At 28.8% G+C, this 115,343-nt stretch carries 106 protein-coding genes (2 of these 106 cut by a window edge); 95 read left to right on the plus strand and 11 right to left on the minus strand.

Annotated elements, in window-relative coordinates:
• Positions 1-437 carry the final stretch of a ribosomal protection-like ABC-F family protein gene (abc-f, locus tag KQI42_RS04760; RefSeq protein WP_216517290.1) on the plus strand. The gene continues 1,453 nt to the left of window position 1, outside the view, so 437 of the gene's 1,890 nt are visible here — the last part of the coding sequence; the start codon falls outside the window, past its left edge; the stop codon is at positions 435-437.
• A gap of 180 nt (positions 438-617) precedes the next feature.
• Here the strand turns inward: abc-f and KQI42_RS04765 are convergent, their stop codons facing one another.
• Positions 618-1,334, minus strand: coding sequence for a flavodoxin family protein (locus KQI42_RS04765; protein WP_216517293.1), 717 nt, complete (start codon positions 1,332-1,334; stop codon positions 618-620).
• Complete coding sequence (locus KQI42_RS04770) at positions 1,331-1,999, minus strand: TetR/AcrR family transcriptional regulator (protein ID WP_216517295.1); 669 nt, start codon at positions 1,997-1,999, stop codon at positions 1,331-1,333. Before KQI42_RS04770 ends, KQI42_RS04765 begins: the two co-directional genes overlap by 4 nt.
• Before the next feature lie 500 nt (positions 2,000-2,499).
• On the opposite strand from KQI42_RS04770, the gene KQI42_RS04775 reads away from it, so the two are divergent.
• The 14 genes from KQI42_RS04775 (at position 2,500) to KQI42_RS04840 (ending at position 21,846) form a co-directional block, all read left to right on the plus strand.
• Positions 2,500-2,637 (plus strand): hypothetical protein, encoded by a 138-nt coding sequence (locus KQI42_RS04775; RefSeq protein WP_216517297.1) that lies wholly within the window; start codon positions 2,500-2,502, stop codon positions 2,635-2,637.
• A 243-nt stretch (positions 2,638-2,880) separates the two neighbouring features.
• The gene (locus KQI42_RS04780) at positions 2,881-3,126 is read left to right on the plus strand and encodes a hypothetical protein (protein WP_216517299.1); all 246 of its coding nucleotides are present in this window, start codon (positions 2,881-2,883) and stop codon (positions 3,124-3,126) included.
• 576 nt (positions 3,127-3,702) lie between these two features.
• Positions 3,703-7,146: a pyruvate carboxylase gene (locus tag KQI42_RS04785; protein ID WP_216517301.1), complete on the plus strand. Its 3,444-nt coding sequence runs from the start codon at positions 3,703-3,705 to the stop codon at positions 7,144-7,146.
• 166 nt (positions 7,147-7,312) lie between these two features.
• Positions 7,313-7,987: a hypothetical protein gene (locus KQI42_RS04790; protein ID WP_216517303.1), complete on the plus strand. Its 675-nt coding sequence runs from the start codon at positions 7,313-7,315 to the stop codon at positions 7,985-7,987.
• Positions 7,988-8,335: 348 nt separating this feature from the next.
• Entirely contained in the window at positions 8,336-10,447 is a 2,112-nt protein-coding gene (locus tag KQI42_RS04795) for a methyl-accepting chemotaxis protein (protein ID WP_216517305.1), read from the plus strand.
• 295 nt (positions 10,448-10,742) lie between these two features.
• On the plus strand, positions 10,743-10,955 hold the full coding sequence (locus tag KQI42_RS04800) for an ATP-binding cassette domain-containing protein (protein ID WP_216517308.1): 213 nt from the start codon (positions 10,743-10,745) through the stop codon (positions 10,953-10,955).
• A complete protein-coding gene (locus tag KQI42_RS04805; protein ID WP_216517310.1) occupies positions 10,909-11,382 on the plus strand; it encodes an ABC transporter permease in 474 nt (157 codons plus the stop codon). Before KQI42_RS04800 ends, KQI42_RS04805 begins: the two co-directional genes overlap by 47 nt.
• A gap of 167 nt (positions 11,383-11,549) precedes the next feature.
• Positions 11,550-12,086, plus strand: coding sequence for a DUF6144 family protein (locus KQI42_RS04810; RefSeq protein WP_216517311.1), 537 nt, complete (start codon positions 11,550-11,552; stop codon positions 12,084-12,086).
• A 494-nt stretch (positions 12,087-12,580) separates the two neighbouring features.
• Positions 12,581-13,483 carry a 23S ribosomal RNA methyltransferase Erm gene (erm, locus tag KQI42_RS04815; protein ID WP_343231644.1) on the plus strand — a complete coding sequence of 301 codons (903 nt, stop codon included), beginning with the start codon at positions 12,581-12,583 and terminating at the stop codon, positions 13,481-13,483.
• A 171-nt stretch (positions 13,484-13,654) separates the two neighbouring features.
• The gene (locus KQI42_RS04820) at positions 13,655-14,659 is read left to right on the plus strand and encodes a helix-turn-helix transcriptional regulator (RefSeq protein WP_216517315.1); all 1,005 of its coding nucleotides are present in this window, start codon (positions 13,655-13,657) and stop codon (positions 14,657-14,659) included.
• Positions 14,660-14,990: 331 nt separating this feature from the next.
• The gene (locus KQI42_RS04825; RefSeq protein WP_216517317.1) at positions 14,991-15,458 is read left to right on the plus strand and encodes a Fur family transcriptional regulator; all 468 of its coding nucleotides are present in this window, start codon (positions 14,991-14,993) and stop codon (positions 15,456-15,458) included.
• A gap of 63 nt (positions 15,459-15,521) precedes the next feature.
• Complete coding sequence (locus tag KQI42_RS04830; protein WP_216517319.1) at positions 15,522-17,339, plus strand: ABC transporter ATP-binding protein; 1,818 nt, start codon at positions 15,522-15,524, stop codon at positions 17,337-17,339.
• A complete protein-coding gene (locus KQI42_RS04835; RefSeq protein WP_216517321.1) occupies positions 17,336-19,069 on the plus strand; it encodes an ABC transporter ATP-binding protein in 1,734 nt (577 codons plus the stop codon). The genes KQI42_RS04830 and KQI42_RS04835 overlap by 4 nt, the downstream gene beginning before the upstream one ends.
• A 665-nt stretch (positions 19,070-19,734) precedes the next feature.
• Positions 19,735-21,846 carry a methyl-accepting chemotaxis protein gene (locus KQI42_RS04840; protein ID WP_216517323.1) on the plus strand — a complete coding sequence of 704 codons (2,112 nt, stop codon included), beginning with the start codon at positions 19,735-19,737 and terminating at the stop codon, positions 21,844-21,846.
• 48 nt (positions 21,847-21,894) lie between these two features.
• On the opposite strand, the gene KQI42_RS04845 is transcribed toward KQI42_RS04840, so the two are convergent.
• Complete coding sequence (locus tag KQI42_RS04845) at positions 21,895-22,392, minus strand: hypothetical protein (RefSeq protein ID WP_216517325.1); 498 nt, start codon at positions 22,390-22,392, stop codon at positions 21,895-21,897.
• 540 nt (positions 22,393-22,932) lie between these two features.
• On the opposite strand from KQI42_RS04845, the gene KQI42_RS04850 reads away from it, so the two are divergent.
• The 17 genes from KQI42_RS04850 to KQI42_RS04930 all read left to right on the plus strand — a co-directional run bounded on the left by KQI42_RS04850 (position 22,933) and on the right by KQI42_RS04930 (position 37,168).
• Positions 22,933-23,187 (plus strand): TM1266 family iron-only hydrogenase system putative regulator, encoded by a 255-nt coding sequence (locus KQI42_RS04850; protein WP_216517327.1) that lies wholly within the window; start codon positions 22,933-22,935, stop codon positions 23,185-23,187.
• Positions 23,188-23,201: 14 nt separating this feature from the next.
• Positions 23,202-24,266 (plus strand): [FeFe] hydrogenase H-cluster radical SAM maturase HydE, encoded by a 1,065-nt coding sequence (gene hydE / locus KQI42_RS04855; RefSeq protein ID WP_216517329.1) that lies wholly within the window; start codon positions 23,202-23,204, stop codon positions 24,264-24,266.
• Positions 24,267-24,268: 2 nt separating this feature from the next.
• Positions 24,269-25,654: a [FeFe] hydrogenase H-cluster radical SAM maturase HydG gene (gene hydG, locus KQI42_RS04860; protein WP_246566073.1), complete on the plus strand. Its 1,386-nt coding sequence runs from the start codon at positions 24,269-24,271 to the stop codon at positions 25,652-25,654.
• A gap of 17 nt (positions 25,655-25,671) precedes the next feature.
• On the plus strand, positions 25,672-26,886 hold the full coding sequence (gene hydF / locus KQI42_RS04865; protein ID WP_216517334.1) for a [FeFe] hydrogenase H-cluster maturation GTPase HydF: 1,215 nt from the start codon (positions 25,672-25,674) through the stop codon (positions 26,884-26,886).
• Between the two features lie 105 nt (positions 26,887-26,991).
• Positions 26,992-27,993, plus strand: a complete 1,002-nt coding sequence (locus KQI42_RS04870) for an alpha/beta hydrolase (RefSeq protein ID WP_216517336.1) — start codon at positions 26,992-26,994, stop codon at positions 27,991-27,993.
• Positions 27,994-28,105: 112 nt separating this feature from the next.
• The gene (locus tag KQI42_RS04875; protein WP_425519747.1) at positions 28,106-28,600 is read left to right on the plus strand and encodes a methylglyoxal synthase; all 495 of its coding nucleotides are present in this window, start codon (positions 28,106-28,108) and stop codon (positions 28,598-28,600) included.
• A gap of 190 nt (positions 28,601-28,790) precedes the next feature.
• A complete protein-coding gene (locus KQI42_RS04880) occupies positions 28,791-29,360 on the plus strand; it encodes an amino acid ABC transporter ATP-binding protein (protein ID WP_216517338.1) in 570 nt (189 codons plus the stop codon).
• Positions 29,361-29,441: 81 nt separating this feature from the next.
• Complete coding sequence (locus tag KQI42_RS04885; protein WP_216517340.1) at positions 29,442-29,936, plus strand: MarR family winged helix-turn-helix transcriptional regulator; 495 nt, start codon at positions 29,442-29,444, stop codon at positions 29,934-29,936.
• A 78-nt stretch (positions 29,937-30,014) separates the two neighbouring features.
• Positions 30,015-31,181 (plus strand): ArsA family ATPase, encoded by a 1,167-nt coding sequence (locus tag KQI42_RS04890; protein ID WP_216517342.1) that lies wholly within the window; start codon positions 30,015-30,017, stop codon positions 31,179-31,181.
• Between the two features lie 12 nt (positions 31,182-31,193).
• Positions 31,194-31,415 (plus strand): hypothetical protein, encoded by a 222-nt coding sequence (locus KQI42_RS04895; protein ID WP_216517344.1) that lies wholly within the window; start codon positions 31,194-31,196, stop codon positions 31,413-31,415.
• A 23-nt stretch (positions 31,416-31,438) separates the two neighbouring features.
• On the plus strand, positions 31,439-32,602 hold the full coding sequence (locus KQI42_RS04900) for an ArsA family ATPase (protein WP_216517346.1): 1,164 nt from the start codon (positions 31,439-31,441) through the stop codon (positions 32,600-32,602).
• Positions 32,603-32,874: 272 nt separating this feature from the next.
• On the plus strand, positions 32,875-33,072 hold the full coding sequence (locus KQI42_RS04905; RefSeq protein ID WP_246566076.1) for a cold-shock protein: 198 nt from the start codon (positions 32,875-32,877) through the stop codon (positions 33,070-33,072).
• Between the two features lie 233 nt (positions 33,073-33,305).
• Positions 33,306-34,217 (plus strand): helix-turn-helix transcriptional regulator, encoded by a 912-nt coding sequence (locus KQI42_RS04910; RefSeq protein ID WP_216517348.1) that lies wholly within the window; start codon positions 33,306-33,308, stop codon positions 34,215-34,217.
• Between the two features lie 96 nt (positions 34,218-34,313).
• Positions 34,314-34,778 (plus strand): GyrI-like domain-containing protein, encoded by a 465-nt coding sequence (locus tag KQI42_RS04915; protein WP_216517350.1) that lies wholly within the window; start codon positions 34,314-34,316, stop codon positions 34,776-34,778.
• 19 nt (positions 34,779-34,797) lie between these two features.
• Positions 34,798-35,256, plus strand: coding sequence for a DUF3788 domain-containing protein (locus KQI42_RS04920; protein WP_216517352.1), 459 nt, complete (start codon positions 34,798-34,800; stop codon positions 35,254-35,256).
• A 45-nt stretch (positions 35,257-35,301) separates the two neighbouring features.
• On the plus strand, positions 35,302-36,063 hold the full coding sequence (locus KQI42_RS04925; protein WP_216517354.1) for a GNAT family N-acetyltransferase: 762 nt from the start codon (positions 35,302-35,304) through the stop codon (positions 36,061-36,063).
• A 355-nt stretch (positions 36,064-36,418) separates the two neighbouring features.
• Positions 36,419-37,168: a peptidylprolyl isomerase gene (locus KQI42_RS04930; protein WP_216517356.1), complete on the plus strand. Its 750-nt coding sequence runs from the start codon at positions 36,419-36,421 to the stop codon at positions 37,166-37,168.
• 38 nt (positions 37,169-37,206) lie between these two features.
• Here KQI42_RS04930 and namA read toward each other — a convergent pair whose 3' ends face one another.
• Positions 37,207-38,223 carry an NADPH dehydrogenase NamA gene (gene namA / locus KQI42_RS04935; protein WP_246566077.1) on the minus strand — a complete coding sequence of 339 codons (1,017 nt, stop codon included), beginning with the start codon at positions 38,221-38,223 and terminating at the stop codon, positions 37,207-37,209.
• A 201-nt stretch (positions 38,224-38,424) separates the two neighbouring features.
• Between namA and KQI42_RS04940 the strand changes: the two genes are divergently transcribed.
• The 6 genes from KQI42_RS04940 to KQI42_RS04965 all read left to right on the plus strand — a co-directional run bounded on the left by KQI42_RS04940 (position 38,425) and on the right by KQI42_RS04965 (position 46,169).
• The gene (locus tag KQI42_RS04940; RefSeq protein WP_216517360.1) at positions 38,425-39,789 is read left to right on the plus strand and encodes an MATE family efflux transporter; all 1,365 of its coding nucleotides are present in this window, start codon (positions 38,425-38,427) and stop codon (positions 39,787-39,789) included.
• Positions 39,790-39,909: 120 nt separating this feature from the next.
• Positions 39,910-41,445, plus strand: a complete 1,536-nt coding sequence (locus KQI42_RS04945) for a DUF3298 domain-containing protein (RefSeq protein WP_216517363.1) — start codon at positions 39,910-39,912, stop codon at positions 41,443-41,445.
• Between the two features lie 268 nt (positions 41,446-41,713).
• Entirely contained in the window at positions 41,714-43,060 is a 1,347-nt protein-coding gene (locus KQI42_RS04950; RefSeq protein WP_216517365.1) for a GTP pyrophosphokinase, read from the plus strand.
• Positions 43,061-43,141: 81 nt separating this feature from the next.
• Positions 43,142-44,887 carry a DUF4153 domain-containing protein gene (locus KQI42_RS04955; RefSeq protein WP_216517367.1) on the plus strand — a complete coding sequence of 582 codons (1,746 nt, stop codon included), beginning with the start codon at positions 43,142-43,144 and terminating at the stop codon, positions 44,885-44,887.
• 227 nt (positions 44,888-45,114) lie between these two features.
• Complete coding sequence (locus KQI42_RS04960) at positions 45,115-45,477, plus strand: CidA/LrgA family protein (RefSeq protein ID WP_216517369.1); 363 nt, start codon at positions 45,115-45,117, stop codon at positions 45,475-45,477.
• A complete protein-coding gene (locus tag KQI42_RS04965; RefSeq protein WP_216517371.1) occupies positions 45,471-46,169 on the plus strand; it encodes an LrgB family protein in 699 nt (232 codons plus the stop codon). Before KQI42_RS04960 ends, KQI42_RS04965 begins: the two co-directional genes overlap by 7 nt.
• A 327-nt stretch (positions 46,170-46,496) precedes the next feature.
• Here KQI42_RS04965 and KQI42_RS04970 read toward each other — a convergent pair whose 3' ends face one another.
• Positions 46,497-47,057 (minus strand): TetR/AcrR family transcriptional regulator, encoded by a 561-nt coding sequence (locus KQI42_RS04970; protein WP_216517373.1) that lies wholly within the window; start codon positions 47,055-47,057, stop codon positions 46,497-46,499.
• A 48-nt stretch (positions 47,058-47,105) separates the two neighbouring features.
• Positions 47,106-48,512, minus strand: coding sequence for an MATE family efflux transporter (locus tag KQI42_RS04975; RefSeq protein WP_216517375.1), 1,407 nt, complete (start codon positions 48,510-48,512; stop codon positions 47,106-47,108).
• A 255-nt stretch (positions 48,513-48,767) separates the two neighbouring features.
• On the opposite strand from KQI42_RS04975, the gene KQI42_RS04980 reads away from it, so the two are divergent.
• The 4 genes from KQI42_RS04980 to KQI42_RS04995 all read left to right on the plus strand — a co-directional run bounded on the left by KQI42_RS04980 (position 48,768) and on the right by KQI42_RS04995 (position 52,609).
• The gene (locus tag KQI42_RS04980; RefSeq protein ID WP_216517377.1) at positions 48,768-49,730 is read left to right on the plus strand and encodes an alpha/beta hydrolase; all 963 of its coding nucleotides are present in this window, start codon (positions 48,768-48,770) and stop codon (positions 49,728-49,730) included.
• 31 nt (positions 49,731-49,761) lie between these two features.
• On the plus strand, positions 49,762-50,238 hold the full coding sequence (gene msrA, locus KQI42_RS04985) for a peptide-methionine (S)-S-oxide reductase MsrA (RefSeq protein ID WP_216517378.1): 477 nt from the start codon (positions 49,762-49,764) through the stop codon (positions 50,236-50,238).
• 42 nt (positions 50,239-50,280) lie between these two features.
• Positions 50,281-51,639: a [Fe-Fe] hydrogenase large subunit C-terminal domain-containing protein gene (locus tag KQI42_RS04990; RefSeq protein ID WP_246566084.1), complete on the plus strand. Its 1,359-nt coding sequence runs from the start codon at positions 50,281-50,283 to the stop codon at positions 51,637-51,639.
• A gap of 91 nt (positions 51,640-51,730) precedes the next feature.
• A complete protein-coding gene (locus KQI42_RS04995) occupies positions 51,731-52,609 on the plus strand; it encodes a radical SAM/SPASM domain-containing protein (protein WP_216517379.1) in 879 nt (292 codons plus the stop codon).
• Between the two features lie 22 nt (positions 52,610-52,631).
• Here the strand turns inward: KQI42_RS04995 and KQI42_RS05000 are convergent, their stop codons facing one another.
• Positions 52,632-53,282 carry an HAD family hydrolase gene (locus KQI42_RS05000; protein ID WP_216517380.1) on the minus strand — a complete coding sequence of 217 codons (651 nt, stop codon included), beginning with the start codon at positions 53,280-53,282 and terminating at the stop codon, positions 52,632-52,634.
• A gap of 206 nt (positions 53,283-53,488) precedes the next feature.
• Between KQI42_RS05000 and KQI42_RS05005 the strand changes: the two genes are divergently transcribed.
• Both KQI42_RS05005 and nrdG read left to right on the plus strand, forming a co-directional pair.
• Positions 53,489-55,816 (plus strand): anaerobic ribonucleoside triphosphate reductase, encoded by a 2,328-nt coding sequence (locus KQI42_RS05005; protein WP_216517381.1) that lies wholly within the window; start codon positions 53,489-53,491, stop codon positions 55,814-55,816.
• A gap of 14 nt (positions 55,817-55,830) precedes the next feature.
• Complete coding sequence (gene nrdG / locus KQI42_RS05010; protein ID WP_216517382.1) at positions 55,831-56,337, plus strand: anaerobic ribonucleoside-triphosphate reductase activating protein; 507 nt, start codon at positions 55,831-55,833, stop codon at positions 56,335-56,337.
• Positions 56,338-56,510: 173 nt separating this feature from the next.
• Here nrdG and KQI42_RS05015 read toward each other — a convergent pair whose 3' ends face one another.
• Entirely contained in the window at positions 56,511-57,869 is a 1,359-nt protein-coding gene (locus KQI42_RS05015; RefSeq protein ID WP_216517383.1) for a metallophosphoesterase, read from the minus strand.
• Positions 57,870-58,306: 437 nt separating this feature from the next.
• Between KQI42_RS05015 and KQI42_RS05020 the strand changes: the two genes are divergently transcribed.
• The 11 genes from KQI42_RS05020 (at position 58,307) to KQI42_RS05070 (ending at position 64,754) form a co-directional block, all read left to right on the plus strand.
• Positions 58,307-58,648: a zinc ribbon domain-containing protein YjdM gene (locus KQI42_RS05020; protein WP_216517384.1), complete on the plus strand. Its 342-nt coding sequence runs from the start codon at positions 58,307-58,309 to the stop codon at positions 58,646-58,648.
• 58 nt (positions 58,649-58,706) lie between these two features.
• The gene (locus KQI42_RS05025; protein WP_216517386.1) at positions 58,707-58,913 is read left to right on the plus strand and encodes a hypothetical protein; all 207 of its coding nucleotides are present in this window, start codon (positions 58,707-58,709) and stop codon (positions 58,911-58,913) included.
• Positions 58,914-59,131: 218 nt separating this feature from the next.
• Positions 59,132-59,683, plus strand: a complete 552-nt coding sequence (locus KQI42_RS05030; protein ID WP_216517388.1) for a GNAT family N-acetyltransferase — start codon at positions 59,132-59,134, stop codon at positions 59,681-59,683.
• Between the two features lie 63 nt (positions 59,684-59,746).
• Positions 59,747-60,526 (plus strand): class I SAM-dependent methyltransferase, encoded by a 780-nt coding sequence (locus KQI42_RS05035; RefSeq protein WP_216517390.1) that lies wholly within the window; start codon positions 59,747-59,749, stop codon positions 60,524-60,526.
• Positions 60,527-60,681: 155 nt separating this feature from the next.
• Entirely contained in the window at positions 60,682-61,011 is a 330-nt protein-coding gene (locus tag KQI42_RS05040) for a GNAT family N-acetyltransferase (RefSeq protein WP_216517392.1), read from the plus strand.
• Between the two features lie 51 nt (positions 61,012-61,062).
• On the plus strand, positions 61,063-61,599 hold the full coding sequence (locus KQI42_RS05045) for a signal peptidase II (protein ID WP_216517394.1): 537 nt from the start codon (positions 61,063-61,065) through the stop codon (positions 61,597-61,599).
• Between the two features lie 41 nt (positions 61,600-61,640).
• Entirely contained in the window at positions 61,641-62,174 is a 534-nt protein-coding gene (locus KQI42_RS05050) for a GNAT family N-acetyltransferase (protein WP_216517396.1), read from the plus strand.
• Entirely contained in the window at positions 62,152-63,003 is an 852-nt protein-coding gene (locus tag KQI42_RS05055; protein WP_216517398.1) for a DNA alkylation repair protein, read from the plus strand. Before KQI42_RS05050 ends, KQI42_RS05055 begins: the two co-directional genes overlap by 23 nt.
• 37 nt (positions 63,004-63,040) lie before the next feature.
• Positions 63,041-63,808 carry a GNAT family N-acetyltransferase gene (locus tag KQI42_RS05060; protein ID WP_216517400.1) on the plus strand — a complete coding sequence of 256 codons (768 nt, stop codon included), beginning with the start codon at positions 63,041-63,043 and terminating at the stop codon, positions 63,806-63,808.
• A gap of 83 nt (positions 63,809-63,891) precedes the next feature.
• A complete protein-coding gene (locus KQI42_RS05065; RefSeq protein WP_216517403.1) occupies positions 63,892-64,245 on the plus strand; it encodes a DUF3221 domain-containing protein in 354 nt (117 codons plus the stop codon).
• Between the two features lie 11 nt (positions 64,246-64,256).
• A complete protein-coding gene (locus tag KQI42_RS05070; RefSeq protein ID WP_216517405.1) occupies positions 64,257-64,754 on the plus strand; it encodes a GAF domain-containing protein in 498 nt (165 codons plus the stop codon).
• 38 nt (positions 64,755-64,792) lie between these two features.
• Here the strand turns inward: KQI42_RS05070 and KQI42_RS05075 are convergent, their stop codons facing one another.
• Positions 64,793-66,142 (minus strand): transglutaminase-like domain-containing protein, encoded by a 1,350-nt coding sequence (locus tag KQI42_RS05075; RefSeq protein ID WP_216517407.1) that lies wholly within the window; start codon positions 66,140-66,142, stop codon positions 64,793-64,795.
• A 167-nt stretch (positions 66,143-66,309) separates the two neighbouring features.
• Between KQI42_RS05075 and KQI42_RS05080 the strand changes: the two genes are divergently transcribed.
• The 8 genes from KQI42_RS05080 (at position 66,310) to KQI42_RS05115 (ending at position 73,895) form a co-directional block, all read left to right on the plus strand.
• On the plus strand, positions 66,310-67,677 hold the full coding sequence (locus KQI42_RS05080) for a DNA methyltransferase (RefSeq protein ID WP_216517409.1): 1,368 nt from the start codon (positions 66,310-66,312) through the stop codon (positions 67,675-67,677).
• A 21-nt stretch (positions 67,678-67,698) separates the two neighbouring features.
• Entirely contained in the window at positions 67,699-69,153 is a 1,455-nt protein-coding gene (locus tag KQI42_RS05085; protein WP_216517411.1) for an aminoacyl-histidine dipeptidase, read from the plus strand.
• A gap of 89 nt (positions 69,154-69,242) precedes the next feature.
• Positions 69,243-69,677: a DUF1292 domain-containing protein gene (locus KQI42_RS05090; protein ID WP_246566086.1), complete on the plus strand. Its 435-nt coding sequence runs from the start codon at positions 69,243-69,245 to the stop codon at positions 69,675-69,677.
• 72 nt (positions 69,678-69,749) lie between these two features.
• Positions 69,750-71,051, plus strand: a complete 1,302-nt coding sequence (locus KQI42_RS05095; protein ID WP_216517413.1) for a M18 family aminopeptidase — start codon at positions 69,750-69,752, stop codon at positions 71,049-71,051.
• 59 nt (positions 71,052-71,110) lie between these two features.
• Positions 71,111-71,944 carry an HAD family hydrolase gene (locus tag KQI42_RS05100; protein WP_216517415.1) on the plus strand — a complete coding sequence of 278 codons (834 nt, stop codon included), beginning with the start codon at positions 71,111-71,113 and terminating at the stop codon, positions 71,942-71,944.
• Between the two features lie 14 nt (positions 71,945-71,958).
• Positions 71,959-72,405, plus strand: a complete 447-nt coding sequence (locus KQI42_RS05105) for a peroxiredoxin (RefSeq protein ID WP_216517418.1) — start codon at positions 71,959-71,961, stop codon at positions 72,403-72,405.
• 17 nt (positions 72,406-72,422) lie between these two features.
• Positions 72,423-73,379 (plus strand): tRNA modification radical SAM protein MnmL/YtqA, encoded by a 957-nt coding sequence (mnmL, locus tag KQI42_RS05110; protein ID WP_216517419.1) that lies wholly within the window; start codon positions 72,423-72,425, stop codon positions 73,377-73,379.
• Positions 73,380-73,457: 78 nt separating this feature from the next.
• Positions 73,458-73,895, plus strand: a complete 438-nt coding sequence (locus tag KQI42_RS05115) for a hypothetical protein (protein ID WP_216517421.1) — start codon at positions 73,458-73,460, stop codon at positions 73,893-73,895.
• A gap of 26 nt (positions 73,896-73,921) precedes the next feature.
• On the opposite strand, the gene KQI42_RS05120 is transcribed toward KQI42_RS05115, so the two are convergent.
• A complete protein-coding gene (locus KQI42_RS05120; RefSeq protein ID WP_216517423.1) occupies positions 73,922-74,092 on the minus strand; it encodes a DUF1540 domain-containing protein in 171 nt (56 codons plus the stop codon).
• A 237-nt stretch (positions 74,093-74,329) separates the two neighbouring features.
• On the opposite strand from KQI42_RS05120, the gene KQI42_RS05125 reads away from it, so the two are divergent.
• From KQI42_RS05125 to KQI42_RS21940, 4 genes are all read left to right on the plus strand, one after another.
• On the plus strand, positions 74,330-75,052 hold the full coding sequence (locus KQI42_RS05125) for a pseudouridine synthase (protein ID WP_216517425.1): 723 nt from the start codon (positions 74,330-74,332) through the stop codon (positions 75,050-75,052).
• A gap of 50 nt (positions 75,053-75,102) precedes the next feature.
• Positions 75,103-75,654: a DUF6648 family protein gene (locus KQI42_RS05130; RefSeq protein ID WP_216517427.1), complete on the plus strand. Its 552-nt coding sequence runs from the start codon at positions 75,103-75,105 to the stop codon at positions 75,652-75,654.
• A gap of 508 nt (positions 75,655-76,162) precedes the next feature.
• The gene (locus tag KQI42_RS05135; protein WP_216517429.1) at positions 76,163-76,516 is read left to right on the plus strand and encodes a hypothetical protein; all 354 of its coding nucleotides are present in this window, start codon (positions 76,163-76,165) and stop codon (positions 76,514-76,516) included.
• Positions 76,517-76,694: 178 nt separating this feature from the next.
• The gene (locus KQI42_RS21940; RefSeq protein WP_216517655.1) at positions 76,695-76,952 is read left to right on the plus strand and encodes a GNAT family N-acetyltransferase; all 258 of its coding nucleotides are present in this window, start codon (positions 76,695-76,697) and stop codon (positions 76,950-76,952) included.
• A gap of 161 nt (positions 76,953-77,113) precedes the next feature.
• On the opposite strand, the gene KQI42_RS05145 is transcribed toward KQI42_RS21940, so the two are convergent.
• Entirely contained in the window at positions 77,114-77,596 is a 483-nt protein-coding gene (locus KQI42_RS05145) for an endolytic transglycosylase MltG (protein WP_216517431.1), read from the minus strand.
• Positions 77,597-77,698: 102 nt separating this feature from the next.
• Here KQI42_RS05145 and KQI42_RS05150 point away from each other — a divergent pair, with 102 nt between their 5' ends.
• From KQI42_RS05150 to KQI42_RS05285, 28 genes are all read left to right on the plus strand, one after another.
• Positions 77,699-78,667: an RluA family pseudouridine synthase gene (locus KQI42_RS05150; RefSeq protein ID WP_216517433.1), complete on the plus strand. Its 969-nt coding sequence runs from the start codon at positions 77,699-77,701 to the stop codon at positions 78,665-78,667.
• Positions 78,668-78,686: 19 nt separating this feature from the next.
• On the plus strand, positions 78,687-80,354 hold the full coding sequence (locus KQI42_RS05155) for a nucleoside kinase (RefSeq protein ID WP_216517435.1): 1,668 nt from the start codon (positions 78,687-78,689) through the stop codon (positions 80,352-80,354).
• A gap of 18 nt (positions 80,355-80,372) precedes the next feature.
• On the plus strand, positions 80,373-81,287 hold the full coding sequence (glsA, locus tag KQI42_RS05160; protein WP_216517437.1) for a glutaminase A: 915 nt from the start codon (positions 80,373-80,375) through the stop codon (positions 81,285-81,287).
• 41 nt (positions 81,288-81,328) lie between these two features.
• A complete protein-coding gene (locus KQI42_RS20875) occupies positions 81,329-82,696 on the plus strand; it encodes an SH3 domain-containing protein (RefSeq protein ID WP_216517440.1) in 1,368 nt (455 codons plus the stop codon).
• Positions 82,697-82,779: 83 nt separating this feature from the next.
• Positions 82,780-83,868 (plus strand): dipeptide epimerase, encoded by a 1,089-nt coding sequence (locus KQI42_RS05170; protein WP_216517442.1) that lies wholly within the window; start codon positions 82,780-82,782, stop codon positions 83,866-83,868.
• Between the two features lie 12 nt (positions 83,869-83,880).
• Entirely contained in the window at positions 83,881-85,740 is a 1,860-nt protein-coding gene (locus tag KQI42_RS05175) for a sigma-54 interaction domain-containing protein (protein ID WP_216517444.1), read from the plus strand.
• Positions 85,741-86,057: 317 nt separating this feature from the next.
• Positions 86,058-87,917 carry a peptide ABC transporter substrate-binding protein gene (locus KQI42_RS05180; protein ID WP_343231646.1) on the plus strand — a complete coding sequence of 620 codons (1,860 nt, stop codon included), beginning with the start codon at positions 86,058-86,060 and terminating at the stop codon, positions 87,915-87,917.
• A 145-nt stretch (positions 87,918-88,062) separates the two neighbouring features.
• Entirely contained in the window at positions 88,063-89,007 is a 945-nt protein-coding gene (locus KQI42_RS05185) for an ABC transporter permease (RefSeq protein WP_216517446.1), read from the plus strand.
• On the plus strand, positions 89,007-89,975 hold the full coding sequence (locus KQI42_RS05190) for an ABC transporter permease (protein ID WP_246566090.1): 969 nt from the start codon (positions 89,007-89,009) through the stop codon (positions 89,973-89,975). Before KQI42_RS05185 ends, KQI42_RS05190 begins: the two co-directional genes overlap by 1 nt.
• Positions 89,976-89,987: 12 nt before the next feature.
• On the plus strand, positions 89,988-91,037 hold the full coding sequence (locus tag KQI42_RS05195) for an ABC transporter ATP-binding protein (protein ID WP_216517448.1): 1,050 nt from the start codon (positions 89,988-89,990) through the stop codon (positions 91,035-91,037).
• The gene (locus tag KQI42_RS05200; RefSeq protein WP_216517450.1) at positions 91,030-91,977 is read left to right on the plus strand and encodes an ATP-binding cassette domain-containing protein; all 948 of its coding nucleotides are present in this window, start codon (positions 91,030-91,032) and stop codon (positions 91,975-91,977) included. Before KQI42_RS05195 ends, KQI42_RS05200 begins: the two co-directional genes overlap by 8 nt.
• A 55-nt stretch (positions 91,978-92,032) precedes the next feature.
• Complete coding sequence (locus tag KQI42_RS05205) at positions 92,033-92,845, plus strand: C40 family peptidase (protein ID WP_216517452.1); 813 nt, start codon at positions 92,033-92,035, stop codon at positions 92,843-92,845.
• A 499-nt stretch (positions 92,846-93,344) separates the two neighbouring features.
• Entirely contained in the window at positions 93,345-94,562 is a 1,218-nt protein-coding gene (gene nagZ / locus KQI42_RS05210) for a beta-N-acetylhexosaminidase (protein WP_216517454.1), read from the plus strand.
• Positions 94,563-94,575: 13 nt separating this feature from the next.
• Positions 94,576-95,244 carry a hypothetical protein gene (locus KQI42_RS05215; RefSeq protein WP_216517456.1) on the plus strand — a complete coding sequence of 223 codons (669 nt, stop codon included), beginning with the start codon at positions 94,576-94,578 and terminating at the stop codon, positions 95,242-95,244.
• Positions 95,245-95,264: 20 nt separating this feature from the next.
• A complete protein-coding gene (locus tag KQI42_RS05220; RefSeq protein WP_216517457.1) occupies positions 95,265-96,164 on the plus strand; it encodes an ROK family protein in 900 nt (299 codons plus the stop codon).
• A gap of 52 nt (positions 96,165-96,216) precedes the next feature.
• Positions 96,217-99,315, plus strand: coding sequence for a PD-(D/E)XK nuclease family protein (locus KQI42_RS05225; RefSeq protein WP_216517458.1), 3,099 nt, complete (start codon positions 96,217-96,219; stop codon positions 99,313-99,315).
• Positions 99,316-99,369: 54 nt separating this feature from the next.
• Entirely contained in the window at positions 99,370-100,368 is a 999-nt protein-coding gene (locus KQI42_RS05230; RefSeq protein WP_216517459.1) for a DUF2268 domain-containing putative Zn-dependent protease, read from the plus strand.
• A 280-nt stretch (positions 100,369-100,648) separates the two neighbouring features.
• The gene (locus tag KQI42_RS05235; RefSeq protein ID WP_216517460.1) at positions 100,649-103,918 is read left to right on the plus strand and encodes a UvrD-helicase domain-containing protein; all 3,270 of its coding nucleotides are present in this window, start codon (positions 100,649-100,651) and stop codon (positions 103,916-103,918) included.
• 12 nt (positions 103,919-103,930) lie between these two features.
• The gene (locus tag KQI42_RS05240) at positions 103,931-104,758 is read left to right on the plus strand and encodes an alpha/beta hydrolase (protein ID WP_216517462.1); all 828 of its coding nucleotides are present in this window, start codon (positions 103,931-103,933) and stop codon (positions 104,756-104,758) included.
• A gap of 365 nt (positions 104,759-105,123) precedes the next feature.
• Positions 105,124-107,007, plus strand: a complete 1,884-nt coding sequence (locus tag KQI42_RS05245) for a hypothetical protein (RefSeq protein WP_216517464.1) — start codon at positions 105,124-105,126, stop codon at positions 107,005-107,007.
• Between the two features lie 182 nt (positions 107,008-107,189).
• Positions 107,190-108,917: an ABC transporter ATP-binding protein gene (locus KQI42_RS05250; RefSeq protein ID WP_246566091.1), complete on the plus strand. Its 1,728-nt coding sequence runs from the start codon at positions 107,190-107,192 to the stop codon at positions 108,915-108,917.
• 66 nt (positions 108,918-108,983) lie between these two features.
• Positions 108,984-109,328, plus strand: coding sequence for a hypothetical protein (locus KQI42_RS05255; RefSeq protein ID WP_216517466.1), 345 nt, complete (start codon positions 108,984-108,986; stop codon positions 109,326-109,328).
• Between the two features lie 173 nt (positions 109,329-109,501).
• The gene (locus KQI42_RS05260) at positions 109,502-110,386 is read left to right on the plus strand and encodes a polysaccharide deacetylase family protein (protein ID WP_216517468.1); all 885 of its coding nucleotides are present in this window, start codon (positions 109,502-109,504) and stop codon (positions 110,384-110,386) included.
• 30 nt (positions 110,387-110,416) lie between these two features.
• Positions 110,417-111,112 (plus strand): response regulator transcription factor, encoded by a 696-nt coding sequence (locus tag KQI42_RS05265; RefSeq protein WP_216517470.1) that lies wholly within the window; start codon positions 110,417-110,419, stop codon positions 111,110-111,112.
• Between the two features lie 16 nt (positions 111,113-111,128).
• Positions 111,129-112,529 (plus strand): sensor histidine kinase, encoded by a 1,401-nt coding sequence (locus KQI42_RS05270; RefSeq protein ID WP_216517472.1) that lies wholly within the window; start codon positions 111,129-111,131, stop codon positions 112,527-112,529.
• Positions 112,526-114,067 (plus strand): hypothetical protein, encoded by a 1,542-nt coding sequence (locus KQI42_RS05275; protein ID WP_216517474.1) that lies wholly within the window; start codon positions 112,526-112,528, stop codon positions 114,065-114,067. Before KQI42_RS05270 ends, KQI42_RS05275 begins: the two co-directional genes overlap by 4 nt.
• 64 nt (positions 114,068-114,131) lie before the next feature.
• Positions 114,132-114,431, plus strand: coding sequence for a hypothetical protein (locus tag KQI42_RS05280; RefSeq protein WP_216517476.1), 300 nt, complete (start codon positions 114,132-114,134; stop codon positions 114,429-114,431).
• 156 nt (positions 114,432-114,587) lie between these two features.
• A protein-coding gene (locus KQI42_RS05285; protein ID WP_216517478.1) for a sensor histidine kinase crosses the window boundary here: on the plus strand, positions 114,588-115,343 show its 5' portion. 891 nt of this gene lie beyond the right edge of the window; 756 of the gene's 1,647 nt are visible here — the first part of the coding sequence; the start codon lies at positions 114,588-114,590; its stop codon lies off the right edge, out of view.

The raw sequence follows: 115,343 nt of genomic DNA on the forward strand, positions 1-115,343 counted from the left end.
AAGTGCTAGAAAATATGCTGCTGGGATATGACGGTACCATTGTTTTCGTTTCCCACGATAGATATTTTATACAAAAAGTTGCTAATAAAATTATGGTATTAAAAGATCATAATGTCAGATTATATCCTATGCCTTATAATGATTATTTAGAAGAAATTCAAAAAGAGTTAGTAGACGAACCTATGGAAGAAAAGGTTAAAGTGCCCAAAAAAGTAATAGAAAAGCCTATTAAAAAAATAGATAAAAGCTCTCAATTAGCAAAATTGGAGAAAAATATGGAGGAATTAGAAGAACAATTAAAACAAGTGGAGAAATTAATGGTTTTAAACAATACAAAAGCGGATCGCTTAAATGAACTCTTCATAGAAAAGAAGCAGCTTGAAGAGAAGTTTGAAGAAATCTTTATTGTTTGGGAGAAACTATTAGAGGAAAAATAAGATTTAGAAAAGCTCTTCTTAGGTAAAAATTAAAATAAGAATAAAGCCAAAGAGGAGCTTTTATTGTATGCAGATGATTGACATAGGCTAGGCTTTCTAAGATAAAGTTTTATAAGCTATAAAGTGGTGGAAAATAATATGTAAAAAAATAACAATTAATCTAGTACTTCTATAAAGAGATTAACTAAAGGGCTTTATCTCATCAAGCCATCCCATCTGTTTCCAATATTTTTTATCAGGGGTATTATCATCATAGTTTTTTATCATGTTTTTCATAACATTAAATAATATTTTTGTAAATTTCCTATAACTTAAAATTTCTCTATTAATGGTTGCAGAATAGAATTTTCTTGCCTTTTTACGAATTTCTTTTTTAATTTTAATTTTATTAACTTCAGCTATATTTTCCCATTTATATGCTTTTACTCTTGCACCAAAGCTATATATTCGTTTTACTCCAAGATATTTTAATGTATTTAGCATAGTTTTTTTGCAAGGGTTAATTCCTGCTCCAGCTGTTGTTGTAATGACCATTCCCGTTTTTGAAAACATTTCTTTCTTTGGTCTGTGTGGTATCCACATATAGCATAAATGGTCAAGGAATGCTTTCATTGCACCAGTTACGTCTAATGCATATACAGGTGAAGATAATATGATTCCATCTGAGAATAGTATTTCATCTACAATTGGCTTTACTAAATCATAATGAGGGCAGGTATCTTCGCCATTTAAAAAACAGTTAAAACATCCATGGCAAAAGTGAGGTAGATCCTTAGGTAAAATAAATTCAATAAATTCAACACTACCCAAGTTCTGTAGTTCCTTCTTTAGAATTCTTACACAGTTATATGTGCTGCCTTTTCGTTCATTTCCATATATTATGGTGATTCGCATCATTCCCCACCTCTTTTATTAGAATTCACTTTTCTAAAATGTAAAATATGGTTTTTAAATATTTTTTTTGCTTCAGTTTTAACAATCTCAATCTTTTCATGTCCGCTAGCAAAATATTTTTGAAATAGAAGATATATGGGTGCATAAAACTGTAATGCTAAAACATATGGGTCAGCCTCAATTAATATACCCTTTGAAATAAGTAGTCCTAATAGCTGTGATTGGTAATTCAATACATCTTCGAAAAGTAGTTTATTATAAAGCTTTGCAATTTCAGGATTGTTATATTGTTCAATTGCAAGAATTCTCCAAAATTTAATGACCTGTGGATTTAGATAAAATTGATTAAATATATTCATAGACAAATCTACAAATTGTTCATCACTCATATTACTAAAAAAAATTACTTGATCATTTGAAATATCATACTTCATGTTATCCCCAATAATATTTTGTTGTAAAAAGAAATCATCACAATCTTTTGTATAATCATATAAAATTGTATCGAATATATCTTGTTTATTCTTAAAATGGTTATACAAGGAACTTTCCTTTATACCAACAGCACCAGAAATATCACGAACAGATACAGCTGTAAATCCTTTTTTAGAAAATAGATCTAATGCAGCATCGAGTATTTTTTGTTTTGTACTTATATTATTTTCCAAGTCCATCTATCCTTTCATAAATAACATTATCCCTCTTACTAACATTCGTTAGTTTAAGCATAACTAACAAATGTTAGTTTGTCAATTCTATAAATATAATATAAAATTAATTATATTGCTATTGATTTCCAGATTTTCTCATGGTATACTACATAGGTAATGTTTTAATCTATTAATACTTCTTAAGGAGGGTTTAATGATGATCAAGAAAATAAATGTACTTTTATCAAAAAAATTATATATATCAAATAAGATTGAAACCCTGCCGGAAAGTATTGTTATGCTTTAATAATTGGATAATTTGCATATGAAATCACAGCAGTGCTGTGTTTTTTTATGTCAATTTTATATATACTTATTTAAAACATATAATAATTTAGTTTAAAGAACCGTAGGATTTCCTGCGGTTTTTTTTATAAAAAATATAAGAAAGGAGGTAAAACAATGGTATTTACAAAGAAAATTAACTATTTAGTTTTTCTATATGGAGGTGACTTTACATGGAGTTGTACTTAATGCTTTTCTTAGGAACATATAAATTCAAAGAAGATTATGGACTTCAAGAGTATTTGAAAATTGAGTTCAAGAATTTTAGCAAGACTTCACAGCCTAATAATTTTTATAATTATATTAAATAATAAAAATTTGTACAATTTAATTACAGAATACTTTTAAGAGATAATAATATCAGCTCTGATTTTTATTAGAGCTGATATTATTTGTTTTCTCACAAGAAAAAACAAATAAAAACAAGAAAAAACAAAAATATTTGAAAATTAAGAAGGATTTTTAAAAAGTTTCTATAATATATATTATAGACATTATATAGATGCATAATCAGCTGGGGTAGCAATAATATAATTACATAGGAGGTAATGACTATGAGTAAAATGAATTATTGTGTTAACTGCAGAAGAATTGATTATTATGATGGAGTGTGTAGCTATTGTCAATCGGATAATATCAAAACTCTTGAAACAAAGGCACCTGTTAATGTAATTGGAACAAAGACTAAAGGAAGAGTACTAAATGTAAAAGGGCAAATGGTAAATATTATATGTGTTAGTGAAGATAAAAGTAAGTATCTAAGGGAATGTGAGGCACAAGAACTACAAAAGATATTATAATTATAAAGATAATCAATGATAGAAACCTTCTAAATTTTATATTTTAGTTAGAAGGTTTTTATATTTTATAAATATATCTATAAAAAAGTTACAGCCAATTTTATACAATATTTTTAAGAAAAATAGCAATCTTAACTATAATGAAGAAATAAGAATATATCTTGTAAGCATTAAAGTACAATGCTGTGGCAACATTATTCTATGAAGAGTAGTGCTACTTTCCAAAAAAATTACCCTATAAAATTGCAAGTTTTTATGGTCGGACTTGTAATTTTTATGCTTGCCGTTTTAAAAAATAAATGCTAAAATATATTTCATATATTCTATAATCAAGGGATGATAAATTATAAATTTATGATGTTGATTGATGGATTTTAGCTAAGGTACAAAAGATAGGGTACAGGAAGGATTCGAAAAAACAACATAAATAAAAAATAATTATTTATAATGAAAAGACATGAAAAACAAGAAATTAAGATATTGAATAATCTAGAAAATGAAACGACTATGAAAATAAGTTGCAATTTTTAAGAAAGAAAGTAAATAAATAAATTGTAGAGTTAGGAGGTCGTGGGTATGATAAAGAAGAAATTTAAAAAAGTTCTAGTTGCCAATAGAGGAGAGATTGCAATAAGAATATTTAGAGCTTGTAGTGAACTTGGAATAAGAACTGTGGCTATATATTCTAATGAAGATAAAAATTCTCTTTTTAGAACAAAAGCAGATGAATCTTATTTAATAGGAAAAAACAAAGGGGCAATAGAGGCTTATTTAAATATTGATGAGATTATTAATATTGCATTGAAAAAAGGAGTAGATGCTATTCATCCTGGATATGGATTTTTATCGGAAAATCCAGAGTTTGCAAGAAAATGTGAAAAGGTAGGAATCGAATTTATAGGTCCTAATCACAATATAATGAAAAAATTGGGAGATAAAATACAGTCTAAGCTGGTAGCTAATAGCGTTGGAGTACCAACTATTCCTGGTATAGAAAAAGCTGTGCTTTCTGAGGAAGAAGCTATTGAATATGCTGATTATTGTGGATATCCTATTATTTTAAAAGCCGCTGCTGGAGGCGGTGGCAGAGGCATGAGGGTAGTGAAAGAAGAAAAAGATTTAATAAAAGAATATCATAGTGCTAAAAATGAAGCAAAAAAAGCTTTTGGTATAGATGATATTTTTATAGAAAAGTATATAGAAAAACCAAAACATATAGAAGTTCAAATTTTAGGAGATAAGTATGGTAATATTGTTCATTTACATGAAAGAGATTGCTCCATACAAAGAAGACATCAAAAAGTTATTGAATTTACTCCAGCATTTTCCATAACAGAAGAGCAAAGACAAAGGATATGTAATGATGCTATTAAAATAACCAAAGCCGTTAATTATACAAATGCAGGAACAGTAGAATTTTTATTAGATGCTTATGGAAATCATTATTTTATTGAAGTTAATCCTAGAATTCAAGTTGAACATACAGTTACTGAAATGGTTACAGGAATTGATATAGTACAGAGTCAAATTTTAATAGCAGAAGGATATGCCCTTGATTCTGAAAAGATAGGTATTAAAAATCAAGAAGATGTTAAACCAAGAGGGTATGCTATTCAATGTAGAGTCACTACAGAAGATCCTTTAAATAACTTTGCTCCAGATACAGGAATAATAGACATATATAGAACAGGTTCAGGATTTGGAATAAGGCTTGATGGAGGTAATGGATTTACAGGTGCAGCTATAAGTCCATATTATGATAGTCTTTTAGTAAAGATAACTTCATGGTCTAGGTCATTTGAAGATGCTTCAAAAAAGGTTATTAGGGCATTAAGGGAACTTAAAATAAGGGGAGTAAAAACAAATATACCTTTCTTAATAAATGTATTAAACCATAAAGAATTTCTAGAGGGTAAATGTGATACAGGATTTATTGTTGAAAATCCAGAATTATTTGATATAACTACAAAAACAGATGTAGAGCTTAGGGTACTAAAGTATATTGGAGAGAAGGTTGTAAATGAAAGTAAAGGAAATAAACCTGATTTTGATATGCCTTTAATTCCAGAAATATATAGACCTGAAAATCTATATGGTACTAAACAGATATTAGATGAAAAAGGTCCAGAAGGACTCATACAGTGGATTAAGAATACAGATAAGTTACTACTAACGGATACCACTATGAGAGATGCACATCAATCTTTAATGGCAACTCGAATGAGAAGTGTGGATATGCTTAGGATAGCAAAGGCAACATCTGTATTAGCAAAAGATTTGTTTTCTTTAGAAATGTGGGGCGGAGCTACTTTCGATGTATCTTATAGATTTTTAAAAGAATCACCTTGGACTCGATTAGAATTATTGAGAAAAAAGATTCCAAATATATTGTTTCAAATGTTGATTAGAGGTGCCAATGGAGTAGGATATAAAAATTATCCAGATAATGTTATAAGAGAATTTGTAAGGGAATCAGCCAACAATGGAATAGACATCTTTAGAATATTCGATTCATTAAACTGGCTAAAAGGAATGGAAGTCGCAATAGACGAGGTTTTAAAAGCTGGTAAAGTTGCAGAAGCTTGCATTTGTTATACTGGTGATATTTTAGATGAAAGAAGAGATAAATATACTTTAGATTATTATGTAAAAACAGCAAAGGAAATTGAGAAAACAGGTGCTCACATACTAGGGATAAAGGATATGTCTTCGTTATTAAAACCACAAGCTGCATATAAATTAATAAAAGCTTTGAAGGAAGAAGTTGAGATTCCAATACATCTTCACACTCATGATACTAGTGGAAATGGTATAGCAACAATATTAATGGCAGCTCAAGCTGGTGTAGATATTGTAGATACTGCTTTCAATAGTATGGCTGGATTGACAAGTCAACCTGCATTAAATTCTGTAGTGGCAGCTCTAGAGTATACAGATAGAAATACGGAATTAAATTTAGATGATTTACAAAAAATTTCTGATTATTGGAGTACAATAAGACCAATATATAGTCAATTTGAGTCAGGATTAAAATCTGGAACTACAGAAATATATAAATACGAAATTCCTGGAGGACAATATTCAAATCTAAAATCACAGATAGAAAGTTTTGGACTTGGTCATAGATTTGAAGATGTAAAGGAAATGTATAAAACAGTAAATGAAATGCTTGGTGATATAGTGAAGGTTACTCCTTCTTCTAAAGTTGTAGGGGATATGGCTATTTTTATGGTTCAAAATGATTTAACACCAGAGAATATCTATGATAAGGCTGAAAATATGTCTTTTCCCGATTCAGTAGTATCATATTTTCAAGGTATGATGGGTCAGCCTATAGGAGGATTTCCTGAAAAACTTCAAAAACTAGTGCTAAAAGGAGAGGAGCCTATAACATGCAGACCAGGAGAACTTCTTGAACCTGAAGATTTTAATGAAATAGAAAATATTTTAAAAGAAAATTATAAAATAGAGCCTACCAAAAAAGATATATTGTCCTATGCATTATATCCTAAAGTTTTTGAAGATTATTTGAAATACATTGAAGAATATGGAGATTTCAGCAGAATGGGCAGCGATATATTTTTCTATGGATTAAAAGAAGGAGAAACTTGTGAGGTAGAAATTGCTGAAGGTAAAATTTTAGTTATAAAGTTTCTTGAGATTGGAAGATTAGATGAAGAAGGAAATAGAACTTTATATTTTGAAGTGAATGATAGCAGAAGAGCCATAAAAGTTCATGATAAAGGAAGTTCTGTATCGAAAGAAGTTTCCTATACTCAAATGGCGGATCCGAAAAACAGCTTAGAAATTGGAGCTAATATACCAGGTACTGTTACAAAAATTTTAGTAAAACCTGGTGATGCAGTTGAGGAAAAGCAAATAGTTGCTATTATAGAGGCTATGAAAATGGAAACACAGATTATATCATCTTCTAGTGGAGTTGTTAAATCCATAGCTGTAAAAGAAGGGCAAAATGTAAAAAGTGGTGAACTATTGATTAGAATGAATAAACCTATATAAGTTTTATAGATATTTTTATGAGATTAAGAACCTATTAGTAAAAAATACTAATAGGTTCTTAATTTTCATGCTACCTTTATCCTATTGAAATAAGATTCATATTTATGCTATAATTAACCAGAAAATAAATAATGAAGTTTAGAGATGACACATTGGGAGGAGTTATATGACAGAGAGCAAAACTTTGAATCCAGATATTTTTAAGTTGGATAATGATGAATCATTAATTCTTTATTCAGATTTTCTTATTAGAGATGTAGCAAATGCTCAGATAGAGGAAGTCATCGAATCTATTAATAATGGAACCTTTAACATTGATGATCTTAAAAAGAATAAGAAGAATAAAAAGAAAAGTGGCATAGCAATTATAAAAATAGAAGAGATAGAAGGAATATATACAGATGTAAAACATGATGACAAAGTATTACTTGTTTCTAAGTCTTTAGACTCAGATGAGTCGGTTCGTAAAAAGTTGTCTTTTGAAAATTTAGATGAGAAAAATAGCTTTATTGAAAAAATATATGGTTATATAGAGAAAGATTTTACACATGAAATACATAAAAATACTGTTTTAGGATCTGCGCGAATTCCATTAACACGTTTATTCTATACACTTTTATTTGGTGGAGCTTGTTCATGGCTTATATACTATATGAAAACGGCAGAAAGTTATTCTTTTAGAGTACCAATTGTTTTTTATTTTCCACTCTTAATAATGGAACGTATAGGATATATTCCAATAGCTATTGTAACAGGAGTTATTGCATTATTCTTTGTTGGATGGACTATAAAAAATATGATAGTACCTACAGAAAAACTAGTAATTGAAAGAAAAAAGTAGATTGTATCTATTAAATAGATGTAATATGTTTTAAAGATAAAGTCTTTAAATAAATACACGTCATTATGATTATTCATAAAAGACGTGTATTTATTGTTTCATGTAACAACAGCTTATTATAAAACTATATAAAAGACTTACTTAATATATTTTTATCTATATAAAACAATACAAAAATTAAATACCTCTCGAAAATGAGAACTTTTTCACATAAATTATGTTACAATAATTTTATTGGCTAAAAGGAGGTAGATTCATATGCCTAAAAATATAATATTATGACAATGATTGATAAAAAAACAACAATGATATATTGATTATTTAACAAATGAAAGGAAAAGGTAGGACATGAAATCAATTAAGACAAAAATATTAGCAAGTATTTTATCAGTTGTTTTAATGATATTTGTATCAATTATTGGATTTATTTCAATCAATTTTTATAGTATACAAAAAGAAAATTCAAAAGACTATGTACGTGCAATAACGGAAAAATATGTAGAAATAGCTCAGGGAGAATTAGTAGACGCTTTAACTGTGGCCACTACAATATCTGAGACATTTGAAGGAATGAAACAAATTGGGAATACAGATAGGGCAACAATGAATGAAATTATGAAAAATATTATAGAAAAAGATCCAAATTTAATAGGAGTATGGACAGTATGGGAACCAAATGCATTGGACGGTAAAGATGGGGAGTATGCAAATACTGAGGCCCATGATAATACAGGACGATTTATACCATATTGGAATCGTGGAAATGGTATAGTTGGTCTTCAATCATGTGAAAGTACATATGATAATTTAGATGAGAGTGGATTATGGTATCAAACTTCTAAAAATTCAAAACAACAAGCAGTCTTGGATCCAGTTACTTATAATCTTCAAGGACAAAATGTGATGTTAGTTTCAGTTACATCTCCTATTATATATAATAATGAGGTAGTAGGTGTTGTAGGAGTAGATATTTCCTTGGATAGACTGCAAGAGGTTATACAGGAAATAACTCTATATGATAGTGGATATGCCTTATTAGTTACTGGCAAAGGATTAATTGTAGGACACAAAGATAAGGAATTACTTGGACAAAATGAATTTGAAATATTCGATAACGAAGAATTTAAACAAGCTATTTCTAATGGAGAACATGTGACTTTAGAAAGAGAACTTTCTAGTAATAGAGGAAAAGAAATTTTAACTTTAGCCCCTGTAAATACTGATGAAACAAGTTCTAAGTGGTCTTTTATATCCGCTATACCAAGAAATGAAATATATAAAGAGCTAAATCAATCTATAATTGCTGTTAGTATTACAAGCTGTATAGTGATAGTAATACTGATAGTCTTAATATTAATAGTTGCAACATCCATATCAAAACCAATTGTAAATTTATCTAAGATTATTGAAAAATTATCGAATTATGATCTAACCGTTGATGAAAATAGTGAAGTAATAAAATATCTAAATAGAGAAGATGAAATAGGGATTATTGCTAAATCTTTGAAAGTTATGAAGGCAAATTTTGTTGACCTAATTAAAAAAATAGCTGATAATTCACAGCAAGTAGCATCTTCTTCAGAAGAGTTAACTGCTACTACTCAACAATCTGCTGCAGCCTCTGAAGAAGTAGCAAGAACGATTGATGAAATTGCAAGAGGAGCAAGTGATCAAGCAAAAGATACAGAGCAAGGAGCAGTAAATATTGATAACTTAGGTAAGGAAATAGAAAGAAATCAAAGAGATGTAAAAAGCTTAAATAATGCTGCTAATGAAGTTAACAAACTAAAAGATGAAGGTTTTGAAATTATAAAAGACCTTGTTGAAAAAACTAAGACTACAAATAATTCAGTTGAAGAGATACATGAAATTATTACAAACACCAATGAAAGTGCAGAAAAAATAAAAAGTGCTAGTCAAATGATAAAAAATATTGCAGAACAGACAAATTTATTAGCCTTAAATGCAGCAATAGAAGCTGCTAGAGCAGGAGAAGCAGGTAGAGGGTTTGCAGTTGTAGCAGAAGAAATAAGGAAACTAGCAGAAGAATCTAATGAGTTCACAGAAGAAATTACTATGATTATTGGAGATTTAACAAATAAAACAGGATATGCTGTCAGTACCATACAAGAAGTTGAGGAAATAGTAATATCTCAAACCCATAGTGTAGAAATGACAAATAATAAATTTGAAGGAATATCCTCAGCCATTGAAAAGATGAAGGAAGTAATTGTGTCAATAAATCAATCAGGATTAGAGATGGAAAAGAAAAAAGAAGAGATAATTGGTGTAATACAAAATTTATCAGCCATATCAGAAGAAAATGCAGCTGGTACAGAAGAAGCCTCTGCATCTGTAGAAGAACAAGCTGCTTCTATGGAAGAAATCTCAAATGCAAGTGAAGCATTATCAAAACTAGCGGAAGAAATGCAGGAAAGTATTGCACAGTTTAAATATTAAAAAAGTGTATAGAAGCCTTTAGATATTTATATTTGGTAATAATTTTAAAAGTAGGTGATTTGATAATAACTAACAAAAAATTAGTATTTCAATCACCTATTTTGTTTTAATTGTAAGAGCTAAAAAAATTATAATAGATTTCTATAAAATCAATAATTTCTATAAAAACCGTATAAAATTAAAATTTACATATTGTTTGCTACGTTACGTCATATACTATAATAGACTTGAGGAGATTAATCTATTACAAATCAGAATATAAAAATACCTGAATTTATAGAAGGAGGAAACAGAAATGAGTGTTGCTTTAAGTGTGGATAGCCTTAAAAAAACATATGGCAGCTTTACTGCAGTTAATAATCTTAGCTTTGAAGTAAGAAAGGGAGAAGTATTTGGTCTATTAGGTCCTAATGGTGCAGGAAAAACTACAACGTTGGAATGTATAGAGGGGATAAAAAAATTTGATAAAAGTAGGGAATATTCCTCTTTGGGTATTACTTTTTACTAATTTTTTATCTGCTTTGATTCATATGTTATTAGTTTCTTTAATTATCTATATATCAGCCCCAATTATATTCAAAGCAGATTATCCAATGAATCCTTTAACTTATTTTTTATCTTTATTACTATTTATTATCATATGTATAATTATTGGAATAATCATAGGATTAATAGCGAAAAAGCCATCTACAATGACTATGTTATCACAACTTGTTTTCTTACCTTCTTTGCTGCTTAGTGGCATTATGTTTCCTTCAGATATGCTTCCAGAATTTTTTATTAAAGTAAGTAGTATTTTTCCAGCAACACATTCTATAAAGATTTTAACCGCTTCAAATAAATTGACTTTAAATTTAATGTTACCGTTAATAATTATAGGAGTAGTAGTAGTCGCTACTTTAGTTATTACATATAAGAAAATATTAGTAGATTGAAAATAACAAAATTATATAGTTTCCTAATTGGAAGGTCTATAGATTTTAACGTTCAGATTTAAACCACTAAAAAGTTATAAGAAATAATTACTAATATGACATACTGTTGTCATATATTCTTATTTATAATTAAAGAAAAAGATTTAATATATAAAGAGGTGGAATTTATGTCTAAAAAGTCTGAACGAATTCTTGATAGTATCAAATTAAATGTCGGAGAAGATACATATGAAAATTTAATAAAGATTTGCGGGGACTTGCCTTCAAAAGCAACATCTACTAAACAAGGAAAATATATAAGAAATATACTTTGTGAACTTGAAAATCAGTTGGATGAAGAAGCTATAGGAATGATAATGAAACCCTGTGGGCACCTATGCATTTCTAATAAAACAATTAATGAAGCGAAAAAATTATATGAAACATCTGAAACTATTGAAGAATTTTTAGTTTTATTAAATAAAAACCATATTGGTGGCGGTGAATTACATATGGATAATGGTAATATAATCGGAGTTTACAATAAATGCTATTGTGGGATAGCAAAAAGTGTTAAAGATATGCATCCTACGTATTGTAACTGCTCTGCCGGATGGTTTGAAAAATTATTTGAGAGTGTTTTTAAAAAGTCTGTTGAAGTTAAAAAGCTTCAAACAATTTTAGGTGGTTCAGATAAATGTATTTTTGAAATTAGATTGAATTGAGGTTTTATGAAAGGAATCCCTAATTATTATTGATAAATGAATAGGTCTATGTTATAATCTCTTTAATGTGTTGAAAGGAGAGTTGCAAATGGGTATTGGTTCTATGAGAATTCGTTATTTAATTGTTAAATAAAGACAATTAGATATGTTATAAGGTATAATCGTCTGAAAATGCAGGCTTGTTTTGTTGTACCTTATTTCAAAGGATTCTTGTGATGAACATTCATGCAGCTCTATCTTTAAACCTATGCCATGGTTTTTGAATATGGTGTTTTTATATTAGTTCTAAAAATGCATATAAAATTTTTTATAAAGGCTATAAATGAACAGTTTGTTCGTTTATGGTCTTTTTGTTTTTTGGTATATTTAATAATATCATAAAAATTAAGTATTATTATTAATAAATAAAATTGAATAGATACATGTATGATTGTTTAATACACGAGAATCCATATTAAATTACTATTTAAATTTTATGAATGGTGGTGGATTCTGTGTTTAATAAAAATAAAGAGTTAAATAACAATAATATGTTAAAGATAGAAAATTCACAAAATTTTCTACACAGTAAAAAGTTGGTAGTTAAGCTAATTGAGAGAAGTAATATAAATAAAAATGACATTATTATTGAAATTGGTCCAGGAAAAGGGATTATTACTAAAGAACTATCAATAAAATCAAAGAAAGTATACGGGATAGAATATGATCTTCATTTATATAAAAAGCTTAAACATATGTTTTCAGATATAAAAAATGTTGAAATTATATATGAGAATTTTCTAGAATTTGAGTTGCCAGAGAAATATAAATACAAAATTTTCTCTAGTATTCCATTTAATATTACAGCAGAAATTTTATTGAAAATAACATCTTGTTCTAATCCTCCTAAAGACACATACATTATTATTCAAGAAGAGGCAGCTAGAAAATATGCTGGAAATCCTTATAATAATGAGTGTATGCGTTCTTTACTTCTTAAACCGTATTTTGATTTTGAAATTATTTATAAGCTTAAAAATACGGATTTTACACCTATACCTAAAGTCAATAGTGTTTTACTCCATATTAAAAAAAGAGAAAATATTTTAATAAATCAAAATGAGGCTGAGTTGTATAGGGATTTCATTGCATATGTTTTTAGTAGCAGTGGTAAAAGTATAAAGGAAAGGTGTAAGTATATTTTTTCCCATAAACAACTTAAACGTCTTTCACAAGATATAGGATTTCAAACTACTGATAGTCCAGTTAATTTAAGTTTTGAGCAATGGCTTAGAGTATTTCAATATTTTATTGTTGGTGTTTCTATAGATAAGCAAAGATTAGTTTATAACTCATATTCTAGGCATCTTAATGAACAAAAGAAAATAGATAAAGTTCATCGAAACTTTAGAAGTTGAAAAGCTTTAAGAAATAAAACTTATCATTAGATATTTTAAAATTGTATAATATATGATATTATAGGACTAAACAATAATGATAACCATTATCAATAAATAATAATGAAAATTAATAAATTTATAGAAAATATTTAAATTAAGCATATATGCGGTCAATAAAGGGGGATAAATATGTCCGATAAAATAGAACAATATAATATTAAAAATTTAATGGATAGGGAATGTTCTTTCTGTGAAGGACTCAATAAAATATATAATTTAAAAACTAAACAATATAAATTCGAAATCTCTAAAGAAACTGGTAATGGATATTTTAGACAAATTGCTTCTGGTGAAAATATCCAAGTTATAGATTTTGATATGACTTTCTGTAGACATATGGAAGTTGAAGGAATGTCAAGAACTCCCCATGTTGATATGTTTTTTTGTATTGGAGATGGAATTGAATGGAGATTTCATGGGAGGAGAAGTAAGTTTGAACTTTTAAATGGTGATAGTTTTTTAGCCAAAACTAAAAATAAAGAAAATGTAAAGCGATGTATTTATCCATCAGGACATAAATTTCAGTTCATAGAGGTTAAAATTCATCCAAAAAAATTCAAACAAATTATACAAAGCATTGAAAATGAGTGGAGAATTTTCTGTAAAGGTAAATACGATGAGATTTTTTATAAATGTAAGATTACTCCGTCTATAACCGTAGTTTTACAGCAAATGATTAATTGTCCCTATGAAAAAGGATTAAGAGATATCTATATGGAAGGTAAAATATTTGAGCTTTTTGCAATATATTTAAATGAAGCAGTTTATCAACGAGAGAAACGTAATTTAGTAAAGTTGTCTAAAGAAGATATTAGTAGTATTTATAAGGCTCAACAAATTTTAAATAATAATATAACAGCTCCTCCATCTATAACTTCTTTATCTAAAATGGTATGCCTTAATGAATTTAAACTGAAAAACGGTTTTAAAGAGATTTTTGGAGAAACAATATATGCTTATGTTATTGATAGAAGGTTAGAGACTGCTCAATTACTCTTTGAAGAAAAGAATATGCAGGTTAGCGAAGTAGCAAGTATGGTAGGCTATGCAAATATGAGCCATTTTGCTCTAGCTTTCCGTAAGAAATTTGGCATCAATCCTGGAGAATATTTACGTAATGTAGTAAAACAATAATTGAATACGATGAGCAGAGTAGTATGAATTTAGTAGAAGTAATAGAGAGTAAAGCTAAAATAATAAAACATTTATAAATGCTGTATCAGTAAAACACTGGCAGCATTTTTTTATTTAAAATCCTTTTTTCATCTATAAATATCCGTTTATGAGTAGATAGGTTAGAATGGTTTCTTTTATAATTGATAATCATTTTCATTTAAAACTCTAAAGTTAATATATCGGTGATTTATGAGGTGGTGAAAAAGTTAGTTGGCTACTATTTAAACTTTAAAAAATTAAAATCTGATTGTAAGGTGATATACCTATAAAAGAAAAGGAGAATTAACAAATGTCAAAGTTATCATCTGAAGAGCTGAAATATATAAAGAAGAAATTAATCGATAAAGGTTATAAGTTAACTGAACAAAGGGAGACGATATTAAATGTTATTGTAGAAAATAAAATTAGACATTTATCCATAGACGAAATTTATGAACTTGTTAAAATCACATTACCTGATATAGGCATAGCAACAGTTTATAGGACTATAGTTTTGTTGAAAAAATTAGATCTTTTATGTGAAGTTGACTTGGGCGACGGTTTTGCTAGGTATGAGATTGTTTATTTAGATAAAGAACGCTATCATCCTCACTTAATTTGTTCAAGTTGCGGGAAAATAATAGAAGTGAAAGATAGTTTATTAGAATTAGTAGAATTTACAATAGAGAAAGAAAGTAATTTTAAAATAATAACTCGTAACATTGTGTTTTATGGACTTTGTAATGAATGTGATAATAATAAAATTTTATCTGGTTAAAAAGATAAATTTAAAAATATTAAAAACAAAATAAGTGGATTTATTGTAAAGGAGGCAAAAACTTTGGACAAGAAAAAAACAGGAATTCCTCGTTTACTAGAAATTGCAGGAGAAAAGCGAGGATTACTAATCGTTTCAGGAACACTTTCATCTATTAGTGCTGTCTGCATGCTTATACCTTATATATCAGTTTACTTTATACTTGCAGAGTTATTAAAAAATGCTTCTAATCCCTCTTTAGCCAATGGAGCATTGATGATACATTGGGGTACGATAGCATTGATAGGACTAATTTCTGGAATCATAACTATGTATTTATCTGGATTAAGTTCCCATATAGCTGCTTATCGTATATTATATGGTTTGCGTATAAAGCTTTCTACTCATATAGGTAAACTTCCTCTTGGATATTTTACACAAACATCTACAGGGACTATTAAAAAGACTATGGAACAAAATGTAGAGAAAATTGAAAACTTTGTTGCTCATCAACTTCCAGATTTAGTAAATGTTTTAGCTACAGTAATAGTGATGATAATAGCAATGATTTATTTAAATCCACTGTTAACCATTGCTTGCATTATACCTCTAGTTTTAGGCTACTCTGTTCAAGCTTCTATGAGAACTGGAGAAAAGGCTAAAGAAAATTTGAAATATTATCATGATTCTTTAGAAAGAATTAATGCATCAACTGTCCAGTATGTGAGAGGAATGCCTGTTATAAAGGTATTCGGACAAACTGTACATTCTTTTAGAAAATTCTATGAAGATATGATAAGCTATAGAGATTATTGTGTAAAATATTCAGATCAGTTTCAAAATAGCTATATTATTTTCAAAGTTATGTTAGGTTCGACTATGACGTTTATTCTCCCTATAGGTGTGTATCTTTTAAGTAGAGAGCCAGAGAATATAGCATTTGCATTGACTCTACTTTTCTTTTTAATTATGGCACCAGGAATATCTGTTCCTATGTATAAGTTTACTAATTTTGCTGCTACAATAGCAGATATTTCAGAAGGAGTTGAACGTATAGATAAAATTCTTAGTGAGAAACCTATTCAAGAGATAAAAAACCCACAAGTTCCAAAGCGCTTTGATATTGAATTTAATAATGTATCTTTCTCTTATGATTTAGCAGATACATCAAGTACTTCAACTCGTAAGGAAGCACTTTCAAACATAAATTTCAAATCAAAACAAGGAAAAGTGACTGCTCTTGTAGGACCTTCCGGATCTGGAAAATCTACAATTGCGAATCTTATTCCAAGATTTTGGGATGTAGAAGAAGGCGGAATTTTCATAGGTGGAGTAAATATACGAAGCATAAAAACGGAAGATTTAATGAATATAGTATCTTTTGTTTTTCAAGATTCATTTTTGTTTTATGATACCATTTATGAAAATATTTTAGTAGGAAAACCTAATGCAACTCCTGAAGAAGTATATGCCGCTGCAAGAGCCGCACAGTGTCATGAATTTATAGAAAAACTTCCTCAAGGCTATGATACTCTTATAGGAGAAGGTGGTACGTATCTTTCAGGTGGTGAAGAACAGCGGGTATCTGTTGCAAGGGCTATTCTTAAGAATTCTCCTATTTTAGTATTTGATGAAGCAACAGCTTTTGCTGATCCAGAAAATGAGTATCAAATGCAATTAGCTCTAAAAGAATTGATGCAAAATAAAACTGTAATAGTTATTGCTCATAGGCTTTCATCTATACAAGATTCAGATCAAATTATAGTTTTAGATGAGGGGCATATTGTAGAAAAAGGTACTCATGAAAAACTAAGGGCTGCTAATGGACTTTATAGGAAAATGTGGGATGCATATACTGATGCAGGAGAATGGAAGATCCAAAAAGGAGGTATTATAGCGTGAAAATCCTTTATAATATAACGGCTGGAAATCCAAAAAAGTTACGAAAACCTATTGTTTTTTCAGTTATATCTAATGTAATAAATATTTTACCTTTTACTCTAGTAATGCAAGCAGTAAAAATAATATTTGAATCTTATTCAACAGGGGCACCTATAGATACTTATAAGCTGTGGCTAACCTGTGGAGCATTATTTTTATCTATGATAGCAATGTTTTTAGGGGAGATACCAGCTTATAGGTTCTCATTTAGAGGTGCATATATGGTTGCTGCTGAGGGGAGAGCAAAATTAGCTGAACATTTAAGAAAGTTGCCATTGGGATATTTAACAAGTAGAGATCCAGGAGATCTTGGAAATATGATGATGGGTGATTTTACATTAATAGAACATTGTATATCTCATCTTATGCCTCAGTTAGTTGGAGGTTTAGTAATGCCAATTATTGCTTTTATTGGTCTATTGTTTCTTGATTGGCGGATGGCTGTATCCATGTTTGCTGCACTACCTATAGCAATTTTAATTATAGCTGGAACTTCAAAATTACAACGAAGAGTAGGAAAGAGGCATATGGAATCTAAAATATATGCTGCTAATAGATTACAAGAATATCTAAATGGAATAGGTACCATTAAGGCATACAATCTAACGGGAGAAAGATTTGTTCGTCTTGAAAAAGCTTTTAGAAGATTTATGATGGAAAGTATAAAAATTGAAGGATTTTTACAACCCATAGTGTTAACAGCCATAGCATGTATTAGAGCAGGACTCACAGTAATGGTATTTGTGGGGACTCATTTACTTTTAGGTGGAGAATTAAACGTTATAACATTTGTTACCTTTTTAATAGTAGGTACAAGAGTATTTGATCCTTTAACATCTGCCTTAGGAAATTTTTCAGAAGTTCATTATGATGAACAGGCAGGAGAGAGGATTGTAAATCTTTTAAACGAACCTATTTTACCAGGAGAAAAAATAGCGCCTGAAGGTCATGATATTATTCTAAAAGATGTTACATTTGGATATGGTGACATAAAGGTTTTGAAAGATATTTCTATAGAGATGCCAGAAGGTTCATTAACTGCATTAGTAGGACCTTCTGGAAGTGGAAAGAGTACAGTTTTAAAATTAATAGCTCGCTTTTATGATCCACAAAAGGGAAAAATCTTAATTGGAAATGAAGATATGAAAATTATAGAACCAGAATCCCTTCTTCAAAAAGTTTCTATGGTATTTCAAGATGTATATCTTTTCCAAGATACTATTGGAAATAATATAAGGTTTGGAAAAGAAGGTGCAACTCAAGCGGAGGTAGAAGAGGCTGCTAAAAGAGCATGTTGCCATGACTTTATTATGAAGCTTCCTCAGGGATATGATACTCCTGTAGGTGAAGGCGGATCTACTTTATCAGGTGGGGAAAAACAACGTATTTCTATTGCAAGAGCAATACTTAAGAATGCACCAGTAGTGCTTTTAGATGAAGCCACTGCATCCCTAGATCCAGAGAATGAAGTGGAAATACAGAGAGCGATTAATGAACTTATCCAAGGAAGAACAGTTATTGTTGTTGCCCATAGGCTTAAAACTGTTAGAAGTGCCGATAACATAATAGTTTTAGATGAGGGAAAAGTTGTAGAACAGGGTACTCATGATGAACTTATTTTACAGAAAGGATTATATTACGATCTTTGGACTATACAACAAAAATCTAGCAGGTGGAAGATGTCATCATAAGCGAGAGGATAAATTAGTTTTAGAAAGCTATTTTTAATATAAAAAATGAAAGCCATATAATACGGATTTGATGTATTATATGGCTTTCGTTTTTATATGGTATGAAGTGTTTCTACCGTGTGAAATATTCTAAACAAACATCAACGACAATAATCGACTTATTTAGACGGTGATATAGAATAATTTTAAAATAGGTCTAGAGATTTGTTGAATCTATAAATAAATATGGGTATATATGAATTACTAGATTAAACGTTGAAAACGTAAGGATAAGATTTTTATTTTGGAATTTAAAATTGAAATTAAATACAAATCTTATTTATTTCCTTGAATAAACTTTGTCATAAATAGTCGTTTATTGTAGAAATGCACTATAGTGAAATACACGAGCTATTTATTCTTATTAGGAACGTTTAAAGTATTATCTTATATATGAAAGGAGGTGAAATTATGTCTATCAGAAGCAGACCAGTTACTTGACATGTTTTTATATAGGGAGAATTTTATAAATATAAAATCGTCTTACATAAATACTCTGCTGCCAATAATAAAAGTTGGATAATAAAGGTCTAAGAATTGTTTATCCATAGTTGAAGATTTTAGATAAGAAATATAATAGGAATATGTGGTAGAAAAAATATAACTAAACTTGGAGGAGAAAGTATATGAAATCAATTAAAGTGAAAATTTTAGTAAGCATATTATTAGTTGTTTTAATAATATTTGTATCAGTTACTGGATTTATTACTTCAAGTTCCTATAAAATGCAACAAGAACATTCTATAAAATACGTGAAATCAGAAACGGAAAAATATGAATTAATGATTGAAAAGGAAGTAGATGCAGCTTTGATAGTTGCTACAGAATTAGCTCAAGTTTTTGAAGGGTTAAAACAAAGTGGGCATACAGATAGGGCAGCAATGAATGAAATTATGAAAAATATTTTAGAGAAAAACCTAAATTTAGTAGGAGTATGGACAGCTTGGGAACCCAATGCATTGGATGGAAAAGATGATGAATATGCAAATACTGAGGCCCATGATAATACAGGACGATTTATCCCCTATTGGAATAGAGGAAGCGGTACAGTTGGCCTTCAATCATGTGGAGATACATATGATAATTTAGATGAGAGTGGATTATGGTATCAAACTTCTAAAAATTCAAAACAACCAGCGGCTTTGGAACCGTATGTTTATAATCTTCAAGGACAAGATGTGATGTTAGTTTCAGTTACATCTCCTATTATATATAATAATGAGGTGGTAGGTGTTGTAGGAGTAGATATCTCCTTAGATAGGCTACAAGAGGTTATACAGGAAATAACTCTATATGATAGTGGATATGCCCTATTAGTTACTAATAAAGGATTGATTTTAGCACATAAAGATAAAGAATTACTTGGACAAAATGAATTTGAAATATTCGATAACGAAGAATTTAAACAAGCTATTTCTAATGGAGAACATATGACTTTAGAGAGACAACTTTCTACTAATAGAGGAAAAGAAATTTTAACTTTAGCTCCCGTAGATATTAAAGGAATAAATCTTGAATGGTCTTTTATATCTATTATACCTAAAGGAGAGATATTTAAAGAATTAAATCACTCTATTATAATTAGTATTATAGTAGGATGTATAGGTATAGCTGTATTAATAGTCTTAATCTTAATAATTTCAAACTCTATATCAAAACCAATCATAAATCTATCTAAGATTATTGAAAAATTGTCAAATTATGATTTAACTGTTGATGAAAATAGTGAGGTAATAAAATATTTAAATAGAAAAGATGAAATAGGAGTTATTTCTAAATCCTTGACAGCTATGCAGACAAATCTTATTGATCTGATTAAAAAAATAGCTGATAGTTCGCAACAAGTAGCATCTTCTTCAGAAGAGTTAACTGCTACTACTCAACAATCTGCTGCAGCCTCTGAAGAAGTAGCAAGAACGATTGATGAAATTGCAAGAGGAGCAAGTGATCAAGCAAAAGATACAGAGCAGGGAGCAGTAAATATTGATAAATTAGGCAAGGAAATAGAAAGAAATCAAAGAGATGTAAAAAGCTTAAATAATGCTGCTAATGAAGTTAACAAATTAAAAGATGAAGGCTTTGAAATTATAAAAGATCTTGTTGAAAAAACTAAGACTACAAATAATTCAGTTGAAGAGATACATGAAATTATTACAAACACCAATGAAAGTGCAGAAAAAATAAAAAGTGCTAGTCAAATGATAAAAAATATTGCAGAACAGACAAATTTATTAGCCTTAAATGCAGCAATAGAAGCTGCTAGAGCAGGAGAAGCAGGTAGAGGGTTTGCAGTTGTAGCAGAAGAAATAAGGAAACTAGCAGAAGAATCTAATGAGTTCACAGAAGAAATTACTATGATTATTGGAGATTTAACAAATAAAACAGGATATGCTGTCAGTACCATACAAGAAGTTGAGGAAATAGTAATATCTCAAACCCATAGTGTAGAAATGACAAATAATAAATTTGAAGGAATATCCTCAGCTATTGAAAAGATGAAGGAAGTAATTGTGTCAATAAATCAATCAGGATTAGAGATGGAAAAGAAAAAAGAAGAGATAATTAATGTAATACAAAATCTATCAGCTATATCAGAAGAAAATGCAGCTGGTACAGAAGAAGCCTCTGCATCTGTAGAAGAACAAACTGCTTCTATGGAAGAAATCTCAAATGCAAGTGAAGCATTATCAAAACTAGCGGAAGAAATGCAGGAAAGTATTGCACAGTTTAAATATTAAAAAAGTGCATAAAAGTACCCTAATTTAATTTAGGGTACTTTCTTTAAATTAACTTTTAAAATCAATTTTTATAAGTTTTCCTTTTTCATCTAAAGTTATTTGAGTAATTTTTGTAAGTTTTGGTACATCATTAACTTTAGCACACTCTAAAACTTGATATACTTTTGAAGTATCTCCATTAGATTTATAAACTTCTTTCAAAAGCTTAAGGATAGAATAAGGATGCTCTGGTTCTTTAATACTTATAAAGGATGAATTTGGTTTTGCTATGGCATTGGTAATAAGCTTTTCAAAGTCAATATTGTCTAAACCTGGAATCAAAAAGTATTCGGCATCATTATTTAAATCATCAAACCCTTTAACTTGAACTGTATTAAAATTATTTTTGGTTACAGCCATAAAAGTAGCCATAAGAGGACGAATACCAGCACTCCTGTGGCCAGAGACTATTATTGATTCTTTTCTCATAATGGCTTCTTCAATATACTTAGCTTCAGCTTCTGTCATGAAATTTTGATCTACAAATTTTTTTATCATAGGATTCATTTATAATCCCTCCTCTTTAGTATATAGTCAACTTTAGCTATAGTTATTATTCTTTGTATAAATATGATAACATCTAATGGAATTTAAGCCAACCTTTGTTATATTTTGTGCAAAAATATTATGTTTATTTATAATGGAGCATTTATATTGTGATATTTTTATAAATAGAATAAATTATTACTAACATTCAGATTGATATTATTTTATCATTAATGTATAATGCTTCTGAGTGAATAAAAGTTTATCTTATTCAATTATATAGAGAGAAATCTTTATTTATTTGTTGAAAATAAACTTATTTAACTAAAATTAAAACTAAATATAAGATAATTCCTAACAAAGAAGAGTGTTTCTGGTTTGAAAGGAAGTTGAAATAGAAAAAGACTATATTTATATTATCTATATAGTTTTAAGGATTATACTTAATTATATATTGTTATGTTAAGAATATATAATTTTCTAATGCTATTTAAACTTTCCTTTTGGAAAGTTTTTTTATGTTATAAATAATTAAATTTTAAAAAGAGTAGGGAGGATTTTATGAAAAAGATAGCAGTTATTAGTGCCATATTAGAAGAGCCTAAAAGTTGCCAACAAAAATTTAATGAAACAGTAGCAGAATTTAAAGGAATTATAAAAGGAAGAATGGGGATTCCTTTTGAGGATGAAGGTATTTCTGTAATATGTATTACTGTAGTTGGAGAAATGGATAAAATTAATAGCCTAACAGGGAAGCTTGGTAATATAGAAAATGTATTAGTGAAGACTTCCGTATCTAAAAAGGAAGTAAGTTAATAGGAGCGAAAAACATGAAGAGAAATGAATTAACTATAAAAAAGTTAATAAATAAGCTTTATAAAAGCAATGAGCTAGAATGGGAAGAGCTTCTTTATATCTTAAATCACATAGGAGAGTATGGAAAAGAATATTTGATTCAAAAAGCTCATGAAACAAGAATGAAAGTCTATGGAGATAGAGTTTTTATGAGAGGACTTATTGAATTTACTAACTATTGCAAAAAGGGCTGTATTTATTGTGGGATTGGAGCTTTTAACAAGAATGTAGATAGGTATAGGCTAGGATTAGAAGAAATTCTTCTTTGTTGTGACGAAGGATATAAATTAGGTTATAGAACCTTTGTATTACAAGGTGGAGAAGATAACTTTTATTCAGACGATAAAATTGAAGAAATTATAGAAGAAATAAAAAATAGATATAAAGATACTGCAATAACTCTTTCTATAGGTGAAAAAAGTTATGAATCTTATGAAAAATATTTTAATGCAGGAGTAGATAGATACTTATTGAGACATGAAACAGCTAGTAAAGAACTTTTTGAAAAAATCCATACAAATTCAAACTATGAAAATAGAATTCAATGTCTTTGGAATCTTAAAAAAATTGGCTATCAAGTAGGTGCAGGATTTATGGTAGGTATTCCAACGCAAACCAAGGAAGATTTAATAAAAGATATTTTCTTTCTAAAAGAATTAGATCCAGAAATGGTAGGAATAGGACCATTTATCCCTCATAAAGACACTGTTTTTCATAATGAAGAGGGAGGAACTCTAGAAGATACCATAATAATGTTGGCTTTATTGCGATTATTTTTACCCTATGTACTTTTACCTGCTACTACAGCTCTGGGAACTATACATCCTTTTGGAAGAGAACAAGGGATAAAAGCTGGTGCTAATGTTGTTATGCCTAATCTATCACCAATAGGAGTTAGGGAAAAGTATTCTCTTTATAATGGAAAGATATGTACAGGAGATGAAGCTGCAGAGTGTAGAGGATGTATACAAAATAGAATAGAAAAGGCAGGTTTTTCTGTAGATATGTCTAGAGGTGATAATATAAAATGGAGGAGATAATAATGAATAAATCATTTATTGACCATGACTATATTTATAATTTATTAGAAGAAACAAAAAATACTACAAAGGAAGATATTCAAAGGATATTAGATAAAGCAAGAGGAACAACAGGATTAACCCATAAAGACATTGCCATTTTGCTTCAAACAGAAGATGAAAAACAACTTAAAGAAATCTTTGAAATAGCAGGAGAAATAAAAAAGAAAATATATGGTAATCGAATTGTAATTTTTGCTCCTCTTTATTTAAGCGATTATTGTGTAAATAATTGTGTTTATTGTGGATATAAGAGAGGTAACAAATTTGAAAGAAGAAAATTAAATAGAGAAGAAATTCAAGAAGAAGTAAAGTTATTAGAAAAAATGGGCCATAAAAGATTAGCATTAGAAGCAGGTGAGGACCCTGTAAACTGTGATATTGATTATATATTGGATTCAATTGAAGCTATTTATGAAACTCATAATGAAAACGGAAATATAAGGAGAGTAAATGTAAATATTGCAGCTACTACAGTGGAAAACTATAGAAAATTGAAGGGCTCAGGTATAGGAACTTATATATTGTTTCAAGAAACATACCATAAGCCTACTTATGAAAAAATGCACCCTAAAAGTTTAAAGGGAGATTATGAATATCATTTAACTGCTTTTGATAGAGCAATGGAAGGTGGAATAGATGATGTAGGAGGTGGAGTTTTATTTGGGCTTGCAGACTATAAGTTTGAGATATTAGCTTTAATACTTCATAATGAACATTTAGAGGAAAAGTATGGTGTTGGATTTCATACTATATCTGTTCCAAGAATTAAAAAAGCAGAAGGAATGGAACTAAGTTTATTTCCTAATATAGTTACAGATGATGAATTTAAAAAGATAGTAGCAATCATTCGTTTGGCTGTACCATTTACAGGTATCATATTGTCTACAAGAGAGACCCATGAAATAAGAAGAGAGGTCATAGAATATGGAGTATCTCAGGTTAGTGCTGGGTCTTGTACTGGAGTAGGAGGATATAAGGAAAAAGAAGAAGGCAAAAATATAGATCAGTTCCAAGTATCAGATAATAGAAGTCCCATTGAAGTAATAAGAGAACTTATTAGTGATGGACATATACCAAGTTATTGTACTGCTTGTTATCGAATGGGAAGAACAGGAGACCGCTTTATGGCCCTTGCAAAATCAGGTGAAATACACAATGTTTGTGGACCTAATGCTTTGATGACTCTAATGGAATTCGCATTAGATTATGGTGATAAAGAATTATGTAAAGAAGTAGAAAAATTAGTTATAAGAGAATGTGAAAATATACCAAAAACAGATATTAGAAAACTTCTTTTAAAAAATGTAGGAAAACTTAAGAATGGAGAAAGGGATTTATACTTATAAATAAAAGGAGAAAATCTATGAATAATACGCCAAAAGCCAATAGAAAGCATATAGTACTCTATGGAAAGAGAAATGCAGGGAAATCATCTCTGATGAATGAAATTATCGGACAGGAAATATCCTTAGTTTCTCATATAAAAGGAACTACTGCAGATCCGGTATCTAAATCAATAGAACTTATCCCCTTTGGACCTGTAGTGTTTATTGATACAGCTGGTATTGACGATGACAGTCAACTTGGGAATTTAAGGGTTGAAAAGTCTCTGAAGACTTTGGATAAGGCAGATCTTGCCATCTATGTTATGGCAATAGATGATATAGATGAGAAATATTATTTAGAGTTTATAGAGAGATTTAAAGGAAAAAATATACCTTATATTATAGCTATTAACAAAATTGATAAGGTTTCAAAAGAAGAATTAGAAAACATGAAAAAGAAGCTAAAGATAGAAATGGAATGGGAAAATTTAGTGTTTGTATCTATTAATGATTTTAGTAGCGTGATAGAGTTAAAAGGTGAATTAATAAGAAGGCTTCAGGATGAAGAAAAAGAAGAAACTCTAATAGGTGATATTATACCTTATAATGGTAAAGTGATCATGGTAATCTCTGTAGATTCAGAAGCACCAAAGGGTAGACTTATACTTCCACAGGTACAGCTTATAAGAGATTGTTTAGATCATGGAATAAAAAGTTATGTGGTAAGAGATACAGAATTAACTTCAGCTCTACAGGATTTAAAAGATATAGATCTAGTGGTTACTGATTCCCAAGCTTTCAAAAAAGTAGATAAAATAGTACCTTCCCATATAAATTTAACAAGCTTTTCTATTATCATGGCTAGACAAAAAGGGGATTTAAAAATATTTTTAGATGGAGCTTCAAAGATAGAAAAGTTAAGAAAAAAAGAAAACCCTAAGGTATTAATAATGGAAAGCTGTACCCATAATACTTCTCATGAAGATATAGGAAAGGTTAAAATCCCTAAACTTTTAATGAAGTATCTAGATAAGGAAATAAATTTTCAGTTTAAGATGGGAGAAGATTTTCCTAAGGATTTAGATACCTATGATCTAGTAATTCATTGTGGATCTTGTATGTTAAATAAAAGGACAATGGAGAGTAGATTGGGAGTTTGTAAAGAAAAAAATGTGAGTATTGCTAATTATGGAGTAGTATTAGCTTATTTAACGGGAATATTAGATAGGGCTGTTAAAGTTTTTATAGAATAAAAAATATATAATTTCTCCTATAATCTATCTTATAATTACATGTTAAATATTGTACAATTATAAGATAGAACATAAAAATAAGAATGTTAAAAGGAGGAATATAAATTGGGGAATACAGAGATTGACAATGAGAATGTAATAAATAAAGAAGAAATATATGAGAACAGACCCAAGAGAAAAAGTAAAATTAAAAAAATTATTGCTTGGTTACTAATTTCTTTATTTATTTTATCCATTATTGCCTTTTCATTGCTGCCACCTATTATGATAAATAAAATGGTTAATATGCATGTTGATTTTAAGGAAACATACGCTGCTGAGGAGTTTGGAATATCGTCTGAACACCTTACACTCAAGACAGAAGATGGTTTAAATATTGCTGCATATGAAGTTTATAAAGAAACTCCTAAGGCGGTTATAATATTTATTTCTGGTATACATAATCCTTCAGTTACAGCATTTTTCGGTCATGCAAAAATGTTGCAGGAAAATGGTTACGCTTCAATTCTCTATGAAATGAGAGCACATGGAGAAAGTGATGGAGATGTAATTGGTCTAGGATTTAAGGAGCATTTAGATACTAAAGCAGTAGTTGATTATATAAAATCAAATGAACGATATAAAGATGTACCAATAGTAGTATATGGATTGTCCATGGGGGCAGCTGTTGCAATAAATTCAATAGGTAAAATTGATGAAATAGATGGACTTATAAGTATGTCCTCATATTCCTCTTTTGAAGATGTATTTTGTGATAATATGATAAATTCAGAAGCTCCCAAAATAATTACACAAATTCAGAAACCTTTTATAAAAATGTATACAACTTTTAAATATGGATTTGACAGCTTTAATATTAATCCAAAAAATGAAATTAAAAATTTAGGTAAACGTCCTGCATTGATTATGCATTCTACTGATGATACTCAAGTGCCATTTTCAAGCTTTGAAAGAATTATAAAAAATGCTCCAGGTCATGTAGAAACTTGGGTGCGAGAGGGAGACCTACATTTTATAGTACAAGACTATAATATGGAAAATCCAGAAAGCGATAAAGAATATACAGAAGTCATACTAACTTTTTTAAATAACTATTTTAGTAATTGACGTAATACAAATAATTATAACTAGAATATACTTCTCATAAATAAATTAATTAATAAGGAAAAGGAAACATGGTAGTTGATTAGATAAAATCTTCAATGAGGAGGAACTTAAAGTGAAAGAAAAGGGTAATTTCATAATAGCTAAAATGGAAAAACAAAAACACATAGCACTTATTGCTCATGATAATAGAAAAAAGGATTTAGTTGAGTGGGCAGAGGCTAATAAAGATAAGTTAAGTAAACATTTTCTTTCTGGAACAGGAACCACTGCTAAGTTAATTACAGAATCTATTGGGCTGCCTGTTAAAGCTTTTAAAAGTGGTCCACTAGGTGGAGATCAACAAATTGGATCTCGTATAGTTGAAGGTAACATAGATTTTATGATTTTTTTCTGGGATCCTTTAGAAGCACAACCCCATGATCCAGACGTAAAGGCATTACTTAGGATTGCAGTTTTATATGATATACCTGTTGCAAGTAATCGTTCAACAGCTGATTTTATGCTTTCTTCACCGCTAATGAATGAGGAATATTATAGAAAAGTTACAGATTATTCTAGAAAAATACATAATAGAGTAAATGATTATATTGAAGATATAGATAAATAGTTTGGTAATAAAAGCTTTAGAAAAACTTATGTAGTAATAGCTTATTATTTATCATTGGTAAATAAGAATATAAAAAAACCTTTCTAAATTGAGGAAGGTTTTTTGTTATTTACTAAAGATTTTAAATAAATATTGAAGATCCATTGTAAGCTCAAGAAAAAATGTATCTTCAAAACATTTATGTTAATAGATGGATTTAACTGTAATCTATAGGTCACAAGAAAAATTGATTAGGAATGTTCATAAAAAAGATATAAGAAAATCTACCGCGATGGTATTTCAAAATTTTAACCTATTTAAGAAAAAAACGGTTCTAGAGAACATTACAGAGGGTCTTATAATTGTAAAAAGAATTGATAAAGAAAATGCAAGTAGAATAGGCATAGAGGTACTAGAAAAAGTGGGATTAAAAGATAAGTGGAAAGCATATCCATCTACTCTTTCTGGTGGACAACAACAGCGAGTGGCTATAGGAAGAGCACTGGCATTAAATCCTAAAATAATGTTGTTTGACGAGCCTACTTCTGCATTGGATCCAGAATTAGTTGGAGAAGTACTTGATCTTATAGAAGAATTGACTTTAGAACATATGACAATGATAATAGTAACTCATGAAATGGGTTTTGCTAAAGATGTTGCAGATAAAGTTATTTTTGTGGATAATGGAGATATATTAGAAATTGGTAAACCTGAAGAGGTATTTGGAAGTCCTAAAAATATAAGGGCAAAGAAGTTCCTTGGAAGGTTTAGGAGGTCCTAATAAAAAATATTGACAAAAATACACTTAGATGATAGTATGAAAATATACTTCGAACATCGAACTAATTGGAGGAATAGCATTATGAGATTGGATAAAAACGAAAGTTTAGAAGAGATATTTTTTACTTATTTAGATCAATTTAAATTTTTATTTTTTCCAGACCAGTGGAGTGAGATTTTTTTAGATCATTCTAAAAATGAGATATTGTCACTTTTATTTCTTTATAGATATAAAGTTGCAAATATGACAGAAATATCTGAGTATATAAATGCGCCTCTTAATACCACTACAGGAGTAATTGATAGACTTGAGAAAAAAGAGATGGTTGAAAGAATAAGAAGTAGTCAAGACAGAAGGGTTGTGCAAATTAGTTTAACCAGTAAAGCAAAAGATGTTATAGCAAAAGAAAAAGAAATTATTGAATATTATTTTAGAAAGATATATAAAAGTTTAACAGAAGATGAAAAAAAAGTTGCCACGAGTATTTTTAAAAAAGTTATTGAAGTCTTATATAAAGAGAATAAAATTGATAATGAAAAAGATATTAAAAAAATTAAAAAAATAGAAATAGAATAGCTCAGTTTACTGAGTTGTTTTTTGGGAAAATACTTCGGAAACAGAATTATTCTGAAACAGAATTAAAAGGAGGTTATTATGGGAAGAATTATAATTTTTACAGGTAAAGGTGGAGTTGGAAAGACTACTGTTGCTGCAGCCCATGCACTAAAGGCTGCTAGAGAAGGGAAGAGAACATTAATAGTAAGTACTGATATGGCACACAGTTTAAGTGATATATTCATGGAAGATATAAAAAATGAGGTCACAAAGATACAAAAAGATCTTTGGGCATTGGAGGTTGATGCTAATTACGAAATGGAACAATATTATGGTTCTATATTAAATGCTTTTAAAAAGATGATTACTTTTGCTAATGAAGAAGATGCGGAGAGCTTTGAGGATATAGTGACTTTTCCAGGTATGGAGGAATTATTTTCTTTGCTAAAGATAAAAGAACTTTATGAAAAAGACATATATGATCTTATCGTAGTAGATTGTGCACCAACTGGAGAAACTTTATCACTGCTTAAATTTCCAGAACTTTTTGCATGGTACATGGAAAAACTTTTTCCCATAGGAAAGGTGGCTTTGAAAATAATAAGACCAATATCTAAGGCAGCTTTTAAAATCGAAATGCCTGATAATGTTGCTATAAATGACATTGAAAAACTATATATTAAACTTTTTGAGCTTCAAAATTTATTAAGAAATAGGGATATATGTAGCATTAGACTTGTTACTATTCCTGAGAAAATGGTATTGGAGGAGACTAAGAGAAATTATATGTATCTTAACTTATATAATTTTAATGTAGACGGTCTATATATCAATAGAATTTTACCAAATAAAATTGAAAATAGCTTTTTTGATGAATGGAAAAGAATCCAGAAAAAATATATGGAAGAAATTCATTCTGTATTTACTCATATACCAATGTATGAGATCAATTGGTATGAGGTAGATATTAATGGAATCCAGGGACTTGAAAGGATTATAGAGGATTCGTTGAAAGGTGATGATATATTTAAAGTTCTAAAAACCACAGTAAATGAAACTTTTGAAAAGTTAGAAAAAGGATACAAACTAAATGTCTATCTGCCATTTACAGATAAAAGAGATTTTGATCTTTTTGAATCTGGAATAGATATTATTATTAAAATGGGCAACTTTAAAAGGATTATTCCAATGCCTAATATCTTGAGGAATTACTCTATAAGTAAAGCAAATTTAAATGAAGGCTGTTTATCTATATATTTTGAATAGAAGGTGATAAATATGAACAAAGAGTTTATGAAGAAAATCATAAAAGCAGAAATTCTTAAATATGAAGCTTTTAAGGAAATATTACCAGATTGTATAAGAGGCAAACTTAATGATTTAGAAAAAGAATCTATGAGTTTTTTAAAGGATGTAACAGTTGAGATTATTGAGGAAAGTTTAAAAGAAAATAAAAGAGGAGCAGATGAAGTAAAGAAGGTAGATATAGAGTTTTCTTAAAATACAGTAAAGGAGAGGGTGAAATGAGAATTATATTATATACAGGAAAAGGCGGTGTAGGCAAAACTAGTGTGGCAGCAGCTACAGCTTGTAAAATAGCTAAGAAAGGTAAACGAGTGCTTATCATGAGTACAGATCAAGCTCATAGCTTAAGCGATTCTTTTGATTTGAGACTTTCAAATACTCCAACAAAAATAAAAGGAAATCTTGATGCATTAGAGGTTGATGTAGTATTAGAGAATGAAAATATTTGGGGAAATATAAAGTCATATATTGAGCAGCTTATGTTATTAAAATCTAATAAAAATATTGAAAGTGAGGAACTGTTGGTATTTCCAGGATTTGAAGATTTATTATCTTTATTGAAGATTAAAGAAATTCATGATGAGAATAAATATGATGTTCTTATTGTAGACTGTGCCCCAACTGGAGAAACTATGTCATTACTTAAATTTCCAGAAATTTTCAAATGGTGGATGGAGAAGTTCTTTCCAATAAAAAAGAAAGGAGCAAAACTTGCAAAACCTATTGTAGAATCAACTTTAAAAATACCAATGCCAGATGAAAAAGTTTTTGATGAAATCGAATTATTATATAAAAAGATCGATGATCTTCATTCACTTCTACTCGATAAAGAAAAGGTTAGTATAAGGATAGTTACTACTCATGAAAAGATAGTTATCAAAGAATCAAAAAGAAGTTTTACTTATTTACATCTCTTTGACTTTAACGTAGATGCAGTAATTATCAATAAAGTATTCTCAGATACTATAGGTAAAGGTTATTTTGAAAAATGGTTAGATATTCAAAAAGACAGTATTATGGATATCAACGAAAGTTTTAGCCCCATTCCAATTTTCAAATGTCAGCTTATGGAAAAGGAAATAAGGGGATATGAATCGTTGCTTAATATGGGAGATTCAATTTATGGAGAGATTGCTCCAGAAAAAATAATGTTTCAAGAGAAAATATTTGAAGTAGAAAGGTCACCTAAAGAAGGATACAATCTTATTATAAATCTTCCTTTTGTTGATAAAAAAGAACTTAAACTTTATCAAAAAGGGGATGAACTAAGTATTTCTATAAAAAATGAAAAGAGAAGTTTTTTACTACCAAAGAAGCTTTGCTCTAAGGAAGTAGCTGGTGCGAATTATAGTGAAGGAAAATTGATTATTAGTTTTAACTAAAAAGTAAAGATGAAACACTCTATATAGTTCCTAGATTTAGGAGAAAAGGAATTATTATATATTGACTAAATAAAAAATATTAAAATAATAGTTGCATTATTTTAAATAAAGTGTTATTATAGTATTTGACCTTAATTCAGAAGTAAAATATTATTACACGAATATGTTCCTAGTAATTGCTGAGTTTAAATTATTGTATTTATTTCGGAAATTTTATTGGTGGCATTTTTTACAACGAATTAAAGGAATAAAATTTCGGAGGTATATATATTATGAATGGTACAGTTAAATGGTTTAACTCAGACAAAGGATTTGGATTTATTACTGCAGAAGATGGAACAGACGTGTTTGCTCACTTCTCACAAATCAATAAAGAAGGATTCAAAACATTAGAAGAAGGTCAAAAAGTTTCTTTTGACGTAGCTAATGGTCCTAAAGGTCCACAAGCTGAAAATATTAACATTATCTAATAAAATGGATACATAACCTCTTAAAGATTATAATCTTTAAGAGGTTTTTTGTATATTTAATTATAATCAATCTTTGATAGTACTAGAGATTTTGAAAAATATAATAAATAAATTATAATGAAAACATTTAGCCCTATTGTTGTAAACTTTTAATAATTATATTAGACAATAATATTTTAACTTAGTAAAATAAAGTATGAAATATTAAAGACAATAGAACAAGGGTGAATAATATGAAAATAAATAGGTTATTTGAAATAGTTGTAATCCTCCTTAATAAAGGAACTGTTACTGCAAAAGAACTCTCCGAAAGATTCGGAGTTTCTACAAGAACAATTTATAGAGACATTGATACACTTTCTTCAGCTGGAGTACCTGTATATACTAATAAAGGTAAAGGAGGAGGAATATCTTTACTAGATAATTATTCTCTTAGCAGAACTCTTATATCTGAACAGGAAAGTGAAAGTTTAATATTGGCATTAAAGACTCTACAGACTACAAAGTATCCAGAAATTAATATTATACTGGATAAAATGGGAGCATTATTTAATAAAATAGATACTGATGATTGGGTACATATTGATTTTTCCCATTGGGGAAGTAGTCCAAATGAGTACAATAAGTTTTTGGATATTAAAAGTTCAATAATTGGTAGAAAAGTAATATACTTTGATTATGTAAATTCTGACGGAATTAAAAGTAAGCGTTATATAGAACCTATGCGTCTTATTTTCAAGGGGCAAGCTTGGTACTTATGGGGATATTGCAGAGAACGAGAAGATTTTCGAATTTTTAGGATATCAAGAATTAAAAATCTGTTTGTAACAGAGGAAGTGTTTCAGCGTAAGGAGGTAGAAAGTTCACAGAAGAAAGAATCTAGAGAAGAAACTACATCTTTAGTAACCTTAAAGTTACATTTTCAACCAGAAGCTTTAAGTCGTGTATTTGATTATTATGATGAAGAATATATAATTAAAAATGCTGATGGAACTTGTTCTGTAACGGTAACATTTCCAGAAGATGAGTGGATTTATGGACATATTATGTCATTTGGAAATTTTGTAGAGGTTGTTGAACCAGAACATATAAGAAAAATTGTTGTAGATAGAATGAAAAAAGCTTTAAAAGTTTATGAAAAATAATCTCTAATATGACATACTGTTGTCACCTTTACTATGTTAGAATTACTTACAAGAGTTGGAAATATAAATTAAATAGCCAATGAGGGGGTAATTATAATGTGTAGAATTGAATTAAAGGAACAAAACCCACAACCTGTATTATCAATTAGATTAAAGACAACCATTGAAGATTTATCACAAGTTATAGGTAAAAGTTATATGAAGATTATAGAATATTTAAAAGAAATCGGAGAAGAACCTACAGACGTACCTTTTACTGCTTATTACAATCTTGATATGGATAATTTAGATGTTGAGATGGGATTTCCAGTTTCAAAGCATCTATCAAATAAGGGGGAAATTAAATATAGAGAGATTCCTCAGACTATGATTATATCGAAAGTTCATAAAGGATCTTATTCTAAAATGGAAGAGCCGTATAATGAAATGTTTAAATGGATTGAGGAAAATGAATATGAACAGGTAGGAATATATTATGAATATTATTATAATTCTCCAGAGGAGGTATCTGAAGAAGAATTGCTTACTAAAATTGTTATGCCTATTAAAGTTAAAGAGTAATGGATAGGGATGTGATTTTGTGTCTATTAGTATAATTATGGATAGGGCACATCTGCCTTCAATGGAAGAGATGAGTACATATATTGAAGGGGATGCAGAGGAAATGTGGCATGAAATGATTGCTTACATTGAAGATAACTTTAAAGTAAAACCTAATATAGTATATAGTGCATGCTCTGGAAAGCCAGGCTGGAATGTAAAATATAAAAAGAGTGGTAAAGCACTTTGTACACTTTATCCAGAAAAGGGTTTTTTTATAGTTCTTGTTGTACTTGGACAGGATAATAGAATAATTTTTGATATGGATAGAAGTAACTATTCAAAATACGTATTAGAAATATATGATAAGAGTGCTATTTTTAATGGTACTAAATGGCTGATGATAAATGTAACAGACAGGAAGATTCTTGAAGATGTAAAAAGACTTATCCAGACTAAAGTCCAAAAAAATATTTCTAATGAAAAGATTTGTAGATGATGACAAGTATTTTTTAGTAGAGAGATTAAATAAGGGGAAGTAAAAATGAATTTTATTACATTAACAGAAGAGAATGTTAATAAGGAGCATATATGTTGTGCAATATCGGATAAAAAGTGTAAATCCGGATACGAAGAAAAAAAGGAATGGTTAAAAAATCAAATTAGTCAAGGATATGTGTTCTATAAATTAGATGCAAGAGCAAAAGTATTTATAGAATATTGTCCTTCTGAAATAGCTTACTTACCTGTTAATGCTTCTAATTATATAGTTATTAATTGTTTTTGGGTATCTGGAAGTTATGCAGGCAAAGGTTATGGCAAATATCTGTTAGATAAGTGTATTAATGATGCTAGATTAAAAGGAAAAGATGGAGTAGTCATACTTTGTAGTGATAAGAAAAGACCTTTTATGAGTGATAAAAAATTTTTCGTAAAACAAAACTTCAAGGTATGTGATACTGCAAAACCCTATTTTGAGCTTCTTTATTTAAGTTTTACAGATAATTCTAAGATTCCTACTTTTCTATACAATGTTAGAGAAGGAACATGTGGTGATAATGGCGGATTTAAAGTATATTATTCTGCTGCTTGTCCTTTTAATGATTATCATGTTAACATAGTTCAAAAACAGTTTGCTGAAGAAAATGGAATATTATATGAAAGTGTGAAGCTAGATAGCAGAGAAAAAGCCATAAAAGGACCTTGTGCTTATACGAATTATTCCCTATTCTATAGAGGAAAGTTTATTACTCAAGAACTAAACTTTAAAAAATTTCAAAAGATAATAGACGATATTAAAAAATAACAAAGTAAAAAAAGTATACTGTTGAGAAGGTTATAGTATACTTTTTTATTTTATTAAGAGAGATTTCCATAGAAGATGTGGAATAGCTAAAGATAGTAACCATTTAAAAACAAAGAGAAAATCTAATTAACATTCATATAAAATTAAGCCTGTGAATATTAATTAGATAATTACTAAAAAACTATATTTAGAAGAAGAGATGAGAGAAGAAATGTTAAAATTGATTTAATTAGATATTAAAAAATTTAAATATTATTAAATAGCATTCAATAACATTTCTTGACAACAAAAACCCTATATGATACGTTCTAAATGCGGCAATAGTTTTAAATTTAATTTAAAGGAGAATTTTAATATGAATGAAAACAAAGTAGTAGCAATAGTCAAAGGAAAAGAGATAACTCAACAAGATGTACTACAATTTTTAAACGATTTAGGACCTCAAACTGCTATGCAATTTCAATCACCAGAAGGTATGAAAAGAGTCGTTGATGAACTAGTGAATCAGGAAGTACTTTACTTAGATGCTATTGAAAATGGACTTAATGAAGAAAAAGAATTTAAAGAAGAACTAGAGAGGATAAAAATAAATTTTCTAAAACAATATGCTTTTAGGAAAGTTATATCAGATATATCTGCTACAGAGGGAGAAATTCTTGAATTTTATAATGAACATAAAGAACATTTTCAAAAACCAGAATCCGTTAGAGCGAGTCATATTTTAGTAGATAGTGAAGACAAAGCTAATGAAGTACTTAAGGAAATAAGTGAAGGTTTAGGTTTTGAAGAAGCTGCAAGAAAATATTCCTTATGTCCTTCAAAAGATAAAGGTGGAGATCTAGGCGAATTTACAAAAGGTCAAATGGTTGTAGAATTTGAAGAAGCAGCTTTTAGCATGGAAGTAGACACAATAAGTGAACCTGTAAGATCTCAATTTGGATATCATATTATTAAATTAATCTCTAAAAATGAAGCAAGTATCAGTAAACTTGATGAAGTAAAAAATCAAATTACTCAACAAATTATTGGAAAGAAACAACAAGAAGTATACTTAAATAGAACTGAAGAGTTGAAAAACAAATATGAGGCAAAAATTAATTTATAAAAAAATGAGAAGATTAATCTTCTCATTTTTTAAGTTAACTACATAAATCCTCTTTCATATTGTTTAGGATATTCTATATCAAAATTATTTTCATAGGCACTTTTTAGTACCCAGTAAGGATTTCTTAGTAATTCTCTACCAAGAGCCACCAAATCTGCCCTATTATTTGATAATATTTCTTCTACTTGGTCGTATTCATTAATCAATCCTACTGCTATAGTAGGTATATTACATTCTTCTTTAATTGTTTCAGAATATTTTACTTGATATCCTGGATAAGTTTCAATTCTTACATTTTCAAGTCCACCAGAGCTAACATGAACTATATCAATATCTTCTTTTACGAGATTGATAATTTTAACCATTTCGTGGATATTGATTCCACCTTCTTTATAATCATCAGCAGAGATTCTAAGGAGAATAGGTTTATCTTTAGGCCACACTTCTTTAACAGAAGATAAGATTTCTTTTAGGAATCTAACTCTATTTTCAATACTTCCACCGTATTCATCGATTCTTTTATTGGATAGAGGAGATAGGAATTCATGTATTAGATATCCGTGAGCTCCATGAATTTCAATAGAATCAAAACCTGCTTTATCTGCTCTTATTGCAGCATTTTTAAAATCTAGAACTATATCCTTTATCTCTTCTTTAGTTAACTCCTTTGGAACTTTATATTCATTATTAAATTGAATGGGAGAAGGAGCGACTATATATTTTTCATCAGCTTCACATTTTCTCCCTGAGTGGGCTAATTGGATTGCCATTTTTGCACCATATTCTTTACAACCATCTACTATGGATTTTAAACCAGATATGTGATTATCCTTCCAAATTCCTAAATCTTTGCTACTTATTCTTCCATTTGGAATTACTGCTGTAGCCTCTAAAATTATTAAGCCCACGCCTCCCATAGCTCTTGAAACGTAGTGATTTATATGGAAGTCTTTTACCATGCCTTCACTGTCTGATGAATACATACACATAGGAGGCATTACTATTCTGTTTTTTAGATTTAATCCTTTAATTTTATACTCTTTAAATGTTTTCAAATATATCACCATCCTTTTTATATATATACCACTGTAACAGAAATATTATCTAAATTTAGTTATTTTTATGCATTAAATGTATTAAATTAATGAATAATACCTTATTCCTATACAAAATAAGATTATTATGTTAGAATGATTAATGTTGCTATTTTTTCTATATATAGCCAATACTTTATATTTTAAGAATGGAGGTAAAATATGAAGTCGTTTTGGAAAGATAAAGTTTTTTTAAAATCAATGATAGCTATTGCATTACCAATTACCTTACAAAATTTAATTACATCTTCTTTAAATATGGTAGATACTTTAATGATTAGTAGTTTAGGGGAAGCTAGTATTGCAGGTGTAGGTCTTGCTAATCAAATATATTTCTTTTATTCAGTACTTGTTTTTGGAGTAGCCAGCGGGGCTTCCATATTTATAGCCCAATTATGGGGAAAAGAAGATACTTCAAATATAAAGAGAATACTGGGACTATCTACTTCTTTAAGTAGTATGATTGGATTAATTTTTACTATTTTAGCATTTTTTACTCCTCAATATTTAATGAGAATTTTTACAAAGGATGTAGAAGTAATTAAGATAGGCAGTGATTATTTAAGGATAGTGTCTTTTAGCTATATTATAAATGCTGTAAGTATTTCCTATGGTGTAGCATCAAGGAGTATTGGAGATGCTAAAATGCCTATGAGAGTTAGCGGCATATCCTTTTTAGTAAATACATTTTTTAATTGGTTACTTATTTTTGGAAAACTTGGTTTTCCTGCATTAGGAGTAAAAGGAGCTGCTTATGGAACTTTAATAGCAAGAATAGTAGAAGTAATTTTTACTTTATATGCTATATATTCTGATCGCCAAGGAGTATTGGCAGGAAATATAAAAGAGTTAACCAGCTGGAACAAGGATTTTATATTTAGTTTTCTAAAGACAAGTTATCCCGTTATATTAAATGAGGGATTCTGGTCTTTGGGAATGGTAATGTATTCAATAGCTTATGCAAGAATAGGAAAGGAAGCTGCTGCAGCTGTTCAGATTTCTAATACTGTATTAAATGTATTTATGGTAATAGCAAGGGGGCTAGCTAATGCATGTACTGTAATGGTAGGAAATAAAATTGGAGCTGGAGAGGAAGATGAAGCCATTACTTATGGTATGAGATATTTAATTATTGCTACTACATCTGGAATATTGCTTGGAATAGTTTTATATTTTTCATCAGATTTAATTCTCAAGATGTTTAGAAATTTAACTCCAGAGTTATATAATACTTCTAAAAAAATGCTTACAGTAATAGCTTTATTCTTCTTTGTGAAAACTTTTAATGCCACTATGATAGTAGGTATTTTAAGAGGTGGAGGAGATACAACCTTTTCTATGCTTTTGGAACTAGGTACAGTTTGGCTTGTGGGAGTTCCTTTAGCCTTTATAGGAGCATTAGTATTAAAACTTCCAGTATATTTAGTTCAAGTTCTAATAACTGCAGACGAAGTAGTAAAGGCAATTATTGGAATACCAAGAATTGTCTCGAAAAAATGGGTAAGAAATGTAACTGAAAGTATATAAATAGAAACTGCTTCTTTGGAAGCAGTTTTTCTAATATGTAAACAAATCGTAATCAGAATGTAACCATATTTTAAAATAAATAAGGTAAAATATAAATAAATAGAAAAAGGAGATGATTTCATGAATGGGAAAAGAATAGTTGTATATGGAATAGTTGGTTGTTTAACCTTGGGTAATATATCTTATGCATTTGCTGATAAAAGTAAAGATAATTATACAAAAAAGTGTAACGAATTTATTCCATATGAATTTGTTGTTGGTAAAAGTGATAATTTAAAAATAAACATAGAAAAAATTACTTATAATAAAGATAATATAAAAATAGATATGGAAATACCAGTAATAAGTGGATTAGAAGATAGTAAATATGAAGAGCAGTTAAATTATTTAATTAAATTACATGCTATGAAAGCAAAAGAAGAATTTGAAAAAGATGCAAATGAATTAAATGCTGAAAAGAAAAAACAAGGACATGATATAAGAGAATCACAATTTAAGTATGGATTCCATGTTAAAAATACAGAAAATATACTATCAATAGTAATTGAAAAATATACTTATTTAGGTGGAGCTAATGGTATAACTGAAAATGAATATTATAATATTGATAGGTTAGCTAATAGGAACTTAGAAATAAAAGATATTTTCAAAGAAAATAGTAATTACAAAGAAATTATTAATAATGAAATTAAAAGGCAAATAGCTAAGGATAAAGATAAATATTTTTCAGGAGATGATGGATTTAAGACTATTACTGATACACAACAATTCTATGTAAATGATGGAAATTTAGTAATAGCTTTTCCAAAATATGAAATAGCTCCAGGATCATCAGGAATACCACAGTTTAAAATATCATTAAGTTCTTTAAGCGATATTTTAAAGAATCCAATACCTGTAATCAGTAAAGATATTTATCGTAATAATAAATATAATTTTACTTTTAAAATCGCTCCAATATGGAAGGATAAAGTATATGTAGTAGAAAAATATGATATAGATCAATACAAGGCAAAAGTTGATTTTATATATAAACCAGAATATAAGAGAACTAAAGAAAGTAACTTATTATCAATTATGGTAATGGATAATAAGGATTACAAAGATTTAAGTAGAAGAAATAAGGAAAGTATAGGATTTGTAATAGCAAAAACCGAAGATTATGTATATTTAGCAAAGACTTATGGAGCCAATCCTTACGTTAAAAATACTAAAGAATATAATGAATATAGGGAACTATCATCAGTCATTGATGGAATAGATGATTTATTTCAACTTGTGCCAGTTCAAGAAGAAACAAAAGAGATAACTAACTATAGATGGATTATGGTAAACGGAAAAAAGATTAATTTAAACAAAGATATGTATAAAAGTGAAAAAGGTAATTTAATGATTCCAGTTTCAAAGGTATCAAAGGCGTTAGGATATAAAGTTAAATGGAATCCACAAAACAATAGTATAACTTTAGATGAAGGAAAAGTTAGTATAATTTCTATTGGTAAGAATAGCTATGGTTATATGAAATCTTCATTAAAATTAGAGGAAAAGGCTATAAATAACTGCGGAACTGCTTTTGTACCTGTTAATTATTTTGAAGATGTATTAAAATTAAAAGTGACAGTAGATAGTAATGGTATACTGAATATCTCTAAGTAAAAGACTATATATTAGTGGAAGGAAAGTTAATCATTCCTTCTGCTTTTTTATGTTTAGGAAAGTATAGGGCTAATATTTTTTAATATATGGTATAATAAATAGGGAAAGTTCTTTAAGTATTCAGTAGTATTATTTGTTTTTGTAAAAAGACTTATATTGCAGTGTTTCAAATAAAAAGGTCTTTTTAGAAATGCACTTTAGGTCAAGTTTAAAATAGGGAAATTTATACTTTCCTACACATTATAAAATATCCTTAGGGGGATGAGGTATGAAGCTTGAATTATTTGACTTTATTGATGAGACCTTAAAGCTTATAGAAGAAAACAAAGATGACTTAGAAAAAGTAGCTGAAACTTTAGAAAAATTTTTTATGGATAGCTTTTCCATAAATGATCATTTTTTAAATGTAAATTATAGAATTAAATCTCTTGAAAGTTTAAAAGAAAAAATATTAAGGCATAACTTCTACATAAAATATAAAACTCCAGAAAATTTATTTCAAAATTTATCGGATTTAATAGGTCTTAGAATTGAATGTAGGTTCATTGAGGATGAAAATAAGATCTATAAAGATATACTCAAATTATTCAATATAAAGGAAGATGATGGATATTACTCTAATTCACTTAATTCAAATATAATGTTAAGACTAGATGAAAAACAACCTCAAAAACAAAAAAATGGATTTGAAATTTATAAAATTGATGGTAAATACAGTAAGAATGGAATGACTGTTAACTTTGAACTACAGATAAAATCATTAGTTAATGTATTTTGGGGTGAAATAGACCATAAGATACTATACAAGAATTTTAATTATATGCTTACGGAAGGTTTTTTTAGAGATATAATGTCATCTATTAAAGATAACTTGGCTATGATAGATAGGCAATTGATGTTAGTATACAATCATTTAAATGATATGGATGCTAGCAATTCTGCTACTAAAAAAAGCCAATTGGAAGCACTGTTATCCAAAATCATTCACGATATTTATATTGTAAAAGTTAGACAGGAAATTGGATTTGTAGTAGATTTCAAAAAATCTACAGATGTTATTGTAAATTATATTTCTACGAAGGATGGACCTGAAGAATCAGAGAATTACAGTCCAAACTTTTTAAGAATATTAAATAGATTAAATGATATTTCTAGAAATGAAATAAGCTTCAATAATTATATAAACTTTGAAAGAAACATTTATTTTGAGGATAACTTTTGTGATAAAATAGGTAATAGTATATTGAAAATAATAAATAAAGATTTTAGATGGAATCTTTTATTTAGAATAATATTTGAAATTGAAGAAGGAAACAACGCTGAAGATTTTGAAGGTTTTATTAGGTTTATTAAGTTTAGATTTTACGAAAATATAATAACAGTTTTGGAGAATAAAGAGTTATCAAAAGAGGATAAAGATGAAATAACAAACTCTATAATGGATGCTATAGCAAATTGTTTTAGTAAGGAAACAGATATTGATTTTATAAACAATTGTAGTATCAATTCTTTAAATAATAATATAGAAAAAATCTTTAGAAGTGTAAATGACTATGAGGATTGGAGAAAGCAGAAAGAAAAAATACTAGAAGAAATAATGAATTATAATTTTTAAAAGTATTTGGTCCTACCAAATACTTTTTTATAATTGGGTAAATATATTATACAATAGTTTAGTGTGAAGGGAGATGAAAAAGTGAAAGTCATTAATAAAATAAGAAATACCTTAGTTAGTATTAAAAATAGTGTCAAAAGATTTCCTATAACCATAGGTATTTCAATTGTTTTAGTGATTTCTCTTATTTATTTAAATGAAGTAGGCAGTCATGTAAATATAGAGAGAAGAGAGATGTTGCGAAGAATAAATATGGTAATTGGATTAGGGGTTCCTTTGTCTTTGTGTGTTGGGTTAATTAAAGAAAGATTACTTGAAAAGGAAAAATATAAAGGAATTTTATCTTATTTAGTTAGCATAATTGTATTAGTATTATATTATTTTTTCCTGCTTAAAGATTTTGATATGGTATCTATTACTCGATATTTAGGATCTATATTATTTCTTATCTTAGCTTTTTATTATATACCTTGGATAGGAAAAGAAAAAAATTATGAGGATTATGTAATAAAGGTATTTTCTAGCTTTTTTTTAACTATTATTTATTCTTTCGCTCTTTACTTTGGAATATCTGCTATATTAATTACTATTGATAAACTATTTGACGTATATATTCAAAGTAAAATTTATTATTATATGTTTTTAATTGTAGCAATTATTTTTGGATTATCTCTATTTTTATCAAGAATACCAACTTCAGAGGAAAAGTTTAAAAATTATATTTATCCTAGATCTTTAAAAATATTATTATTGTATATAGTAATTCCTTTAATTACTGCATATACAGCAATTCTTTATGCTTATTTTGCAAAGATACTTATTACAAGACAGTGGCCTAAAGGCTTAGTTTCCCATCTAGTCTTATGGTACTCAGCATTAAGTGTAGGAGTTATATTTTTTATTACACCAGTGGAAAATAAATGGGGAAAAAATTTTAAGACATGGTTTCCAAAATTAGTTTTGCCAATTCTATTTATGATGTTTGTTTCTATAGGCATAAGAATTAGACAATATGGAATAACAGAAAATAGATACTATGTTTTAGTTCTTGGACTATGGGTGATGGGAGTTATGATTTATTTATCAGGTAAAAAACCTATAAAAAATATTGCAGTACCCATAAGTTTATCCATAGTTATTTTAAATTCAATATTTGGTCCTTTAAGTAGCTACTCATTGTCAAAATTAAGCCAAAATAAGAGATTCGAAAAGATTTTATTGAGAAATGAAATGCTAGTTAATGGAGAAGTACAGAAGAAACCAGATATACCTGTAGAAGATAAAGAAGAAATAAGCAGTATAATAACTTATTTTAGCAATAATCATTCTCTAGCAGATATAAAGTATTTGCCAATGGATTTTAAAATAGCAGATATGGAAGATATAATAGGATTTCCTTATGCAACACCTTATTATCCAGGAGCGGAAAGTTACTTTTACTATAGTATAAACCTTTGGCAAGAGCCATTAGTTATTAAAGATTATGATTATTATATTAATATAAATAGCTGGAATAACAAAGTCATTACAGTGGATAATATGGATATTTCATATGATAAGTCTAATAATACTTTGACATTGATAGAAGGCGAAAAGATTTTATTTAGCAAAAATATAATAGAGTATATAGAAAAAATTTATGAGATAAAAGGCAACAATCCTAAAAATATGTCTGAAATAAAATTAAAAGATATGACGTTTGAAGAAGAAAATGAAAATGTTAAAGTTAAAATAGTATTTATTAATTCCAGTGGAAGAATAGAAGGAAAAGATAAATTGATCCTAGAAAATATGGAATGTATATTATTAATTCATAAAAAGAGATAAATCCATTATATTTGGGTAAGTATAGATAAAATAAAAAAGAAAAAGTGGATATTATAGATGGTCAGGGAAGAACGAGATATGATAAGTTAAACTATGCTACCATCACTACTAAACATATATGGACAGGGTTTTAATACCCTGTTTTTTTCTAGGTACGATTAATGATTTTATTATATCAATATTAAATGTATAATAAGTATATTAAGACTAATAAGGATGGTGACAAAATGAAAGCATTAAAACAACTAGGAATAATAATAACTATCTTACTCGTCGGGCAGATCTTACAGCAGCATTTTAACTTACCTATACCAGGTACTGTAATGGGTATGATAATACTTTTAGTACTTCTGTTACTAAAAATATTAAAATTGCAATGGGTAGAAAAAATTAGTTCCATTTTACTAGAACACTTATCTTTTTTGTTTGTTCCAGCTGGAGTAGGTATACTTACTTCTCTAGATAAATTTAAGGGAAAAGTCATACCTTTATTTATAGTGGTTATGGTATCCACTATAGTAGTAATGGTAGTAACAGGAGTAACAGTTCAGCTGCTTGTTAAAAATAAGAAAGGAGAAAAAATATGGTAGAATATTTAAATACACCTTTGTTTGGAGTAGCTATATCTATAGCAGCTTTTGCTCTCGGTCAGTTTATTAATAAAAAATTTAAAATATCAATACTAAATCCTTTGTTAATATCTATAGCTGCAATAATAGGATTTTTAATTTATTTTAATATTGATTATGAAATTTATAATAAGGGTGGTAGTATAATCGGCTTTTTCTTAGGCCCTGCTACAGTGGTTTTGGCGGTTCCTTTATATAAACAGATTAAGCTTTTAAAACAACATGCCTTGCCAATTATAATAGGAATATTTTTAGGTAGCATAGCAGGCATAGCTTCAATAATTATTTTAAGCAAACTATTTAATTTAGATGAAATACTTATGATATCTCTTATACCTAAGTCCACAACAGCAGCTATAGCTATGGACATTTCTAAAGAAATTGGAGGGATTCCTGCATTGACAATGGGTTTTGTTGTGGTAACAGGCATTGGTGGCTATATAATTGGACCTTTCATATTTAAATTATTTAAAATAGAAAATGAAGTAGCTAAAGGTATATCTTTTGGTACAGCATCTCATGCTATGGGAACTGCTAAAGCTATGGAGATAGGAGAAGTAGAAGGAGCAATGAGTTCTTTAGCTATAAGTGTGGCTGGATTAATTACCGTTTTTTTAGCTCCTTTTGTAATGCGCTTATTGAGTATGTATTAATATAATACATAAATGTAATGAAGTATATTGTAAATATATTTATTTAAAGAGAAAAGGAAAGAAATAAAAAAGAATATTTTTATTACAATATTAAAGTGGAGATGTGCCTTTGGACATGAATTTGAAGCCAGTCCGGCTTTGGTTTTGTTGGGAGGTCATTGGTGTCCAGAATGTGAGGCACCTCCTTGGAACTATGATGAAATAGCTAAAAAAATCCATTCTTTTCTCAAGTGTGGTATCTTATTCATAATGATAAGAAAGTAACTTTTATTCAGTAGATTGCCATCAAGATATTATGTAAAAAGCCCACTTAGCTTTGAAGTGGGTTTATATTTTCAAAAATGATATTAAAGAATTATAAATATATTCAATATTGTTATTTCTACAGTTAGGATAATTATCAATAAGGAAACCAATATTGGTTAAAAGGGAAAAAACTAACTTTTCAACAATATTTTTATCCTCTTTCCATTTTTCTTTTATGGTAACATCTGCGAATACTTTTTTCATATTAGCAATAATAAAGTTTTGAAACTCTGAAAACTGAACAGGATCCATTCCTTTTATTTTTTTTAAATGTACTCCTATGCCTCGTCTTTTAGTTATATCATCGTATAGGATTTCAATGCTTTCAATAAGTCTTTTATTACTATCAGATTCATTATTTAAAATTAAATCAAGTTTTTCAAAAGTTTGTTCCCAGCTGTTTGTAACTATAGACATATATAAGTCATTTTTATTCGGATAATAATTATAAAGAGTACCAACAGCAATATTACATTCCTTGGCAATACTTCTCATATTAACTTTGTCGTAGCCTTTAGCATAAAATAATTTTTCAGCACACTGAAAAATTATTTCTTCAATATTATCAATTATTTTAGGCATTGTATCACTCCTGATATAGAATTATATTTATTTACATAATTTAAAACATTATTTAAATTCTTTATTTAATGATATGGCTAAGAGTCCAGTTAATATAAAGGACATTAAATCAGCAAGAGGCTGTGCATACATTATACCATATAATCCATAATTCATACTATTAGGTAATAATTTAGTTAAAAAGCTTAAATTGCTTCCATATCGAATAAATAGTTTTGGCAATATGATAAGTGTTGGAATTAAAAATAATCCCTGCCTCACTATAGATAATATAGCCGATTGAATACCTTTTCCAAGGGATTGGAACAAGCCAGTATGAATTAGCGTAAATCCAACTAATGGTGTAAAAATATTAAAAGCTATTAAATTGTTTATACCATAGGCAATTACTTGTGGATCTTTGGTGAATAGTTTAATAAATGGCTCTGGTAACATACAGAATAAAATTGTAAATATAAATCCAAAGGACATTATCCATATAGTTGATATTTTCAGACCTTCCTTTACTCGATCTAGATTTTTAGCTCCATAATTATAAGCTGCAAAAGGTTGGAAACCTTGATTATATCCCATCATTATATATAGAGGTATCATATTTATTTTTAACGTAGTTCCTACTGCTGCTAATGCATCATCTCCATAAGTGGAAGTAGCAGCATTTTGAATACCAAAGGCTATACTAGATAAAAATTGCATAAAAAATACAGGAAGTCCAATTTTAAATATCTCAATATATGTTGCTTTATTTTTACTTATAAGATTTTTTTCTATATTAACATAAGAATTTTTCTTCATATAATAGCTTAATAAATATATAGTAGATATAGCTTGGCCCAACACAGTAGCAATAGCTGCACCTTTCAGTTTTAGTCCAAAAGTAAACATAAATATTGGGTCAAAAATTATATTTAAAACTGCTCCTATTATTAGAGCATTCATACTATATTTTGCATTACCTTCAGCCCTGATTAAATTATTCAATGTCATGTTGATAATAGTGAATATGCTTCCTAGGATTAACCATCTAGAATACTCTAAAGATGGACCTATAATAGTTTCAGATGCACCCATTAAGATAAAAATAGGCTTTAGAAATATTATTACTAAGATAGTTACCACTATAGAAATAACAATAGCTAAAAAAAGAGCAGTAGTTGCTGTTTTATCTGCTTCCTTTTTATTTCCTTGGCCTAAACTTCTTGAAACATGAGATGCTGAGCCTACACCCAGCATTTGACCTAGGGCTGAAATTATCATAAATAGTGGAAAGGCTATAGATACAGCACCCATAGCAGCAGTATCATTAAGCATACCTACAAATAAGGTATCTACAAAATTGTATATTGCACTAATTAATGTGGCAATAATAGTTGGTATAGCTAAAGTTAATAGGGTTTTTTTAATATCTCCCTCTTCCATTAATTTGGTACGTTGACTACGATTATTTTCCTTCATTTAAATCATCTCCTTAATAAAAAAACATTATATGAACATAAATTCATAATAAATGAACATGAATTCATTATAAGATCCTTCTATATTTTTGTCAAGATTAAGGATAGGAATAAAATGTAAAACATAGGGTTAAAGTAATCTATAATCGGGTAATTTTAAATATAAGATAATATTGTACTACATTTAGAATTGTTGTATTATATAATGTGTATTACAGAAACTGGCAAAAACCATAAGGGAAATGGAGGGGATTTTGTGAAGAAAGTAAATGGAATTATTCTATGTACTGTAATATCTATTGTTATGATAGCTACTATAGGATGTACTAAAAAGAGTTTTACTGAAGAAGAATATAATTTAGAGTTAGAAGAAGGTATTATTCATGGTACAATGACTTTACCTAAAAAATGGAACAATTCTACAGTAGCTCTTATTATATCTGGCTCTGGACCAACGGATAGAGACGGGAACAATCCTATATCAGGAAAGAATAATAGTCTAAAAATGATTTCAGAATCTTTAGCTGAGGAAGGCATAACCTCTGTTAGATATGATAAAAGAGGGATTGGAGCTAGTAAAGGGCTGGTTGAAAAAGAGGAGGACTTAATCTTTGAAGATTACATTTCTGATGCCATAAGCTGGGTAAACAGACTTAGAGAAGATAAGAGATTCAATAAAGTTATTATTATAGGTCATAGTGAAGGAGCATTAATAGGAGCCACAGCAGCTTATGAATCTAATGTAGACGGTTTTGTATCAATAGCAGGTATGGGCTATTCAGCTTATGATACTTTAAAAAGACAATTAGAGGACCAACCAGGGGATATCTATAATAGAAGTATTCCATTATTAGAAGAATTAAATAAGGGTAATCTTATAAAGAACCCTCCAGAGGATTTATATTCAATATTTAGACCTAGCGTTCAACCTTATATAATCTCTTGGTTTAAATATGATCCTGTTGAAGAGATTTCTAATATAAAAGTACCAATTTTAATACTGCAAGGAGATAATGATATTCAAATTGGAGTTGAAGATTCAGAAATTCTTCATAGCGGAAACCCTAATAGTAAATTGGTTATAATTGAGGGAATGAATCATATATTAAAAGATTCACCTAAGGATAGAGAAAAAAATATGGCTACTTATAATAAACCTGATTTACCACTTAATGAAGAATTAATAAGAGAATTAACAAACTTTATTAAGGGTATATAAAGATAAAGATATTAAATTAGGAGGTATAGAAATGAAAGAAATATATTTAGCTGGCGGATGTTTTTGGGGAGTAGAAGAATATATGTCTAGAATAGATGGAGTTGTAGAGACTAAAGTTGGCTATGCCAACGGAGTAAGTGAAAATCCAAGCTATGAGGAAGTTTGTACAGGAACAACAGGTCATGCTGAAACAACTTATGTAAAGTTTGACGAAAGTGTTATTTCTTTGGAATCTTTGCTTAATAAATTTTGGAGGATAATTGATCCAACTTTATTAAATAGACAGGGACCAGATATTGGGAATCAATATAGAACTGGAATCTATTATATTGATCCAGAAGATTTAGAAATTATAAATAAAACTTTAGAGGAACAAAAACAAAAATATAATAAACCAATAGTTACTGAAATTATGGCACTAAAGTCTTTTTATGATGCAGAAGAATATCATCAGAAATACTTAAAGAAAAATCCTGGCGGTTATTGCCATATAAAATTAGAAGATTAAAATAAAAATTAAGTATATATTTGGAAAAAAGGGAATGGGAAAATGGTGATGATTAGTGATGAAAGCTATAGAAGATTATTTAGAGATTTATTGAAAGCTTATTATGAAGATGTTTTTGAGGAAAAAATAGAAGAGGTTTTAGATAAAGAGGAATTGGATAAAGCAAGGTTTGCTAAATTAATTTCAAGTCTGTGTGGAGTTGATGTAAAGTACTCCAATAATTTTGCTGAAGACATAAAAAGAGCTATAGAAACTTATAAAGGAAGTAATAAAGTAGTAGTAAATGTTAACTCTTGTGTTAGAGATTGTGTTGAAATTGACGGTAGGACTATATGTCAAAATGCTTGTCCTTTTGATGCCATTATAATAGGGAAAGATACTTTAGGAGTAGAAATCAATATAGAAACTTGTGTTGATTGTGGATTATGTGTAGATTTATGCCACAATAAAAATTTTGTTGATAAAATAGAATTTATGCCTTTAATAGAGGCTTTAAGAGGAAATAAAAAGGTTATAGCTGCTGTAGCTCCAGCTATTGTAGGTCAGTTTGGTGAGAATGTTTCTATGGGACAAATAAGAGCCGGATTAAAGAAAATAGGATTTGCTGATATGGTGGAAGTAGGATTTTTTGCTGATATGCTAACAATTAAAGAAGCAGTAGAATTTGATAGACATATTTTAAGAGAAAAAGACTTTATGCTTTCTTCTTGTTGTTGTCCTATATGGGTTGGAATGATTAAAGGTAAATTTCACGAGCTGATAAAATATACATCACCTTCAATATCTCCGATGATTGCGGCGGGCAAAGTTATTAAGAAGTTAGATCCAGAATGTAAGGTTGTATTTATAGGACCCTGTGTAGCAAAAAAGGCTGAAGCAAAGGCAGAAGATTTAAAAGATGCTATAGATTATGTTTTAACTTTTACTGAATTAAAGGATATTTTCCATGTCTTAGACATTAATCTTGAAGAGCTGCATGAAGAATTATCTAGTCAATATGCCTCTAAAGGTGGAAGAATCTATGGAAGAATAGGAGGCGTGTCTATAGCAGTAGAAGATGCTGTGAGAAATATGTTTCCAGACAAAACTGATATTTTTACTAGTGAACAGGCTAGTGGAATAAAAGAATGTAAAAAAATGCTTGAAGATACTCTTAAAGGAGAGATTAAGGTTAGCTTTTTAGAAGGAATGGGTTGCGATGGAGGATGTGTAGGGGGACCAAAAACCCTTATACCAAAGGAAAAAGGTAAAGAAATGGTAGATAGTTTTGGAGAAGAATCTAAAGTAAAAATTTCTACAAACAATAGAGTAATGAACGAGTTTTTGAAAGGTTTAGGAATAGAAAATTTAGAGGATTTTAATTGTAAAGAGAAGATAGAAATATTTGAGAGAAAACTATAAATATTAAGAATCCCAATATAGGGATTCTTTTTCTTATGGAAATACTGTAGAATTAAGTAATAGAATATGATATTTTAGGAGAATTGATTGTATGAAAAAGTTTAAAAAGGTTTATATAGAAATTACCAATGTATGTAATTTACAGTGTGATTTTTGTCCTCAAATTATGAGAGAACCAAATTTCATGGGAATAGAAGAATTTACCCATATACTTAGTGAGATAAAAGGATTTACTGATTATATCTATTTTCACATTAAAGGTGAACCGCTACTTCATCCAGATATTGATAAGTTTTTAGATATTAGTTATGAAAAAGGATTTAAGGTAAATATAACCACAAATGGTACATTGATAGATAAAGTCAAAGATAAACTTATGGGAAAACCAGCTTTAAGACAAATAAATTTTTCACTCCATAGTTTTGATGGAAACACTAAATTGACTAATAAAGAAGATTATTTAAAGGAGATATTTAATTTTATAAAAGAAACTAGAGATGAAGAAAGCTTGATAATTGCTTTAAGGCTTTGGAACTTAGACGAAGATAATATTATAAATAAAGAAGCCAAAAGAAATAAGGAAATTATAGAAAAAATTGAAGAAGAATTCAATTTACCTTTTAAAATCCAAGAAGAAATAACTCCTCAGAGAGGTATAAAAATAGGAGATAGATTGTATTTAAACCAGGATTCAAGATTTCAATGGCCAGACTTAGATGCTGAAGAACTTAACGATGTTGGATTTTGTTATGGATTAAGAGATCAGATAGGAATTTTATCTGATGGAACAGTGATTCCTTGTTGTTTAGACGGTGAAGGGGTAATAAATTTAGGTAATATATTTGAAACATCTTTTTCTGAAATTATAATGGGAGATAGAGCTAAAAAAATCTATGAAGGATTTTCAAATAGAAAAGTGGTAGAAGAATTGTGTAGAAAATGTGGATATAGAGTAAAATTTAACAGTTAATAAGGAGAGGGTAAATCCTCTCCTATTTATTTAGTAAATGTTCAATTTTTTCTAAGGTTAAGTCTTTATAATGACTAATTATTAGGTCTGCTTGTGATAAATCTTGATTTCCAGAGTTAGGGTTTTTAATAGCTATGCATGCCATATTTGCTTTTTTCGCAGCCTTTATTCCATTTGTAGCATCTTCTATAACAATGCAATTGTTGTAAGGAACGCCTAACTTTGTTGCTGCTGTTAAGAAAATTTCAGGATCAGGCTTGCCATTTGAAACATCTTCTCCACTTAAGATTACTTCTAGATGCTTATCTAAATTAAAATGATTTACAATACTTTCTACAACAAATCTGTTGTTAGAAGACGCCAAGGCTAATTTAAATCCATTCTCTTTAAGAAGTAGAATAAAATCTAAAACATTGTCCATTAAGGGGATTTTATGAATATTTTTAGCAAGTTTCATCTTTTTCTTTTCTACTAGTTGTTCAACATTATAATCTAAATTATGTCTTTCTTTTAAAGTTTTCCATAGAAAATAATCTGTTGTACCTACAAAACTTTCATGTTCTTCTATAGACATATTTACGCCTACTTCATCAAATAATTCTCTTTCCAATTGAAAGTGGAAAGGTTCACTATCTATGAGGACTCCATCCATATCAAATATAATTGCTTTCATCTAATCACTCCCATAAATTAAATACTAGATAGAATAATATAATATATTTAGTTAATAGTCAAATTTAAAGATTAAGGAAGTAAAGTTGGATATATATTAAAAGGTCGCCTAAATTGAAGTAATTATAAAGTTGACACTATATATAGAGGTTTGATAAAATAAATTATCAATATATAGATATTGTAAATGAATAAGGGGGAACATGAATGATTACAAAAATAAGGAAAAGGGACGGAAGAGAAGTACCTTTTAACATAGAGAAAATCTCTAATGCCATTTATAAAGCAGCTCAAGCGGCAGGGGGGCAAGATTATAATACTGCTTTAAACTTATCAGAAAAAGTTGTTATGGAAGTAGACGAAAAATTTAGAGGACAGGTACCAGGAGTAGAAGATATACAAGATATGGTAGAGAAAGTTCTTATTGAGTCAGGTCATGCTAAAACAGGTAAGGAGTACATATTATATAGAGCCGAAAGAAACAGAGTAAGAGAAATGAACACTAGGCTCATGAAGGTTTATGAAGACTTAACTTTTAAAGAAGCCAAAGATGTTGATTTAAAAAGAGAAAATGCCAATATTGATGGAGATACGGCTATGGGAACCATGCTGAAATATGGTTCTGAAGGAGCCAAGCAATTTTATGATTTATTTGTGTTAAATCCAGCTCACTCAAGAGCTCATAAAAATGGAGATATTCACATTCATGATTTAGATTTTCTAACTTTAACTACGACTTGCTGTCAAATAGATATAGTAGGGCTATTTAAAAATGGTTTTAGTACAGGGCATGGATTTTTAAGAGAGCCTAATGATATTCAGAGCTATTCAGCTTTGGCTTGTATAGCAATTCAGTCCAATCAAAATGATCAACATGGAGGACAAAGTATACCCAATTTTGAATATGGAATGGCTCTAGGTGTAAAGAAAACTTATATTAAATCCTATAGACAAAATTTACAAAAAGGAATTGAATTATTAGTAGATGACGTTGATTTAAATGATAATTTAGTCAATATTTTCGATATACTTGAAAAAGAATACTCTTTAGTACCTACATTAAGTAATAATGAAGAATATAAGATAAAAGAATCAGAATACTTAAATGAACTATTAAATGATGAAAAGTTAATAGGAAAGATTCAAAGATTTGCAGAGAAAAATGCATATAAGGATACGGATAGAAAAACGTATCAAGCTATGGAAGCACTGATTCATAATCTTAACACTATGCATTCTAGAGCAGGAGCTCAGATACCTTTTAGTTCCATTAATTATGGAATGGATACCTCTATTGAAGGTAGAATGGTTATGAAGAATTTATTATTATCAACAGAGGCTGGATTAGGAAATGGAGAAACTCCTATATTCCCAATTCAAATATTTAGGGTTAAAGAAGGAGTTAACTATAATCCAGAAGATCCAAACTATGATTTATTTAGGTTAGCTTGTAGAGTAAGTGCAAAAAGATTATTTCCTAACTTCTCTTTTATTGATGCACCTTTTAATGCTAAATATTATAAAGAAGGTCATCCAGAAACAGAAATTGCTTACATGGGATGCAGAACTAGAGTTATAGGAAATGTATACGATCCGTCAAGGGAAGTAATTAATGGAAGAGGAAATTTAAGCTTTACAACAATAAATCTTCCAAGGATAGGAATAGAAAATAAAGGCAATGTGGAAGGTTTTTATAAAAATTTAGATGAAATTATAGATTTAGTAATAGCACAATTATTGGAGAGATTTGAAATTCAAGCTAGAAAGAAAGTTAATAATTATCCATTCCTTATGGGTCAAGGGGTTTGGATAGATTCAGATAAGTTGTCTAAAGATGATGAAGTCAGAGAAGTATTGAAACACGGAACTTTATCTATAGGATTTATTGGCTTAGCCGAATGCTTGAAGGCCTTAATTGGAAGCCATCATGGTGAAAGTGAAGAAGCTCAAAAATTGGGATTAGATATAATTGGTCATATGAGAAAAAGGATGGATGATATAAGCCAACAATATAAAATGAACTTTACTGTAATAGGCACTCCAGCAGAGGGAACAGCAGGTAGATTTGTAAAAATGGATAGGGAACTGTTTGGAGATATTCCTGGAGTAACTGATAAAGAGTATTATACAAATAGTTTCCATGTACCAGTTTATTATAAAACTAAAGCCTTTGATAAAATAAGAATTGAGGCACCTTACCATGAATTAACTAATGCAGGACATATAACTTATGTAGAATTAGATGGAGATCCAACAAATAACATAGATGCTTTTGAAAAAATTGTTAGAGCTATGAAAGAGGCTGGAATAGGATATGGTTCTATTAATCATCCTGTAGATAGAGACCCTATATGTGGATATACAGGCATTATTGGTGATACTTGCCCTAAATGTGGAAGGGAAGAGGGAGATATTAAATTTGATAGAATACGCCGTATAACAGGATATTTAGTAGGAACTCTTGATAGATTTAATGATGCAAAAAGAGCAGAAGAAAGGGATAGAGTAAAGCATTTTTCCTGTTCTAGTAAATAAGAGGTGTAATTGATATGGAGCATATTAGAATTGCTGGTATTGAGGAAGAATCAATAGTAGATGGACCAGGTATTAGGCTAGTCGTATTTACTCAAGGCTGTAAACATAATTGTAAAGGATGTCATAATCCAGAAAGCCATTCTTTAGACGGAGGAAATAATATGTCTATTGAAGATATAGTAGAAAAGATAAAGGAAAATCCTTTATTAAGTGGCGTCACTATTAGTGGAGGAGAGCCTTTTTTACAAGCTAAAACTTGTGCTATCTTGGCTAACAAAGTCAAAGAAATGGGACTAAATACAATGACTTATACAGGATATACCTTTGAAGAAATAATAGAAAGAATAGATATAAATAAGGGTTGGAGAGAACTTTTATATGAAACAGATATTTTGGTAGACGGTAGATTTGATATAAATAAAAAAAGTCTATTATTAAAATTTAAAGGTTCAAAAAACCAAAGGATAATAAATGTAGCTGAGTCATTAAATAATAATGAAATAGTACTTGCAGAAATTTAAATAAAAATCGTCTAATCTAAAAAGATTGGACGATTTTTTATTTGTGGTTGTATTTATAATATATTTTCAGTAATATAATAAGATAAGAATATACGACTGTGTATTCAACGGGAGGAATATATATGTACACAGCTATTATTAATTTAATACAACAGAAGCTAATTCTATTGCATCTATTTCTTTGGTATCTTTAGATTATTACTATCGATACCATTTGTATCAAATATACTTTCGGCATATTTCTTTAAAGAATCTATTCCAATTGACTCTAATAACTTAAATCCCTCTGAACTTTTAATTTTTTCTATATCTATTTCGCCCTTACCTTCATAATATATTGAATTTAGATCTGCTAAGGTTTTTGACATTAGATCCATTTCTCTATCTTTATATTCCTTAATGTCATAAAATTCTTCGTAAAATTTAAAATAGGATCGATCTATAAAATAGGATCTAGAGTATTCTTTAAAATTTTGAATATTTTCATTATGTATATTATTTTCTTTTGCATAGCCTTCCATATCTATCCAAGATGTACTATATTCATATCCACTATTTGGTGAATATTTAAGAATGCCATAAGTATGAGGATATACAGATAAAGAACTAGTTGCAATATCATAAATTTGTTTTTTATCATTTTCATAAAGTTTTATATCTTGAAAATGTATGTGACCTGTTAAAACCAATTCTATATCACAATCTTGAAATAGATTTATAACTTCTTTACTATTATTTAGAGTATATCCTTCGTTTTTTACAGGATTATGATCTAATAAGCTATGGTGCATTACTGCCATGAGCTGGACATTTTCCTTTTTTGCTTTCTGACTACATTTTTTTATCCATTTAATAGTATTAGGATTAATGATACCATCAGCTTGAGGACTATTACGTATCATATTATCATGATATTGGTTAGTATCAAGCATTAAAAGCCATATATCATCTGATGGAGCAGCAAGATAACTTAAACTGTTTTCATCTCTAGAAATTGCTTCATCATACCCAAAGGATCCATATATTTTACTAAAGTCTTTATCACGTATATTGTTAGTTTTTTTCTTTTTCTTATGTTCAAATTTACAAGCCCATGGATTTTTTACATCATGATTTCCAGGAATAACAAATACGGAAGTACCAGAATTCTGAACATAATCTAATTTTTTTGCTAAATTTTCATGACTTTCTTTCTCTCCATTGTTTGTAAGATCTCCACAAATAATAAGTACATCAGGTTCATTTTTTTTAACATCTCTAAGAAAGGCATCGATTAATTCCTCACTATACGCTAACAATTTTCCATCACTAGTTGTAATATAATTATTAAAAGCTTCTTTACAATTGTTTAATTCTTTAGCAAAATAATGAGGATCTGCAGAAACGAAAAAAGTTATATCTTCTCCTGAACTAATTCTACAAGGTGGTTTTGAACATGCTATTTTACAGCTGTACATATGAAGACGTGCTATAATTACTATAATTACAACCAACAGGGATATGATAATGAATAAATTTCTTTTATTTTTCATACATTAACCTCCCGAAAATGTATTATATATTTAAATGAAAAAAGAATCGTTTAATTAGAAAAAATAAATAAGAAAGTCTCATTGACTATTTTGTATCAAACCCTTTTACTATGATTATACAATAGATTGGAAAATAAAGGGGACAAAGTAGATGAAAATTTAAAAAAATGTATTAATAAAGTATGATATAACATATATAGTGATAGTAAATAATCAAGAGATTTTGTTACAAAGGGAACTGTCCACATTGCATACTGTGTTTGGAAGATCTAAGGAAAAGTTGGAAAGGCTATTGGAAAAGGGAAGACAGGAGGACGTTAATTTTTAACTGTTCCTTGTCTTCTTGTAAATTTGTCAATATAGAGGAATTATGATACTATATAAGCCGTAATGAACGCCATTTGGAATTAATAATAAGAAACGGAGGAAATTAAATTATGCCTGATTTTCCAAACTGCCCAAAATGTAATTCAGAATATACTTATGAAGATGGGCATCTTTTTGTTTGCCCAGAATGTGCTTATGAGTGGAATTTAGAATTAATCAGTGAAAATAATCACGATGAAAAAGTTGTCAAAGATGCGAATGGAAATGTTTTAAATGATGGAGATTCTGTTACGGTGATTAAGGATCTTAAAGTAAAAGGAAGTTCATCGGTTGTAAAAATAGGTACCAAAGTAAAAAATATACGTTTAATTGATGGAGATCATGATATTGATTGTAAAATTGATGGCTTTGGAGCTATGAAATTAAAATCTGAATTTGTTAAAAAATTATAGTGAACACTTACCTTTCTGCTAGTATAAAGGCAGAAGGTGTTTTTTTAGAGGAAGAGGTATGGAAAGAGAAGGAATATCTGTATTTATAATATTAATATCTATTGAGTTTATAGTTTCAGGGGAACCATCCCCATTGCATCAGTATAGCAAACCTAATTTTTTTTATTGGGTCTTATATCTATGGTGTACTTTAAGCAATATAGTAATTAAAGATGATTTAATAAAACAAGGTAGACGGAGAGTGATGTCTGCCTTGTTTTATTAAAATGGGAAATATCATTCAAAAAAGAAGGAGTTTATTAAAATTTATAGAACATGTATCGATAATACATTTTTAAAACATATTTTGTAGAAAAAGTTATAAGAGATGATGATGTTGGGATAAAACTCCTAAATTACAGCTTGATTTAAAATAAGTGATAATTTCATTTATATGTATTGAGAACTAGGATTAACATGATACTTGAAAGGAAGGGCAATAAAATGATTTTTAATAGTATAGAGACTCAAAGACTTATTTTAAGAGAGTTAAATAAAGATGACTTTGCATCTATTCATAGTTATGCTTCAGATTCTGAAGTATCACAATATTTACCATGGGGTCCTAATAGTGAAGCAGATACACAAGTTTTCCTGAATAAAATTATAAAATATCAGTGTGATAGCCCAAGATATGATTATGAAATTGCAGTAGTGACAAAAGAGGATAATAAATTAATTGGTGTTTGTGCAATACATATATCAAATCCTAGCAATAGAGAAGGTTGGATTGGATACTGTTATAATAAGGAATACTGGGGCAATGGATATGCTTCAGAGGCTGCTAAAGAGATTATTGAATTTGGATTTACAGGTTTAGATTTACATAGGATTTTTGCAACATGTGACCCAAATAATATTGGTTCAGCAAAAGTATTAGAGAAAATAGGAATGAAGAGAGAAGGACATTTAAGAGAAAATAAATGGCAAAAAGGAAAATGGAGAGACTCATTTGTTTATTCAATTCTTAAACATGAGTATAAAAAAGGTGTATGAAGTAGTAAGTGTCTAAATGATGATTTTAAATATAGTCATAAATTTTATAAGGAGGATAAAAATATGGATGAAATTCAACGTTGGTATGATGAAAAGTATGATGAGTGGGAAAGGCTTGAACGTCATAAAATTGAATTTGATATTACGACAAGGTATCTTGATGAATATTTAAGTGGAGAAAATTTAGAGATATTTGATATTGGAGGGGGACCTGGCAGGTATTCTATATATTTGGCAGAGAAAGGACATAAGGTATCATTACTTGATTTATCAAAACGCAATATTGAAGTTGCAAAAGAAAAATCAGAAGAAAGAGGTATTTCACTGGAAGCCTATATACATGGAAATGCTTTAGAGTTAGAGAAGTATGAACAAAAATATGATGTTATTTTGCTAATGGGACCCCTGTATCATTTGATCAAAGAATCTGACAGGAAAACTGCTGTAGAAAATGCATTAAGATTACTAAAGCCAAATGGAATTATTGTTGCTTCTTTCATATCTAATTACGCACCTATACAGGATTATTTAAAAGAATTGTATCCAATTGAATCTGTAGATGAACTGCTGGGATATTTAAAGGACGGTAAAAACGAAGGAGATAAAGGATTTACAACAGCTTATTTTACTGATTATAAAGAGGCGAGAGATTTGATGAATAGCTTTGGACTAACGGAAATAATATTTGCTGGTGTTGAAAATATCTTAGGCTCTAAAGAAAGAGAAATAAATATGTTAGAAGAATGTGAATATAGAAAGTGGCTAGAAATTGGTTACCAATTAAGCCAAGATGAAAATCTTATGGGTACAAGTGAACACTTTTTATATATTGGACGTAAGTAAGAATTTGGATTATTTAGAGAAGTAGGGTATATAGCTGTGAACAAAAAAATTATTAAAATAATAAAATACCATAAAACAGAATATATTTAAAAATGACTAGGAGGAAAAGCAAAATAGAGGAATTAAAGTTATTATTTTTTGCATTTTAATTAATTATGGAGGATACAGTAGTGAAATTTAATTTTGTTAATATGAACAAAGAATATGCTTATGATATTGTATACAATTGGAAATATGATGGTATTTATTCTTTCTATAATATGACCGAAGATGAAGACGATTTGGAAGAATTTTTAATGCCAGGAACTTGGGGAAAAGACAACTTTGCTGTTTTGGATGATGAAAGACAACTAGTTGGTTATTATTCGTATAGTTTTGAAGATGAGATAATGTGGATAGGTTTTGGTCTCAAACCTGAATTAATTGGAAAAGGATTTGGAAGTGAATTTAAATTTATTAAAATGAAAAAATATATTAACTATTAAATAAAAGAACCAATGAAACTCTAGATTTATGGTTTGAAGAGAGGACAGATTATGAAAAAGAAAAAATTTTATATTTCTATATTTAGTTTAGTAATTTTGGATCAGATAATTAAAATAATTATAAAAAAATCATATTTTATGAATAGACATGAATTAATAGCTAATATATTCTATTTTAAACCTTATATAAATACAGATTATTCTTGGATTAATTCACTATTTAATCTAAACATTAGTTTATTTATACATTTATCATTTGTAATTATAACTGGCATAATAATGGTTTTTTCTTATGATTACATAAAATATCATAATTATAATTCTAAGATAATAAGGATATTGTTTATTTTTTGGTTTTCTGGAGTAATATGTTCTTTCATAGATAAGGTTTTTTGGGGAGGTAGTCTTGATTATATTTATCTTAAACCGTTGTTTATTTTTGATTTAAAAGATTGCTATATTGCAATTGGAGAAATTTTAAGTATCTTACTTATTATTAAACACTGGAATGATTTAAACGATTTTAAAGTAACCAGTTTGATTAGACATAGTGTAGAAAGAGTTAAGAACATTATTTCATCTGATTAATATATGAAATGTTAGATAAGATAAGTGAAGGAGAGGATTATATGATTAGACTAGAGTTCTTTAATCCATCGGATTTCTCACAATTGATTAAATGGAGCGGAGACAAAAAATTTTTACTCCAATGGGCTGGACCACAATTTAAATTTCCATTATCTGAGGAACAGTTAAAGAAATATATAAAAGACTCAAATGATATATTTAATTCAGATAGACTTATTTATAAAGCTGTTGATAGTTCAACAGAAACGCCTATTGGACATATTTCACTTGGGAACATTGACAGAGAAAATTTATCAGCAAGAATTGGAAAGGTGCTAATTGGATCGACTTCAATGAGGGGAAAAGGTATAGGACAGGAAATGATTAAACAAATATTATGGATAGGATTTCACGAGCTTAAATTACATAGAATTAGTCTTGGAGTTTTTGATTTTAACGAAGGAGCCATTAAATGTTATGAAAAGCTAGGCTTCTCAAGAGAAGGGTTATTAAGAGATGTAAGAAAGTTTAAAAATACTTATTGGAATTTAGTTGAGATGAGTATTTTAGAGGATGAGTGGAGAAAAATTTATTGAAAAAATTAATGTTCAAGTATATGATATAGATGAATTCCGTGCTTATTCAACTAAATCTGGAAGGACATTATATTTATGTAGTGATAGTAATGGACTAGTAGTGAGAGATAATAACATAAAGTTAATAGGAAATATTTTTAAAATACAAAGTGAGATGAGGATTTTTATGAATAGTTATGTAGCAGATATCTATAAAACTTTAAAAGAAAACACTAATATTGATAATGCAAGAAAAATGGAAGCGTATATGAAAAATTTATTTCCTTTCATGGGTATTAATATGCCTATGCGTAAATCCTTAACTAAAAAATATATGAAGCAATCAAAAGAAATAGATATTAAAAGTTTATTATCCATTATGTATGAATTATACGATTGTGAAGAAAGGGAATTTCAATATGTGGCTATTGATTTATTGGGGGAGAATTATATACGTTTTTCTTATGAGGATTTTAAGATGCTATATCTGCTTATAAATAAAAAGCCTTGGTGGGATAGTATTGATGCATTAAGAAAACAGATGGCTCTATGGGTAAAAAATAATTTACAATATTTTGATGAGATAATGACTACTTTGTTAGATTCTTCTTCATTTTGGAATAGACGTATAGCTTTAAATATTCAACTTTTATGGAAAAATGATACAAATACTGAATGGCTTAAAAAAGCTATTTTACAAAACATAGACGACGAAGAATTTTTTATTCAAAAAGCTATTGGATGGGCATTAAGAGACTATAGTAAGACAAATGCAGAATGGGTAAAAGAATTATTAAATACATATTCATTTAGTAATTTAGCTTACAAGGAAGGAAGTAAATATCTATAAATATTTCTAATATTGGGTCAATTATGGAGGGTTAAAAATGAATTTAAAAGAAGTGTTTAATAGAGGACAAAGTTACCCAGAGAATTTTTTTTATGGAGATATGTTAGAGGTTATAAGATTATATGAATTACAGGAAGGGTTATTTTTATTAGGAAAGACAAGTGAAGAAACAGAGTTGCTTTGGGGAGTAAATGAAATAAAAGATTTAAAAGAAACTATTGAAAAAATTAAAATGGAAAATGAGGATGTTAATTTCATCTTTAGATATGCAGGTAAGTTAGATGAAGTAATAGAAAAGAAAGAAATAATAAGGCAATGGGGCTATGAAGAAAAAGATCTTTATGTCGGATATTTTTGTGATTTACATACTCTTCTTGTTGATTTGCCTTATACTCCTATTGAATACTTAGATTTAAAGGATATTGACAATTTTCTTTTACTTGATAGGGAAATTTTTAATACGTTTAATATTTCAAGACAGGAATTAATAGATTGGTTAAATAGTGAAGATTATATTATATTAATTTATAAAGAGAAGGATATAATAAAAGGATTTGTTGTTATGAGTCTTTATGGTGATAATAAGCAAAGTTGTTTTGTAAGAAGTCTTGGAGTATGTGAGAGAGAAAGAAAAAAAGGAATAGGAAAGAAATTAATGTTATTTGGACTAAAGGAAGCAAAGAAAAAAGGTGCGTTAAAGTCTATGCTGTGGGTTGACTTAAATAACATTATTGCTAGAAATTTATATGAACAAATAGGATATATAATTGATAGAAATGAAGCAGAAATAATTTTTAGGGCATAGATTAATTGGCGTTTGAAGTCGAAATTTTACATAATAATTTACCTCTGATAAAATGAAAATAAGAGAAATTAAGGAGGGATTCTATGAGAAAAGGTTTTTTATTGATTCTATTTTTTATTATAATGCTTGCCGTTGTAGGATGTGGTAAAAAGGAAGATTCTATAGGTATTCGTGGAGAGATAATAGAAATATACGAAAGTATGGAAGAGGGTTCTGTACTAACTTTTCTTGTAGAAGGAGAGATAGAAGAAGATACTTCCTATGATAAAGCTAGTGTTACAGTAGATTCAGATGCTAAAGTATACATTGGTGATGAGGAAGGAAGTTATAAGGATTTAAAAGAAGGAGTTAAAATAGAAGTAGTGTTTAATGGAGAAGTTGCCGAATCTTATCCTGTTCAAGGCACAGCAAAGAAGATAGTTATACTAGAAGACTAAGGAGGAAAATAATGTTTAAATTAGATCCGATTAAAAATATGAATACTGAAGAAAGATATAAGTATATGAACTTACTTTTAAAAGCACAGCTTAGTTCAGAGAAAAATGATTTAGCTAATATATCAAATGCTACAGGAATAATAATGGCTTGTGTAGATAGATTAAACTGGGCAGGATTTTACATATTAAGGGATGACGAATTAGTTCTAGGACCTTTCCAAGGACTACCTGCTTGTAATAGAATTAAAATAGGAAATGGGGTGTGTGGCACTGCCGTTGCTACAAAAAAAGTTCAACTAATACCAGATGTTAACTTATTTCCAGGACATATCGCTTGTGATTCTGCCTCTAATTCTGAATTGGTTATTCCGATAATTAAAGAAAATAAAGTATATGGAGTGTTAGACCTTGATAGTCCATATAAAGAGAGATTTACTAATTTAGAAGAAGAATATTTTATAAAATTTGTAGGAATATTAAATGAATATATTAATTGGGAAATGATTTAGGGACTATCTATTTTAGACAGTCCCTTTATTTATCTATACTATTTTATCTCATGAACATCTATTATTTCTAATATTCTTTTCCATTCATAAAATGGACCGTTTAATAATTCTACTTCACCTAATTGGTTATCATAAGGATCTTGTCTTAAATATTTTTTTTCTGGATAAAGAGGATAATGAAATTCACTATTAGCAATCATTCTAAATGGATCTAAATTTCCAAAATAAAAATCCCAAACCTTTCTATTACCATTGCGAATACCGTCTCCTCCATAGGAAGGGTCTGCTAAGAGCCAGCCATAAGGCTCTATATAAAATTCTGCCCAGTCATGACATCCTATAAAATAGGGATCTACATAAAGTCCTGATTGCCATCTAGCAGGTACACCTACTATTCTACATAAGGTTATAAATAGCAAAGCTTGTATACCACAGTCCCCTTTTAAGTTATAGGCACCATATTCAGCTATACTAGTTATGGAAGCATATTGTCTCATAAAAGAATATTGAACATTTTCTGTTATATAATCATATATTTTTCTAGCTTTTAGTAGAGGATTTTTTTCATCTTTTATAATTTCTTTAGCCAATTCTACTAGGAAAGGTGAAAATTTAATATGAGGAAGCCACTCATTAGTATAAGACTTAGGCTGTGTTTTACTAACTTTAGTAGAATCTAATTCTTTATATTTAATATGATTCTCATAGGAATATTCTACAGTAAAGATATCTTCTTCTTTAATATCTTCTTCAAAATAGATAGTTCTTTGAGGATAATCGGAAGAAGATATTTCTTTTGGCTCATGGGATGTATTTATAATTTTGATATTACTTATTTGTTGGGCATTTCGAGGTACTGGTATATGGACCCTAACTTTTTCCCCTATATGTTCTAAAGTGTTATTTAATTTTATACCAGCTTTAACATGGATAAAATATTTTTTCTCTCCATAAGTCACAATATCATCTATAGTTTTATGTAATAATTCTTTATGCTTATTATCGGGTGAATTCTCAAGCAATCTATTTTTTAGGCTAGGATGAACCTTCAGGCTATTTTCTAGAAAGCGACCACTAAAAGCTACTTTACCGTTGATTAAAATCCAATCTGCATATCTTTCCTTCTTTAAATACTCCAATTCTTCTCCCGAAAACTCTTTAATTTTAGATCTACCTAATTCTAAAGCTTCCTCAAAGGAGTAAATATAATCTTCTTTAAGCCTTTTAATCCTATCCTTTTCAAAGATTAATCTATCTTTTAAGATTTTAGCAATATTCCTAGTCAAATAGATTTCTATTAGATTCTCTGCTTCATCAAAATATCCAGAAGCTACTAATCTATTGATATCTTCTGGTAAATCTACTAACAAAGATTCTAAGCTGTTCAATAAAAACACCTCCAACTTATAAATTTCTATACTTTATCTATTTACCATAAAACATTATATCATTAAGAGGTTAAGATTACACTATTGTCATATAAGTTTTTATTTTTAGAAGGATTTTCATAATCCTTAGAGAATATTATACATTAATAACTCTAGGGAGGATAGGAATGAATAAAACCAACATAGTAGAAATGCTGCCTATAATATTTAAAGAAGGTGAAAGTAAAGCTAAAGAAATTATAAATAGTACTGTTGTGAGTACATTAGAGGAAGAAATAGTATTTCCAAAATTTAATATGATTAAAGTTAAAACCGATATAGATTCATCTAATATCCTATATAAAGGAGATAATTTACAAGTATTAGAGTCCTTAATAAAAGAAGGATATAAAGAGAAAATCGATTTAATTTATATAGATCCTCCTTTTTTAAGTAAAGCTAACTATAAAGGAAGGATTGAGGTATTAAATGGTGATAAAAAAGAGATTATAGAATATTTTGCCTATAAAGATACATGGGAAGAAGGATTATTGGATTATCTAGAAATGATATGTGTAAGATTATATTTAATGAAGGAGTTATTAAGCAAAAGTGGTACCATATATATTCATCTAGACTATAGGACAGTTCATTATGTAAAAATAATGATGGATTACATATTTGGAGAAGATAAGTTTTTAAATGAAATTATATGGTCTTATAAATCGGGAGGTGTAAGTAAAAAACACTACTCAAGAAAACATGATACTATTTTAGTTTACACTAAGACTAAGGATTACATATTTAATCCTCAAAAGGAAAAATCCTATAATAGAGGGTTTAAACCATATAGGTTCAAAGGAGTAGAAGAGTTTGAGGATGAATTAGGCTGGTACACTTTAGTTAATTTAAAAGATGTATGGCAAGTAGATATGGTAGGTAGAACATCAAAAGAAAGAGTAGGCTATGATACTCAGAAGCCAGAAAGACTATTGGAGAGAATTATATTATCCTCCTCAAAGGAGGATTCTATTGTAGCTGATTTTTTTGCAGGTAGTGGTACTACAGGTATAGTGGCTGAAAAATGCAAGAGAAGATGGATTATGGCAGATAAAGGAGATCTATCCCATGTAACCATTAAGAAAAGGCTAGCAGAAACTAGTAATTCTGTTTATAAACAGAAGAAAGTTAATATAGTAAAAAGGGAAGTGGGAAGACTTATATTTAGAACCATATTGAAGGAGAATGGTTTAATTAAAATTGAATTGGATAAATATATTTTAGACCTATCTAAAATAGAATTAAATAAAAGACATAAAGAAATAATAGAAGAAATATTATTAAAAGACTCTATTGCACTCATAGATTATATTGGTATAGATATAAATTATAACGGTGAAACTCCAGTTATTACTTGGCAGGATTATAGACGGGTAGATTCATTAAAAATCAATTCTAGTATTGAAATTCCTATAAATGTAGATTCAATACATAATCCAATATATATTAGAGTATTAGACGTATTTGGATTTGAAAGTTCTATAATAGTAGAATAAATAATTGAAAGGGTGGTAAACATGAGAGTATTAGAAGGAATTAAACCAGAAAGAGTATTTTATTATTTTGAAGAAATAACCCAAATACCTCGTTGCTCTATGGAAGAAAAAAAAATTAGTGATTATTTAGTGGAAATTGGGAAAAAATTAAGGTTAGATACTATTCAGGATGAGGCATTAAATGTAATCATTAGAAAACCAGCTTATAAAGGATATGAAAATAGACCTACTATAATATTGCAGGGGCATATGGACATGGTGTGTGAAAAGTCAGAAGGATTCTGTCATGATTTTTCAAAAGATCCAATTAAGCTGAATATAGAAGGAGACTTTCTTATAGCAAAAGAAACTACTCTTGGAGCTGATAACGGAATTGCTGTAGCTATGTGTCTAGCATTATTAGAATCTAATGATATACCTCATCCGCCATTAGAAGTACTTATAACTACTAACGAAGAATCGGGAATGTCTGGTGCTGAAGCTTTAAATCCAAATAATTTACAAGGAAAGATATTAATAAATATTGACTCAGAAGAAGAAGGTACTATATTAGTAAGCTGTGCTGGTGGAGAAAGAAATATGGTTACTATTCCTATAGAATGGAGAGACTCAAAGGATGAAGATGTTTTTTATAGTTTAAAAGTAACAGGGTTAAAGGGTGGACACTCAGGCATGGAGATTCATAAAGGAAGAGGAAACTCCAATAAAATAATGGGTAGAATATTGGATAGTCTAAATAGAAAAATTTCTTTGAGTTTATCTTTTATAGAAGGTGGTTCAAAAACCAATGCTATACCAAGATATGCTAAAGCTATTTTAGCTGTAAATAAAGATGACATAGACCAACTAAACTCTAGAGTTGATGAAATAGAGGAGGAATTAAAAAATGAATTATCAACAACAGACGGAGATATAACTTTAGTTATAGAAAAATTAGAAGAGAGAATGGATAAAGTATTTAATGATAATACTAGAGATAAAATAATAACAGCTTTAATGCTAATGCCAAATGGTGTTCAAACTATGAGTATGGATATTGAAGGGTTGGTGGAAAGTTCAAATAATCTAGGAGTAGTAAAGACTATAGACGACAAAGTAACCTTGGAATGTGCAATGAGGAGCTCTGTTGGAAGTTTAAAGAACTATATAGCTAATGAAGTGAGAATCTTAGCTGAAGCACTTGGAGGAACATGGGAAAGTTATGCATCTTATCCTGCTTGGGAATATGATAAGGATTCATACATTAGGGAAGTTTTTAAAAAGGCATATAAAGATATGTATGGAAAAGAAGTAAATGTAGCAGCTATTCATGCAGGTTTAGAGTGTGGACTATTTAAAGAGAAATTTGGAGACATGGATATGGTTTCCTTTGGACCGAATATGTATGGAGTTCATGCTCCAGGAGAAAAATTAAGTTTATCTTCTACTGAAAGAACTTGGAATCTGTTACTTCAAGTTTTAAAGGAAATAGAATAATTTTCTAATAAAATATATACTTCTATGTTAAAATAGGGTATTATAAGCATATACTTTTATAAAAATATTAAATAAAAAGGAGAATGACTATGACTAAAAAAAATAACGATACTTTTGAATACAATGACGAACATTGCGGTGGTTGCGGCTGTGGATGTGATTGTAACGAAGATCATGATGATGTAGAGGATTTTGAATTTGAAGATATGGACGAAATGGATGTTATTTACTTAACTCTGGATGATGATACTGAGTTAGAATGTAATGTGCTAGGCATCTTTGAAGTAGATGAAGATGAATATATTGCATTAGCACCAGTAGATGATGAGCAAGTATTATTATATAAATATAAAGATTTAGGTAACGATGAATTTGATCTATTACCTATTGAAGAAGAAGATGAGTTTGAAATGGTTTCAGAAGCATTCTATAGTCTGTTCTTAGATGAAGACTTTGAGGATGAAGACGATTTTGTAGAGTATGAAAATTATGATGATTTAGACGAAGAAGATGACGAAGAGTAATTTTTAAAGTAAGAAAGTACTTCACTTTAATAGTGGGGTACTTTCTTTAATACGTAGAAAGGGTGGATATAAATGAATAAAGAGTTAAAATTTTCAAAAGAACTTATAGAATTTATAGATAAGAGTCCAAGCTCTTTTCATGTAGTAAAAAATATAAAAGACAGATTAAATAAGGCTGGATATATGGAGCTGAATTTTAAAGATAGATGGACGTTAGAAAAAGAAGGTAAGTATTATGTGACTAACAATAATTCAGCTATAATAGCCTTTGTAGTAGGTAGCGGTGAGGTAGAAAAAGATGGGTTCAAGCTCATAGGTTCACATACAGATGCTCCTGGTTTTAGAATTAAACCGAATCCTGAAATGGTAGTAGAAAATAGATATTTAAAATTAAATACAGAAACTTATGGAGGTCCTATTCTAAACAGCTGGTTTGATAGACCTTTATCCTTGGCAGGGAGAATTGCACTTAAAGGATCTAATCCTTTGAAACCAGAATATAGACTTATTAACATAGATAAGGATTTAATGATAATCCCTAATTTAGCTATACATATGAACAGAGAAGTTAATGAAGGGGTGAAGATAAATAAACAAACGGATACATTGCCTTTATTGTCTCTAATAGATGAAAAGTTTAAAAAGGATAATTTTTTATTTAATTTAATTGGAGATTTAATAAACGAGAAAGCTGAAAATATATTTGATGCAGATATTTTCTTATATGGAAGAGAAAAGGGGAGTATTGTTGGCTTAAATGATGAATTTATTTCTGTAGGAAAACTTGATGATTTAGCAATGGTTCATGGAAGCATAGAAGCTCTTTTAAATAGTAAAGTCTCAAAAGCTACTAATGTATGTGTATGTTTTGATAATGAGGAAGTAGGTAGCACTACTAAACAGGGTGCAGCCAGTCCAATGTTAAGAATTGCCCTAGAAAGAATTACTATGGCACTTAAAAAGGATAGAGAGGACTATTATAGAGCTTTATCAAATTCTTTCTTAATCTCTGCAGATATGGCTCATGGTGTTCATCCTAATTATAGTGATAAACATGACCCAACCAATAGACCTGTATTGAATAAAGGACCTGTAATAAAAATTAGTGCTAATCAATCTTATACTACAGATAGTATTACTTCTGCTATCTATGAGGATATATGTAGGAGTGCAAAAGTTCCTGTACAAAAATTTGTTAATAGATCTGATGCAAGGGGAGGATCTACAATTGGACCAATAAATACAACTCAATTAGATATACCTTCTTTAGATATAGGAAATCCAATCTTAGGCATGCACTCTATTAGAGAAATTGGCGGAGTATTGGATCATTACTATGGGTATAAATCTTTTATAGAATTTTATAATATATAAGACTCAAATATTTGAGTCTTGTATATTATGGGTATAGAAGGATTTAAAGGAGGGATTTGGTGTACAAGTTAATAGCTATTGACTTAGACGGAACTTTGCTTGACGATAAAAAAAGAATACCTATAGAAAATCTACAAATTGTTCATGAATTAATAGATAAAGGCTATGAAGTAGTTATAGCTACGGGAAGAAGATATTGGTCAGCAAAAGAATTAACAAAGGACATCAAAAGACATATGACTATTTTAGCTAATAATGGGAGTATAGCTAGAAATTCGGAAGATGATTCAATAATTATTAAAAAATATCTTAGGGTGGAAGATTTTAAAGTCATAATAGAAGAAGGTAAAAGAAGGGGACTGCAGCCTATAATTCATGTAGATAATTATGAAGAAGGATATGATCTAGTTATAGAATTAGATAGAAGTCATGAAAGCTATCATAACTATTTGTCCTCTAATGAAAATAGGTTTAAACAAGTAGAGACTCATTTAGAGTTGGAAGATGTTAAAATTTTAGCAGTAGTATATGTTGGAAACAAGGAGACTTTAAAGAATTTTCATTTTCATATAAATGACAGATATCCAAGTAAATATAGTTCTCATGTAATAGAAAATATTAAAATAGCAGAGGCTTTATTGGAAATAATGAATCCTCTTGGTAGTAAGTGGATTACTTTAATGGAATATGCTAAGGAAAAAGGAATTAAACCTGAGGAAATAATTACTATAGGTGATGATAATAATGATATCGAAATGATAAAAAATTCAGGGTTAGGTATTGCTATGAAAAATAGTAGTCCTATGGTAAAGAAAATAGCAAAGATTATTTCAGAGAAAGATAATAATGAAAGTGGAGTTGCTTTTGAATTAAAAAGGGTATTAAATATATAAAAGGAGGTCGGAATGTGAATTATGATTTTATATTAAAAGAAACTGATGGTAAAGATGTCTCTTTGAAAGATTTTTTAGGTAAAAATGTTGTAGTTTATTTTTATCCTAAAGATAATACAGCTGGCTGCACTACAGAAGCTTTAGAGTTTAGAGATTTAGAAGACGAATTTAATAAATTAGATACGGTTATTGTAGGAGTAAGTAGAGATAGCTTAAAATCCCATGAGAAGTTTAGAGATAAGCATAATCTGTCTTTTTTACTATTAAGTGATGAAGATGAGAGTGTTCATAAACAATTTAATGTAATGAAGATGAAAAAAATGTATGGTAAAGAATATCTAGGAGTAGAAAGGTCTACTTTTATCTTTGATAAAGGAGGAAAATTAGTAAAAGAATTTAGAAAAGTAAAGGCAAAAGGTCATGGTGAGCAAGTACTTAGCTTTATAAAGGAAAACTTATAATCTAGAGGTGGAAAAATTTGAATCAAATTAACGTTTATAATGTATATTCAACTTATTTACAGCATAAGTTTGGAGAAAAGGTATATAAATTACCTATTAATTTACCTTTAACCTGTCCAAATAGAGATGGCACTCTAGGAGTAGGTGGTTGCATCTATTGCGGGGAAGAAGGTGGATCTTTTGAAAATCTTCCTAATAGTTTATCGGTAAAAGAACAAGTACTCAAGAATAAAGAATATATAGAAAGAAGATATAAGGCAAAAAAGTTTATAGCATATTTCCAAAATTTCACTAATACTTATTTACCATTAGCAGATTTTAAAAGATATATTGAAGAATCTATAGTAGAAGGAATTGTAGGAATATCTATATCTACAAGGCCTGATTGCGTAAACAATTTATATCTAGAGTATTTATCTAATGTAAAAGAAAAATATAATTTAGAAATTACTCTAGAATTAGGACTTCAGACAGTTAATTATCATACCTTAAAAAAGATTAATAGAGGTCATACCTTAGCAGAATTTATAGATTCAGTAACGAGAATAAAATTTTATGGATTAAGAACTTGTGCTCATTTAATTTTAAATCTTCCTTGGGATAATGAAATTGATGTTATCGAGAATGCTAAAATAATTTCTGCTTTAGGAGTTGAGGAGATAAAACTTCATGCTCTATATATTGTGGAAGGAACTGCTTTAGGAAGACTTTATAAAGAAGGAGAAGTTTCATTAGTATCTAAAAAAGAGTATATGGAAAGAGTGATTACTTTTTTAGAATATTTAGATCCACAGATTGTAGTTCAAAGAATTATTGGGAGAGCACCAGAAGAAAATTCTCTATTTGTTAATTGGAATGAGTCTTGGTGGAAGATTAGAGATGACATCGTATCTATTATGGAAAGCAGGAATTCTAGACAAGGGATAAAATATAATTATTTAAATGGAAAAGGTATAAGAAAATTTTTAGAATAGTAAAAAAATAGAGGAAAATTGAATTTTATGTAGAATATAATATAAAAGAATACCTTAGAAAGGTGGAGGTGGATTGTCATGGTTAAATTTATTTTAGGAACTAAAGGATCAGGGAAAACAAAATGGTTAATTGACAATGCAAATAAGGACATGAAAGAGGGGAATGGTAATATTGCCTTCATAGATGTAGACGACAATCATATATTCAGTCTTGATTACTCGGTAAGACTTATTAATGCCATGGAATTCAATATATTAAACGTTGAATCTTTCTATGGCTTTTTATGTGGAGTTATTGGCATGGACTATGACATTGAAAAAGTTTATGTAGACGGAATTTATAAGATAATTGATTTAAAAATAGAAGACTTAGAAAAATTATTAAAAGATTTAACTACAATATCAGAAAAATTCAATACAGATTTCTATATTAACGTAGAATATACAATGGAGCAAGTTCCGGAAGATTTGAGAGAACACTGTTTGGAATTGGAGACAGAGTTAGCATTAAGATAGGCAGGAAAATCCTGCCTATTTTTTTATCATCCCATGTTTGGTCTGAAAGTATTACAATCAGTTTCTTCTGTAGAGGAAGCATCTCTTGGTTGAATTTCTATAGTGCCTGCTGTGCAACGATCTCCTGGCACATGATAATGGCAAGTATTAACTACACATTTAACACCTTCAATAGGTTTTTCATCTTTATTATGCATAGTATGCTCCTTTCTTAGCTTTATTTATTCAATATATATTTTGTGTTTATTTTTATATTTTATACTTATATATATTTAAATAATAACATAGATTTATATTGAATAATTTTTAATTAAGGAAACCTTTGTTGAATGCATTTAACGGAAAATTAGCACTAAGAAGATTTTGCATTTTCCTATGAATTATAATAAAAATAGATTAGTATATAATATATAAAGGATACAAAGGAGGATATTATGGGAAAAAAAGAAAGATTGGACAAAGTCCTTTCTAATATTGGATATGGAAGCAGAAAAGATGTAAAAAAATTTATAAAAGATGGGATAGTTAAAGTTAATAATGAAACTATATTAAACAATGAATTTAAAGTTAACCCTTATGAGGATTTAATTACTTTTAATGGAGAAGAAATCTTATATAGGGAATACATTTATTTAATGATGAATAAACCAAAAGGACTAGTTTCTTCCACTGATGATCCTCTAACTAGAACAGTCATAGATTTACTAGAAGAAGAATATATTGTATATAAACCGTTTCCAGCAGGAAGATTAGATAAAGATACTGAAGGGTTACTTTTAATTACCAATGATGGTAAGCTTGCTCACCAATTGTTGTCTCCTAAAAAAGGAGTAGACAAAACTTATTATGTTGAAGTAGATGGTTATGTTGAGGAAAAGCATATTGAAGAGTTTAATAACGGAATTGTTTTAGATGACGGTTATACAACTTTACCGGCAACATTAAAGATACAAGATTCTAATGTTATATCTAAAGTTTATTTAACTATTCAAGAAGGTAAGTTTCACCAAGTTAAGAGGATGTTTGAAAGCATAGGTATGAAAGTTTTATATTTAAAGAGAATTTCAATGGGACCTTTAAAATTGGATGAATCTTTAGAAACTGGTGAATATAGGGAGCTTACAGAAGAAGAAATAAAATTATTAAAAAATAAATAATAAATGTGATATAATAAATGTAAAATTATATTTAGATAGGGTGTTATAAGTTGAATAGCTATAAAAAAAGGGGGATGTTTGAGACTTTTTTTGATAACAGAAGTTCCCTGATTGTTCAGTTTAAAAATGGAGATATTACCAAAAAAGAATTTTTAGAGTATAATTTTGATTTTGTTCAAAAAATGAATGTGAAACCTTTTTTAAAAGTCGATAGTTATGAAAAGGGAATGTATAATTATCAATATTACAATGTATTAGCTAAGTATTATACGATGCTAGCTAAAGATGTAAAGAAGACGAAGAAACATCAAAAATATTATCCTTACTATTTAAATAAGGGTAATAACTATTATCACGAAAAAGATAGAGCTACATTAAACCTGTTAAGGTATTTGGAATTTCAAAATGTTGAAGCTTATTTTATTAAAGTACAATCTAGATTCTTACAAGATAAACTTTATGAAATAGTATTATTAGATTATAAAGAAGCTATATTTCATTCAAAGGCAATTTGGCTTTTAAACGTTTTAAAGGAAGAAGGGGTATTTAAAGAAGGAAAAAAAGTGTCCTTAATTGATGAATATATAAATGAGAAGTATTAATAACGTCTATAGATCGTTGAAAAATTAATGTTTATTTTTCAAACGTCAAAAAACGTCAAAAATTATTTAAAAAATTTTATTCACAGAATTAGTAGCCATGTTGATCATATCTGAATTAACATGGCTATAATAGATTTATTAATGAATCTAAGGAAACTATACTTTAATGCTGATAAGAAAATAAGGAGAAGAAGCTGTAAGGTCTTTAGCTAAAAATAAAATAATAGAAAATCTGGAAATATGGATAAAAGATTTAAATGAAGATAATATTCTAGATTGGGCTTTATGGAGTATGTTAGATATGATTAGTAAGTAGATTCAATTTAGATGGGTATGATGAGCAATATATGAAAGTTAGTTTCAATAATGAATTACAAAGGAAATTGAATGAGGATATAATATAGAAATATTATAGTAACAACTTTTGTCGGTCCGTAATATACTTGTACTGGGAAAGAAGAAAAGCAACAAGTTACTTTCCTAATATAAAGTAAGGAAGGCGAGAATAATGGATTATAATCAAGGGATTGATGCAGCAAAATGTAACGATCCAATTAGTATAGGTGCAACATGTGTAGCACGGATAGATGACAGATTTTTCTTGCTTATCGAAATAGAAATAAAGATTCCAGGTAGAGATATTCAAGAAGTTATTGTAATAGAGATAACAGCAGCACAAGCAGCAGCACTAATAGCAGCAGGAGTTATGCGTTGTCAAATAGTTGACAGAATTCCTACAGGAATGGAAGTAAATCTTATTTGTGCATTTGTAGTAGGAACAAACGTGTTCTTAGTATTTAATGTTGAAAATATGACTGATCGTTTAGTTCTAGTTAGAGTACCTTTATGTACTATTATTTAATATAACTAGCAAATTAGGATTGAGTAGTAAAGAATGAAGGGAAATGTTAGGGTAGCTTAGGCTACCCTATTTTTTATATATTATTATACATAAGGAAAACAGACGAGCAATTAAAAGTATATACAAAAGACATAAAGTTACAAGTTTAAGAAGCATGATAGAAATGTATAAGGATTAGATTTCTAATGTCAACAAAGGTTTTGAAAATGCGTTAAATTATAATAATGATGTTATTGCATTTGGAGCATATCAAGGAAATCAACTTGTTGCTTTAACAGGTGCTGATGATAGTATGTCTAAATTATGGCAAATTGGTATAGATACCATGCTGGGGCATCGGAATAGGGGGCTTGCTTCTTATCTTGTTAAAACATTGGCTGATGAAATCGAAAGGCGTGGAGCACTGCCATATTATATACATGGATTTCTAATATAGCTTCAACAAGAGTTTTGGGTTGGTTACTATGCACAAAACATATAAATGAAATAAAAAAGGACTTATTAGTTTTCTTATTTATCTAAAGTAAAAACTTAGTTTCTATTTTAGTTTTAGCAAGAAATATTAAAATAGCAACCAAGATGGTTGCTATTTTAATATTATTTAGAAAGAATTTTTAATATATCTTCTATAGAACTATTTTTATTAATTTCAAAATCTCCAGATTTTAATTTAGTATCCAGTTTTAATTCTTGAGCTTTTTGTACAAAATCATCTTTACTGCTGACTAATCCCTGTGATTCAAGTATACTACCAATTTGGGCTGACACAGATCCAGCAGGTATATTAATCTTTACAATTTCATTTGTTGTTGCTGAATTATTTCCGTTTTTATCTTCTTTATTATTTTCAGCATTTTCTTCATTATTGGTATCTTTAGTTCCCTCATTTTTATTGGTATTATTTTTATTTTCCTCTACTATGATACCTTCTTTACTAGGCATGTCCAATGCATCTTTAGCAAATAAAACGTCTAATCGCCAGCCTATAACAAAAACCACTCCTATTATTATCCCAAACATTATTATGTAGTCTACGGAGTCATAGAGTAAATCCTTCAATCCTTCTAAAAATTTTTTCATAAATTCACCTCTTTATAAGATGTTTTGCAAAAATAAGGTTTTAAAAAACACATAATGTATAATATAATTATAACACAAGAAGAAAGAAAAGGTGAGAAAACTTTGAAAGAGATAATAATTGATAAAAATGAAAGTAATCAAAGGCTAGATAGATTTTTGAAAAAGTACTTATCTGATGCTCCACAAAGCTTTATATATAAAATGATTAGGAAAAAGAATATAAAAGTAAACGGGAGTAAAGTTAATCCTGAAACAGTTATTGTAGAAGGAGATATAATTCAACTTTATCTATCAGATGAGACTATTGATAAATTTATAGCTAAAAAGACTGAAATAAAAAGCAAGCTAATCCCTAACATTATTTATGAAGATGATAATATAATTCTAATTAATAAACCTAAAGGAATTTTATCTCATGCAGCAGACAAGAATTATGGAGATAATATAGTAGATAGTATGGTAAGTTATCTATATCAAAAAGGAGATTATAATCCAAGAATAGAAAAAACTTTTACACCTTCCATTTGTAATAGATTAGATAGAAATACTAGTGGAATAATAATTGGGGCAAAGAATTATCAAGCCTTAAAAATTATTAATAGAGCTATTAAAAATGGGGAAGTAAGAAGGTTTTATAAGACTATAGTAAAAGGAGATATAAGAAAAGACTTTACTGCAGAAGCATATCTATCTAAAGATGAAGAAAAGAATAAAGTAGAAGTATATGAAGAAGATATGGAAGGGACAAAAAAGATAGTAACCAATATAAAAACAATAAAGAATAAAGGAGGGTATTCTTTATTAGAAATAGAGCTTATTACAGGGAGAACTCATCAAATAAGAAGCCATCTATCTTCTCTAGGGTATCCAGTTATTGGAGATACAAAATACGGTGATAAAAGAATCAATAAAATCTTTAATGAAAGATATGGTCTGGAAAGTCAATGGCTTCATGGGTATAAAATTCAACTAAATGGATTAGAGGAACCTTTAGATTATTTAAATGGTAAGGAATTTATAAGTAAAATAAGCGACAAGTATGAAAAAATAGAGATGGATTTGTTTTATTAATATATTCAGGGGTGATATTTTGAGTGAACAAATAAGGGTTTATGTAGAAGGAATTGAGGAAGATGTGTTTGTTGATGAAAACTCAATATTAGAAGATATATCTAAGAAAGTATATGGTAAAGATTATAAAAAATATTTAGGTGCCAGAATTAACAATGAAATATTTAATCTAAGAAAAAAAGCTGAAAAGGATATGTATGTAAAGTTTTTAGATAATAAAGATGTAGATGGTTATAGAATATATACAAGAACTATATCTGCTGTTTTTATAATGGCATGTAAAGAATTATTTCCTAAAAGTGTAGTTAGAATAGAACATTTTCTAGGAACAGGACTTTATGCAGAATTAGAAAAAGGTTCCTCTATGAATTTCAGCCAAATAGAACAAATTGAAAAAAGAATGAAAGAGATTATAGATAAGAATTTACCTATTGTAAGGGAAAAGATTTTTGCTAATAAGGCTTTAGAGCTTTTTAGTAAATATGGGTATGAAGATAAGGTCAGACTATACAATACTTTGAGTAGAGAATCTATCCATGTTTATACAATTGGAGATCATATAGATACTTTTCATGGGTTTTTAGCACCTTCTACAGGATACGTAGATATATTTCAATTGAAATACTATTATCCAGGTGTTATAATTCTATTCCCAAGTATAAAGAGTAATGATTTATTACCAGAATTTAAAGAACAAAAAAAGTTAGCTAAGGTCTTTAAGGAAGCTAAAGATTGGGCAGATATTTTGGACTTAGGCTATGTAGGTTCTTTAAATGAAAAAATACTGGATGAAACTATAGATGAGGTTATTAGAGTTTCAGAAGCATTACATGAAAAAAAGATTGGTCAAATAGCCGATAAGATATGTCGAGATGAGGATGTAAATATTATTTTAATTGCTGGTCCTTCTTCTTCGGGAAAGACTACTTTTGCTCATAGATTAGCAGTTCACTTAAAAGTTAATGGAAAAAGACCTATAGCTATATCTGTAGATGATTATTTTGTGGATAGAGATAGTACGCCTTTAAACGAAGATGGAGATTATGATTTTGAGGCTTTAGAAGCAATAAACTTAAAGCAATTAAATGAAGATTTAGTTAAACTCTTAGAAGGAGAAGAGATAGAGTTGCCAAAATATAATTTCCTTGAAGGAAAAAGTGAAAAGTCAGGAAAAAGGATAAAAGTAGATAAAGACCATCCAATAATTGTTGAAGGAATTCATGGATTGAATCCTAGACTAACTACTTATATTCCAGAAAAGAATAAATTTAAAATTTATGTTAGTGCCTTAACTCAGCTAAATATAGATGCTCATAATAGGATTTCTACGACAGATACAAGACTTATAAGAAGAATGGTAAGAGACGTTAAATATAGGGGACATAGTGCTCTAAGAACTTTAGAATTATGGTCAGGAGTTAGAGAAGGTGAAGAAAAACATATATTTCCTTATCAAGAAGAAGCAGATATTATGTTTGACTCTGCTTTAGTATATGAATTAGCAGTTCTTAAAAAACATATAGTCCCTTTATTAGAGGAAATAGACAATAGTAATGCTTATTATAGTGAAGCTAAAAAACTACTTAAATTTCTAGAGTATTTTAGAAATATTGAGAATGAAGGGATTATACCTCCTAATTCTATATTAAGAGAATTTATTGGGGGAACTTATTTTAATATTCATTAATAAAGGGGTGGGACTTGTATGGAAAATATATTAGAAACTATTATAGAAAAAAATAGATATTTAGTAAATAAAGGTAAGGTTGCAGATTATATACCAGCTCTTGCTGAGGCAAATCCTAATTATATTGGGATTTGTCTTATGGATATGGAAGGGAATATATATAAAGCAGGGGATTATGATAAAAAATTTACTATTCAGAGTATATCTAAAGTCATATCTTTAATGCTTGCCATTATGGATAATGGAGAAGAAAAGGTTTTCAATAAGGTAGACTATGAACCTACAGATGAACCTTTTAATTCTTTCTATAAATTGGACTTGCCTCATAGTATAAAACCTTCCAATCCCATGATAAATGCTGGTGCTATAGTAGCCACATCTTTAATAAAAGGCAGCGGGGAAGAAAAGTTTAATAGATTACTTAATTTAATAAGAAAAATTACTGAAAATCCTAATATTACTTATAATGAAGAAATCTATTTATCAGAAAAAGATACAGGAGATAAAAATAGAGCAATGGCTTATTTAATGAAAAATATGGGAATTATTGAGGGAAACGTAGAAGCTATTTTGGATTCTTATTTTAAACAATGTGCTATAGAAGTAGACTGTTTAGATATTGCAAAAATTGGATTATTTCTTGCGAATAGATGCAGAGTATTAAATTCTGAAACTTCTTTATGTGATGAAAATATATCATCTATTATAACTGCTATAATGACTACTAGTGGAATGTATAACTTTAGTGGAGAATATGCTGTAAAAGTAGGGATACCATCTAAAAGTGGAGTAGCAGGTGGTATACTAGCAACAGTGCCTAAAAAGATGGGCATAGGTCTGTTTTGTCCAGCTTTAGACCAATATGGAAACTCTATAGTAGGATACGGAATCATGAAAGATTTGTCAAAAGAATTAAAATTAAGTATATTTTAATAGAGTATTAGTAAAACCATCTTTATTAAGGAGGGGATGAAGTGAAAATTAAACATAAATTTGCAACAATCTTTATTTTACTTAGTATAGCAATATTCTTAATAAAAACTGATGAGCCTAAGATGGCTGATAGTGCAGTAAATATGGATATTTCAACAAGAACTATAAAAGATACAAAAGAAAAAGAATTAAGCATATCTGATGCTGAATACTGGATAAGGAAGATTGAAGATAAAGATAAAGTTTTAATGGATGAAGCAGCTATAATAAAATTTAATAAGGATAATTTTAGTCAGTATGAAGGATTAAAGGACTTGAGAAATCTTAATCCTTATATAAAAAAGGATGAATTAATCAGCTTAATTAAGAAAAAAAGTCAAGTGCCTAAAAGTAAAAGATATAATAAAAATGGAAATGTTGTAACAAAAGAATATTATGAAAAACTACTTAGTAATTTAAACCTAAATATGGTTAAAGATAAGACTCCAATAAGATATGGAGTCGCAGTAAACAGAACTATGATAAGAACTTTTCCGACCTTCGATGGTTCTTATAAAATTAAAGGAGATTTAGAATTTGATAGATTTATGGAAACAGCCGTTTATCCTTGGGAACCTATAGCGATTTATTCTGAAAGTAAAGATAGAGAATGGTATTTTGGTAGTACATATAATTATACAGGTTGGATTCCTAAAAAGGATATAGCTGAAGGAGAAAAAGATGTAATTTTTAATTATATTGATCAAAAGGACTTCTTAGTAGTTGTAGATAAACAAATTATTATTGATAAGGTTTTATATGATATGGGGGTTAAACTTCCTCTAGTTCAGGATAAAGGAAGTTCATTTTTAGTGAATTTACCTAAAAGAGATAATGATGGTAGCTTATTAATAGAGACTATAGAATTAGATAGTTTAGGTAGTTTTAACAAAGGTTATCTTCCCTACACTAAAGAAAATCTTTTAAAACAAGCATTCAAGCTATATGGGGAACCTTATGGTTGGGGAGGTATGAATAATACCAGAGATTGTTCAGCTTTCTTGCTAGATATTCATAGAACTTTTGGCTTTGAATTACCTAGAAATGCCTCAGAGCAGGGGCAAAATTCTTTAGGAAAAATTTATGAATTTAAAGGAAATTTGAACTTAGAAGGTAGATTAAAAGTACTTGATAGCGTTACTCCTGGGACGGCTTTATATATGCCAGGTCATGCCATGTTGTATATTGGTAAAGATAATGAAAAGCATTATATGATCCATCAATTTGCGGGACATTATGAAAAACAAGGAAATAAATATGTTTATAAAAGGGTTATGAAAACGGAAGTAACACCTGTAACAATTAAAACTTCTACAGGAAAAACTTATATTGAAAATGTATATGTAGGAAAAGAATTTAGTAGAAATTAAACTACAGTTTATTCTGGCTACTAGGATAAAGTAATACCTAGTGGTATAATTTATATAAAAATATGGTAAAGGTGGGAGTTATAATGAAGATTCAAGATGTACAAGTAGGCGAAATAAGGATTCCTTTAAAAAAGCCGTTTAAAACTGCTTTAAGGGAAGTAAGTGTACTAGAAAATGTTGTAGTTAAAATTACTACAGATACAGGCCATATAGGTTATGGTGAGGCTGCTATAACGCCTGTAATTACTGGTGATACTATGGGCTCCATAAAATGGGGCATATTAGAACATTTAAGTCCCAAAATAGTAGGTCAAAATCTTGAGAACTTTGAAGACTTAATGTATATACTTGATACTTCCTTAATTAAAAATACCAGCCCTAAAGCAGCAGTAGATATGGCTTTATACGACTTATTTGGTCAGCTTCATAATATTCCTGTATATAAGTTATTGGGCGGTTATAGAAAAAATATAACAACAGATATAACCATAAGCGTAAATGAGCCAGAAGAAATGGCACAAGATAGTATTGTTGCTGTAGAAAAAGGTTATGAGACTTTGAAAATCAAGGTGGGGAAAGATTGGAAAAAGGATTTAATAAGACTTCAATCCATTAGAGATGCTATAGGATATAGCGTAAATATTAGAGTAGATGCTAATCAAGGATGGACCCCAAAAGAAGCCGTAATGATAATAAGAAAGATTGAAGATATGGGACTTGATATTGAATTAATTGAGCAGCCAGTAAAGGCACATGACTTTGAGGGACTAAAGTTTGTAACAGATAATGTGTATTTACCAATCATTGCTGACGAAAGTTGTTTTTCACCTTTAGATGCTGTTAATATTATTCACAATAGGATAGCTGACGGAGTAAATATTAAACTTATGAAAACTGGTGGAATTCATAATGCATTAAAAATTGCCAGCATAGCTGAAGCTCATGGTATTGACTGTATGATTGGCTGTATGATGGAGAGTAAATTAGGTTTAACAGCTGCATGTCATGTAGCTGGCGGTAAGAAAATAATAACACGATTTGACTTAGATAGTCCTAATCTTTGTGCGGAGGATCCGATAAAGGGTGGAGCAAATTATGATGAATTTAAGATAACCCTTAATGATAAACCTGGGTTTGGTTTTGAAAATATTGATAACGTAATATATGATTAAAGGGTGGATTAAATGATTTTTAATACAGAAGGGTATGTTAAAAAATTTACTGATATGATGTCTGAAGGCCTAATAGTTATAGACCATGAAAGTAAAATTCAAATTTATAATGAAAAGGCTAAAGAAATTTTTGGGATAAATCATGTTCAGCAAATTAGTCATGATAGAGGAGTTATTAAGCCAGGAGACATAGTAATAATAGGAGATAATTCTATTGGTAGAGATGATGGAAATTTAAACTCTAAGGCTCTCGAATGTTTAGGAATTTATGATAATAGAATTGAAAAAGGAGATGCTCTAATAGCTATAGGTATATTTAATGAAGCAGGAGTATCTCCTGTATATGAAATATTAAAGAGCAATCATCTAGAAAGAACTTTTAAATTAAAAACAGAGTTTTTAGATATTGAAATAGGTGTAGTTATAGATTTTTTAAACAAGATAATTACTATTGAAGTAGATAGACAAAAATTTTCTATGAACTATATTAATGCTATCGGGCACATGGTTATTTTAGATAAAGAAACTAAAGCAATGAAATTTTATCAATCTCAAGGATATACAGCTAGAGATGAAAGTTTAAATAATATATTGAAAGGGAAAAAGTATAGAGGAAAGGGACAAGACTCTGAAATTTTAAATGTAATTGGAAAAGATATATTTGAAATCCATAGAGGAAGTAAAACTATACAAGAATTTTATGAAGTGGCTAAAGGTAAGAATATTAGTTATTTAGAAGAATTTAAAGAAATAAATGGTTTTCCGACTATGTGTACACTACTTCCTGTAAACGATGAAGAAAATAATAGAATTGGAGCAGCTCTTAAAGTAGAAGATATTTCTGAAATAAAAAGAGTTATAAGAGAGAGAGATGAAGCTCTTCAGGATTTAGAAAAAATTGAAAAGCAATTAAAAGAAGAAGTAATTTTAAAAGAGACTTTTCCTAAAATCATAGGTGAGAGTACTAAAATGGAACATATAAAAAAGCTAGCTTTAAAAGCTTCAAGAACCAATTCAACAGTGTTGATTCTTGGAGAAAGTGGAACAGGTAAGACTATTCTTGCAAAAGCAATTCATGAGAATTCGAAAAATAAGGATAAGCCTTTTATTCATGTAAATTGTGGTGCTATACCTGACAACCTTCTAGAAAGTGAACTGTTCGGATATGAAAAAGGTGCTTTTACTGGAGCAAAAATTGAAGGTAAAAAAGGTCTTTTTGAAATGGCAAATGAAGGTACTATTTTTTTAGATGAAATAGGAGATATTTCTTTAAATCTTCAAGTAAAGCTCCTTCAAGTATTACAGGATAAATCCTTCTATAGAGTAGGTGGAACAGAGAAGGTTAAGGTAAATGTAAGAGTAATAGCCGCTACCAATAAGAATTTAGAAATTGAAATGACTGAGGGCAAATTTAGAGAAGATTTATATTATAGAATAAATGTTTTTCCTGTACTAATACCACCTTTGAGAGAAAGAAAAGAAGATATATACCCTTTAGTAGAAACAATTTTACCTAAGATATGTAAAAAAATAGAAGAAGAAAGTAAAAGAATTTCAGCAGAAGCTATTAACCTACTTATGAAATACAATTGGCCAGGAAATGTTAGAGAATTAGAAAATATATTGGAAAGAGCCATAAATTTAGCTGAAGGTAATACTATCCTTTCTAAGCACATAACATTAAATATAAAAGAAGTAGATTATAACGAAGATGGTATGATACCCCTAAGAGAGGCTATGAATAATTTTGAGAAGAAAGCCATAGAGAGAGTATTAAACTTTTATAAAGGAGATAAGAAAAAAGCTATGGATGCTCTAAAGATTAGCAAAACTACATTTTATGAAAAACTAAGAAAATATAATATTGAATAGTACGAGTATTAGGAAAAGTTCCTAATACTAGGAAATCCCTAGAAGTATCTATTTTCTTAGAAACCAAATGCTTTAGAGATTTAAAGCTTTAATTGGAAATGCGAAATTACGGAAAAATAATACAATAAATTGTTGGAAATTTTGGACAAATGCTTCAATTCAGTAAAATGAATCTTATCTAGGATATGGCATGATTTTTGCTTTAAATATACAAATATATAAAGAAAAGGCTGAATATTTAGTCAAAATTCAATTTTGGGGTTTAGTGTCCACTTACTTTAATTATTGACGCTATAAAAATATTAAGGAGGGGTAACGTGAAGAAATTAATGGCTTTTATGATGGCTTTAGTAGTACTTTTAGCTGGTTGTTCAAATGGAAGTAAAAAACCAGTAGATGGAGGAACTGTAGAGGAAGGAATTGCTGCAGTACAAGAATATTCCAGTGTTTACTCTGGAGAAGTTACTACGTTAAATTATCTGACTACTGCTAGTACTAATGAGTTTGCTATAGCTGCTAATTTAGTAGATACTTTAATTGACTATGACAAGTATGGTGTTGTACAGCCAGCTTTGGCTACTGAGTGGAAGATATCTGATGACAGTTTAATATGGACATTTAAACTTAGAGAAGGAGTTAAGTGGGTAACTCATGATGGCAAAGAATATGCAGAAGTTGTAGCTCAAGACTTTGTGGATGCCATGAAATACATATTTGATAGCAGAAATGATTCATTAACTGCAAATATTGCATATAGCGTTATTAAAAATGGTGAAAAGTTCTACAATGGTGAGATTACAGATTTTGAACAAGTAGGAGTAAAAGCTATAGATAAATATACTCTTGAATATACCCTTGAAAGACCTACTCCATACTTCTTATCAATGCTAACATATGTATGCTTTTTTCCTGTTAACGGACAATTCTTAGCTGAAGTAGGAGATAAATTTGGTACAGATAATACCAATCTTTTATATAACGGTGCTTATATAATGGAAACCTTTGAGCCACAAACTAGAAGAATTCTAGTAGCAAATGAGAGCTATTGGGATAAAGATAATATTTTTATTAAAAAATTGAATTATACTTATAATAAAGAAGCATCAACATTAGCTCCTGAGCTATTTTTACGTGGTGAAATAGATTACGCGGATATTCCTTCGACGGTTCTTGATGAGTGGATGAAAGATCCTGAAAAGAAAGAAAAGGTAAGACCTAATAGAACCAGTTTTTATTCTTATTTCTATGCTTTTAACTTTGACCCTAAATTTGCTGCTGAATATGAACCAGAGAATTGGAAGGCAGCTGTTAACAATGTAAACTTTAGAAAGTCTTTATTTCATGCTTTAGATAGAAAGGCGGCTATGCTTACAGAAGAACCTTATGACTCCGAAAAGAGAATTAGTAATACTATAACTCCTAAAAATCTTGTTGACTTAGATGGAGTAGATTACACTCAATTAGGAAGTTTAGCTGAGTTTGCAAATACTGATTCATATAACAAGAACTTAGCTTTAGAGTTTAAAGAAAAGGCTTTAGCAGAATTAGAAGGAAAGGCTACTTTTCCAGTAAAGGTATTAATGCCATATAATACAAGTTTGACTGAATGGGCAAATCGTGCACAAGTAATAGAACAACAACTTGAAAACCTATTAGGAACAGATTATATTGATATAATAATTGATCCAAAGCCACCTACAGGATTTTTAAAAGAAGTAAGGCGTGCTGGAAACTATGCTTTTCTTGAATGTAACTGGGGACCGGATTATGCAGATCCTGAAACATATACAGACCCATTTGGCCCAGATGGAACATATAACTGGCCTCATTTGGCAGAAGGGTATAAAGAATCAAATGGTAAGAATAAATATGAAAATATGGTAGATGAAGCTAAGGTAGAAGTAATAGATATAGATAAAAGGTATAAATTATTTGCTGAAGCAGAAGCATTTTTTATAGATCAAGCTTTTGTTATTCCTTATGCGGTTGGAGGTGGTGGCTATACTGCTTCTAGGCTAAATCCATTTGAATCTCCATATTCACCATTTGGTGTTTCAGGTGAAAGATTTAAAGGTCAAAGAATTATGGAAAAACCTATGAATTCTGAACAGTTTAGCCAAGGACTTATTAATTGGGAAAAAGAACGTGCCGAAGCCTTAAAAGCAGCAGGACAATAAAAATACATCTTTAAAATATATAAAAATAATGTAAGGACTATTAAACAATAGTCCTTACATTATCAAAATACACTTTTCATATTATCAAAATTATCTTTAGGTTAAAAAGAATGTAGTTAATTTTAGGAATAAAAGGAGGGGAAATATGTTTAAATATTCATTTAAGAGGCTATTGCAATCAATAGGCACACTATTTATTGTTATTACAATAGTTTTTCTTCTCATGCGACTAATGCCTGAAGAAGGATATTTTGGAGATGGATTTGAAAAGCTTGATGAAGCACAGAGAGAAGCAATATTAGCCAATATGGGACTTAGAGATCCAATACATATACAGTTAAAAAACTTTTACAAACAGATTATATCTGGTGATTTAGGAACATCAATAATATATAGACCTAAAGTACCCGTAGCTGAAGTCCTTAAAACTAAAGTTCCTTATTCTGTAAAATTTGGATTAGCAGCTATGGCTATATCCTTGTTTTGTGGTATTTCCTTAGGGATAATAATGGCTCTAGGAAAAAATAAATTCTGGGATAAAATGGGGACAGGATATATTGTATTTATAAATGCTGTTCCAGCAGCAGTTTATTATCTTTTCTTGCAATTGTATGTAACTGATATTTTTAAGTTGCCCATATTATTTAATCCCAGCAAACCAGCTAGTTGGATTTTACCAGTAGTTTCTATGTCTTTAGGAAGTACAGCATCTTATGCTATGTGGATGAGACGATATATGGTAGACGAGCTAAATAAAGATTATGTAAAGTTAGCAAGAGCTAAAGGTTTAAAGAACAAATCTATTATGGTAAAGCACGTACTGCGTAACGCTTTTGTACCTATGGTACAGTACTTACCATCTTCTCTATTGTATACTATAGCTGGTTCTATATATATAGAATCCTTATATTCAATTCCTGGAATGGGTGGATTATTAGTGGATGCCATACAAAGACAAGATAATCCTTTAGTACAATCTTTGGTACTCATTTATTCATCAATAGGTATAGTTGGTCTTTTCTTAGGAGATATACTTATGGCATCAATTGATCCACGTATTAAGCTAGAAAAAAAGGGAGGTGCCAGATAATGAGTAATACAAAGATTAAGAAACTATCGGATGGTATAAATAAATCACTTTTTGAATTTGCAAGTTATAATGATTCTGCAGCTAAACGTGCAGGTTATTCAAATTATTCTTATTGGCGCTCTACAGTACAAGTATTTGCAAAAAATAAAATGGCATTGTTTTTTTTAATTTTAATGATGGTACTTCTTACATTTACGTTTATTCAACCTTATTTACCAAATCAAAATTCACCTACTAAAATACATATTGATGAAAACACGAATATGCAGCTTAGAAATAGTTCGCCAGATTCTAAATTTTGGTTTGGAACCAATTCTATTGGGCAAGATTTATGGGCTCGTATATGGAGTGGTACACGAATATCATTAATGATTGGATTTTTAGTTGGACTTTGGGAAGCATTTATTGGTATTATTATAGGAGCTTTATGGGGATATGTTAGAAAACTCGACCGTATAATCACTGAAATTTATAATGTTATAGACAATATACCTACTACTATTATACTGGTGCTTCTAACTTATATCATGCGTCCTAGTATAGGTACTTTGATTTTTGCAATGTGTATGACTGGATGGTTAGGTATGGCTCGTTTTGTACGTAATCAAATAGTAATTATAAGGGATAGAGAGTATAATTTAGCATCCAGATGTCTTGGTACCCCAACCAATAGAATTATAACGAAGAATCTACTTCCTTACTTAGTTTCCGTCATAATGCTTAGGATGGCTCTGGCGATTCCTGCTGCGATAGGCTCTGAAGTTTTCTTGACCTATATTGGGCTTGGATTACCTGTAAGTATTCCATCGTTAGGAAATTTAATCAATGAAGGTAGGGCTGTTATGATGGTTCCATCATTACGTTATCAATTAATATTTCCTGCCATAGTTCTTTCATTGATAACCATATCTTTCTATGTAATTGGTAATGTCTTTGCAGATGCAGCTGATCCAAGAAATCATGTTTAGGGGGTGAGATTTATGACGGACAAACAAGTTATATTATCTGTTAAAGATTTAGTAGTTAAATTTAGACTTCGTGGTAAGGTTTTAACTGCAATAAGAGAAGCTTCATTGGATCTTTATGAAGGAGAAAGTTTAGCAATAGTAGGAGAATCTGGATCAGGAAAGTCAGTTTTCACTAAAACATTTATGGGGCTTCTAGATGGAAATGGATGGATCGACTCAGGAAGTATAATTTATAATGGAGAAGACTTAGCAAAATATCGGAAAGAAGAAGATTGGATTAAGATTAGGGGAAAAGAGTTTGCTATGGTATTCCAAGAGCCAATGACTTCTTTAAATCCTCTTAGGACTATAGGAAGTCAAGTTAAAGAAGCCGTTGAACTCCATCAAGGAGTAAAGGGAGAGGAAGCTAAAAAGATTGTAATAGAAATTTTACAGGATGTAGGTATCAATGAACCTGAAAGAAGATATAGTCAATACCCTCATGAATTCTCTGGAGGAATGAGGCAAAGAGTAGTTATAGCTATTGCAGTTGCATGTAAACCTAAGATACTTATTTGCGATGAACCTACCACAGCTTTAGATGTAACTATACAAGCTCAAATCTTAAGTTTATTAAAAAACTTGAAGAAAAAATATAATTTAACCACCATATATATCACTCACGATTTAGGAGTTGTTGCAAATGTAGCAGATAGAATAGCCGTTATGTATGCTGGAGATATTGTAGAAATAGGTAAGTGTGAGGAAGTTTTTTATAATGGACAGCATCCATATACTTGGGCATTGCTTTCATCTCTTCCCCAGCTTGGTGTTAAGGGAGAGCCGTTATACTCAATAAAAGGTACACCTCCTAACTTATTTAGTAATATAAAAGGAGATGCTTTTGCACCTCGTAATGAAAAAGCTTTAAAGATCGATTTTGTAGAAAAACCTCCTTATTTTACCGTAAGTCCTACACATAAAGCTAAAACTTGGTTATTAGATCCTCGTGCACCTAAGGTAGATCCCCCTGAATCTATACAGATATTGCGTAAACAATGGAGGGAAAGTAATTATGAATAAGAATAAAGGAGAAGTTTTATTAGAAATAAAGAATTTATGTATAGAATTTGGAAATAGAAAAAAAGATAAGTTTATAGCCGTAAAGGATGTAAGTTTTGATATTTACAAAGGAGAAACTTTTGGACTTGTTGGAGAATCTGGCTCAGGAAAAACTACTATAGGCAGAGCCATTATTCGTATAAATGAGGTTGCTGGAGGCAAAATAATCTTTAAAGGACAGGAGATAAGTGGTAAAATTAGTAAAGAGTTAGATAGAGAAATAACAAGAAAGATTCAGATGATATTCCAAGATCCTATGGCATCTTTAAATGAAAGAGCAAAAGTTGATTACATAGTATCAGAAGGACTTTATAATTTAAAAAATTATGGCACAGAAGAAGAAAGAAAAGAAAAAGTAGCCAAAGCATTGTTAGATGTTGGCTTACTCCCCGAATTTGCAAGCCGCTTTCCTCATGAATTTTCAGGAGGACAACGACAAAGAATAGGAATTGCCAGAGCTTTGGTCATGGAACCAGAATTTATTATAGCAGACGAACCTATATCTGCTTTAGACGTGTCTATTCGTGCACAGGTTTTAAACCTTTTATCTGAATTACAGGAAAAGAAAGGTTTAACTTATTTATTTATTGCCCATGACCTATCTGTGGTTCGATTTATAACCGATAGATTAGCTGTAATTCATAAAGGTAAAATAGTAGAGCTGGCAGAAACAGAAAAACTTTTTGAAAATCCACTACATCCTTATACTCGAGCGCTACTTTCAGCTATTCCTTTACCAGATCCAAGATTGGAAAAGGAGAAGGTGCTGGAAATATATGATCCTAGCTGCCATGATTATGAAAATGATCCACCTAAGTGGATAGAAATAGAGCCAGAGCATTTTATTTTGGCAAATGAAAAAGAATTAAAAGAATATAGAAAGAGCGTAGCTAAAGCTTAATTGTAAGGGGGAGTCCCCTCTTTCTTTTTGTAAAATATTTTTAGGAGGTATAGTTATGGAAAAATTAGCAATAGTAAAAACAACAATAGGTCCATTAAAACAAAAAGTAGGATTTCATGAAGAGGCAGCCGATGAAAGTATTTTAGGAAAGTTAGTTACTATTTTAGAGAAAAAAGAAGACGGCTGGTACTTAGTAGAAACAGACTATAAATATAAAGGTTATATCCATGAAAGCCATCTTCTAATAGATACTGATAGAGCTATAAAATGGGATGAAGAAGCAAATCATGTAATTACATGGGGAATAGTGGATGTAATGAAAGAACCTAAATATCAAAGCTATTCTATTGAGATGCTTACTAAGGGAGCTGTTATTAAACTAACAGGAAAAGAAAATGATAAATGGATAGAAGTAGAACTTCCAACGGAAGAAAAAGGATGGATAAGAGAAAACTTTGTTATGGGCAGAGTTAGACCAAGTGGTGAAATTAAGGAAGAAGAATTGAGAAAGAAAGTAGTAGAAACCGCATTATCTTATATGGGAACTCAATATAGGTGGGGAGGGAAAACTCCTTTAGGAATTGACTGTTCAGGATTATGTTCAATATCTTATTTATTAAATGGAATAATAATCTATAGAGATGCCCATGTAAAAGAGGAATTTGGTATGAAAGAAATTACTATGGAAGATATAAAAATCGGTGATATGCTCTATTGGCCAGGTCATGTAGCTATGTATATAGGTGATGATAGATATGTCCATTCAACGGGAGCATCTAGTGGAGTAGTAATAAACAGTTTAAATCCTAAACATGATAATTATAGAGAAGACTTAGCGAAAGTAAAGCAAATAGCAACAGTATTCTAAAATGATATTAGATTATTGATAAAAGTGGTAGAAATGGTTCTATCACTTTGTTTTTGACGAAAATTTATTATTTTTAATAAGTTGTTTTAATTGATAAAGAATATTATGAACTTGAAAGAAGCTATAGGACTTATGGTTATGGAAAAATAAAGAAAATAGAGGAAGAAATTATTGTTAAATTAGAAGATCGTTCACGAAAAGATTTATTTGATTCTAGATGAGATTGGGGAAGTTTTGAATATGAACTATATAGTGAAAAAGAATCAATTAGGATTATAGATCATGATTTTTAGTATTAATTGATACAATTAGGGAATGGATTAAATATTATGAAGGCTGAATAATCTTTAATCCATGTTTAAAAAATAAATAAAAAGTTAATATATTAAGTATACTGTTTTTTAACCTGCTTAAGTAGCAGGTATTTTCTTTGTATAGATGTTGTAATCAATGAGAAACTGTATTAAAATTGGATTAATAACGATAAGAGGATGGTTTTATGAGATTAAAAAAATATTTATTTGCAGTATTACTAGGAGCTTTAGTATTTACAATTAGCTGTAGAAAGGAAGAAGGGACAATAGAACCTCCTATAGAGGAGGAAGAAGAGGTGAAAGTAGATACTACAGAGGAGAAGATAAAAGGAATGTCCTTGGAAGAAAAAATTGGTCAATTATTGATAGTAGGTATTGAAGGAACTACTATAGAAGAAGATACAATTAAACTAATTGAAAATCATAAGGTAGGAGGTTTTATATTATTTAGCCGAAATATTAGAGATGAATATCAAACCTTAGAATTGTTAAATAACCTTAAAGAAATAAATTCTAATAATGATATACCTTTATTTTTATCTATAGATGAAGAAGGTGGGCGAGTAAGCAGATTACCTAAGTCTTTTAAAAAACTACCGGAAGCTAAAATAATTGGTGATATAAATAACAAGGACTTTTCTTTTAAATATGGTAAAATATTAGGAGAGAGAGTAAAATTACTAGGGTTTAATATGGATTTTGCACCAGTTCTGGATATTAACTCTAATCCAAAGAATCCAGTAATAGGAAATAGGGCCTTTGGTTCAACTATAGATGTAGTAGTAGATAATGGATTGGAAGTAATGAAAGGAATTCAATCTGTAGGGGTTATCCCTAGTATAAAACATTTCCCGGGACATGGAGATACAGATATGGATTCTCATGTTAATTTGCCTAAGATAGAAAAGAATATAAATGAGCTAGAAAATCTTGAATTAGTACCTTTTAAAAAAGCTATTGATGACGGTGTAGATATGGTAATGGTGGCTCATATTCTTTTTCCAAAGATTGATAGTGAATATCCTTCAACTATGTCTAAAGAAATAATAGATGAAATACTAAGGGAGAGATTGGGGTTTAAGGGAGTAGTTATATCTGATGATTTAACTATGGGAGCCATAGTTAAAAATTATTCCTTAGAAAATGCTGTAGTATCCTTTTTAAAAGCTGGTGGTGATATAGCTTTAGTTTGTCATGGAAAAGATAATCCTAGTAAAGTTATAGAAAAAATTAAGGAAGCATTAGACGAGGGGATTTTAGGAGAAGAAGAAATTAATGAAAAGGTCTATAGAATATTGAAATTGAAAGAAAAATATGAAATTGAAGATAATCTAATAGACACTATAGATTTAGGTGGATTAAATGAAGATACTCAAGAACTACTTAAAAATATGAATAAATAGAGGGGTGTATCATTTGGACCTTAAAGATATACTATGTTTTCCAACAGATAATGCTATGTCTTTATCCATTTTGAAGGAAGATCATTTATATAAAAAAATACCTAAAGATAAAGTAGGATATTATATTAAATCTTCCATAAATGTCGGTAATAAAGCTTCGATGGAATTTTTACAGGAGTATGAAGACAAGCCCTTAAAAGAAATTTGTGATAATATGAAATTAGAAGTTTTTATAGATAAAGAAGAAAGTGACTTTGAAATATTAAAGTTAAGAGGAAAGTATGAGGAATATAAAAAAAGATTAACTTTATCTCATAGGTCCTTAAAGACAATGGAAGCAAAATTTAAGACTTTGGGATTAGATTCTTTAGATTATAATTATCTATATGAAATTTTATTGGCAAAGGGATTATTCAAGCATTTAGAAGCTACTAAAATAGGATTTACATATGGAAAAGTAGATAGAGCAAGTACTTTTAAACTTGGCTTTATTAAGAAAACTTTTCCTGTAAAGAAAACTAGTGAAATTGCAGGAGAAATTTTTACTAAAAATATACTTAAATTATCTTTTAATCCAAAAGTTCTAGATTATATATTTTTAATAGGAAATAGTCATGTAAATGAATCATATTTAATAGATTTTTTTCAAGGACTAGAGAAAGAGTTTAAAGCTAATAATTAATTAAATTAGGGGGAATTAATTTGAAAAAGGTAATAGGAATTGACCTTGGAGGGACAAGTATATATGGAGGACTTATTAACGAAAATGGAGAGATTTTAAAAAGATCTGAAAGAGATACAGAGGCTCAAAAAGGAAGAAAAGAAGTTTTAAAAAGAATAGGAGAGGTAATAAATGAATTAATGGTGGGAGAAACAATAGAAGGAATAGGATTAGGATCTCCTGGTTTTATAGATGCGGAGCAAGGAAAAGTTTTGTTTTTAGGGGGAAATATTGCTGAATGGACAGGCTTGAATCTAAAGGAAGAATTATCTAAAGAATTTCCAGAGATACCTATATTTGTAGAAAATGATGCAAATGTAGCAGCTATTTGTGAAGAATGGACTGGAGGAGCTAAAGGTCTAAATAATTTTGTTATGCTTACTTTGGGAACAGGAGTTGGGGGAGCCATATATACTAAGAAGGAAGGTATCTGGCATGGAACTAACTATCAAGGAGCAGAATTAGGACATTCTATATTATATCCTAATGGAAAGCTATGTGGATGTGGACAAAAGGGTTGTGTAGAACAATATATATCTGGAAATGCAGTAGAAAAATCTTATTTTGAAATGACTAAGGAAAAGAAAAGAGGTAAAGAAATATTTAAGAATAGTTTAGAAAATGATATTTGTAAAGAAGTAGTAGATAACTTCGCTAAAGATGTAGCTATTTGTTTAGTATCTATTAGAAATATCTTCGATCCTCAAGGTGTAGTCATCGGAGGAGGAGTTATAAACTCTAAAGAATATTGGTGGGATAAGATGTTAGCTTATTATAAAGACTATTGCAACAATCCCGATGGAATGGATATATTACCAGCAGTATATTTAAACGATGCAGGCATGATTGGAGCAGCTAAAGTTGCATTTGATAGAATCTAAAGGGGAGATTATTCTTCCCTTAAGTTATAGTTAAATATAAAGAGGTGGATTTATGGGGGAAAGAATAGCTTATTTAGGACCGTCTAACAATAATAAAAAGGAAGAGCTTTTTCAGAAATCAATAGACTATTTAAAAAATAATAAAGGAGATAAATTTTGTTATTTGCTGCCAAATGGAAAATTGTTAGATAATTATAGGAAACGGTTTATAGATATATTGGAAAAATCCTTTGAGATAAATTTATTTACCTTTGATGATATTGTAGATGAGGTTATAAAAGATAAGTTTTTCTTGAATATAAAAGATCCAATTAAGGATATTATCATTAAAAATATTTTAAACGATTTAGTATTAGATAATCATATTACATATTATAGAGATTTTATTCATATGGAAGGTTTCATAAAAAGCATAAGCAATATCATTGGTGAAATAAAAAGGTCTTTAATCTATCCTGAAGATTTTTTAATCAATAGTCCAGATAGTCCATTTTATAAAGAAATAGGAAAAGTATATAGAGAATATGAAAGACACCTTCTTGAAAATAATCTTGTAGATAGAGAAGGAAATTACTTTGAAAGTTTATCCTTGCTTAAAGAAAGTCATGACTTTTTTAAAGACTTAGATTTTGTAATAATAGATGAATTTTATGATTTTAGACCTATGGAAATAGCTATTTTAAAGGAATTATGTAAAACTAATATTAGTATATATATAAATATGCCCTTTGAAATGGAGAATAGATTATCTAACTTAGAAAAAACTCTTAGTACTTTAAAAAATATAGGATTTCAAATAGAATCTGTAAAGAAAGAACAATTTAATTTGTTTGAAACTATTAGTTTTAATTTATTTAGTAATAAAAATGTAAAGCTAGATTTTACAGATAAAATAAGAATTATAAAAGCTCCTTATAAGTACTTAGAGCTAAAGAGAATATTTGAAGAAGTAAAAAGATTTAACAGTGAAGGAGTATTTCTAAAAGAAATGGCTTTAGTTTTATTAAATGAAGACTATTTAAAACCTATTTTTAAAGTAGCTAAAGAAGAGAAAATGCCCCTAAATTTAAATAAAGATATTGCTTTAGCTGAAATACCATTGATTAAAGAGTTCTTATGTATTTTAGAAGCTAAATTAAATAGATATACAAAAAATAGTATAATAAATAGAGTTAAATCTAGCTATTTTTCTCTTATAGATACTAAAATAAGGAATGAAGTTGAATATATTATTAGAAAGCAAAGATTTAATACCTTAGAAGAACTAATGACAAATATAGAAGAAGAGCAATCATTAAATATGCCTTTTGACTATATCAGTCTTATAAAGAATATGAATGAGAAACTTCAAGAGGAATACAGTAATATTTTAGATAAAGCTACGGTAAATGAGTATAGTGAATTATTTTTGAAAATTATAGACCAATATTCAGTAGAAGATAATTTATTAGAAAGATATAAAGAAATGGGAGGTTATAATTTACTATATAGAGATTTAACTGCTTTAAATAAATTAAAAGAACTCATAAATACTTTAACAAATCAGTTAAATTTAATAGTAAAAGAAATTACATTATTGGATTATTATAATGCTTTAAAATTTTATCTAGAAAAGGAAACTATTATAGAAATTCAAGGAAATGAAAATGGATTAAACGTATTAACACCTATTAATGGAAGAGGACTTAAGTATAAAATAGTATTCATAGCAGGACTATCTCAAGAAAACTATCCTTCATTAAAAGACGAAAATTTTTTCTTTAATGAAGACAATTATATAGTGCAGAAAAAAATGGGGTTAGATGTAAAAGATTATTATGAAAAAATAAATAATGAAGTCTTAAAATTTTCAAGCGTGATTTCTTCTTGTGATGGAATTCTCTATTTATCTTATTGCGAAAGTTCTAGCGATGAAGGAAAAGATATTCCTTCTATGTTTTTAGAGGAAATATTAAGCTTTTTTGAAGAAGAAAAAACAAGAACTATTAATGTAGACATGGACTATTTATTAAAGAATAATATTGATGAAATAACTACTAAAAAAGATTTTTCTAATTATTTGTTATTTAATTATTATAAAGGAGAAGGTAGCTTAGAAGATTATTTTTATATTCATAATTATTTAGATAAAGATAAGTTAAAAGTAATAAACGACAAAATATACTGTGAAGCAGAACGATATAAAGATGCTTTCAATCAATATAATGGTTTATTAGATGATGAAAATATTAAGAAGGATATTCGAAATCTGCACAAAGATAAAATATATTCAAATACCTATTTAGAATCTTATGCAAAATGTCCTTATTATTTTCTATTAAACAATTTACTCGAAGTAGATGAAATAGAAAAAACTTTTGAATATTATAGTCCTATAGATATGGGAAATGTCTATCATAAAGTTTTAAGACAGTATTATTTAACTTTTAAGGAAGAAATAACTGATCATGTATCTGGAAAGGAAGTATTCATTGTTGAAGAAACTTTAGACTATCTATTAGCCTTAGTACAAAAAAATTGTAGGATGATAGGAATAAACACAGAGCAAAGAATGGGAGAACTTATATTAGAAAATACCTTCGATAGACTTAAGGAATTTATAGAAAAGGATATTGATAGATTGACTAATGGAAAAGAGAAACTAATTCCAATGGATTTTGAAGTAGAATTTGGCAGAGACTCTACCTTTGAAATTGAAATTAATGGGGAAAAAATTAAATTAGCGGGAGTTATAGATAGAGTAGATAAGTCTTTAAAGGATAATAAATATGTAATTATAGACTACAAAAGTAGTGACTTTGGATTAAGGGATATAGAGGATATTAAAAAAGGTCTTTCATTACAGCTACCAATATATATTATGTCTCAGCACAATAAAGATGTAGTAGCAGCAGCTTATGGAACATTGTCTAAAGGAAGCTTTGATATTAAATTAGGTTTAATAGACGAAACAAAATTAATTATAAAGCGAAACAAAGGGGCTTTAAATAAAGAGGAATGGGACAATCTTATAGATATTACAAAGAAGAAAATTATAGAGTTTAGAGAAGGAATACTTAATGGAGACTTTTCTATTAACCCTTTAGAGTGTTCTAGTTATTGTATTTATAAAAATATTTGTAGATATAAAGATGCATTGGAGGTGGAATAGTGGATTATGTATTGATTAATTAAAGCTTATAAAAGTGAGGTAGGGGGATTAATAATGAAGAAAAGAATTATAATGCTATTACTTTTTGTCATTATTATTGGTATGCTTGTGGGATGTGAAAAAGAGACCTCTAAATTAGAAGATGAATTTGAATCAAACGTAATTCTCATGGATAAAGAAATAAAGGAATATATTGAGAAAGCTAAAAGCGAAAAACTTGATACGGATAAATCTAGAGAACTGTACAATAGGACAGTACTAGCACCTATATTTGGTACGGAAAATGTAAGTCAAGAATACTTAGATAAAAATAATTTTCCAAGCTATATTATAGGTTATGAAGAATTAGAGAATCTAGTAGATGTTTTAGCTGAAGAGGATGCAGTTGGTATTGTAGAGAAAGCATTGAAAAAATCTAAAGAATATTTTCCATTAGATGAAGAAGTAAAAGTTTATATATTACCTTCTAAAGATCGATCACAGTGGGATATAGAGTATGATACAGGAATTAATGCCTCTACTTCATTACAAGATCAAAATAGAGCAATAATCATTTCTATAAATCCTATTATAGGAGAATGGAAATCAAAGATTCCTAGAACCGTAGCTCATGAATATCATCATATGGTATGGGGATCTAGAAATTTTGTAAGTGAGGAGCAAAAAGGAAAAAAATGGGCTTTAATAGATTGGCTAATATGTGAGGGAAAGGCAGATGTCTTTGCAGATATAATTTATCCAGATATAGAAGCTTCATATTTATCTTCTCTATACTATCAATATTATTGGACGGAGTTAGGATATGACGAAAAGCAAATATGGAATAAGATTAAGCCATATCTTAATAATACCGATTATGACTATTATAGTAAAGTAATGTTTGGAGACTATTTAGAATTTCCAAGAAATGCAGGTTATAAAATAGGATACAATATAATGCAAGGATTTATAAAAAACAATCCTGATGTTAGTATTGAAGATTGGACTAGTATGGATGCTAAAGAGATTTTAGAGAAAAGTGGGTATGAGGAAAGATTTCAAAATAGTAATTGATAGAACTATGTTTATATTGAGGTTATATATATTCGATATTGCTATACTTGTTACATATAGTTAAAATATTTTAACTAAGTTAACCTCTTATTTTTTAACACTACATAAAATGATTCTATACATATTTACCGTACAGATTACCCTAATTACTAAAAGAATAAGTTATATTAAGCTCCTTAATATATTTGCTAAATAAAATATGATATACTATTTAAAGAGGAATGAGGATTCCTCTTTTTTTAATATAATAAGGTAAGAAACACGTATTGGAGGTGGAATAATGGAGGAAATAAATCCTCAAGAAATAGCCATTACCACTATAGATAAAAATATAGCTGTTAATGCTGGGGCAGGAACAGGTAAGACTAAAGTGTTAACTGAAAGATTTGTTTATATATTAGAAAATGGAGATTTAGAAGAATATAGAGAAGTTGAATCTATAGTTGCTATTACTTTCACCAAAAAGGCCACCCAAGAGATGATGGACAGAATAAGAAAAGAAATAAGAAAAAACTTTAATAAAGATCCTAAGTGGAGAAGATTTTATAGGGATATGGAGAAAGCTAATATATCTACTATCCATAGTTTCTGTTCTAAAATACTAAGGGAAAATATCTTGGAGGCTAAAATAGATCCTTTATTTACTGTATTGGATGATTATACTTCTTCTAAACTTTTAAAGGAAGCTGCAATAGAAGAATTAAGAAAGGGTATAGAAGAAGATGAAAGAGTTTATTTAATGCTTAGAGTATTTAAAGAAAACCAAATAAGTAAATTGGCTAAGGACTTTATTCAAGCATATAATTTAATAAGAACTGTAGGACTAGACTTTTCTCAAGTAAAAGATATGACACTGGCGTACATTGATACCTTTAAAATAACTGAAGAAGATATTTCCTTTATAAAAGATACTTTTATTTATCTTATGGATAGATTACCTAAAAATTCTAGTATCTATAAGCTAAGAGACGACCCAATTTGGATAAAGTTTTTTGAGAAAGATTATGGAGAAGAAGAGCTTTTTTATATTCTAGAATATCTTCAAGGTAAAATAGGATCAAGTACAAAAGAGCCAGAGCATACGAATAAGTTGAAAATGGCTTTAGAAAAAACTGCATTAGCAAAAGAAAAGGAAAATAAATGGATTTATGAAACTATTTTAGACCTTCTTATAAACATAGATAAAAATTATACATTAAGGAAAAATGAAGTTAGTGGATTGGATTATGATGATCTTCAAATAATAGTTTTAAATTTATTGAAGAATGACAGTATAAGGAAAAAATATCAGAATAAGTTTAGATATATTATGATTGATGAATTTCAGGATACAAATGAATTACAAAAGAAAATCTTTTATAAATTGGCTACTGTAGAAGAAAAATTAGATAAATCTAATCTTTTTGTAGTAGGAGATCCAAAACAATCAATATATGGTTTTAGAGGAGCAGATTTAGATGTATTTTATGATGTCATATTAGATGTTAAAGAAACATCTAATATGAATTCTATAACTTTACAGAAGAATTATAGAACAGTAAATACGGTGTTAAACTTTATAAACAACATTTTTAGTCAAGTAATGGGAGATGGATACAATGAACTAAAAGAATATCATGTATCAAATAATAAAATTGACGTAGAAATTATTGAAAAAGTAGATTTAGAAATACCTTCTAATATGAGTAAAAAAGACTATTCTACATATTATGAAAGTCGGATGATAGCCAAAAGAATAAAGGAATTGGTAAGTAAAGGAGAATTTAAATATAGAGATTTTGCCATGCTTTTTAGAGCATCTACTAAAAGTCATATATACGAAGAAGCTTTAAAAGAATATGGTATTCCTTATTATAACTTAGGAGGAAAGGGATATTTTTGTAAGCAAGAAGTATTAGATTTAATAAATGGATTAAAGGCTATAAGTAACCCCTTTGATACTATTGCCAATATTGGATTTTTACGAAGTCCTATGGTTGGCATGGCTGATACAACTATATATTGGTTATTAAGGGAGAAAGAAAATACTCTTTATAAAACTATGCATAAAGAAATTTCTTTCTTAGGCGAAGAAGAAAAGGGAAAGATTAGGAAAACAAGAGAATTGCTAAGTACTTTTTATAATAAAAAGACCATATATAATATTAGTGATATAATAGAAGATTTAATTGAGACGACTTGCTATTTAGAAATTTTACTTTTACAGCAAGGAGGAAAGCAATCTGTAGCTAATATTTATAAATTTATAGAAATAGCAGAGGAATATGAGAAGATCAACGGAGGAACTTTTGAGGATTTCATGGTTTATATTGAAGAGATTAGAGATAATAATGAATCACAGGCTAAAGTTGAATCTGAAGATGCAGATGTAGTTAAGATACTAACTATACATAAATCTAAAGGGCTTCAGTTTCCTGTAGTAATTATCCCTCAAATGTCTAGTGATAATAAAGGAATATATTCTAGTATTTTATTTCACAAAGAAAAGGGTATAGGATTAAGGACTGATAATAATAGGGCTTTGTATGACGAAATCAGAAGAGATATGGAGAAAAAAGAATTTGAAGAAAGTAAAAGAATTCTTTATGTAGCTATGACTAGAGCAGAAAAGATGCTAATAATAGGCAATCAAGGCAAGGATAATGGGTTTAAAAAATTAATAAAGGATTTTTTAGATCCTAAGGATTATAGACTTATTAGTGAGATCGATATTGAAAAGGAAGAATATATACCTATTAAAACTATTGACGATAAATTTACTAAAAAGGAGAAAAGGGATTGTGAAAAAATTCCTTTATTATATGAAATTTCAGGATATAATGAGAGAATGATTAATAGCCATAGTATATCTCAATATCTAAGTTTCTTAGACTGTAAAAGAAGGTTTTATATAGATTACTATAGAAAGATGCCATCTATTATAGAAGAAGATCAAATGGAGAATCAAAATGTTTTTTTAAAGGGCATAGATAAAGGGAATATTATCCATAGGTTTTGTCAGTACTATAGATTGGGATTAGATGAAAATATTTTAATTAGAAAAGTGTGTAAATCCTTTGGTTTTAATTATAATGAAGAACTTAAATTATTGTTAGATCCTTATATAAAAAACTATATCAATCTTTATAGAGAAGATTATGATGAGTTTTTTGTAGAAAAACCTTTCTATATTAAAGTTGGAAATTCTCATATAACAGGAATAATAGATAGAATAAATATTAAAGATGGAAAAGCAGAAATAGTTGACTTTAAAACTAATAGAGTATATAACAAAAATAAACTAATTAAAAAGTATAAACCTCAGATGCTTCTTTATGCTTATGTAGTAAAGGAAATAATGGATATAAGCGTAGATAAGGCTAAGATTTTGTTTCTAGAAAACGGAGATTCTGAGGATGTTTTAATTGAAGAAGAGAAGCTTTTGAATAATTTAAATAATATCCAGCAATTTATTGATTTTGTATCAATTAATAATAATATACTAGATTATGAGAAAAGCAAAAAATGCAGTGATTATTGTGAATATAAGAGTTTATGTAGTATAGAATAAGGGGGATTCTTTATGTCAGAGTATTTAAAAGTTCGAGATGGTGTAGAATTATATTATAAAAAAAATATACCAGATGAAGCTAAAGCTATTATAATATTAAATCATGGTTTTGCTGAGCACTTAGATAGATATGATTATGTAGCAGAGAAATTAGTAAAAGCGAATTATGGAGTATATAGATATGATTTACGAGGACATGGAAGAACGAAGGGTGAGAAGGGGCATATTAATTCTTATGTAGATTTTATTGAAGATTGTAATGAAATGGTGGATCTAGCTAAAAAAGAATATAAAGATTTACCTCTATTTATGCTGGGACATAGTATGGGAGGCTTTATTACTTGCCTATACGGCTTAACTTATTCCAATAAGCTAAAGGGGCAAATATTTTCTGGCGCAGCTGTAAAAACATTACCTCCAGCTAGAGGAATAAAAGGATATTTATTTGAATTTGCAAATTTATTTGTTCCAAAATTGAAAGTTGAAAATAAACTTTCTAATAATATTTGTAGCGTAGAAGAGGTAGTAAAAGATTATGAAAAAGATCATTTAATATTAAAAGAGGCTACTTTAAACTTTTATGTTCAATTTTTAGTTAAAGGAAGCAGATTTATAAAGAAAAATATAACAAATTATAAATATCCATGCTTTATAACTCAAGGTGAAAAAGACAATATAGTACCAAAGGATACTGCTGTTTACCTTTATAATAATATATCTTCAGCAGATAAAGAAATTAAAATATATGATAATCTTTACCATGAGATTTTAAATGAAAATGAGAAAGATGAAATTATACAAGATATGGTTGGATGGTTGGATAAAAGAGTGAACGGTTAAAGTAATAATTATGAAATATCGACAAAAAGTCTTTTATGTTTTATACTTTAGTGTAAGAACATAGACATAATAGAATTTACTAAAAAATAGATAATAAATAATAAAAAGAAATTAGGAACTATTGGATAGAAGAAATGAGGTGTTTACAATGTCGATAACAGGCCTAGCTTTTGTTCTTCTAGGTGGTTTTATTATATTTGAAGAAATGTATTCAGTTTCTAAGGTCGATGGGGAAATAGTATTTTAAGAAAAAGGAAGGTAGAAAAAAATAGACTATATAGATATAAGATGTTAGTAAGTATTTTTTCTATTTTATTAGGAATTTTTAGGATCATAAATTACTTTTTGTATTAAAGGGTGTAATTATGAAGAAAAAAAACATTGTTTCATTAATCATATTAATATTTATTTTAATAACATCTGGTAATACCTATGGAGAAAGCTTAAAGACTGTCGTTATATTAGTTGATGAGTTACCTTTGGATAGAGTCGAGGATTTAGCAACTGAAGATTATAGTTTAGGCCTTATGAATTTAAAAACTAGGAAACCTTATTCGGAGGAGAGTTTATACTTAACTCTAAGTACAGGTAAAAAGGTAGGAGTTAAAGAAGGCATAATAGGAAGAATGCACAAAGAAGAAAAAGGGACTATAACTATAGAAAGATTTTCATCCGTAATAGATCCCCTTATGAGCAAAACTCCTAACCTAGGACTTTTGGGAGAAGTTCTAAAAAAAGAGGGAATTTCTTTTATTGGAGAAGATTTAGGAAGTATATTGGCAGCTGATAATAAAGGCAATATATCACAGGGCGAAATTTCTATAAAGTATGATATAGACTGGCTCAAACAAAAGACAGATCAGTTATTAAGGAGAAACAATATACTAGTATTATCTTATGATATGGAAAATAATTCAAAAAGGGTAGAATTGTTAAAGGACTATTTAAATTATATTGACAAGGATCAAATATTAATAATTCCTAAAAAAGGATCTAGTAAATATTCTTTAAATAAGTTTTTAGTACCCATAATATATAAGGATATGAATGATTCTGGTATTTTAACTAGTAAATCTACTAAAAGACAGGGATTTGTTGCTATTGAAGATATATCTATTCAAATAAAAGAAACTTACGGACATAAAAATAAATCAGATATAGGTAAGTCTTTTAAGGCTATACACAAAGATAATCCATTACTAGAAATTAAGTCAAATTATGACAAGACTATTAATCTATTTTTAATAGCATATTTATTCCATGGCATAACTTATTTAACTCAATTAATTTATGGAATTTATTTATTGAAAGGTGGAAAAGCAAGAAATAAAAAAATCTACGCTTTTTATTCTTTCGTTGTAATCAATATTTTAGTATCTTTAATATTAGGTTTTTTTCAATTCCATATAAATATGGTACTATATTTATTTATTAATCTTATATTTAGTTATTTTATTACTATGTACTTAGTTAATAAGAATATAAATATAGTTGAATTAAGCAGTATTGCCACATATGTTCTTATTGTGTTTGGAATAATATTTTATCCAAAGATAATTTATAATTCTTATATTGGTTTCAATAATCTAGTGTATGGAGCTAGATATTATGGATTAAATAATGGCATAATGGGAGTCCTTCTAGCAACATCCATAATTACTTTTTTTCAAATTACTAAGAATATGAATGATTCTGTTATTAAAAAGATACTGTTTATATTATTATTTGGATTGAATATGATTGCTTTATCCGTTAATTTTGGAGCAAATACTGGAGGATTTATTACTTCTATAGCTCTATTTATAATTATGATGTATTTTATATTATTTAATAGAAAGAACAATTATAAAACTATTGGGCTGCTCATAATTATTGGTTTGTTACTGTTTGGAATAAATATGTATATGGATAGTTTAAGCAATGAAAAAAGCCACGCAATCCAATTCTTTTATAGAATTAAAAAAGAGGGCATAAAAGAGTTCCTATATATGTTTAGGTTTAAATGGCAGGAGTTATTAAAACTTACTTTAATACCGCCTTTTTCATTAGTCCTAATTTTTCAAGGAGTAATTTTAAATAAACTATTTAAATCTTTAAAAGAAAATAAAAGACTTAAAGGAGAAACAATCATAATATTGATTACTTCTTTAATAGGTTTTATATTAAATGATACAGGTGTTATAACTTTAATATACATGACCCACTATTTAATTTTATTATTAATGAATGAATTACCCTATTTAGAATAGGGTTTTATTCATTTTTTATAGGTAATTTAAAAACATTAAAAATTAATTTTATTATGTCAAAATTAAACTAATATTATATTTGAAAAAAATATAAATAGAATATATAATATTCGTGTGTCTAAATATTTTCTATTTTACTATTTATTTAGATTTATTTAATATAACTGTAGGAGGGGATAGAGTTGTTTAAAAAATTTGCATCTTATTATAAGCCTCATAAAAACTTGTTTTTTATAGACATGTTTTTTGCATTTTTAATATCAGTTTTCGATCTAGTCTTTCCTGTTTTTACAAGGAAAATGATAAATGAAATAATCCCTATGGGAAAAATGGATTTGCTAATAAAATGGACTTTAGTTATGAGTTTTTTATTTTTACTTAGATATATAAGTAATTATATTGTTGCTTATTGGGGACATTTATTAGGAGTTAAAATTGAGCATGATATGAGAAAAGATTTATTTGCTCACTTGCAGACTTTACCCTTTAGTTACTATGATAATACAAAAACTGGCCATATAATGTCAAGAATAGTAAATGATTTAAGAGATATTACAGAATTAGCACATCATGGACCAGAAGATTTATTTATTTCCTTGGTAATGCTTATAGGATCATTTGTAGTTTTAATTACTATTGAATGGAGATTAACTTTAATTTTATTTGCTTTTATACCAGTGATGATATGGTTTGCTATAGCTAAAAGGAAAAAAATGGAGAATTCTTTTAGGCAAGTAAGAAAGAAAATTGCCAATGTTAATTCTCAGTTAGAAAATAGTATTTCAGGAGTTAGAGTAGCTAAATCTTTCACTAATGAAGATTATGAAATTGAGAAATTTAACGAAGGTAATGAAGCTTACAGTGCTGCTAGGAAACAATCTTATAAAGTAATGGCAGAATTTGTATCAGGAATAGGCGTTATTTCAAACTTTTTAAATTTGTTAGTAATCAGTTTGGGAGGATATTTAGTATATAGAGAGGTTATTAACATAGGTGACTTATTTGCATATACTTTATATGTAAACTTTTTTATGCAGCCCATTAGAAGACTAACAGATTTTACTCAACAATTACAAGACGGTATGACGGGATTTGAAAGGTTTATGGAAGTAATGAATATTGAAGCAGATATAATAGATAGAGAAGATGCTGTTGAACTAGAAAAGGTAGTTGGAAAAATTGATTTTGAAGATGTGACATTTAGCTATAACAATGGTGAAGACGTTGTTCTTTCTAATTTAAATCTTTCAATAGAAGAAGGTAAGACAGTAGCTTTAGTTGGGCCTTCAGGAGCAGGCAAAACTACTTTATGCCATTTAATTCCTAGATTCTATGATATAACGGATGGTCAAATTTTATTAGATAATACAGATATTAGAGATATAAAGATTAAGTCATTAAGGAGAAATATAGGCTTAGTTCAGCAAGATGTATTTTTATTTACTGGAACTATCAAAGAGAATATATTATATGGAGATATAGATGCTTCTGATGAAGAAGTGATTGAAGCAGCCAAAAAAGCTAGTATTCATGATTTTATTATGACATTACCTGATGGATATAATACCTATATTGGAGAAAAGGGAGTTAAATTATCAGGAGGACAAAAACAAAGAATATCCATAGCGAGATTATTTTTAAAAAACCCTCCTATTTTGATTTTAGATGAAGCTACTTCGGCTTTAGATAATGAAACCGAAATATTAATACAAAATTCTTTAGAAGAATTAGCTAAGGGAAGAACTACTTTGGTAATTGCTCATAGATTATCTACGATAAAAAATGCAGATGAAATATTGGTTCTCACTAGCGAAGGTGTTGTGGAAAAAGGTAGTCATGAAGACTTGCTTGAGAGAAGTGGGTTATATGCAAAGCTGTATAATTCTCAATTTAAAAATTTAATTTCATAAAAACAGTGTCAATACAACCTCCTCATTCATAAGATATTATTGGAATATAAATGGGGAGGTTTTATTATGAGTTATGACTATCCTGAGCTATACTACAGAGTATATCCTAAGGTTATTGATACTGTTAATAGACATTTAAGTTCTAATCCAGCAGTAGATAGTATTACAGATGAAGAGATAGAAAGCATGATAGACGAAGTATATATGAAGATGGTTAAAGAATGTCCAGAAATTCATGAAGATCCTTTAGAAAGGAGAGGTAGAGGGAATAGAGTTAAATCTGCACAAAGACCTTTTTTTGGGAGGGGAAGATTAGTTAGAGATTTAATTACCATAATTTTAATTTCCGAATTATTACGAAGACATCATTCAAGAAATTTTTGGAATGACCCCTATACTTATCCTTGGTAATAAATAGGCTGAGAAATCCAGCCTATTTTAGTTTTAATCTTTATTTTTGGGTAATATATATTATATACTGTAATTAGATTGTAACTATTTATTCATATATTTGTAACACATTAAATCTTAATATATAATATCCTTTAATTAAATATATAATACATGGACTAGAGGTGATAGACTTGAAAACACAATCAAAGCGAGCAAGAAATTCAAGGAAAATAAGGAGAATTAGGGGAATTGCGATTTTAGCATTAATAATAGCCTTATTTATTATAGGAGGCACTACTAAAAAATTAAATAATATTGCTAATAATGTTGTAGAAGCAAAAAAAATTGAGGAAACTCTTGATATTATGACAGATAAAAATCCAGTTAAAATTGCTTTAAATGAAGAAATTAGAATGGTACAAGAAGAAAAATCTAATTTAAAGAATGAGATTGCTGATGAAAATAACAAAGAAGCAGAAAAAAACAAAGATACTAAAATTGCTTATTTAACTTTTGATGATGGACCTTCAGAAAATGTAACACCTGAAATTCTTGATATATTGTCACAATATAATATAAAAGCTACTTTTTTTGTTGTAGGAAATTCAGCTGAAAAGAATCCAGATATTGTTAAAAGAATACATGAAGAAAATCATGGAATTGGAAATCATACCTATAGTCATAGATATAAACATATCTATACAAATACTACAAATTTTTTAAATGAAATAAAGGCTACAGAAAGAGTATTACAAAATATACTAGGAAATGACTTTGAAACAAATATAATTAGATTTCCTGGTGGATCTTTTGAAAAATATAAAAATCCATTTAAGAAGGTTATATCAGAAAATGGATATAAGTATTATGACTGGAACTCATTGAATGGAGATGCTGAAGGAAAAAATATACCTAAGAACAAACTAGTAAGTAGGTTGAAAGCTACATCAAATGGAAAAAAAGAGTTAATAATTTTAATGCACGATACAAGTGCTAAAAAAACAACTGTGGAAGCTTTACCAGAGATAATCGAATATCTACAAAAACAAGGGTACGAATTTGGAGTACTAAATTAGTATGTTTCAAACACAAGGGGAGTGAGTTATTTGAAAAATTCTATATTAATTATAGAAGATGAGGATCATATAAGAAAATTTGTAAAAATAAACTTGGAAAGAAATAATTTTGAAGTAAAAGAAGCTGCTAATGGAGAAGATGGCATAGAAATAGTAAGGAAAGAGCCCATAGATATTGTAGTTTTAGATATAATGCTCCCTGGAATAGATGGATTTCAAGTATGTAAGATTTTAAGAGAAGAGTTTCCTACTTTAGGTATAATTATGTTAACAGCTAAAAGTCAAGATATTGATAAGATTATGGGATTGGAATACGGAACAGATGATTATATGGTTAAACCTTTTAATCCTATGGAACTAGTTTTAAGAGTAAAATCTTTAATAAGAAGGATGGAAGTTAATAAGGAAGGATTCGTAAATGAAATGCTATTAGATGGTCCTTTTAGAATAGATATTTATTCTAGAAAGTTCTACAAAAATGATAAAGAAATAGAACTGACACCAACAGAATATTCCATTGCTAAATTATTTTTAGAAAATCCTGGAAAGGCCTTTAAACGAGATGAAATACTGAATTTAGTTTGGGGATTTGAATTTGTGGGAGATTCAAAGATTGTTGATGTTAATATTAGAAGACTTAGAGCTAAAATAGAAAATGACCCTGGTAACCCTTATTATATTGAAACAGTTTGGGGAATTGGATATAGATGGAAAGATATGGAATAGATACTGAGGAGGATATATGAAAAAAAGTATAAAAATTAGATTAGTAGGAAATTTTATGCTAGTTATCATTATAACGGTTTTAATATTAGAAGTAGTATTATTAAATGGAATTAAGCAATATTACTATAAAAATGTAGAAGATATTTTGGCTAATCAAATTCAATTTTCTACAGATTTCTATTCCAGATATTTTTCCTCTTCATCTTTAGAAGATATTATAATTGATGATATAGATGTTTTTTGGCAGCAAACCACTGCAGAAGTTCAAATTATTAACTTAGATGGGAAATTATTAATGGATTCTTTAGGTGTATCTTATGAAGACCCTATAGAAACACCTGACGTACTAAAGGCTAAAGAAGGCAAAAAAGGAGTATGGATAGGAAATGTTGAGTATGATAGTGTTCCTGTAATGAGTGTTGCATTACCTTTAAAAACCCACGGAGAAACCATAGGAATTATAAGACTTATATCTTCTTTAGGAGAAACTAACAAGGTTATTAATAGTATTTCAAATTTACTTCTTATTATGGGACTAATAGTAGTATCTATATCAGGTATGGTAAGTTTGTTTTTGGCTAACTCTATTGTAAGACCTTTACGAGAAGTTACTAAAGTAGCAGAAAAGATGGCAGATGGTCAGTTAAAGGTAAGAAGCAATAAAAAGGTAGATGATGAAATTGGAAAACTTTCTGATACATTAAATTATATGGCAGAAGAGTTAATAAAAAAAGAACAGATAAAGAATGATTTTATATCATCAATTTCCCATGAACTAAGAACTCCGTTGACTTCTATAAAAGGCTGGGCAATAACATTGAAAAGTGAAGATTTAAAGGACAATCAGTTAGTAATGGATGGATTAGATATAATAGAAAAAGAAAGTGATAGATTAACTCAAATGGTTGAAGAATTACTAGATTTCTCTAGGTTTGTTTCCGGACGTATAAAGTTAGAGAAAGAGGAATTTGATATTAAAAATACTCTTGAATTAATTAGAAAGCAATTAAAGCCTAGAACTAAAAGTAATAATATAGAATTTATAGTTAATTATGACGAAAATTTATCAAATATTATTGCAGATGAAAACAGAATAAAACAGGTGCTAATTAACTTATTAGATAATGCTTTCAAATTTACACCTGATGGAGGTCGTGTAGAGCTTAAAGTCTATAAGGAAAATGAATCTATAATAATAAAAGTAGAAGATAATGGCTGTGGTATTTCTAAAGAAGATTTGCCTAATGTAAAAGAAAAATTTTATAAAGGGAAAAATAGTAAATCTCATAGTGGAATAGGATTATCCATATGTGATGAAATCGTAAAACTTCACGAGGGAACTATGGAAATTGAAAGTGAAGTTAATCAAGGAACTATAGTTACAATTTGTCTACCTTTAAAGGAGGACATAGGATGAAGAGAATAAGTATTTTATTCATAATAATATTGATTATGGGATTAACAGCTTCCTGTGGTTTGAATAAAGTAGAGACTAAAGACAGAATTACTGCACCAGAAAATAATGTTCCACCTCTTGAAGGAAAATGGGTAATAGAGAAATATATTGAAGGTACCTATAAGAAAGTGGATAAAGAAGTTGTAGAGAATTTTATCGGAAAAGAAGTTCTTTTTCATAAAAAAGCTGTAGTTTTAGGAGAAGACTATTGTATAGAACCTTCATTTAAAATAAAAAATGTAAAATCTTTAGATTATTTATTATATAAATATAAGGTAGATTCAGAATATTTAGGTATCAATGAGAAAGAAGTCCAAATAGTAACAGTTCTTAATGATAATCAGTTTTTCTATGAATTTATTAAAGAAAAAGATGATAAAGTAATAGTCTACACAGATGACGCTTTTTTCTTTTTAAAGAAAATTGTAAATAAGGTCAGTGAGGAAGAAATAAATAGATATATAAATGTTGAAAAAAATATGCTTAGAATGTCGAATGTTGTAGAAGATGATACATTAAGATCGGGAATCCTTTTAGGAATAAAGAGTACTGATTATGATGAAGAAAATCAAATAGAAGAATGGAATTATAAAACCCTTTGGATTAGGAGTTATAATAAAACTATAGAAAGTGTATATGAGATGGAAAACTTATTTGTTCCTAGAAAAAAAGGTTTCTGGCTAGTTAGCGTAGATAGAGAAAATAATAATGGAAGAATAAATGATAAGATAAAAGCTATTTCAAAAGTTAAGGTTAATGAAAAAGCGTCATTTAATGATGATGATATGAATATATTATTTAATAATGATAATGCTGAAATGAAAAGTTTTTATTCAACCTTATTACCTTCTACTTTAAACAGTATATTGTTTATAGGAAATGATTATGTATCACTTGAAACCACGGATTTAAAAGAAAAGTCTAAAAAAACTCTTGAAGTTTATCCTATAGATAATATTGAGAAAGGAAATCCTATAAAAATTTCAGATCTAATTGGAGAAAGTGGAAATATAGTTTTTGAAGAAGGCGCACAAAGTGTTATAACAACTGATCTTAAAAATATAGATAGCTATAATATATTTAATGAAGAAGAGAATTTTGGATTAACTAGAAGAAATGGTCATTGGATTATGAAAGGTAGAATAAATTATAGAGAAACAGGAGAGGAGCGTTATAAAGATTTTAATATAAAAGCTATTCCTCCTAGAGAAGTAGTGAATTATGATGAGCTTAATATATCTTGGAATGCAATAAAACTTAAAGTACCAGAGGCAACAGATGCATTTTTATCACCGAATGATGATATAATTCTTATAGTAACTAATAGTCAAATTTATATTTATCCCATGTATGAAGGTGTTATTGGAGAAGAACCTCTACAAAAAATCAAGCTAAAACCTAAAGAAAAAATTGTTATGGCAGAATGGGCAATAGGAAGATATGCAAAGTTGTGGGAAGAAGAATTTTTGAAAAACGAAGTAAACGATGTGAACTACTAGGCGATTTATATCGCCTTTTTTTCTATGTTGGATAGGATTGAAATACAACAGGAAGGATGGTACTGTGAGGGAATTTATAATAGGAACTAGATTTAATTTAGTTCTAGGGGGAGTATCAGTTGTCTCAATTTTGATTACCTATATTATCAATAAAATATTTATAAAAAATAGATTCGTAAAATATATTCCTGGGATACTATTTTTAATAATAGGATTTTTTAATTTGTGTTTAGCTATTAAATTTTTAGGTAGTTCTAAAGATATTGTCAAGGGTGCTTTATTTATTATGGGAATGGTAGCAGGTTTCATTTCATTGCTTACTGGACTGATTATTGAAATTTGTGCTAAAGAAGAGGTTAGTTAAGCTAATTATTAACAAATGTTCTCACAAACTAATTTTTATATTATAATAATGGTAATGGGTCCAATATTATGATTTGTGAGGTGAAATAAACTGCTTTTAGTACTATTTGAAAATTTAACTAATAGAGTAGGACTAATAATAGTATTGGCATTTGCTATGTCTAAAATAAAAATGTTTAGAAGACTAGTTTCAAAAAGGAATATTAGCTTAAGGGATAAATTAATTCTTTCTTTAATATTTGGTCTTTATGGAATTATTGGAACTTATACTGGAATACCTATAGATGGGGCTATTGCTAATTCAAGAGTAGTCGGAGTATTTACAGGAGGGCTTTTAGGTGGACCTATTGTTGGTGTATTAGCAGGAGTAATAGCTGGTCTTCATAGATATTTAATAGACTTAGGAGGGTTTACATCTTTTTCTTGCGCTTTATCTACTATTGTTGAAGGAGTAATGGCGGGATTTTTAAGTAAAAGAATAGAAAGAAGCGACCAGAAATTATTATTTGTATTATTATCAGGTATGATGGCTGAATTTATGCAGATGGCAATTATCTTGTTAACAGCAAAGCCTTTTTATAAAGCTCTGGATTTAGTAAAAGTTATAGGAATACCCATGATAATAGCTAATGCTATAGGAATTACCGTATTTATTGCTATTACAGACAGCATATTTAAAGATATTGAAACAGCTGCAGCTTACCAAGCTCAGGTAGCTTTAAGAATAGCCAATAGAACTTTAAAATATTTTAGAAAAGGCTTTAATGAAAAAACGGCTTATGAAACTGCTAAAATTATTAAGAGTATGACAGATGTTAAAGCTGTCGCTTTTACTGATACGGAAAAAATTTTAGCTCATGTAGGTCTTGGAGAGGAGCATCATTTAGTAGGCAATCCAGTTATTACTGCTTTG

Origin of the sequence: Tissierella simiarum (genome assembly GCF_018917865.1) — a bacterium.
Classification (GTDB): domain Bacteria; phylum Bacillota; class Clostridia; order Tissierellales; family Tissierellaceae; genus Tissierella_C; species Tissierella_C simiarum.

Excerpts from the sequence above, each read along its gene's own strand:
- KQI42_RS04765 (WP_216517293.1), bottom strand. The coding sequence starts at position 1,334 with ATGATGCGAATCACCATAATATATGGAAATGAACGAAAAGGCAGCACA.
- KQI42_RS04775 (WP_216517297.1), top strand. The coding sequence starts at position 2,500 with ATGGAGTTGTACTTAATGCTTTTCTTAGGAACATATAAATTCAAAGAA.
- KQI42_RS04780 (WP_216517299.1), top strand. The coding sequence starts at position 2,881 with ATGAGTAAAATGAATTATTGTGTTAACTGCAGAAGAATTGATTATTAT.
- KQI42_RS04785 (WP_216517301.1), top strand. The coding sequence starts at position 3,703 with ATGATAAAGAAGAAATTTAAAAAAGTTCTAGTTGCCAATAGAGGAGAG.
- KQI42_RS04790 (WP_216517303.1), top strand. The coding sequence starts at position 7,313 with ATGACAGAGAGCAAAACTTTGAATCCAGATATTTTTAAGTTGGATAAT.
- KQI42_RS04795 (WP_216517305.1), top strand. The coding sequence starts at position 8,336 with ATGAAATCAATTAAGACAAAAATATTAGCAAGTATTTTATCAGTTGTT.
- KQI42_RS04800 (WP_216517308.1), top strand. The coding sequence starts at position 10,743 with ATGAGTGTTGCTTTAAGTGTGGATAGCCTTAAAAAAACATATGGCAGC.
- KQI42_RS04810 (WP_216517311.1), top strand. The coding sequence starts at position 11,550 with ATGTCTAAAAAGTCTGAACGAATTCTTGATAGTATCAAATTAAATGTC.
- KQI42_RS04820 (WP_216517315.1), top strand. The coding sequence starts at position 13,655 with ATGTCCGATAAAATAGAACAATATAATATTAAAAATTTAATGGATAGG.
- KQI42_RS04825 (WP_216517317.1), top strand. The coding sequence starts at position 14,991 with ATGTCAAAGTTATCATCTGAAGAGCTGAAATATATAAAGAAGAAATTA.
- KQI42_RS04840 (WP_216517323.1), top strand. The coding sequence starts at position 19,735 with ATGAAATCAATTAAAGTGAAAATTTTAGTAAGCATATTATTAGTTGTT.
- KQI42_RS04845 (WP_216517325.1), bottom strand. The coding sequence starts at position 22,392 with ATGAATCCTATGATAAAAAAATTTGTAGATCAAAATTTCATGACAGAA.
- KQI42_RS04850 (WP_216517327.1), top strand. The coding sequence starts at position 22,933 with ATGAAAAAGATAGCAGTTATTAGTGCCATATTAGAAGAGCCTAAAAGT.
- hydE (WP_216517329.1), top strand. The coding sequence starts at position 23,202 with ATGAAGAGAAATGAATTAACTATAAAAAAGTTAATAAATAAGCTTTAT.
- hydG (WP_246566073.1), top strand. The coding sequence starts at position 24,269 with ATGAATAAATCATTTATTGACCATGACTATATTTATAATTTATTAGAA.
- hydF (WP_216517334.1), top strand. The coding sequence starts at position 25,672 with ATGAATAATACGCCAAAAGCCAATAGAAAGCATATAGTACTCTATGGA.
- KQI42_RS04880 (WP_216517338.1), top strand. The coding sequence starts at position 28,791 with ATGGATTTAACTGTAATCTATAGGTCACAAGAAAAATTGATTAGGAAT.
- KQI42_RS04885 (WP_216517340.1), top strand. The coding sequence starts at position 29,442 with ATGAGATTGGATAAAAACGAAAGTTTAGAAGAGATATTTTTTACTTAT.
- KQI42_RS04890 (WP_216517342.1), top strand. The coding sequence starts at position 30,015 with ATGGGAAGAATTATAATTTTTACAGGTAAAGGTGGAGTTGGAAAGACT.
- KQI42_RS04895 (WP_216517344.1), top strand. The coding sequence starts at position 31,194 with ATGAACAAAGAGTTTATGAAGAAAATCATAAAAGCAGAAATTCTTAAA.
- KQI42_RS04900 (WP_216517346.1), top strand. The coding sequence starts at position 31,439 with ATGAGAATTATATTATATACAGGAAAAGGCGGTGTAGGCAAAACTAGT.
- KQI42_RS04905 (WP_246566076.1), top strand. The coding sequence starts at position 32,875 with ATGAATGGTACAGTTAAATGGTTTAACTCAGACAAAGGATTTGGATTT.
- KQI42_RS04910 (WP_216517348.1), top strand. The coding sequence starts at position 33,306 with ATGAAAATAAATAGGTTATTTGAAATAGTTGTAATCCTCCTTAATAAA.
- KQI42_RS04915 (WP_216517350.1), top strand. The coding sequence starts at position 34,314 with ATGTGTAGAATTGAATTAAAGGAACAAAACCCACAACCTGTATTATCA.
- KQI42_RS04925 (WP_216517354.1), top strand. The coding sequence starts at position 35,302 with ATGAATTTTATTACATTAACAGAAGAGAATGTTAATAAGGAGCATATA.
- KQI42_RS04930 (WP_216517356.1), top strand. The coding sequence starts at position 36,419 with ATGAATGAAAACAAAGTAGTAGCAATAGTCAAAGGAAAAGAGATAACT.
- KQI42_RS04940 (WP_216517360.1), top strand. The coding sequence starts at position 38,425 with ATGAAGTCGTTTTGGAAAGATAAAGTTTTTTTAAAATCAATGATAGCT.
- KQI42_RS04945 (WP_216517363.1), top strand. The coding sequence starts at position 39,910 with ATGAATGGGAAAAGAATAGTTGTATATGGAATAGTTGGTTGTTTAACC.
- KQI42_RS04950 (WP_216517365.1), top strand. The coding sequence starts at position 41,714 with ATGAAGCTTGAATTATTTGACTTTATTGATGAGACCTTAAAGCTTATA.
- KQI42_RS04960 (WP_216517369.1), top strand. The coding sequence starts at position 45,115 with ATGAAAGCATTAAAACAACTAGGAATAATAATAACTATCTTACTCGTC.
- KQI42_RS04965 (WP_216517371.1), top strand. The coding sequence starts at position 45,471 with ATGGTAGAATATTTAAATACACCTTTGTTTGGAGTAGCTATATCTATA.
- KQI42_RS04970 (WP_216517373.1), bottom strand. The coding sequence starts at position 47,057 with ATGCCTAAAATAATTGATAATATTGAAGAAATAATTTTTCAGTGTGCT.
- KQI42_RS04975 (WP_216517375.1), bottom strand. The coding sequence starts at position 48,512 with ATGAAGGAAAATAATCGTAGTCAACGTACCAAATTAATGGAAGAGGGA.
- msrA (WP_216517378.1), top strand. The coding sequence starts at position 49,762 with ATGAAAGAAATATATTTAGCTGGCGGATGTTTTTGGGGAGTAGAAGAA.
- KQI42_RS04990 (WP_246566084.1), top strand. The coding sequence starts at position 50,281 with ATGGTGATGATTAGTGATGAAAGCTATAGAAGATTATTTAGAGATTTA.
- KQI42_RS04995 (WP_216517379.1), top strand. The coding sequence starts at position 51,731 with ATGAAAAAGTTTAAAAAGGTTTATATAGAAATTACCAATGTATGTAAT.
- KQI42_RS05000 (WP_216517380.1), bottom strand. The coding sequence starts at position 53,282 with ATGAAAGCAATTATATTTGATATGGATGGAGTCCTCATAGATAGTGAA.
- KQI42_RS05005 (WP_216517381.1), top strand. The coding sequence starts at position 53,489 with ATGATTACAAAAATAAGGAAAAGGGACGGAAGAGAAGTACCTTTTAAC.
- nrdG (WP_216517382.1), top strand. The coding sequence starts at position 55,831 with ATGGAGCATATTAGAATTGCTGGTATTGAGGAAGAATCAATAGTAGAT.
- KQI42_RS05015 (WP_216517383.1), bottom strand. The coding sequence starts at position 57,869 with ATGAAAAATAAAAGAAATTTATTCATTATCATATCCCTGTTGGTTGTA.
- KQI42_RS05020 (WP_216517384.1), top strand. The coding sequence starts at position 58,307 with ATGCCTGATTTTCCAAACTGCCCAAAATGTAATTCAGAATATACTTAT.
- KQI42_RS05025 (WP_216517386.1), top strand. The coding sequence starts at position 58,707 with ATGGAAAGAGAAGGAATATCTGTATTTATAATATTAATATCTATTGAG.
- KQI42_RS05030 (WP_216517388.1), top strand. The coding sequence starts at position 59,132 with ATGATTTTTAATAGTATAGAGACTCAAAGACTTATTTTAAGAGAGTTA.
- KQI42_RS05035 (WP_216517390.1), top strand. The coding sequence starts at position 59,747 with ATGGATGAAATTCAACGTTGGTATGATGAAAAGTATGATGAGTGGGAA.
- KQI42_RS05040 (WP_216517392.1), top strand. The coding sequence starts at position 60,682 with ATGGAGGATACAGTAGTGAAATTTAATTTTGTTAATATGAACAAAGAA.
- KQI42_RS05045 (WP_216517394.1), top strand. The coding sequence starts at position 61,063 with ATGAAAAAGAAAAAATTTTATATTTCTATATTTAGTTTAGTAATTTTG.
- KQI42_RS05050 (WP_216517396.1), top strand. The coding sequence starts at position 61,641 with ATGATTAGACTAGAGTTCTTTAATCCATCGGATTTCTCACAATTGATT.
- KQI42_RS05055 (WP_216517398.1), top strand. The coding sequence starts at position 62,152 with ATGAGTGGAGAAAAATTTATTGAAAAAATTAATGTTCAAGTATATGAT.
- KQI42_RS05060 (WP_216517400.1), top strand. The coding sequence starts at position 63,041 with ATGAATTTAAAAGAAGTGTTTAATAGAGGACAAAGTTACCCAGAGAAT.
- KQI42_RS05065 (WP_216517403.1), top strand. The coding sequence starts at position 63,892 with ATGAGAAAAGGTTTTTTATTGATTCTATTTTTTATTATAATGCTTGCC.
- KQI42_RS05070 (WP_216517405.1), top strand. The coding sequence starts at position 64,257 with ATGTTTAAATTAGATCCGATTAAAAATATGAATACTGAAGAAAGATAT.
- KQI42_RS05080 (WP_216517409.1), top strand. The coding sequence starts at position 66,310 with ATGAATAAAACCAACATAGTAGAAATGCTGCCTATAATATTTAAAGAA.
- KQI42_RS05085 (WP_216517411.1), top strand. The coding sequence starts at position 67,699 with ATGAGAGTATTAGAAGGAATTAAACCAGAAAGAGTATTTTATTATTTT.
- KQI42_RS05090 (WP_246566086.1), top strand. The coding sequence starts at position 69,243 with ATGACTAAAAAAAATAACGATACTTTTGAATACAATGACGAACATTGC.
- KQI42_RS05095 (WP_216517413.1), top strand. The coding sequence starts at position 69,750 with ATGAATAAAGAGTTAAAATTTTCAAAAGAACTTATAGAATTTATAGAT.
- KQI42_RS05115 (WP_216517421.1), top strand. The coding sequence starts at position 73,458 with ATGGTTAAATTTATTTTAGGAACTAAAGGATCAGGGAAAACAAAATGG.
- KQI42_RS05120 (WP_216517423.1), bottom strand. The coding sequence starts at position 74,092 with ATGCATAATAAAGATGAAAAACCTATTGAAGGTGTTAAATGTGTAGTT.
- KQI42_RS05125 (WP_216517425.1), top strand. The coding sequence starts at position 74,330 with ATGGGAAAAAAAGAAAGATTGGACAAAGTCCTTTCTAATATTGGATAT.
- KQI42_RS05135 (WP_216517429.1), top strand. The coding sequence starts at position 76,163 with ATGGATTATAATCAAGGGATTGATGCAGCAAAATGTAACGATCCAATT.
- KQI42_RS05145 (WP_216517431.1), bottom strand. The coding sequence starts at position 77,596 with ATGAAAAAATTTTTAGAAGGATTGAAGGATTTACTCTATGACTCCGTA.
- glsA (WP_216517437.1), top strand. The coding sequence starts at position 80,373 with ATGGAAAATATATTAGAAACTATTATAGAAAAAAATAGATATTTAGTA.
- KQI42_RS05170 (WP_216517442.1), top strand. The coding sequence starts at position 82,780 with ATGAAGATTCAAGATGTACAAGTAGGCGAAATAAGGATTCCTTTAAAA.
- KQI42_RS05175 (WP_216517444.1), top strand. The coding sequence starts at position 83,881 with ATGATTTTTAATACAGAAGGGTATGTTAAAAAATTTACTGATATGATG.
- KQI42_RS05185 (WP_216517446.1), top strand. The coding sequence starts at position 88,063 with ATGTTTAAATATTCATTTAAGAGGCTATTGCAATCAATAGGCACACTA.
- KQI42_RS05190 (WP_246566090.1), top strand. The coding sequence starts at position 89,007 with ATGAGTAATACAAAGATTAAGAAACTATCGGATGGTATAAATAAATCA.
- KQI42_RS05195 (WP_216517448.1), top strand. The coding sequence starts at position 89,988 with ATGACGGACAAACAAGTTATATTATCTGTTAAAGATTTAGTAGTTAAA.
- KQI42_RS05200 (WP_216517450.1), top strand. The coding sequence starts at position 91,030 with ATGAATAAGAATAAAGGAGAAGTTTTATTAGAAATAAAGAATTTATGT.
- KQI42_RS05205 (WP_216517452.1), top strand. The coding sequence starts at position 92,033 with ATGGAAAAATTAGCAATAGTAAAAACAACAATAGGTCCATTAAAACAA.
- nagZ (WP_216517454.1), top strand. The coding sequence starts at position 93,345 with ATGAGATTAAAAAAATATTTATTTGCAGTATTACTAGGAGCTTTAGTA.
- KQI42_RS05225 (WP_216517458.1), top strand. The coding sequence starts at position 96,217 with ATGGGGGAAAGAATAGCTTATTTAGGACCGTCTAACAATAATAAAAAG.
- KQI42_RS05230 (WP_216517459.1), top strand. The coding sequence starts at position 99,370 with ATGAAGAAAAGAATTATAATGCTATTACTTTTTGTCATTATTATTGGT.
- KQI42_RS05235 (WP_216517460.1), top strand. The coding sequence starts at position 100,649 with ATGGAGGAAATAAATCCTCAAGAAATAGCCATTACCACTATAGATAAA.
- KQI42_RS05240 (WP_216517462.1), top strand. The coding sequence starts at position 103,931 with ATGTCAGAGTATTTAAAAGTTCGAGATGGTGTAGAATTATATTATAAA.
- KQI42_RS05245 (WP_216517464.1), top strand. The coding sequence starts at position 105,124 with ATGAAGAAAAAAAACATTGTTTCATTAATCATATTAATATTTATTTTA.
- KQI42_RS05255 (WP_216517466.1), top strand. The coding sequence starts at position 108,984 with ATGAGTTATGACTATCCTGAGCTATACTACAGAGTATATCCTAAGGTT.
- KQI42_RS05270 (WP_216517472.1), top strand. The coding sequence starts at position 111,129 with ATGAAAAAAAGTATAAAAATTAGATTAGTAGGAAATTTTATGCTAGTT.
- KQI42_RS05275 (WP_216517474.1), top strand. The coding sequence starts at position 112,526 with ATGAAGAGAATAAGTATTTTATTCATAATAATATTGATTATGGGATTA.